Annotated in this window: 109 protein-coding genes, 2 tRNA genes, 1 other RNA gene and 1 pseudogene (2 of these 113 running past the window's edge); 48 read left to right on the top strand and 65 right to left on the bottom strand. The window is 64.0% G+C overall.

The annotated features are described in order from the left end of the window. Positions 1-349, bottom strand: partial view of a dUTP diphosphatase gene (gene dut / locus GRI68_RS01115; RefSeq protein WP_160615307.1) — the 5' portion only. 98 nt of this gene lie to the left of the window's left edge; the window shows 349 of its 447 coding nt (coding positions 1-349); its start codon is at positions 347-349; its stop codon lies off the left edge, out of view. Next, positions 346-2148: a bifunctional phosphopantothenoylcysteine decarboxylase/phosphopantothenate synthase gene (locus tag GRI68_RS01110; protein ID WP_160615306.1), complete on the bottom strand. Its 1803-nt coding sequence runs from the start codon at positions 2146-2148 to the stop codon at positions 346-348. Before GRI68_RS01110 ends, dut begins: the two co-directional genes overlap by 4 nt. A gap of 122 nt (positions 2149-2270) precedes the next feature. Here GRI68_RS01110 and GRI68_RS01105 point away from each other — a divergent pair, with 122 nt between their 5' ends. Continuing rightward, positions 2271-2672, top strand: a complete 402-nt coding sequence (locus GRI68_RS01105) for a hypothetical protein (protein ID WP_160615305.1) — start codon at positions 2271-2273, stop codon at positions 2670-2672. 14 nt (positions 2673-2686) lie between these two features. On the opposite strand, the gene GRI68_RS01100 is transcribed toward GRI68_RS01105, so the two are convergent. From GRI68_RS01100 to GRI68_RS01085, 4 genes are read right to left on the bottom strand one after another with little or no spacing between them, the layout of a single operon-like run. Continuing rightward, the gene (locus tag GRI68_RS01100; protein ID WP_160615304.1) at positions 2687-3823 is read right to left on the bottom strand and encodes a hypothetical protein; all 1137 of its coding nucleotides are present in this window, start codon (positions 3821-3823) and stop codon (positions 2687-2689) included. Between the two features lie 19 nt (positions 3824-3842). Next, positions 3843-4946 carry a hypothetical protein gene (locus GRI68_RS01095; RefSeq protein ID WP_160615303.1) on the bottom strand — a complete coding sequence of 368 codons (1104 nt, stop codon included), beginning with the start codon at positions 4944-4946 and terminating at the stop codon, positions 3843-3845. Positions 4947-4965: 19 nt separating this feature from the next. Further along, entirely contained in the window at positions 4966-6519 is a 1554-nt protein-coding gene (gene ubiB, locus GRI68_RS01090; RefSeq protein WP_160615302.1) for a 2-polyprenylphenol 6-hydroxylase, read from the bottom strand. A 4-nt stretch (positions 6520-6523) separates the two neighbouring features. After that, positions 6524-7261: a class I SAM-dependent methyltransferase gene (locus tag GRI68_RS01085; protein ID WP_160615301.1), complete on the bottom strand. Its 738-nt coding sequence runs from the start codon at positions 7259-7261 to the stop codon at positions 6524-6526. 88 nt (positions 7262-7349) lie between these two features. Between GRI68_RS01085 and mutM the strand changes: the two genes are divergently transcribed. From mutM to GRI68_RS01065, 4 genes are all read left to right on the top strand, one after another. Continuing rightward, positions 7350-8165 carry a bifunctional DNA-formamidopyrimidine glycosylase/DNA-(apurinic or apyrimidinic site) lyase gene (gene mutM, locus GRI68_RS01080; protein ID WP_160617779.1) on the top strand — a complete coding sequence of 272 codons (816 nt, stop codon included), beginning with the start codon at positions 7350-7352 and terminating at the stop codon, positions 8163-8165. Between the two features lie 177 nt (positions 8166-8342). Next, the gene (rpsT, locus tag GRI68_RS01075; RefSeq protein WP_160615300.1) at positions 8343-8603 is read left to right on the top strand and encodes a 30S ribosomal protein S20; all 261 of its coding nucleotides are present in this window, start codon (positions 8343-8345) and stop codon (positions 8601-8603) included. 479 nt (positions 8604-9082) lie between these two features. After that, positions 9083-10525 (top strand): chromosomal replication initiator protein DnaA, encoded by a 1443-nt coding sequence (gene dnaA / locus GRI68_RS01070; RefSeq protein WP_160615299.1) that lies wholly within the window; start codon positions 9083-9085, stop codon positions 10523-10525. A gap of 141 nt (positions 10526-10666) precedes the next feature. Further along, on the top strand, positions 10667-11431 hold the full coding sequence (locus GRI68_RS01065; protein WP_160615298.1) for a HesA/MoeB/ThiF family protein: 765 nt from the start codon (positions 10667-10669) through the stop codon (positions 11429-11431). An 11-nt stretch (positions 11432-11442) separates the two neighbouring features. Here the strand turns inward: GRI68_RS01065 and GRI68_RS01060 are convergent, their stop codons facing one another. The 5 genes from GRI68_RS01060 to GRI68_RS01040 form a co-directional block, all read right to left on the bottom strand. Then, entirely contained in the window at positions 11443-13515 is a 2073-nt protein-coding gene (locus GRI68_RS01060) for an ATP-binding protein (RefSeq protein WP_234028676.1), read from the bottom strand. A gap of 141 nt (positions 13516-13656) precedes the next feature. Then, complete coding sequence (locus GRI68_RS01055; RefSeq protein WP_160615297.1) at positions 13657-14409, bottom strand: TIGR02186 family protein; 753 nt, start codon at positions 14407-14409, stop codon at positions 13657-13659. Continuing rightward, a complete protein-coding gene (locus GRI68_RS01050) occupies positions 14406-15320 on the bottom strand; it encodes a sulfite exporter TauE/SafE family protein (protein ID WP_160615296.1) in 915 nt (304 codons plus the stop codon). Before GRI68_RS01050 ends, GRI68_RS01055 begins: the two co-directional genes overlap by 4 nt. Positions 15321-15423: 103 nt before the next feature. After that, on the bottom strand, positions 15424-16497 hold the full coding sequence (locus tag GRI68_RS01045) for a hypothetical protein (protein WP_160615295.1): 1074 nt from the start codon (positions 16495-16497) through the stop codon (positions 15424-15426). Continuing rightward, entirely contained in the window at positions 16494-17897 is a 1404-nt protein-coding gene (locus GRI68_RS01040; RefSeq protein WP_325063730.1) for a glycosyl transferase family protein, read from the bottom strand. The genes GRI68_RS01045 and GRI68_RS01040 overlap by 4 nt, the downstream gene beginning before the upstream one ends. A 156-nt stretch (positions 17898-18053) precedes the next feature. On the opposite strand from GRI68_RS01040, the gene nhaA reads away from it, so the two are divergent. Next, the gene (nhaA, locus tag GRI68_RS01035; protein WP_160615294.1) at positions 18054-19292 is read left to right on the top strand and encodes a Na+/H+ antiporter NhaA; all 1239 of its coding nucleotides are present in this window, start codon (positions 18054-18056) and stop codon (positions 19290-19292) included. Between the two features lie 24 nt (positions 19293-19316). Here the strand turns inward: nhaA and GRI68_RS01030 are convergent, their stop codons facing one another. Together GRI68_RS01030 and GRI68_RS01025 are read right to left on the bottom strand one after the other, a co-directional pair. Next, a complete protein-coding gene (locus tag GRI68_RS01030) occupies positions 19317-19754 on the bottom strand; it encodes a VOC family protein (RefSeq protein ID WP_160615293.1) in 438 nt (145 codons plus the stop codon). 49 nt (positions 19755-19803) lie between these two features. After that, entirely contained in the window at positions 19804-20538 is a 735-nt protein-coding gene (locus GRI68_RS01025; RefSeq protein ID WP_160615292.1) for a TorF family putative porin, read from the bottom strand. A gap of 128 nt (positions 20539-20666) precedes the next feature. On the opposite strand from GRI68_RS01025, the gene GRI68_RS01020 reads away from it, so the two are divergent. After that, positions 20667-21470 carry a metallophosphoesterase family protein gene (locus GRI68_RS01020; RefSeq protein ID WP_160615291.1) on the top strand — a complete coding sequence of 268 codons (804 nt, stop codon included), beginning with the start codon at positions 20667-20669 and terminating at the stop codon, positions 21468-21470. Beyond that, positions 21467-22777 carry a UDP-glucose dehydrogenase family protein gene (locus GRI68_RS01015; RefSeq protein ID WP_160615290.1) on the top strand — a complete coding sequence of 437 codons (1311 nt, stop codon included), beginning with the start codon at positions 21467-21469 and terminating at the stop codon, positions 22775-22777. Before GRI68_RS01020 ends, GRI68_RS01015 begins: the two co-directional genes overlap by 4 nt. A gap of 16 nt (positions 22778-22793) precedes the next feature. On the opposite strand, the gene GRI68_RS01010 is transcribed toward GRI68_RS01015, so the two are convergent. The 3 genes from GRI68_RS01010 to rnpB form a co-directional block, all read right to left on the bottom strand. Continuing rightward, on the bottom strand, positions 22794-23417 hold the full coding sequence (locus GRI68_RS01010) for a hypothetical protein (RefSeq protein WP_160615289.1): 624 nt from the start codon (positions 23415-23417) through the stop codon (positions 22794-22796). Between the two features lie 76 nt (positions 23418-23493). Further along, entirely contained in the window at positions 23494-26739 is a 3246-nt protein-coding gene (locus GRI68_RS13935) for a S41 family peptidase (protein WP_160615288.1), read from the bottom strand. A gap of 125 nt (positions 26740-26864) precedes the next feature. Continuing rightward, an RNA gene (gene rnpB, locus GRI68_RS01000) (RNase P RNA component class A) lies at positions 26865-27259 on the bottom strand. 145 nt (positions 27260-27404) lie between these two features. Here rnpB and GRI68_RS00995 point away from each other — a divergent pair. Both GRI68_RS00995 and GRI68_RS00990 read left to right on the top strand, forming a co-directional pair. Next, positions 27405-28796, top strand: coding sequence for an alpha/beta hydrolase (locus GRI68_RS00995; RefSeq protein WP_160615287.1), 1392 nt, complete (start codon positions 27405-27407; stop codon positions 28794-28796). Between the two features lie 175 nt (positions 28797-28971). Next, on the top strand, positions 28972-31359 hold the full coding sequence (locus GRI68_RS00990; RefSeq protein WP_160615286.1) for a TonB-dependent receptor: 2388 nt from the start codon (positions 28972-28974) through the stop codon (positions 31357-31359). Between the two features lie 50 nt (positions 31360-31409). Here GRI68_RS00990 and GRI68_RS00985 read toward each other — a convergent pair whose 3' ends face one another. Together GRI68_RS00985 and GRI68_RS00980 are read right to left on the bottom strand one after the other, a co-directional pair. Further along, positions 31410-32117 carry an N-acetylmuramoyl-L-alanine amidase gene (locus tag GRI68_RS00985; RefSeq protein ID WP_160615285.1) on the bottom strand — a complete coding sequence of 236 codons (708 nt, stop codon included), beginning with the start codon at positions 32115-32117 and terminating at the stop codon, positions 31410-31412. 8 nt (positions 32118-32125) lie between these two features. Continuing rightward, entirely contained in the window at positions 32126-32770 is a 645-nt protein-coding gene (locus GRI68_RS00980) for a histidine phosphotransferase family protein (RefSeq protein ID WP_160615284.1), read from the bottom strand. 156 nt (positions 32771-32926) lie between these two features. Here GRI68_RS00980 and GRI68_RS00975 point away from each other — a divergent pair, with 156 nt between their 5' ends. Both GRI68_RS00975 and rpoH read left to right on the top strand, forming a co-directional pair. Next, a complete protein-coding gene (locus tag GRI68_RS00975; protein ID WP_160615283.1) occupies positions 32927-33886 on the top strand; it encodes an RluA family pseudouridine synthase in 960 nt (319 codons plus the stop codon). A gap of 141 nt (positions 33887-34027) precedes the next feature. Continuing rightward, complete coding sequence (gene rpoH / locus GRI68_RS00970; RefSeq protein WP_160615282.1) at positions 34028-34918, top strand: RNA polymerase sigma factor RpoH; 891 nt, start codon at positions 34028-34030, stop codon at positions 34916-34918. A 93-nt stretch (positions 34919-35011) separates the two neighbouring features. Here rpoH and GRI68_RS00965 read toward each other — a convergent pair whose 3' ends face one another. Further along, positions 35012-35755 carry an SDR family oxidoreductase gene (locus GRI68_RS00965; protein WP_160615281.1) on the bottom strand — a complete coding sequence of 248 codons (744 nt, stop codon included), beginning with the start codon at positions 35753-35755 and terminating at the stop codon, positions 35012-35014. Between the two features lie 103 nt (positions 35756-35858). Between GRI68_RS00965 and GRI68_RS00960 the strand changes: the two genes are divergently transcribed. Next, a complete protein-coding gene (locus GRI68_RS00960; RefSeq protein WP_160615280.1) occupies positions 35859-36248 on the top strand; it encodes a winged helix-turn-helix transcriptional regulator in 390 nt (129 codons plus the stop codon). A gap of 36 nt (positions 36249-36284) precedes the next feature. Then, complete coding sequence (mtgA, locus tag GRI68_RS00955) at positions 36285-36953, top strand: monofunctional biosynthetic peptidoglycan transglycosylase (protein WP_160615279.1); 669 nt, start codon at positions 36285-36287, stop codon at positions 36951-36953. 73 nt (positions 36954-37026) lie between these two features. Here the strand turns inward: mtgA and GRI68_RS00950 are convergent, their stop codons facing one another. The 3 genes from GRI68_RS00950 to GRI68_RS00940 form a co-directional block, all read right to left on the bottom strand. Then, positions 37027-39552, bottom strand: a complete 2526-nt coding sequence (locus GRI68_RS00950; protein ID WP_160615278.1) for a TonB-dependent receptor — start codon at positions 39550-39552, stop codon at positions 37027-37029. Between the two features lie 486 nt (positions 39553-40038). After that, positions 40039-41295 carry an ATP-dependent Clp protease ATP-binding subunit ClpX gene (gene clpX, locus GRI68_RS00945; protein WP_160615277.1) on the bottom strand — a complete coding sequence of 419 codons (1257 nt, stop codon included), beginning with the start codon at positions 41293-41295 and terminating at the stop codon, positions 40039-40041. Positions 41296-41460: 165 nt separating this feature from the next. After that, positions 41461-42153 (bottom strand): ATP-dependent Clp protease proteolytic subunit, encoded by a 693-nt coding sequence (locus GRI68_RS00940; RefSeq protein ID WP_160615276.1) that lies wholly within the window; start codon positions 42151-42153, stop codon positions 41461-41463. A gap of 114 nt (positions 42154-42267) precedes the next feature. On the opposite strand from GRI68_RS00940, the pseudogene GRI68_RS00935 reads away from it, so the two are divergent. Both GRI68_RS00935 and GRI68_RS00930 read left to right on the top strand, forming a co-directional pair. Next, positions 42268-43350, top strand: a pseudogene (locus GRI68_RS00935) (amidase family protein). Positions 43351-43402: 52 nt separating this feature from the next. Beyond that, the gene (locus tag GRI68_RS00930; protein WP_160615275.1) at positions 43403-43867 is read left to right on the top strand and encodes a hypothetical protein; all 465 of its coding nucleotides are present in this window, start codon (positions 43403-43405) and stop codon (positions 43865-43867) included. An 86-nt stretch (positions 43868-43953) separates the two neighbouring features. Here GRI68_RS00930 and tig read toward each other — a convergent pair whose 3' ends face one another. Both tig and GRI68_RS00920 read right to left on the bottom strand, forming a co-directional pair. Beyond that, positions 43954-45537, bottom strand: a complete 1584-nt coding sequence (tig, locus tag GRI68_RS00925) for a trigger factor (RefSeq protein ID WP_160615274.1) — start codon at positions 45535-45537, stop codon at positions 43954-43956. Positions 45538-45630: 93 nt separating this feature from the next. Beyond that, a tRNA-Leu gene (locus GRI68_RS00920) sits at positions 45631-45715 on the bottom strand. Between the two features lie 143 nt (positions 45716-45858). On the opposite strand from GRI68_RS00920, the gene GRI68_RS00915 reads away from it, so the two are divergent. Further along, positions 45859-46047, top strand: a complete 189-nt coding sequence (locus GRI68_RS00915) for a hypothetical protein (protein WP_160615273.1) — start codon at positions 45859-45861, stop codon at positions 46045-46047. A gap of 38 nt (positions 46048-46085) precedes the next feature. Here GRI68_RS00915 and sppA read toward each other — a convergent pair whose 3' ends face one another. Continuing rightward, positions 46086-47972: a signal peptide peptidase SppA gene (gene sppA / locus GRI68_RS00910; RefSeq protein WP_160615272.1), complete on the bottom strand. Its 1887-nt coding sequence runs from the start codon at positions 47970-47972 to the stop codon at positions 46086-46088. An 85-nt stretch (positions 47973-48057) separates the two neighbouring features. Between sppA and GRI68_RS00905 the strand changes: the two genes are divergently transcribed. Further along, entirely contained in the window at positions 48058-49062 is a 1005-nt protein-coding gene (locus GRI68_RS00905; RefSeq protein ID WP_160615271.1) for an aspartate carbamoyltransferase catalytic subunit, read from the top strand. Beyond that, positions 49059-50267 carry a dihydroorotase gene (locus tag GRI68_RS00900; protein ID WP_160615270.1) on the top strand — a complete coding sequence of 403 codons (1209 nt, stop codon included), beginning with the start codon at positions 49059-49061 and terminating at the stop codon, positions 50265-50267. Before GRI68_RS00905 ends, GRI68_RS00900 begins: the two co-directional genes overlap by 4 nt. A 91-nt stretch (positions 50268-50358) precedes the next feature. Here the strand turns inward: GRI68_RS00900 and GRI68_RS00895 are convergent, their stop codons facing one another. From GRI68_RS00895 to GRI68_RS00885, 3 genes are read right to left on the bottom strand one after another with little or no spacing between them, the layout of a single operon-like run. Continuing rightward, the gene (locus tag GRI68_RS00895; RefSeq protein ID WP_160615269.1) at positions 50359-51657 is read right to left on the bottom strand and encodes an SPOR domain-containing protein; all 1299 of its coding nucleotides are present in this window, start codon (positions 51655-51657) and stop codon (positions 50359-50361) included. A gap of 16 nt (positions 51658-51673) precedes the next feature. Next, positions 51674-52222, bottom strand: a complete 549-nt coding sequence (locus GRI68_RS00890; RefSeq protein WP_160615268.1) for a hypothetical protein — start codon at positions 52220-52222, stop codon at positions 51674-51676. 9 nt (positions 52223-52231) lie between these two features. Next, the gene (locus GRI68_RS00885) at positions 52232-52954 is read right to left on the bottom strand and encodes a ParA family protein (RefSeq protein ID WP_160615267.1); all 723 of its coding nucleotides are present in this window, start codon (positions 52952-52954) and stop codon (positions 52232-52234) included. A gap of 242 nt (positions 52955-53196) precedes the next feature. On the opposite strand from GRI68_RS00885, the gene GRI68_RS00880 reads away from it, so the two are divergent. The 4 genes from GRI68_RS00880 to bfr all read left to right on the top strand — a co-directional run bounded on the left by GRI68_RS00880 (position 53197) and on the right by bfr (position 56698). Then, positions 53197-54303 (top strand): SPOR domain-containing protein, encoded by a 1107-nt coding sequence (locus GRI68_RS00880; RefSeq protein WP_160615266.1) that lies wholly within the window; start codon positions 53197-53199, stop codon positions 54301-54303. Between the two features lie 81 nt (positions 54304-54384). After that, complete coding sequence (locus GRI68_RS00875) at positions 54385-55674, top strand: DUF418 domain-containing protein (protein ID WP_160615265.1); 1290 nt, start codon at positions 54385-54387, stop codon at positions 55672-55674. Positions 55675-55865: 191 nt separating this feature from the next. After that, complete coding sequence (locus GRI68_RS00870) at positions 55866-56057, top strand: (2Fe-2S)-binding protein (RefSeq protein WP_160615264.1); 192 nt, start codon at positions 55866-55868, stop codon at positions 56055-56057. Between the two features lie 149 nt (positions 56058-56206). After that, entirely contained in the window at positions 56207-56698 is a 492-nt protein-coding gene (bfr, locus tag GRI68_RS00865) for a bacterioferritin (protein ID WP_160615263.1), read from the top strand. A gap of 27 nt (positions 56699-56725) precedes the next feature. Here bfr and GRI68_RS00860 read toward each other — a convergent pair whose 3' ends face one another. Both GRI68_RS00860 and der read right to left on the bottom strand, forming a co-directional pair. After that, positions 56726-57253 carry a DUF2721 domain-containing protein gene (locus GRI68_RS00860; RefSeq protein WP_160615262.1) on the bottom strand — a complete coding sequence of 176 codons (528 nt, stop codon included), beginning with the start codon at positions 57251-57253 and terminating at the stop codon, positions 56726-56728. After that, positions 57253-58674, bottom strand: coding sequence for a ribosome biogenesis GTPase Der (der, locus tag GRI68_RS00855; protein WP_160615261.1), 1422 nt, complete (start codon positions 58672-58674; stop codon positions 57253-57255). Before der ends, GRI68_RS00860 begins: the two co-directional genes overlap by 1 nt. A gap of 77 nt (positions 58675-58751) precedes the next feature. On the opposite strand from der, the gene rarD reads away from it, so the two are divergent. After that, on the top strand, positions 58752-59681 hold the full coding sequence (rarD, locus tag GRI68_RS00850; RefSeq protein WP_160615260.1) for an EamA family transporter RarD: 930 nt from the start codon (positions 58752-58754) through the stop codon (positions 59679-59681). A gap of 20 nt (positions 59682-59701) precedes the next feature. Here rarD and pyrC read toward each other — a convergent pair whose 3' ends face one another. Then, positions 59702-60739 (bottom strand): dihydroorotase, encoded by a 1038-nt coding sequence (pyrC, locus tag GRI68_RS00845; protein WP_160615259.1) that lies wholly within the window; start codon positions 60737-60739, stop codon positions 59702-59704. Positions 60740-60779: 40 nt separating this feature from the next. Between pyrC and ygfZ the strand changes: the two genes are divergently transcribed. Then, complete coding sequence (ygfZ, locus tag GRI68_RS00840; protein ID WP_160615258.1) at positions 60780-61499, top strand: CAF17-like 4Fe-4S cluster assembly/insertion protein YgfZ; 720 nt, start codon at positions 60780-60782, stop codon at positions 61497-61499. 3 nt (positions 61500-61502) lie between these two features. On the opposite strand, the gene GRI68_RS00835 is transcribed toward ygfZ, so the two are convergent. From GRI68_RS00835 to rplU, 4 genes are all read right to left on the bottom strand, one after another. Next, positions 61503-62105, bottom strand: a complete 603-nt coding sequence (locus GRI68_RS00835) for a TetR/AcrR family transcriptional regulator (protein WP_160615257.1) — start codon at positions 62103-62105, stop codon at positions 61503-61505. Positions 62106-62115: 10 nt separating this feature from the next. Next, complete coding sequence (locus GRI68_RS00830; RefSeq protein WP_160615256.1) at positions 62116-62658, bottom strand: GNAT family N-acetyltransferase; 543 nt, start codon at positions 62656-62658, stop codon at positions 62116-62118. 149 nt (positions 62659-62807) lie between these two features. Further along, complete coding sequence (gene rpmA / locus GRI68_RS00825) at positions 62808-63077, bottom strand: 50S ribosomal protein L27 (protein WP_160615255.1); 270 nt, start codon at positions 63075-63077, stop codon at positions 62808-62810. A 32-nt stretch (positions 63078-63109) separates the two neighbouring features. Continuing rightward, positions 63110-63619, bottom strand: coding sequence for a 50S ribosomal protein L21 (rplU, locus tag GRI68_RS00820; protein WP_160615254.1), 510 nt, complete (start codon positions 63617-63619; stop codon positions 63110-63112). A gap of 214 nt (positions 63620-63833) precedes the next feature. On the opposite strand from rplU, the gene GRI68_RS00815 reads away from it, so the two are divergent. Then, complete coding sequence (locus tag GRI68_RS00815; protein ID WP_160615253.1) at positions 63834-64310, top strand: hypothetical protein; 477 nt, start codon at positions 63834-63836, stop codon at positions 64308-64310. Beyond that, a complete protein-coding gene (locus GRI68_RS00810) occupies positions 64307-64993 on the top strand; it encodes a Crp/Fnr family transcriptional regulator (protein ID WP_160615252.1) in 687 nt (228 codons plus the stop codon). The genes GRI68_RS00815 and GRI68_RS00810 overlap by 4 nt, the downstream gene beginning before the upstream one ends. Before the next feature lie 11 nt (positions 64994-65004). Here GRI68_RS00810 and GRI68_RS00805 read toward each other — a convergent pair whose 3' ends face one another. From GRI68_RS00805 to GRI68_RS00795, 3 genes are all read right to left on the bottom strand, one after another. Beyond that, positions 65005-65448 carry a hypothetical protein gene (locus tag GRI68_RS00805; protein ID WP_160615251.1) on the bottom strand — a complete coding sequence of 148 codons (444 nt, stop codon included), beginning with the start codon at positions 65446-65448 and terminating at the stop codon, positions 65005-65007. 78 nt (positions 65449-65526) lie between these two features. After that, positions 65527-65826 carry a Rossmann fold domain-containing protein gene (locus tag GRI68_RS00800; RefSeq protein ID WP_160615250.1) on the bottom strand — a complete coding sequence of 100 codons (300 nt, stop codon included), beginning with the start codon at positions 65824-65826 and terminating at the stop codon, positions 65527-65529. Next, entirely contained in the window at positions 65823-66197 is a 375-nt protein-coding gene (locus tag GRI68_RS00795) for a dihydroneopterin aldolase (RefSeq protein WP_160615249.1), read from the bottom strand. The genes GRI68_RS00800 and GRI68_RS00795 overlap by 4 nt, the downstream gene beginning before the upstream one ends. A gap of 74 nt (positions 66198-66271) precedes the next feature. Here GRI68_RS00795 and GRI68_RS00790 point away from each other — a divergent pair, with 74 nt between their 5' ends. Continuing rightward, positions 66272-67051 carry a DUF1499 domain-containing protein gene (locus GRI68_RS00790; RefSeq protein ID WP_160615248.1) on the top strand — a complete coding sequence of 260 codons (780 nt, stop codon included), beginning with the start codon at positions 66272-66274 and terminating at the stop codon, positions 67049-67051. Here the strand turns inward: GRI68_RS00790 and GRI68_RS00785 are convergent. Both GRI68_RS00785 and thrC read right to left on the bottom strand, forming a co-directional pair. Then, the gene (locus GRI68_RS00785) at positions 67048-67947 is read right to left on the bottom strand and encodes a class I SAM-dependent methyltransferase (protein ID WP_234028675.1); all 900 of its coding nucleotides are present in this window, start codon (positions 67945-67947) and stop codon (positions 67048-67050) included. The two genes, GRI68_RS00790 and GRI68_RS00785, sit on opposite strands and share 4 nt — an antisense overlap. Next, on the bottom strand, positions 67944-69323 hold the full coding sequence (thrC, locus tag GRI68_RS00780; protein WP_160615247.1) for a threonine synthase: 1380 nt from the start codon (positions 69321-69323) through the stop codon (positions 67944-67946). Before thrC ends, GRI68_RS00785 begins: the two co-directional genes overlap by 4 nt. Before the next feature lie 191 nt (positions 69324-69514). Here thrC and GRI68_RS00775 point away from each other — a divergent pair, with 191 nt between their 5' ends. After that, complete coding sequence (locus tag GRI68_RS00775; RefSeq protein ID WP_160615246.1) at positions 69515-71092, top strand: ABC-F family ATP-binding cassette domain-containing protein; 1578 nt, start codon at positions 69515-69517, stop codon at positions 71090-71092. Between the two features lie 21 nt (positions 71093-71113). Here GRI68_RS00775 and GRI68_RS00770 read toward each other — a convergent pair whose 3' ends face one another. From GRI68_RS00770 to GRI68_RS00755, 5 genes are all read right to left on the bottom strand, one after another. Beyond that, positions 71114-71740, bottom strand: a complete 627-nt coding sequence (locus tag GRI68_RS00770; protein WP_160615245.1) for an SURF1 family cytochrome oxidase biogenesis protein — start codon at positions 71738-71740, stop codon at positions 71114-71116. Positions 71741-71764: 24 nt separating this feature from the next. Continuing rightward, positions 71765-72592 carry a cytochrome c oxidase subunit 3 gene (locus GRI68_RS00765; RefSeq protein WP_160615244.1) on the bottom strand — a complete coding sequence of 276 codons (828 nt, stop codon included), beginning with the start codon at positions 72590-72592 and terminating at the stop codon, positions 71765-71767. 127 nt (positions 72593-72719) lie between these two features. Beyond that, entirely contained in the window at positions 72720-73301 is a 582-nt protein-coding gene (locus GRI68_RS00760) for a cytochrome c oxidase assembly protein (protein WP_160615243.1), read from the bottom strand. 3 nt (positions 73302-73304) lie between these two features. Continuing rightward, entirely contained in the window at positions 73305-73439 is a 135-nt protein-coding gene (locus tag GRI68_RS13830) for a hypothetical protein (protein WP_267902072.1), read from the bottom strand. Between the two features lie 9 nt (positions 73440-73448). Next, positions 73449-74369, bottom strand: a complete 921-nt coding sequence (locus GRI68_RS00755) for a heme o synthase (RefSeq protein WP_160615242.1) — start codon at positions 74367-74369, stop codon at positions 73449-73451. Positions 74370-74467: 98 nt separating this feature from the next. On the opposite strand from GRI68_RS00755, the gene GRI68_RS00750 reads away from it, so the two are divergent. Then, the gene (locus GRI68_RS00750) at positions 74468-75802 is read left to right on the top strand and encodes a tetratricopeptide repeat protein (RefSeq protein ID WP_160615241.1); all 1335 of its coding nucleotides are present in this window, start codon (positions 74468-74470) and stop codon (positions 75800-75802) included. A gap of 52 nt (positions 75803-75854) precedes the next feature. Here GRI68_RS00750 and ctaD read toward each other — a convergent pair whose 3' ends face one another. Then, positions 75855-77579, bottom strand: a complete 1725-nt coding sequence (ctaD, locus tag GRI68_RS00745; protein ID WP_160615240.1) for a cytochrome c oxidase subunit I — start codon at positions 77577-77579, stop codon at positions 75855-75857. A gap of 26 nt (positions 77580-77605) precedes the next feature. Beyond that, a complete protein-coding gene (gene coxB / locus GRI68_RS00740) occupies positions 77606-78673 on the bottom strand; it encodes a cytochrome c oxidase subunit II (protein ID WP_160615239.1) in 1068 nt (355 codons plus the stop codon). Positions 78674-78860: 187 nt separating this feature from the next. On the opposite strand from coxB, the gene pyrE reads away from it, so the two are divergent. Genes pyrE through ruvX form a run of 7 tightly spaced genes read left to right on the top strand, consistent with a single transcriptional unit; the run spans position 78861 to position 84284 of the window. Beyond that, on the top strand, positions 78861-79439 hold the full coding sequence (gene pyrE, locus GRI68_RS00735; RefSeq protein WP_160615238.1) for an orotate phosphoribosyltransferase: 579 nt from the start codon (positions 78861-78863) through the stop codon (positions 79437-79439). 8 nt (positions 79440-79447) lie between these two features. Beyond that, complete coding sequence (locus GRI68_RS00730; protein ID WP_160615237.1) at positions 79448-80191, top strand: pyridoxine 5'-phosphate synthase; 744 nt, start codon at positions 79448-79450, stop codon at positions 80189-80191. Positions 80192-80227: 36 nt separating this feature from the next. Then, positions 80228-80629 (top strand): holo-ACP synthase, encoded by a 402-nt coding sequence (acpS, locus tag GRI68_RS00725; protein WP_160615236.1) that lies wholly within the window; start codon positions 80228-80230, stop codon positions 80627-80629. After that, on the top strand, positions 80626-81549 hold the full coding sequence (gene lepB / locus GRI68_RS00720; protein WP_160615235.1) for a signal peptidase I: 924 nt from the start codon (positions 80626-80628) through the stop codon (positions 81547-81549). The genes acpS and lepB overlap by 4 nt, the downstream gene beginning before the upstream one ends. Beyond that, positions 81546-82694 (top strand): AI-2E family transporter, encoded by a 1149-nt coding sequence (locus GRI68_RS00715; RefSeq protein ID WP_160615234.1) that lies wholly within the window; start codon positions 81546-81548, stop codon positions 82692-82694. Before lepB ends, GRI68_RS00715 begins: the two co-directional genes overlap by 4 nt. Continuing rightward, positions 82694-83800, top strand: a complete 1107-nt coding sequence (locus GRI68_RS00710) for a DUF3089 domain-containing protein (RefSeq protein WP_160615233.1) — start codon at positions 82694-82696, stop codon at positions 83798-83800. Before GRI68_RS00715 ends, GRI68_RS00710 begins: the two co-directional genes overlap by 1 nt. A gap of 16 nt (positions 83801-83816) precedes the next feature. Then, positions 83817-84284 (top strand): Holliday junction resolvase RuvX, encoded by a 468-nt coding sequence (gene ruvX, locus GRI68_RS00705; protein WP_160615232.1) that lies wholly within the window; start codon positions 83817-83819, stop codon positions 84282-84284. Here the strand turns inward: ruvX and GRI68_RS00700 are convergent. Genes GRI68_RS00700 through GRI68_RS13575 form a run of 3 tightly spaced genes read right to left on the bottom strand, consistent with a single transcriptional unit; the run spans position 84281 to position 86302 of the window. After that, on the bottom strand, positions 84281-85177 hold the full coding sequence (locus GRI68_RS00700) for a transposase (RefSeq protein ID WP_160615231.1): 897 nt from the start codon (positions 85175-85177) through the stop codon (positions 84281-84283). The two genes, ruvX and GRI68_RS00700, sit on opposite strands and share 4 nt — an antisense overlap. Continuing rightward, the gene (locus GRI68_RS00695; RefSeq protein ID WP_160615230.1) at positions 85165-86136 is read right to left on the bottom strand and encodes a hypothetical protein; all 972 of its coding nucleotides are present in this window, start codon (positions 86134-86136) and stop codon (positions 85165-85167) included. Before GRI68_RS00695 ends, GRI68_RS00700 begins: the two co-directional genes overlap by 13 nt. A 4-nt stretch (positions 86137-86140) precedes the next feature. After that, positions 86141-86302, bottom strand: coding sequence for a hypothetical protein (locus GRI68_RS13575; protein ID WP_199799684.1), 162 nt, complete (start codon positions 86300-86302; stop codon positions 86141-86143). Between the two features lie 130 nt (positions 86303-86432). Between GRI68_RS13575 and GRI68_RS00690 the strand changes: the two genes are divergently transcribed. Continuing rightward, complete coding sequence (locus GRI68_RS00690; protein WP_160615229.1) at positions 86433-86864, top strand: PaaI family thioesterase; 432 nt, start codon at positions 86433-86435, stop codon at positions 86862-86864. Then, complete coding sequence (locus GRI68_RS00685) at positions 86864-87274, top strand: PaaI family thioesterase (RefSeq protein ID WP_160615228.1); 411 nt, start codon at positions 86864-86866, stop codon at positions 87272-87274. The genes GRI68_RS00690 and GRI68_RS00685 overlap by 1 nt, the downstream gene beginning before the upstream one ends. Before the next feature lie 42 nt (positions 87275-87316). Here the strand turns inward: GRI68_RS00685 and lysA are convergent, their stop codons facing one another. Genes lysA through argH form a run of 3 tightly spaced genes read right to left on the bottom strand, consistent with a single transcriptional unit; the run spans position 87317 to position 90240 of the window. Beyond that, entirely contained in the window at positions 87317-88576 is a 1260-nt protein-coding gene (gene lysA / locus GRI68_RS00680; protein WP_160615227.1) for a diaminopimelate decarboxylase, read from the bottom strand. A gap of 9 nt (positions 88577-88585) precedes the next feature. Further along, on the bottom strand, positions 88586-88822 hold the full coding sequence (locus tag GRI68_RS00675) for a hypothetical protein (protein ID WP_160615226.1): 237 nt from the start codon (positions 88820-88822) through the stop codon (positions 88586-88588). Further along, positions 88819-90240 carry an argininosuccinate lyase gene (argH, locus tag GRI68_RS00670; RefSeq protein ID WP_234028674.1) on the bottom strand — a complete coding sequence of 474 codons (1422 nt, stop codon included), beginning with the start codon at positions 90238-90240 and terminating at the stop codon, positions 88819-88821. The genes GRI68_RS00675 and argH overlap by 4 nt, the downstream gene beginning before the upstream one ends. On the opposite strand from argH, the gene GRI68_RS00665 reads away from it, so the two are divergent. Further along, the gene (locus GRI68_RS00665; protein ID WP_234028673.1) at positions 90218-90757 is read left to right on the top strand and encodes a TlpA family protein disulfide reductase; all 540 of its coding nucleotides are present in this window, start codon (positions 90218-90220) and stop codon (positions 90755-90757) included. The two genes, argH and GRI68_RS00665, sit on opposite strands and share 23 nt — an antisense overlap. Before the next feature lies 1 nt (position 90758). Here the strand turns inward: GRI68_RS00665 and GRI68_RS00660 are convergent, their stop codons facing one another. Next, entirely contained in the window at positions 90759-92009 is a 1251-nt protein-coding gene (locus GRI68_RS00660; protein WP_160615224.1) for an FAD-dependent oxidoreductase, read from the bottom strand. 50 nt (positions 92010-92059) lie between these two features. Next, positions 92060-92135: transfer RNA gene (locus GRI68_RS00655), tRNA-Val, on the bottom strand. 79 nt (positions 92136-92214) lie between these two features. On the opposite strand from GRI68_RS00655, the gene GRI68_RS00650 reads away from it, so the two are divergent. Further along, complete coding sequence (locus tag GRI68_RS00650) at positions 92215-93195, top strand: asparaginase (protein ID WP_160615223.1); 981 nt, start codon at positions 92215-92217, stop codon at positions 93193-93195. 9 nt (positions 93196-93204) lie between these two features. Here GRI68_RS00650 and GRI68_RS00645 read toward each other — a convergent pair whose 3' ends face one another. Genes GRI68_RS00645 through GRI68_RS00635 form a run of 3 tightly spaced genes read right to left on the bottom strand, consistent with a single transcriptional unit; the run spans position 93205 to position 96097 of the window. Next, positions 93205-94185 carry a winged helix DNA-binding protein gene (locus tag GRI68_RS00645; protein WP_160615222.1) on the bottom strand — a complete coding sequence of 327 codons (981 nt, stop codon included), beginning with the start codon at positions 94183-94185 and terminating at the stop codon, positions 93205-93207. Between the two features lie 46 nt (positions 94186-94231). Next, entirely contained in the window at positions 94232-94771 is a 540-nt protein-coding gene (locus GRI68_RS00640) for a L,D-transpeptidase family protein (RefSeq protein WP_160615221.1), read from the bottom strand. 36 nt (positions 94772-94807) lie between these two features. Beyond that, on the bottom strand, positions 94808-96097 hold the full coding sequence (locus tag GRI68_RS00635) for an adenylosuccinate synthase (RefSeq protein WP_160615220.1): 1290 nt from the start codon (positions 96095-96097) through the stop codon (positions 94808-94810). Between the two features lie 518 nt (positions 96098-96615). Between GRI68_RS00635 and GRI68_RS13570 the strand changes: the two genes are divergently transcribed. Then, positions 96616-96756 (top strand): hypothetical protein, encoded by a 141-nt coding sequence (locus GRI68_RS13570; RefSeq protein ID WP_199799683.1) that lies wholly within the window; start codon positions 96616-96618, stop codon positions 96754-96756. Here GRI68_RS13570 and GRI68_RS00630 read toward each other — a convergent pair. Next, positions 96753-97295 carry a hypothetical protein gene (locus GRI68_RS00630; RefSeq protein WP_160615219.1) on the bottom strand — a complete coding sequence of 181 codons (543 nt, stop codon included), beginning with the start codon at positions 97293-97295 and terminating at the stop codon, positions 96753-96755. The two genes, GRI68_RS13570 and GRI68_RS00630, sit on opposite strands and share 4 nt — an antisense overlap. A gap of 205 nt (positions 97296-97500) precedes the next feature. Then, positions 97501-97914, bottom strand: a complete 414-nt coding sequence (locus GRI68_RS00625) for a hypothetical protein (RefSeq protein WP_160615218.1) — start codon at positions 97912-97914, stop codon at positions 97501-97503. A gap of 228 nt (positions 97915-98142) precedes the next feature. On the opposite strand from GRI68_RS00625, the gene GRI68_RS00620 reads away from it, so the two are divergent. From GRI68_RS00620 to GRI68_RS00605, 4 genes are all read left to right on the top strand, one after another. Continuing rightward, positions 98143-101451 carry a S41 family peptidase gene (locus GRI68_RS00620; protein ID WP_160615217.1) on the top strand — a complete coding sequence of 1103 codons (3309 nt, stop codon included), beginning with the start codon at positions 98143-98145 and terminating at the stop codon, positions 101449-101451. 190 nt (positions 101452-101641) lie between these two features. After that, complete coding sequence (locus tag GRI68_RS00615) at positions 101642-103474, top strand: DUF1800 domain-containing protein (protein WP_160615216.1); 1833 nt, start codon at positions 101642-101644, stop codon at positions 103472-103474. A gap of 13 nt (positions 103475-103487) precedes the next feature. Next, positions 103488-104918 carry a DUF1501 domain-containing protein gene (locus tag GRI68_RS00610; RefSeq protein ID WP_160615215.1) on the top strand — a complete coding sequence of 477 codons (1431 nt, stop codon included), beginning with the start codon at positions 103488-103490 and terminating at the stop codon, positions 104916-104918. Between the two features lie 63 nt (positions 104919-104981). Further along, a complete protein-coding gene (locus GRI68_RS00605) occupies positions 104982-105803 on the top strand; it encodes an aldo/keto reductase (protein WP_160615214.1) in 822 nt (273 codons plus the stop codon). A 48-nt stretch (positions 105804-105851) separates the two neighbouring features. Here GRI68_RS00605 and serA read toward each other — a convergent pair whose 3' ends face one another. After that, positions 105852-107432, bottom strand: a complete 1581-nt coding sequence (gene serA / locus GRI68_RS00600) for a phosphoglycerate dehydrogenase (protein WP_160615213.1) — start codon at positions 107430-107432, stop codon at positions 105852-105854. Positions 107433-107528: 96 nt separating this feature from the next. Then, the gene (locus tag GRI68_RS00595) at positions 107529-108650 is read right to left on the bottom strand and encodes a phosphoserine transaminase (RefSeq protein WP_160615212.1); all 1122 of its coding nucleotides are present in this window, start codon (positions 108648-108650) and stop codon (positions 107529-107531) included. A 263-nt stretch (positions 108651-108913) separates the two neighbouring features. On the opposite strand from GRI68_RS00595, the gene GRI68_RS00590 reads away from it, so the two are divergent. Continuing rightward, positions 108914-110173, top strand: a complete 1260-nt coding sequence (locus GRI68_RS00590; RefSeq protein WP_160615211.1) for an EAL domain-containing protein — start codon at positions 108914-108916, stop codon at positions 110171-110173. Between the two features lie 92 nt (positions 110174-110265). Further along, a complete protein-coding gene (locus GRI68_RS00585; RefSeq protein ID WP_234028672.1) occupies positions 110266-111012 on the top strand; it encodes an extensin-like domain-containing protein in 747 nt (248 codons plus the stop codon). 12 nt (positions 111013-111024) lie between these two features. Here the strand turns inward: GRI68_RS00585 and GRI68_RS00580 are convergent, their stop codons facing one another. The 3 genes in view from GRI68_RS00580 to GRI68_RS00570 are tightly spaced (at most 23 nt apart) and all read right to left on the bottom strand, a layout consistent with a single transcriptional unit that may run on beyond the window. Then, on the bottom strand, positions 111025-111774 hold the full coding sequence (locus tag GRI68_RS00580) for a peptidase (RefSeq protein WP_160615210.1): 750 nt from the start codon (positions 111772-111774) through the stop codon (positions 111025-111027). A 13-nt stretch (positions 111775-111787) separates the two neighbouring features. Next, positions 111788-112585, bottom strand: coding sequence for a transglutaminase family protein (locus tag GRI68_RS00575; protein WP_325063814.1), 798 nt, complete (start codon positions 112583-112585; stop codon positions 111788-111790). A gap of 23 nt (positions 112586-112608) precedes the next feature. Beyond that, a protein-coding gene (locus tag GRI68_RS00570) for an alpha-E domain-containing protein (protein ID WP_160615209.1) crosses the window boundary here: on the bottom strand, positions 112609-112815 show its end. 738 nt of this gene lie beyond the right edge of the window; 207 of the gene's 945 nt are visible here — the last part of the coding sequence; its start codon lies beyond the right edge, outside the window; the stop codon is at positions 112609-112611.

The raw sequence follows: 112815 nt of genomic DNA, 5'->3' as shown, positions 1-112815 counted from the left end.
GCTGCGCGACACGATCTCCACGTGCGATCGGGAACGGGTCGCTGCCGTGATTGATCATGATGATCTTCAATTCGCCGCGATAGTCACTGTCGATTGTCCCCGGCGTGTTGGGCACGCTGACGCCGTGCTTCAGCGCAAGGCCGGAGCGCGGGCGGACCTGGATTTCGTATCCTTCGGGTATCGCTACCGCGAGGCCCGTCGCAACCGCGTGCCGCATGCCGGATTCGAGCACGATGTCCTCGGCCGAGACCACGTCCATGCCTGCAGCACCGTCGGTGGCGTAGCGCGGCAGTGGGAGGTCTTCTCCATGTTCGAGTCGCCGTACCTCGACGGACACGCGCGCGCTCATGCTTCGACCTCCGCAGGAGCCCCGAGGGCCTGCGCAATCCGCGCGACCAGCTCGCGCCCGACCTGATGCTTGGGCATGCGGTCGAGCCGTTCGACTCCGTCGGCGGCCACGATCACCACGGCGTTGTCGTCACCATCCATCGCGCCGCCGCTTTCGGATACGTCGTTGGCGACGATCCAGTCGGCGCGCTTGCGCTGGAGCTTCGACTTGGCGTTATCGAGCACGTTTTCGGTCTCCGCCGCAAAACCGACAAGCAGGCCGGGGCGATCCGGATGGGTCGCGAGCCAGGCGAGAATGTCGGGATTTTCCTCGAGGATCAGCGCGGGCGGGGCCGAGGAGTGCTTCTTGATCTTTTCGTGCTCGATCGTCTTGGCGCGCCAGTCGGCCACGGCGGCGACCATCACGGCGGCATCGGCCGGCAGAGCACGGCGGACGGCGGCCTGCATGTCCTCGGCGCTTTCGACATCGATACGGCCCACCCCAAGCGGAGTCGGCAATGCGACCGGCCCGGCAACCAGTGTGACCCGCGCGCCTGCGGCGGCAGCGGCGGCGGCAATCGCGAAGCCCTGCTTGCCCGAGCTGCGGTTGGACAGATAGCGCACCGGATCGATCGCCTCGCGCGTCGGGCCCGCGGTTACCAGCACATGCTTGCCGTATAGGGGACGATGCGCCGGATCCTGATCGAACCCGCCCTGTCCGTCGAGCGGATCGCCATAATAATCGCCGGGGGCAGGCTCGGGTGCCTGATTGCCCGCGCCGGTCTGGACGAGATGATTGATCGCTGCGGCATCGGTCGGCGGTGCGGACCGCGCCTTGCCCTTGGTCACCACGAGGCCGCCCAACGGATTGTCGTCACCGCCCTTGCCGAAGCCCGGCGGCAGCGCATGCGGATCGTAATCCTCTTCCTCGATTTCGGGTTCGGGCAGGTCTTCCCAATCCTCGCCGTCCTCGTCGAGCTTGTCGAAATCGGCCGGGTCTTCCTCGACCGGCTTGTTGCGGCGGATCAGCGAGCCGAGCAATCCGCCAAGATCGAAGCCGCCGCCCCAGTTTTCTTCTTCCGCGTCGTCTTCAACCGCCTCGAGCGCGTTGGGCGACAGATCCTCGGTCACCACGTCGTCGGAATCGCGCGCCGCCTTGGGCAATGCCGGAATCTCGTTTGCCTGCGCCTCATGCGGAGGCGGCAGCATCGGCGATTCGTCCGAGGCGGGATAGCCGAATTGCGCGGCCAGGCTGTTCCAGATGTCGACCGGTTCGGGCAGGCGTCCGGCACCGAATTCGCCGCACGCCATCGGCCCTTCGCCCGGATCGATCACGCCCACACCCGCTTCGCGCAGACGCTCGACATTGCGTTGGGTTGCGGGGTGCTCCCACATCCGGACATTCATCGCGGGCACGACGACGACGGGTTTGTCGGTCGCGAGCAGCAGCGTCGTCGCCAGATCGTCGGCGATCCCCGCGCTCATCTTCGCCAGAAGGTCGGCAGTGGCGGGACAAACCACGATCAGGTCGGCTTCACGCGAGAGCTGGATGTGCCCCATCTCGCTTTCGCGCTTGAGATCCCACAGCGAGGTATAGACCGGGTTTTCGCTCAGCGCCGCAAGCGTCATCGGGGTAACGAACTGGCTTCCCCCGTCGGTCAGCACGCAGGTGACCGAGCCGCCCTGGCGGCGGATCATCCGCACCAGCTCGCACGATTTGTAGGCCGCGATACCGCCGCCGATGACGAGCAGGATCTTGGGGCTGCCCTCGCTCACGCGCGCATTCCCTTCAAAATCGCCTTGCGAATACTGTACGCCCATTGATGCATCGTTACGCTAGCTAGCGTCCCCCGGCTCACTATTCCAGCGCCCAATCGTCCAGCACATTGCCACGGCGCGCCCGATCGGCCACGGTAAACGCGACGATCGGGAGAATTGAAAACATGCGGTTGATCCTAACCTTCCTCATAGTTGCAGCAGCCGTAATCGACACGGTTATCGGAATCGGGTTCCTTATTAACCCCGTATCCGCCGGCACCGATTTCGGCCTCATTCCCGACGGACCGCAAGGCTTGGCCGTGCTGCGCGCGGATATGACCGCATTTTTCTTCGTCGCCGCCATTTTCATGGTGTGGGGTGCATGGCAACGTCGCGGTGATCTGCTGCTGGTGCCGATAGCGCTATTCGGCATCGCCTTTCTCGGGCGCGGTTTGAGCGCGATGATCGACGGCACCGTCGAGGGCTGGTGGCTGCCTATGCTGGTCGAAGCAGCGCATGTCGTGGCGCTCGTCTTCGCCCGCGCCGTGCTGCCACATCACACGGTGCGTGAAACCGGCGAGGCCTGAGCAAAAGCGCTGCGTCAGATCGATCGCGGCGCCACCGCCGCGGAGCTGGCCGCGCTTCTCGTTGGGCCTCTAAGCGCCCGTGCAAGGTCTGCCAGCGCGCGCGGAACAAACGCAATGCCCGCGGCATAAGCAGGCAGGATCAGCAACACCCAGTAATGATTGTTCGCGCGGGCGAACAGCGCCATCCCCAGGCCGAAGCCTGCAAACCACACCAGCGCGAAAACGCCTTGTCGTCCTCCGACAGCCGACCATCCCAGCATTGGCAACAGGGCGAGCGGCGCTGCGACGGCTGGCTGGAGCAACAGCAGCGGGGTCAGTTTGATGAGGCTGTTGAGCACGATCTGCGGCCCGTGCAGCCCCTGCCAGCCCGGCGAGACCGGATCGCCCGGCAGCCGCGCCTCGGCAACGTTCCATGCGTGAAACGCCATGACGATTGCGAACAGCGCCAGCAGCGTACCAAGCGCACCGAGTTCGCGCCAGCGCCGCTGGGATGCCGCAAAGGCCACCCATAGGAGCACGAAGGGCAGCGCTATCTCACGGATCGCCAGCGCCAGAGCGACGGCGATCAGTGCGGGCCACCAACGGCTCGGGCGATACAGCGCGAGCGCCAGCGAAAGCAGCAGGCCCGCCACCAGATCATGCACCAGTCCCACGCGCTCGTAAGTCGCACCGATTCCGCACGCCACGATCAGCAATCCCACGGCAATCCGTTCGATCAGAGTGGCACGCGGCGGCGCGGCAATCCAGGCGAGTAGATTGGCGCCTAGCAGTGTTATCGCGAGAAACAGCCAGCCCCTTTCGCCCCATAACAATGCGCCCCAGGCCATGGTTGGCAGGCGTACGGTGACGAAGGGTCGGGTCGGGTAATTGTCGGCCCGCTGTTCGGCCAGCGCGGCCGTGTAATAATCCTGCCCTTCGCTCATTCTCGCATTGATACGGGCGTAAAGGTCGACATCGCTGCGCCCTTCGCGCTGCTCCACGGTTTCGCGCTTCTGCACCGCATCGAACTGCGCATAGCGGCTGACCGCAACGGAACTCCAAACGAGCGCGCCGATGGCACCGAATAAGACCAAGGCGGCGCCCCAGCGAGGCAAGACCCGCAACGGCCGCTCGAAACCGGCGAACCAGCCCAGCGGATCGCTCAGGCTCACGATACCGCCCGTCCCGCAATCATGGAGCAGAAACGTTTGGGAAAGCGCTGCGCCAGATCGATCGCAGCGCCATCGGCGCCATGGCGAGGCCAGCGAACATCGCGGGCGCGACGACCATTCCCCAGTAGAAATTCTCATTTCGCCCGCCGATCATGAACGCCAGTCCATAACCCAGCGAGAAGAACGTAAGCGTGCGTCCGGCAGGCGTTTTCCAGCCTGCCCAGCCGAGGATCATCAGGAACACCAGCGGGCCAGAGACCAAATTCGGAAGCCAGCGCAGGTTCGAGGACAGGACGATATTGCCGATCCAACCCTGAAGCCCGCGCAGCACCAGCCAAGCGGGCCCTTCGGGGTCTTCGGGACGGGCAAGCCCAGCGATGATATGCAGGTGCACCGCGAGCGCGACCGCGAAGAGGACGGCGACTGCGCTCCAGGCTGCACCTTCCTTCCAGTCGCGCCGCCAGAAGGCCATCGCGCCCAGAAGCAACACGACCGGAAGAACGGTCTCGCGGATCGCCAGAGCGAGTGCGAGCACCGCGAACGACCAGCCCCACCTTCCCGGTCGATGCAAACCCAGCGCCAGGGCAACGAGAATCCCCGCCCACAATTCGTGCATCGCGAAGAAATAGCGCGCCAGTCCAAGCGAGACGCCGACCAGCACCAGGGCGCAACCGACCAGGCGGAATTGCCCGCCTCCCGGCTCGTCACCGAATCGCCGCCACCAGGCCCAGACCGTGAGCGCCATCAACACAAGGCCGATCGGGATCATCCCGTCCTCGCCCACATAGGCAAGAATATAGGCGAGCGTCGGTGGACGCACCGCCAGCCCCGGCTTCAAGGGAAATGGCAGCTTGCGATGCTCTTCGGCGATGACATCGTAATAGTGCTCGCCGCCTTGCAAACGCTCGACCACATTGTCGTAAAGCGTCAGATCATCGTCGCGCGGGCGATCGGGATTGTCACCGGTGATAGAGGGTACGCCGGCCGGTTCACCGGTCTGCGAATCGGGCGGCGGTGTGACGGCGGCAATGGCAAGGATCAGCAAGACCACTGCGAGCATGAGCCGCGCAGGCCCCCTGCCCCATTGACCGAAGCGATCCCAATCCGGTGCCGTCGCTGTCATGCCCCCTCCCCGAAGCCTGCTAGCCGATCCAGCCCTGCACCGCGGCGAGCCAGGTCACCGCGATACCTGCGGCCCCGGCCAGCAGATAGCCGGGCCAGCGTCGCGGCTCGCGTCGGCGTTCCCATACCAGCTCGATTTCGGGCAGCGGCGGAGGCTCGGGCGCGCCGCCCCTGGGCGGGTATTGTTCTTCCAGTCGCCGCACCAGCGCCGGGATGCGGAACAAGGTCTCGGTATCCTCGCGGATGCGATCGGCGAGCGCGGCTTCGGGGCCGAGTTCGTCGCGGATCCAGTCGCGCACATAGGGCGCGGAGACGTCCCACATATTGATCTCGGGATCGAGTTGGGTCGCGATACCCTCGACCATGACCATGGTTTTCTGCAGCAGCAGAAGATGCGGCTGGGTCTGCATGTCGAAATCGCGCGTGATCGCGAACAGCCCGTCGAGCATCTGGCCGACCGACAATTCGCTCACCGGCTTGCCGCGCATCGGCTCGCCCACCGCGCGCAGCGCGGTCGCGAATTCGTCGACCGAGTGATGCGAGGGCACATACTGCGCTTCGAAGTGGATTTCGGCGACGCGTTTGTAGTTGCCGGTCGTCAGCCCGTAGAGGATTTCTGCCAGCCAGGCCCGCGCCTGACGGTCGATCCGCCCCATGATGCCAAAATCGATAGCGACAATCGTCCCGTCGCCTTTCACGAACAGATTGCCCTGATGCATGTCTGCGTGGAAATACCCTGCCGAAATCGCCTGGGTGAGGAACGCGAGGACAAGCCGGTTGGCCAGTTCGGGCAGGTCGTGCCCCGCCGCCTTCAGCGCGGCGATATCGCTGATCTTGGTGCCATCGATCCAGTCGATCGTCAGCACCCGGCTATTGGTGCGATCCCAGTCGATCGCGGGGATCGTATAGCCCTCGTATCCCTTCATCGATTCGGCCAGTTCGGAGGCCGAGGCGGCCTCGCGCCGAAGATCGAGTTCGCGCAGCGTCCAGCGCTTGAAATTGGCGATCGTCAACCGCGGGCGCAGGCGCGAGGCCTCGCCGCCCATGGCCTCGACATGCGCGGCGGCCCATTCATAGGTATCGATGTCGCGCGCGAAACGGTCCCGAATGCCCGGGCGCAGCACTTTCACCGCGACATCGCGCCCCTCGATCGTCGTGGCGCGGTGGACTTGCGCCATCGAAGCGGAGCCGACCGGATCGGGATCGATATGGGCGTAAAGCGCTTCGATCGGCTGGCCGAAGCTCGATTCGATCTCCTTGCGGATGGCTTCGAACGGCAGGGGCGGGAGCGAATCCTGCAGACTGAGCAAGTTCTGCGCCGCGGCCTCGCCCACCAGATCGGGGCGGGTCGCGAGCGACTGTCCCAGCTTGATCGCGGCAGGCCCGATATCCTCGAACGCGCGGGCATAGTTCGGCTCGGCCGGCTGCAGCGCGCCGAAGCGTGCGATCCGCGCCACGCGCTTTACCGGCGTGGGCGTGTGCGGCGCTTCCTCGATCGGACGCAACGCGCCATGCTTGGCCAGCGTCCGGCCCCATTTGAGAAGCCGCCAGAGATGCGTGCGGGGACGGGTCATGCCCCTAGATCTTCCACCCCGAATGGATCGCGACCAGGCCGCCCATGATCGGCTCGACCTTCACCTGCGCAAAACCCGCCTCGCGTATCATTCGGGCGAATTCGGGCATCTTCGGGAAGCGCCGGATCGATTCGACGAGGTAGCGATAACTGTCCTCGTCATCGGCGATCATCTTGCCGAGCTTGGGGACGAGGCGGTGCGAATAGGCATCGTAGGCCTGCTTGAATCCGGGCCAGGTCGGGGTCGAGAATTCGAGGCAGAAGAACCGCCCACCATAGCGCAGCACACGGTGCGTTTCGCGCAGCGCAGCAGGAATGTCGGTCACATTGCGGATACCGAAGGCGATCGTATAGGCATCGAAACAGCGATCGGGATAGGTCAGGTCGCTGGCATCCTGGCGCGACCAGACGAGCCCCGAGATCCCGCGCTCCATCGCACGTTCCACACCGACATCGAGCATTTCCTGATTGATATCGGCCACCGTGATGTCCGCACCGCGCGCAGCCATGCGGAAGGCGATGTCGCCGGTACCGCCCGCCATATCGAGGATCGCCTCGCCCGGCTGCGGTTTAACCCGGCGGACGAACTGGTCCTTCCAAATCCGATGCATGCCGCCCGACATGGCGTCGTTCATGACATCGTATTTCGCTGCGACGTTGGAGAACACCGCGCCGACCCGGCGCGTCTTCTCCTCGGGGGCGACCTCTTCGTAGCCGAAGGAGACGGTATCGGTTTCGCTCATGGACGGCGCTTTAACCGAGGCTCCATGGCCCGTCCACAGGTCGTTGGCGGGGATGACGAAAGCCCCCGCCCTCACTACATCCACCGCCATGCCCGAACTGCCCGAAGTCGAAACCACCATCCGCGGCCTGGCGCGCTTCATGGAAGGCGCGCAGGTGACGCGGGTGCAACTCAACCGGCCCGATCTGCGCCGCCCTTTTCCGCCCGACCTCGTGCAGGCGATGACGGGGGCGACGATTACCTCGCTGGGACGGCGAGCAAAATACGGGCTGCTCCACACCGATCGCGATCGCACGCTGGTGTTCCATCTGGGCATGAGCGGGCGCTGGCGGATCGATCCGGATGACGATCATACGCATGATCACATGATAATAGAGACCGAACACCACCGTTTCGCGCTGAACGATCCCCGACGCTTCGGCTCGGTCGACCTGCTCGACACCGGCTCGCTCGATGCCTGGTCGCCCTTCGCCGCATTGGGCCCGGAGCCGCTCGGTGAAGCGCTGTCCGCCGATCACCTTCGCCATGCGCTGGCCGGCCGAAAGCAGGCGATCAAATTGTGCCTGCTCGACCAAGGAATCGTCGCGGGGCTCGGCAATATCTATGTCTGCGAAGCGCTGTGGCGCGCGGGGATAAATCCGAAGAAGGCCGGCGGGCGGGTTTCGAAAGCCGCTCTCGAGCGACTCGTGCCCGCGATCCGCGAGGTTCTGACCCAGTCGATCGCCGATGGCGGATCGACCCTGCGCGATTACGCCCAGCCCGATGGCGAGCTTGGTTACTTCGCGACGCGGTTCGACGTATACGGCCGGACCGGCGAGCCCTGCCGACGCGAGGACGGCGGAACCATCCGCCGGTTCGAACAGGGTGGCCGATCGTCCTGGTACTGTCCTCGCTGCCAGCGCTAGGGCGATAGAGGGCAAAGCGGGGTTTTGCTTGACCCTTTGTCCTCCTGCGGCTAGGGGCCGCGCTTCTCGCGCCGGTTCGCTTGCGTCTCAGCTTGTGATTCTGGGCGCGCGCACCATATGAGCACCAGGATTTGAACGGGTCGCCGCCTTCTAGCGCGACCGACACGAAGGACGAACATGGCCAATACTCCGCAAGCCAAGAAGCGCATCCGTCGCAACGAGAAGCGCGAAACGATCAACATGAACCGCAAGAGCCGGATTCGCTCCTTCATCAAGAAGGTCGAAACCGCCGTCGAAGCCGGTGACAAGAAGGCCGCCGCCGATGCGCTGCAGGCCGCCCAGCCCGAACTGTACCGCGGCGTTGCCAAGGGCGTTGTTCACAAGAACACCGCTGCGCGCAAGTTCAGCCGCCTTACGAAGCGCGTCGCCGCGCTCTGATTCGGCTCTGACGCCAACGATTCGTTCCCCGCAACCGGTCATTCCGGTTGCGGGGAAAAACCTGTCAAGAACAAACCATGAACCAGTGTTCCGGAGATGGCGAGCGCCGTTTTCGACGCGGAGCAGACGAATCGTGGATTTCCAACGATTCGCAATCGGCTGTTTGACCCAAAGCTATGGAAAATTGGGATTTTCCAAGAAGGTCACGGGATTCCGAGGGTCTCCGGCTGTCAAGGCGCTTTATTTAAAAAATCTGTCATAAATCCATTGTCACGGCGCGCGATTCACACCTACAAAATGGCCAACGCCGACGGCGATTACGCCTTGGCACTGCACAGGATTACCACTCCATACGGGTTGTGCGCGGGGCGCATCCCGCAAGTCGGTTTCGCTCTTCATGTGAGCGGCGCCGATGGTCTCCTGTGCCCGGAACAGATGTGTTCGTCCAAGAGGCGAATCAAAGGGGGATTGGCAGGATAATGGCAAAGACCGAGCGCGAACCGACCGCAGACGAACTGGAAGCGATGGGGCTCCAGGCGGATTGGGCTGATATTTCGACCGGCCTTCGCAAGGATCTGGGTGCGCAGCTGCATTCGCAGTGGATCAAGCCGATCCAGCTGGGCGGCCTGTGCAAGGACACCGGCACGCTCGACCTCTTCCTGCCGACCGATTTCAGCGCCAACTGGGTGGCCGATCGATTCGCCGACCGGCTGAGCCTGGCCTGGAAGATCGCTCGCGGCGATATTCGCAATGTTCGTATCCAGGTCCATCCCGGCCGTCGCGAATTGTCCGAACTGCGGCTCGGCGAAGAGAACAAGCACACCCCTTCCAACGACCACGCACTCGACAGCAGCGCGATCGCGCTTGCCAGCGGGCAGGTCGGCACGCTCGGCCAGGGCTCGGTCGGGCTCGACCCGTCGCAGACCTTCGAAAGCTTCGTTACCGGCAATGCCAACGTGCTCGCCTGCAATGCAGCCCAGCGCATGGCTGCGACCGAAACACCGCAATTCTCGCCGCTCTATCTCAAGGGCGCGACCGGCCAGGGCAAGACGCACCTGCTGCACGCGATCGGCCACACTTATCTGGCCAACCATCCGCGTGCGCGCATCTTCTATTGCTCGGCCGAGCGCTTCATGGTCGAATTCGTCCAGGCCCTGCGCCAGAACGAGATGATCGAATTCAAGGCGCGCCTGCGCGGCTTCGACCTGCTGCTGGTGGACGATATCCAGTTCATCATCGGCAAAGCCAGCGCGCAGGAAGAACTGCTTTACACGATCGATGCACTGCTGGCCGAAGGCAAGCGCCTGATCTTCGCTGCCGACCGCGCGCCGCAGGCACTGGACGGTGTCGAACCGCGACTGCTGTCGCGCCTGTCGATGGGTCTCGTGGCCGATATTGCCGCGGCCGACATCGATCTGCGCCGCACGATCCTCGAAGCGCGGTTGAAGCGATTCGCGCCACTCGAAGTGCCCGGCGACGTGATCGAGTTCCTCGCCCGCACAATCACCCGCAACATCCGCGAGCTGGTCGGCGGCCTCAACAAGTTGATCGCCTACGCCCAGCTTACCGGGCAGGCCGTCTCGCTCCAGCTCGCCGAAGAACAGCTGACCGATATCCTCTCGGCCAATCGCCGCCGGATCACGATCGACGAAATCCAGCGCACCGTGTGCCAGTTCTACCGCGTCGACCGGACCGAGATGAGCTCGCGCCGCCGCGCCCGCGCCGTGGTCCGCCCGCGTCAGGTCGCGATGTACCTGTCGAAAGTCCTCACGCCGCGCAGCTATCCCGAAATCGGGCGCAAGTTCGGCGGCCGCGACCATTCGACGGTGATCCATGCGGTCCGCCTGATCGAGGATCTGCGCAAGCGCGATGCCGATATGGATGGCGACGTGCGCTCGCTCCTGCGCCAGCTCGAAAGCTGACCCCCCCGCGAGGGCAGCAGCGCTGCCCTCCACACATCGTCTACATTGTCTCCACCGTAGTTGCAGTGTGCGTCACCGCTCCGTGCAGCCTGTATCCCTGCGATATCGACAGGGCTGTCCACACGCGCCTAAAGGGCGCCCATGGCCCTTTCCGACGACCGCCTCGACCGTTTCGCACGCCAGATCATCCTGCCCGAGATCGGCGGTGCGGGTCAGGTCGCGCTGACGCGAGCCCATGTCGCGCTGATCGGGCTTGGCGGTATCGGCTCGCCGGTGCTGCAATATCTCGCCGGTGCGGGGATCGGCCGCTTCACGCTGGTCGACGACGACACCGTGTCGGCCAGCAATTTGCAGCGCCAGACACTCTACTCCGCAGGTGATGTGAGCGCCTCCAAAACGGAAAAGGCCGTCGCCTGGCTGCGCGCATTCGATCCGGAGATCGCGGTCGAGACGGTCGAAACCCGGATCGATACCGACACCGCGCCGCAATTCATCGCCGGAGCCGATCTCGTACTCGACGGAACGGACAATTTCGCCACGCGGCTGGCTGTTTCGGACGCCTGCGTCCACGCGCGGATCCCGCTGCTCTCGGCGGCGGTGGCGCGTTTCCAGGGACAGGTCGCGGCCTTTGCAGGGCATCGTCCCGATCAGGCGTGCTATCGTTGTTTCGTCGGCGATGCCTTCGATGCAGACGATTGCGATACCTGCGCCGAAAACGGCATTCTGGGCGCGATGGCAGGATGGGTCGGCACGTTCGCGGCGATGGAGGCAATCCGGGTGCTGCTCGCCGGCATAGGAGGACTGGGCGACCCGCAATGGGGCCGCCTGCATATCCTCGACGGGATGAAGCCCGGCATGAAGACGATCCGGATCGCCAAGGATCCCGATTGCAAGGCCTGTAGCTAAAGTCCCGGTCTTTACCGCCCCTGGGAGCGCCAGCGCGAAACGGTGCGGGCAACCGCGTCTTCCTCGCCGCCGCGATCGTTCCACAATTGCGAGAAGCTCGGGTCATCGGAAGCCGGGCGCTTGTGTTCCTCTAGCGTGTCGAAGCTGACGCGGATCGGGATCGCGACCCCCTCTCCCGAAATGATGCACTCGCGATTGCGCAAGGCGGGGATCGAATCGAGAAAGCCGCGCGCGCCTTCGGGAATGGCGGCTTTCACGAAGGCCTGGTCGCGATCGTTGTTGAGGCGCATGGCGATAATCGTGCCGCATTGCGACAGCACACCTTCGGCAAGATCGGACGGTCGCTGGGTGATCAGCCCCAGGCTGATCCCGTATTTACGGCCTTCCTTGGCGATCCGCGACAGGATCGAGGCCACCGCCGAATCGTCCGCATGTTTCTCGTTGGGAACGTAGCGATGCGCCTCTTCGCACACGAGCAGGATCGGGCGCGTTTTCTCGTCGCGCGACCAGATCGCATAGTCGAAGGTGAGCCGCGATAGCACCGCCACCACGGTCGAGGTGATGTCCGAAGGCACGCCCGAAACATCGATGATCGAAATCGGCTTGCCATCTGCCGGAAGGCGGAAAATCTTCGAGATGAAATCGGCCATGGTGTCGCCCACCAGCATGCCCGAGAACATGAACTGGTAACGCGGATCGGCCTTCATCTCGTCGATCTTGGTCTTAATCCGCATATAGGGGACCGACGAGCTCGCCTTGTCGAGCTTGCCCATCTCGTCCTGCAGGATCGTCGTTAGATCGGACAATAGATAGGGAATCGGCGAATCCACCGTGATCTTGTTGATGGTTTCGGCCAGCCGGTTCTTCTGGCGCGCCTTCAGCAAGCAGCGGGCCAGAATATCGGCGTCGGTCTGCCGCTCATTGCCATAACTGGTGAGGAACACTTCGCAATGTTCCTCGAAGTTCATCAGCCAGTAGGGCATCTGCAGGTTCGACACGTCGAAGATCATGCCCGTCTCGCTGAACGCCGAGGCGTATTCGCCATGCGGATCGATCATCACGATATGACCCTCGGGCGCGGATTCGCAGATCCGGTGCAGGATCAGCGCGGCGCTGGTCGATTTGCCGGTACCGGTCGATCCGAGCAGCGCGAAATGCTTGCCCAGCAATGCATCGATATAGAGGCCGGCACGAATATCCTTGGTCGGAAAGACCGTGCCGATCGGCACGTTCGCGCGGCCATCGCTGGCGTAAATGCTGCGCAGGTCGTTGCTGGTCGCCGGATAGACTTCGGCGCCGGGCACCGGATAGGTCGTGACGCCGCGACGGAAGCGCGTCAGCCGACCGGTCAGCTTTTCCTCCTGGCCTTCGCCGAGAAAGTCGATCGCCGCCATGATGCCCCCGGCGACATGCTGGTCCTGCTTCTGGGTCCGCACGCTGGCGAGCAACCAGTTTTTGCCGACGCGGATCTTGATCTGGCTGCCGACCTGGCCCGCCAGCGCAACCGAGGGGTCTTCATCCTCCATGCACTGGTGAAGTCGCTCGAGATCGAGGGCGATGTGTGATTCCGAACCGGCGATTTCCATCACCCGACCAATCGGATGGCGGGCGTTGGCGTTTCCGGATTTGATTTCACCGGAAGGATCGTCGCGATCCGGATTGCGGCGCGGCTGTTCGTTGTTATGCGGCGGAGCCTCGCGTTGCACCCGGCTCTGCGGCTCGCTCGGCTGCGGCTCGCTCTCTGTATGCTGGCGCGGTTGCGAAGACGCTGGCGCGCGCCCTCCTTCGGGAGCCGCACGAGGGGCCTGACCCGGTCCCGCCTGCGGCTCGCTGCGCACACGCTCCTGCGGTTCGCGCGAGGGGGGAGGCGGAGCCTGCGGACGCGTTGATTGCGGCGGGGGCGATTGCGGCGGCGGCGATGGCTGGGCCGACGGCTCCGGCGCAGCGCTTTGCTGCGCAGGTTCGCTCAGCTGTGGCGAGGGATTGGGCTGGTGCCGACGTGCAGCGCGACGCAGCCGTTCCATCGGATCGACGCTCTTGGCATCGTCGTTTTTGGGCGGATAGGACCCGCTCATATCGCTCATCAACTGATCCCTGTATATGCGCGTGTGAACGCACCCCGTAGGCGAGCGAAAATGACCGGGATGGGTTAATTTATGGCTAAGCACGCCCGGGCCCTGACGTGTGAGAACGTGGGCGGCCACGCCGCGCAAGCAAGATCGCGGTCAGACGAGTGCGAACAGCCTGCCCGCGGCCCAGCCCATAAAGATCGACATAAACACCGCGAACAGGCCGTAGAGGACCTCGTCGTTGACGGCATAGTCGGCCACGCGCTTCTCGAACCCGACCTTGCGGACCTCGACCTGCGCGGTTTCGGATACCAGCACGCGGCCGTTCGCAATCACGAAAGTCTCGGCGGTGTAAGCGCCGGTCTCCACGTTGGAAGGCAATTGGAAGCGCACTTCGTAAAGCACGCCGCTGCGCACCGTTACGTCGCCTTCGGCCTGCTGGTACAGCCCTTCGCCGATGCGCCGCTCGACCAGCCCGGCGGCGATCCGCGATTGCTGTTCGGGATCGATCACACCGATCGGCGAGAGCTGGAGAAACGGCAGGCCGAGTTCGTAGATCGCTGCCGTGCGATCGTCGACGATCTGCCCGATCGGGCGTGAGCTGGCGACCGCGTAAAAGCTGGGCACCGAGCGGAATTCGGCCGCATCAACATTCATCCAGATGCCAGCGACCTGCTGTTTCTCGCGCACCACGACCGAACGCGTCGGCCCCTTGAGGACAACGACGAGGTCATAGGGTTCGGACGGCGCGCTGCCATCGGGCGGAAGGATTGCGCCGAACAGCAGCAGTTCGGTGCCGGTAAACCCCTGCCGGACGTCGATCGCTTCCTGCGACACCGCCGGCACCAGTTGCGGATCACGCGCGCCGGTCAGCGCAACAAGCGCCAGAAGGGCGAACAGCCACCTCACAGCGGGGCCACCGTGTAAATCTGGTCGGGTTCGTAAAAGAGCTGGAGAACCATCCGGAACGCGATCACGAGGACGATCGCGGCAAGCACCAGGCGCAGCACTTCGGGCTTCGATTTCTGCGCCATCTGGGCGCCGATCTGCGCGCCCGAAACCGATCCGATCAGGAGCAGGCCGGCCAGCACGATATCGACCGCCTGTGTCGTCAGCGCGTGCATGAAGGTCGTCGCCATGGTCACGAACAGGATCTGGAACAGCGAGGTGCCGACCACCACCCCTGCTCCCATTCCGAGGATATAGAGCATGGCGGGCACGAGGATGAAGCCGCCGCCTACGCCCATCAGCATCGTCAGCACACCCACACCCGCGCCGAGCAGGAACGGGGCGAGCGGCGAGATATAGAGCCCCGATTTGTAGAACCGCATTCGCCACGGCAGGTTTGCGACCAGCGGGTGATGCCGTCTGCGGGCCGCCTTGGGCTTTTCGCCGCGACGCTGTGCGGTCACCGCGCGCCAGCCGTCGCGGGCCATCAGCGAGCCCATCGAGCCGAGCAGCACGACGTAGAGGAAGGTGATGATCGTATCGATCTGGCCCAGCGCGCGCAGCCATTCGAACAGCGCCGCGCCGATCAGCGTGCCGAGCGCCCCGCCCGCGACCATGATCGCGCCCATCCGGTAATCGACCCCGCCGCGACGGTGATGCGCGAACACGCCGGAGACGCTCGCCCCGGTGACCTGGCTCGCGGCGCTGGCGGCCGAAACCGTCGGCGGGACCCCGTAGAAGATCAGCAGCGGTGTCGTCAGGAAGCCCCCGCCCACGCCGAACAGGCCCGACAGCATGCCCGTCACCGCGCCCAGCGCGATGATCAGCAGGCCGTTGACCGAGAGGTTGGCGATGGGAAGGTAGACGTCCATGGGCTGCCGCCGCCCCTAGCCGAGCGGTGCGCACCGCGAAAGCGCGCCCGGGCAACACTTGCGCGAAAAATGCGGTGAAAACCGTGCGCTGGCGCGGCGTTACCTAAAAGCTGGCCGACACCGTCAGCGCAGGCCCCGATCCGGGCGCCGCATCGCCCGCGACGCGGATCCGGTAATCGGCTTCGATCCGCGCGGTAACACGCTCGGTCGCCAGCGTCAGCGACGCGCTCGGCCCGACATCGACCCGCGCAGCATCGCGCTGTGCCCCGCCCCAGGCGCCACCGCCTGCCGCCAGCCGGAAACCTCCGCCTGAGGCGAGCACTTTTTCCAGCGTCAGCTTGCCGTCTGCGAAAGCGGTGGCGTCGGCCCCCGCGACGTATCCGGCCTGACCGTAGCCGCGGACCTCGAGCCCGGCGACCGTGCGATCCAATCCCCCGACGAGCGCAACGGCCGGACGCGCCTCGATCCGCCCGTCGCGTTCGCGCAGACGCATTTCGAGCTGCGCCTCGATCGGGAGCGTAGCGAGCGGCCGCACTGCCGCACCAACCGCCAGTTCGGCCGGGATCTCGCCGTCCGGCGATGCTGTGGCGCGGGCATAGGCGGCAGGTGCGAAGCGGCTACCGGGCGCGAGCCGATAGCGCAGGAGTATCCCGGCCTGGCTCCTGCCGTAGGACCGCGGCGCCGCCGAGAACGACGCCGCTCCGTCGCGCGCGAACAGCCATGCATCGAGCGACCATCGATCGGTCTGCGTTCCACCGGTACGGACCCGGTCAATAATGCGCGCCGCGCCGACATTGGTCGCGATCGACGGGGCCCGATAGCTGAAATCGCCACGCGTGACCGCTTCCATCCACAGCAGACCATGCAAGCCGCGTTCGATATGGGCGCGTCTTTGCCGTGGCTGTATCGCCGCTTCGATGCTTAGCGCAGTTTGCGTGACATTGGCTGTGGGCGCCAGCTTGTCGGCGGGCGAAGCAGCCCTTTGTAGGGTGGCGACCGACACAGTATCGGAATCCTCCGGCTCTCCTGCAGCGAATGCAGCGGGCACCAGGTCCTCGATGACGCGCAACGTCTCCTGCGGCCAGAGGACGACGCGCATCGAGCCCCAAAGGGCGAGCATCGTCGCCATGACTATCAGCGGACGCCCCGGCGTGCTGACCAGCGCATTGTCGCTCATTGTGCCGCCGCCCGAGTCGGAAGGAGCGCCGGATGGCCGACATGGGCGGTCTTGTCCCATCGGATCGGTGCGCCGAGCAGCGTGCGGACATAAGCCACGAGCGCACGGCGTCCCGCCATAATCGCGATCACATTGCCGACCGGTATCCGGAGCAAGGCATAACCGGCCTGTTGCCAGCCGTATTCGCGCCGGACAAAGGCCACCCGGCACACCGCGCGCCATACCAGCGATGCGAGCAGGAAAAGGACAACCCCCTGCACATACGGCTCGATCGAGCCGAGCGGCGCGTGGGAGGCATCCATCAGCCACAATAAGGCTTCGACGATCAACAAGGCGTAAGCGGTGGCCAGCACGAGCGCTGCCAGCGGCCCCTGCCGGTCGCGCAGCATCATCCAGCGATCGACCCATCCCCCGTTCCAGCCGATTCGGTCCCATCCCTGGAAGGCGATGCCGTGAATCCAGCGCGCCTTCTGCCGCGCCGCCGCCCCGATATCGCCGGGAAAGAGACTGATGGTCGCGACCAGGCGGCCCCGCTCGTCTCTGGACCTCACGAAGGTACTGCGACCGCCGAGCGCCTTCACCTTGAAGCCGAGTTCGTAATCCTCGGTCAGGCTGTCAGGATCGAACGGCCCCTCCGCCCCTTGACGCGCCAGCCGTTCCAGCATGCCGCGTTCGACCGCACATCCGACGCCTGCCGAGGGCAGCGCAACGTCGAAAGCGGTGCGCACCACCATCGCCTTGGCATGCGCTTCAGCGAATTCGTCGGCATAATGACCCGAGACATAGCGCGAGCGCGGGTTATGCGCCGGGCACACCGGCAATTGCACCAGCGCATGGCCGTCAAGCGCGCGGTCGACCACGCCGATCGCCGCAGGGTGAACCATATCTTCGGCATCCTGCAACAGTACCGCGCGATAGTGAACATCGCGCCGGGCCTCGTCATCCTCGAGCGCCCGATAGAGACGGTTCAGGCAATCGGCCTTCGTGGTCGGCCCTTCACGTTCATGAATCACCAGCCGCACACGCGGATCGGCCCCTGCCCCCTGGGCAGCAGAGACAAGCGTCGCCGGGTCGTTCGGATAGAGCCCGACAAGAATGCGCAATTCGGCTTGCGGCCAGGCTTCACGGATCTGGGCAATCGTGGTCGCGATCACTGCAGCTTCGCGCCAGGTGGGGATGAATACCGCGATCGGGCCGGATAAATGTTCGGGAGCCGCCGGGGCGCGCCCAGACTTCGCTTTTCCGCGCAATCGCAGCCAGCCCCACATCGCGTCCATTGCGAGTTCGTCGACCGAGCCAATCACCAACCAGAACCCGGCGAACAGAAACAACTCGCGCTCGGCCACGCCCAACGCGCCGATCATATCGCCGGTCCACGATATCCACGCAGTATTTGCCACGCCACGCCCCCCTCAAGGCTATTTCGTCCCTTCCACGCGGCAGCCCCCACTGCCGAGCGTTCATTGGCAGACTATCGACGCCCTCGCCGGCTGGCAATGTCGACTTGGGAAAGGATGCCCTTGCAACGGCGCGGGGGAGACGCCAAAGAACCGCCCATGGCCGAAACGCAGAGCATAGGGGGCGCGCTCAAGCGCGCGCTGGACCGGTTTACATCGATGGAAGCGGCGGCAGGCATTGTCCTGATCGCCGTCGCGATCGCCGCATTGGTCGCGGCCAATTCGCCGTTCGCGCACGAATATCACGAGCTCTTCCATGGCAAGCTGGCCTGGACGCCGATCGAGAAGCTCGACACGTTCCATCTCTGGATCAACGACGGGCTGATGGCGATCTTCTTCTTCGTCGTCGGACTGGAGATCAAACGCGAACTGATCGACGGCCAGCTGGACGACGCGCAGAAGCGTCGCCTGCCTTTCCTCGCCGCAGCCGCCGGCATGGCCGTGCCCGCGCTGATCTATCTCGGCCTGGTGGGCGACGATCGTACGTTGCATTCCGGTTGGGCGATCCCGGCGGCGACCGACATCGCCTTCGCGGTCGGCGTGCTCGGCCTGCTCGGCAAGCGTGCACCGTCCTCGCTTCGCCTGTTCCTGCTGACCGTTGCCATCGTCGACGATCTGGGCGCCGTGGCGATCATCGCGCTGGTCTATACCAGCGGCATCAAGCTTGCCTGGCTCGCCGCCGCCGCGGTCATTCTCGGCATGCTGATGGCGCTCAACCGCTTCGGCGTCTACCGCATGCTGCCCTATATCGTGCTGTCGGTCGCGCTGTGGTTCACCGTGCTCAATTCGGGTGTCCACGCCACCGTTGCGGGCGTCCTCGCCGCGTTCACGATCCCGCTCAAGCTCAAGGGGCACGACGATTCGATGCTGCTGCGGATGGAGCATGCGACCGCGCCGTGGAACGGGTTCATGATCGTTCCGATTTTCGGCTTCGCCAATGCCGGCGTCGCGCTGTCTGGCATGGGGATGGACGAAGTGTTCGGCCCGCTTCCGCTGGCGATCGCCGCAGGCCTGTTCTTCGGCAAGCAGATCGGCATCTATGGCGCGATGTGGATCGCCGACAAGATCGGCTTCGCGAAGCCGCCCGCCGGGGCCACTGGTCTCCAGCTATGGGGCGTGGCGACGCTGTGCGGAATCGGTTTCACGATGAGCCTGTTCATCGGCGCACTCGCCTTCCCGCGCGATCCGCTGCTGGTCGAGGAAGCCAAGCTGGGCGTGCTGCTCGGCTCGCTGTTCTCGGCCCTGCTCGGTTACGGCATCTTGCGTTTCGCCCCGCAGCTGACGAGCGAAGACGACGAGGGCGACGACGAGACGGAGCCGCACTCGGTCACCGCCTGATCGCGCGTCGCCCCCTGGCCGGGGTTACCAGCTGCCGGTATTGGGCATGCTCGCCCACGGCTCCTGCGGATCGAGATAGCCGTCCTGCAGCAATTCGACAGAGATCCCGTCGGGCGTGCGCACGAACGCCATGTGCCCGTCACGCGGCGGGCGATTGATCGTCACGCCCGCATTCATCAGCCGCTGGCAGGTCGCGTAGATATCGTCGACCCGATAGGCGAGATGGCCGAAATTGCGACCGCCCGTATATTCCTCCGGCGAACTGCCGTCTTCGGCGGGCCAGTTGTAGGTCAGTTCGACCTCGGCCTGCCCTTCCTCGCCCGGCGCGGCGAGGAAGATGAGGGTGAAACGCCCCTGCTCGCTTTCGCTGCGACGCACTTCCTCGACGCCCAACAGCTTGAAGAACGCAATGGTCGCCTCCGGATCGGAGACACGGATCATGGTGTGAAGGTACTTGGTCAAGGATATCGCTCCTGCATTCAAAGTCGGGCTGGAATAAGTGAGCGCGCCGTCAGAACCGGAAGATGACGCTGCCGACCACCGTATCGTCGGTGAGGCCGTCGACCGAATTGGCATCGTTACCGATATACTGGACGCGCGCGGTCAGTGCCGGGAGGAAGGTATAACGTGCGCCCACCGACCAATCGGTGGTGCTGTCACCCGGGCCAACCAGCGCACCGGCCGAAAGCGGTCCTTCGGATTGCCCGACATGGGCTTCGACGGTCAGGGGGCTGAACGGCAAACCGAATTCCGCGTCGGCAGAAAGGTAGAGATTGTCTTCATCGAGCAGCGCGTCCTGCCCCGGTGCCCAGGCGGCCCCGAGACGCAGCTTCGCCGGGCCAAGCTGGCCGACCACACCCGCATAGGGTTCCCAGTAATCGCTCGGCAGTCCGGCAGGAACGCCGGTGTATATCCGGCGCGCAACGCCGACATCGAGATCGATCAGCGGTGCAATGGAGTTCTTCCACCCGGCATAGGGTTCGAACTCGAGATCGCCGGCTTGCGGCCCCCCGCCGACGGTGCGCGCGCCGACCCCGGCGTAGAATCCGCTGGCATGGTGCGCTTCGAGATTGAACCGCGCGGCGACATCGCCATCCGAATAGGAAATGCCGCGGAAGCGATAATCGGTCATCACGCTGGCTTCGCCCGAAAGCTCGATCACCGGAGGCGGATCGGTGTCGTAACTGTCCTGCGCGACAGAAGGAGTGGCGAACAGGATCGCCGTTGGAACGAGGAGGATACGCATGGGGATAGCCTTGGTGGTGAAGTGCCGTGCGCTTCTAGTCTCTCCCTGCCCGCAGGCAAGCGTTGCCCGCACCCAGTCGGGTCCCTATATGCCGGTCAGCCCGATCCTGCTGGGTTACATAACCGATCATGCTATCCGCCCTTCGTAAACTTACCCGCTCGAAATCTGCCGAGCCCAGCCACGCCATTCCGGCGGGCGAGCGCGCCTATGCCGTGGGCGATATCCACGGCCGGCTCGACCTGTTCGACGCACTGCTTGAAGCCATCGATGCCGACGATGCGGCGCGCGGAGACGCCACCACGCATTGCGTCATGCTGGGCGATCTGGTCGATCGCGGGCCCGACAGTGCAGGCGTCATCGCGCGCGTGCGCGAAATGGCGCAGAGCCCGTATGTCCGCGTGCTGATGGGCAATCACGAGGAAATGTTCCTCGACGCCTTCGAGGATCTGCAGGTGCTCAAGCACTTCCTGCGGTATGGCGGGAAGGAAACCCTGCTCAGCTATCCGATCGAAAAGAAGGTCTATCGCGAAGCCTCGCTCAAGAAGCTGATGAAGCTTATGCACGAAGTGATTCCGCAAGAAGACCGCGCCTTCATCGCGGGCCTCGAGGATCACGTGCGGATCGGCGATTATGCCTTCGTCCACGCCGGAATTCGGCCCGGCGTGCCGCTTGCCGAGCAGAAGAGCAGCGAGATGCGCTGGATACGCGAGCCGTTTCTCTCCCACCGTAATGCACATGAAGCAATGGTGGTGCACGGCCATACGATCACCGACGAGGTCGAGCACCTGCCCAACCGCATCGGTATCGATACAGGGGCCTATAGCAGCGGTCGCCTGACCGCGCTTGGCCTCGAAGGAACCGACCGCTGGTTAATCGAGGCGCGTGCCGACAAGGGCGGCACCATCACGACCTCGCAAAGGAGCCTCACATGAAGATCGCAATGGTGGGATCGGGCTATGTCGGCCTTGTTTCCGGCGCCTGTTTCGCCGATTTCGGCCACGACGTCGTCTGCATCGACAAGGACGACAGCAAGATCGAAGCGCTGCGCAATGGCGTGATGCCGATCTACGAGCCCGGGCTCGATGCGCTGGTGGGAACCAACGTGAAGGCCGGGCGCCTGTCCTTCAGCACCGATCTGGCCGAGGGCATTCGCGGCGCCTCGGCGATCTTCATCGCGGTCGGCACGCCGAGCCGCCGGGGCGATGGCCATGCCGATCTCACCTTCGTTCATGCGGTCGCGAAGGAGATTGCCGAAACGCTCGAAAACGATGCCGTGATCGTGACAAAGTCGACCGTGCCCGTCGGCACCGGCGATCAGGTCGAACGTATCCTTGCAGATGCGAACCTGTCGGTCCGCACCGCGGTGGTCTCCAATCCGGAATTCCTGCGCGAAGGGGCCGCGATCGGCGATTTCAAGCGCCCCGACCGGATCGTGATCGGCTGCGAGGACGAATTCGGTCGCGAGGTAATGAACGAGGTTTATCGCCCGCTCTACCTCAACCAGTCGCCAATCCTGTTCACTGCGCGCCGTTCGGCCGAACTGATCAAATACGCCGCCAACGCCTTCCTCGCGACCAAGATCACCTTCATCAACGAAATGGCCGATCTGTGCGAGAAAGTCGGTGCCGACGTCCAGGACGTCGCGCGCGGAATCGGGCTCGACAATCGTATCGGACCGAAATTTCTTCACGCCGGACCCGGCTATGGCGGCTCGTGCTTCCCCAAGGATACGCTAGCGCTCCTCAAGACCGCCGAGGACTATGAAAGCCCCACGCGGATCGTCGAGGCGGTGGTCAAGGTCAATGACAGCCGCAAGCGCGCCATGGGCCGCAAGGTACTCGACGCGCTGGGCGGTGCGGACGAAGCGCGCGGCAAGAAGGTCGCGCTGCTCGGCCTCACGTTCAAACCCAACACCGACGATATGCGCGATTCCCCCGCGATCGCGGTGGCGCAGACGCTGACCGATGCCGGCGTTAAGGTTGCGGCCTACGATCCCGAAGGCATGGAGCAGGCGCGCCCTCTCATGCCCGAAGTGGAAATGGTATCCGGCCCATACGAAGCGATCGAAGGCGCCGATGCGGTCGCGATCGTGACCGAATGGGACGCGTTCCGCGCGCTCGACCTCAAGCGGGTGAAGGAGCTGGCAAACGCTCCGGTGCTCGTCGATCTGCGCAACATCTACACGCCAGACATCGTGCGCGAGGCCGGCTTTACCTACGAAAGCATCGGCCGCGCCTGAGGCGCAGCCATCCGCATCAGCGGATGTCGAAGTCGGTGACGGTGATCCGCGCCGGTTTGGTGGCATATACGCCGTGGCCGCGCAGCAGGTCGGAACCGAGCACGAAGCCGACCTTCGCCGTGTCGCGCTTGGCTGCTTCGAACAGTCCGGGCGCATCGGCCGGATTGCGGTAGCGCACCGAGATCCACTCCGGATCGTCGAGCGAGATCCGGATCTCATGTTTGCCCGGCGACAAAGTCTTTACCTTCGCCTTGGGGGCATACCAGCGATAGAACTCGTACCGTCCCTTCGCTGTCCAGTTGTCGCCGCGACGCTGGAAAAACAACGAGATTGCGCCCTTCTTGCCAGGCTCTTCCTGAGGAACGAACCGGGTGCCTGGCTCGGCATCGATGCGATAGCGCATCACGATCTCGCGCTTGCCCTCGAGCGAACCAGGACTGAAGGTCACGTAATGCACATGGCTGCGCAGCGTCGTCGGAAAGTCGATCGCGAAGCCGTCTCGGGTGTATTCGGGCCGCGGAGACATGCCGACCGAATAATTCTTGCCCTTGATCCATGGGCCGATCGTCCAGTCGCGTTCCCCTGCGCCAACCATCGCCAGCGCGGTGCCGGACATTGCGAGCGCGGCGGCTCCGATCATTCCTGTTAATTTATTCATGTAATTACATTAACAGGAGGGCGCTTGCTCGGTCCTGAACAAGCGCCCTCCTCGATCATCAATCGCCCAGCTGGGTCGGATAGGGCGGCGTCCAGTTGGGATCGCGCGCCGGGTTCCGCTCCAGCTCGCCTTCGATATATTCGATCGCGGCGTCGAGCTGCGTGTCGCGGCCCTGGTCGAGCGCCAGTTGGTCGAGCTCGACCCGCATGTCGGGGGCAGTGCCCTCGTTCTCGATGCTCCAGGTTCCGTCGGGCTCGAAGAAGCGGAAGAACGGTACGGTCAGGAACCCGCCGTCGATCAGGCCCGGATTGGCGCTGATCCCGATCAACCCGCCCCAAGTGCGCGTACCGATCAGCGGACCGAGGCCCGAGGCGCGGAAGGCATAGGGCATGAAATCCCCGCCCGAGCCGGCATCCTGGTCGATCAGCATCGTCTTCGGCCCCCAGATGCCGGAATTGGGCGTCGACCATGCAAGGCCTTCGCGATCCTTCCACCCGGCGAGGTATTCGCGGCGCAGGACGTCGATAACGTAGTTCGCGCCCTGTCCGCCGCCGTTCGAACGCTCGTCGAGGATCAGCGCCTGCTTGTCGGTCTGCGCGAAATACATGCGGTTGAAGAACGTGTATCCGGCATCCGCGGTATTGGGCATGTAGACATAGGCCACGCGCCCGTCGGTCTTCTCGTCGACATAGCGGCGATTGTCCTCGACCCAGCTCCACAGGCGCAGCGCGCTTTCATTGCCGACCGGCTCGACCACCGAGGTCCTCCTAGCGCCTGACGGTGTGCTAGCGACGGTGAGCGCAATCTGCGTCCCGGCCGAGCCCGAAAGCGCCTCGAAGATGTTGTCCGACGGGGTCACTTCGCGGCCATTGACGGCAAGGATGTAGTCCCCTTCCTTCACATCGACACCCGGAGCGGCGAGCGGCGCGGCGAGGAACGGGTTCCACTTTTCGCCATCGTAGATCTTGGTGATGCGGTAGCGTCCGTTCTCGAGCCGGATATCGGCGCCCAGCAGGCCCGGGCTCGACGATCCGCCGGTATAGACGTCACCGCCGCCGACGCGATTGTGGCCGACCTGCATTTCGCCGATCATCTCGACCATGAGTTCGTTCAGGTCCTCGCGCCGTCCGACATAGGGAAGCAGCGGTTCGTAGCGGCGTTTGACGGCAGCCCAGTCGAGGCCATGCATGTTCGGATCGTAGAAGTAGGCTTTCTCCATCCGCCACACATCGTTGAAGATCTGCCGCCATTCCTCGACCGGATCGACCAGCAGTTTCAGGCCGGAAAGGTCGACCGGCTCGGGCTTGAGTTGCGCTCCGGCCTTGGCCGTCATCAACTGGCCGCCGGGCTTCGAAAGGAGCAGGGTTTCGCCGGCCGCATCGATCTGCATCCCGGTGATACCGCTCATCACGGTGCTTGCCTCGCGCTCGTCGAACGCGAAGCGGTAGAGCTGCGATCCGGCCTGCGGCGTCGCTCCCGGCACATCGTTGCGGTCGCCCGCCTGTTCGAGCGCGATGTAATAGAGACTGCCATCCTTGGCGGTGGCGAGACTGGTGTAGAACTGCTCGGCCACCGGCAGCGAGATCATCCGCCGCCGCAGGTTCTGCGGCGCGACGACGACATCCGTCTCGTCCTTGTCCTTGCTCTCGCTCTCGCCCTCTTCATTGGCCAGCACCGGCGCGAGCGGGTTTTCGCCGTCGGCTTCGAGCACGACGGCGTAGATGCCGGCGCGGTAGGGCTTTTCCTGGGTCGTCATGTCGAACCCGCCGGCCAGCGGCCCGGCATTGGTCGAGGCGGTGAAGAACAGCAGCTTCCCGTCTTTCGAGAAAGCGGGCGAGCCGACATCGGCGAATTCACCGGTCACCGGGTACGTCTGCCGCGTGGTCAGATCGTAGAGCTGCAGCGCGGCGTTGGAGACCTCTCCGCGCGTGGTGAACGCCAGCCAGCGCCCTTCCGGATGCAGAGTGGCGGAAAAATTGCCGTTGCGGCGTTCGGTGGTGGCAACGGTCCAGCTTGTCCCGGTCGCCACGTCGAGCGCTGAAAGCGCGAGCTTGTTGTTCGAATAGATCAGGTACTTTCCGTCGCCACCCCAGTCGATCAGGTCGTAGAAATCCGGGCCGAGCGCGATCCGGCGCGGCGATTTGATCCCGCTCTGGTCTTCGATGACGAGAACCTGCCCGTCGCCATCGTCGGTGATGTAGGCAAGCTGGGTGCCGTCATGCGACCAGATGCCGCCGTAATTGCGCTCCGACGGGCTGGCCGAGATGTTGCGCGTGCTGCCCTTGTCGGTCGGCACGGTGAAAACCTCGCCCCGCGCGGTGACCGCAACCCGCTTGGCCGTGGGCGAAATCGCAACGCTTTCGATATTGCCCGCGACATTCTTCCATTCTGCCTGACGCTGGGGAAGGTCGGGATTGAGCGCGATCGGCAGGGTGCGCACCGCGCCGTTCGCGAGCGTGAATTCCTTCAGCTCGCCGCCGGCTTCGTAGACGATCCGGCCGTTCTTGCCGCTGGCATTGCGGACGTCCCACTGCGGCTCGTCGGTAACCTTGGACACCGCGCCGTCCGCCGGGTTCCAGCGATAGACGTTGAACACCTTGTCGGCGTCGCGGTCGGACAGGAAATAGAGCTGGCCGTCCATCCAGAAAGGATCGAAATCGGTCGAGCCTTCGCCCGAAATCTCGCGCAGGGTGCGCGCATCGGGATCGATGACTTCGATCGAAGGCTGGGTGCCGCCGCGATAGCCGCGCCAGCCGGCAGTTCCGCCCCACAAGCCGTTATAGCCCGATATGCCCGGCACGTTGGCGAACTGCTCGCCATCCTCCGACCAGGTGCCGCCGACGCTGCGCATCTCGGACTGCTTCTGCGGAAAGCCGCCCGCCACTGGCACGGTATAGATCGCGCCTGCGCGCCCGCTGCGGGTCTCGCGGCTGGAGGAGAACACCACCGAGCGCCCGTCGGGCGTGAAATCGCTCGCCGTATCGTTGCTCGGATGCCAGGTCAGCCGCTTGGGCGTGCCCCCGCTCGCGGGTACGACGAAGACGTCGTAATTGCCGTCGTAATTGGCTGAGAAGGCGATCATCGACCCGTCGGGCGAGAACACCGGATCGCGCTCGTCCGCTTCGTGGCTGGTAAGACGTCGCGGGTTGGATCCGTCAGGGTTGGCGACCCAGATATCACCCGCATAGGCGAAGGCGATCTGGTTCTCGGACACCGCGGGATCGCGCAACAGTTTGGTTTGCGCCGCCGCCGGGGTCACCGCCACGCTTGAGGCCAGCAGCCCCGCAATCAGCCATTTCTTCACTTGGGAATCTCCTCGTCAGATGCGCCGGAGGGTGCCGCGAAGGCGAGGAATTGCAAAGCCCGATCCGCCCAAGCGCCAACGCCGCTCCGCGAAAGACGAGCGCGTTGCCGAGACTTCTTCGGGTAATTGCCAGGGGGCCTGTAAGCCGGGTTCTGTCCCGCGCGCGGTATGCCAAAGGCACCGGCCGCGCGGGGGCAGCCATTCATCTAGGCGACGGATTGCTCCGCCGCTCGAGCAGCCAACCCGGGCACCTCGGGTCGAAACGCCCCTACCTTTCGGCGCGGTGCCCCTATTCGGCCTTGCTCCAGGTGGGGTTTACCTTGCGAGACCTGTTACCAGGCCCCCGGTGCGCTCTTACCGCACCCTTTCAGCCTTGCCTGTGCCCGTTGGGCCATCGGCGGTTTGCTCTCTGTGGCACTGTCCCTAAGATTGCTCTCGGCGGGCGTTACCCGCCACCCTTGTTTCACGGAGCCCGGACTTTCCTCGGTGCAAAAAGCAACGCGGCTGCCCGGCCCCCTGGCGAAGGTGCAGATAGGGGGGATTGGTGATTTCGCCAAGGGCGAGGCGGAAGCTTGGCCTAGCGACTTTCTCGCGTGCCGACTGTTGCGGCGAAAGCGCCGCGCTCTTACCCGGCTACGGCCTATTCCCATCGCTAAGGGTCGACCATGCTGTCTCTGTCTCGCATCCCCCTCTTTGTAAGCCTCGTCGCGGCCAGCCCCGCCGTCGCGGCGCAAGACGCGAATGGATCGGAGACGTTTGCCCCCTGCGCCGATGCTGGCACGCACGCATCACTCGCTGGAACACAGTGCGCTCGGATCGAGGCGCCGCTCGATCATGATGCCGCTGGCGGAGAGACAATCGAGCTTTTCGTCCGCCGCTTTCCCGCCGAAGGTGCCGCCAAGGGCGAGCTGTGGCTGGTCGCGGGCGGTCCGGGCGAATCGGGGGCTTCGTTCTATCCTTTCATCGACACGTTGCGCGGCGGCGCACCGGGCTACGACCTCGTCATCCCCGATCATCGCGGCACAGGCTTTTCGACCCGGCTGTGCCCGATAGAAGAGAGCCCCGAGAGCGCCGGTGGCACGGCGATCGAGGGTGCCGAATGGGGCACATGCTTCCGCGCGCTCAATGCTGTGCCCGATCGCACCCGCGCTTTCTCGATCACCAATGCGGCGCATGACCTCACGATGCTGATGGACCGGCTGGACGATGGCCGGCCGCGCTATCTGTATGGCGTATCCTACGGCACCCAATTGGTGCTGCGCACACTGGCTGTCGCCGGAAAGGACGTCGCCGACGGTGTTATTCTCGATTCGCTGGTCCCGCCCGAAGCCACCGAGGAGTTCGATCTCAGCCGTCGTTCGGCGGTGGTCGATATGGTCGGCCGACAGGTTCTGGCCGAATGCGATGCGCTGGCCGATTGCAGCCGGTACTTTGCCGGCCCGGCGGCCGATACGCTGAGCCAGGTTCTGGCCGATCCCGATCTCGCAGAGCCGCTCGGGCCGAAGCCGAAATACACGCTCGGCGCATTCCTCGACCTCCCTGAAACACGCGCCATGCTTCCCTATGTGATCGCAGGCCTGAAGGCTGGCGATGCGCGCTGGCTCGAACACGCAGAAGCGCGCCTTGCCGAACTGAGCGGGATCTTTGCACCGTATCCCCAGGCAGCCTCCTCAATTCCGCTGGTGAGCGTGATCAGCCGGTCGGAAAACAATCCGCGACCCGAGCTGACCGCAGAGACGATTGCAGAAGAAGAAGCGGGTCTGCTGTTCGCCAGCCCGCTACCCTCGCTGCTGCTGATGGGCGGCATTCCGGCCTATGAGAAGGATGATCTGTTCGCCGCGCCGCCGAAGGCGCTGCCGCCGACGCTCGTAATGCATGGCACGCTCGATCCCAAGACAACGCTGGCTGGTGCGAAGCAGCATGTGGCGATGTTCGAGGCAGCCGGTGACGTCGAATTGATCGAAATCGACCGCGCGCCGCATTTCATTTTGATGGTAGCGCCAGATGAATTTGCAGCGCGGCTGAACAGCTTCATCGAAGCGACATCGACCGACTAGCTCCTTCATAAAACACGGGTTCCGGCAACGTCCCGATGCGTATGGCATCGGGACGCTTGCGCGTGCGCCTTGGCAAGAGCGGGTTGTTTCACAAAACCGCCTCAGAAGTGTCACGGAGGTTTCAAGCTACGCCGTCAGGGCCCCGCGCATTGCAACCCACCGAAAGAGTTTTGCCATGCGCTCGATACTCCGCCTCGCCGTCCTCGGCTCAGTTTCTCTGCTTCCCTTCCACGCGGCATACGCCCAGTCGGCCGTCGAACCGGAGGATGGCGATGCGGATGACGTCCGCAGCGAAAACGTGGTCATCGTCACCGCGCAGAAGATCGAGCAGAATGCGCTCGATGTTCCGATCACGATCTCGGCCGTTACTGGCGAAGATATCGAGCGTTTGGGCGTCAGCGATCTCGACGAGCTTTCGAACTACGTGCCCGGCCTCAATATCCAGGAGCAGAGCGCCAACAATCCCGGCATCGTGATCCGCGGCATCACCTCGGATTCTGGTTCCTCGCAGCAGGGGCCGCGCGTCACGCTCTATTACAACGGCATCGACATTTCGCGGTCGCGCGGATCATATCAGGCGATCTACGATCTGGAGCGCGTCGAAGTCATCAAGGGCCCGCAGGCGACCCTGTTCGGGACTGCCTCGGCCGTCGGCGCGATCAGCCTCGTCTCGGCCAAGCCTCGCGAAGGGTTCTCGGCGGCGCTCACCGGCGGCTATGGCAATTACGACCAGACGCTGCTGTCGGGCTACGTCAACGCCGGGTCCGATATGGTTGCTGGCCGTATCGCCTTCGAATGGCGCACGCGGGACGGCTATGTGAAAAACCTTGCCGCATCGCAGGAAGAAGATCTCTACGCGCAAGACCAATTCGGCGCGCGCGCCTCGCTGCGCTTCACCCCGACGCCCGATATCACCGTGGACCTGGTCGGAACGTACGACCAGCAGCGCAATGGCGGGACGCCGTTCATCTCCGGCACGTTCCCCGCCTATGCCGATGCTCCCGGCGGCGCGGAAAACGCGTTCGGCGACGCCAATCTGGGTGGTTCGCCCTTTTCTGCCGAAGCGCTCGGCGACGACCAGCTTGGGCTCAACCGCGAAGTCTACGATGCAAACCTGACCGCGGAATGGGCCTTCGCGCCCGATTGGACCTTCACCACCGTTAACGGTTACCGCAAGTTCGACAGCGCCGAGGTGTTCGACGCCGACGGAACGGCCGCGCCGTTCCTCGAATTCGCCGAGATCACCGAAGGCGACCAGTTCAGCCATGAAGGACGTTTTACCTATGTCAGCGACCGCCTGCGCGGCTCGTTCGGCTGGAATGTCTTCACCGAAGACGGTCTGCAGAATGTCCCGTTCTCGACCGAAGAAGGCACGTTCCTCCAGTGCCTGACCACCGTGTTCGGCGCACCGGCGGTGCCGGACGTTCCCTGTGTCGCGCCCGACGGGTCATCGCCTGCTACCCAGCTGACCTCGCTCCTCAGCGGGGGTACGGTCAGTGCTATACCCTATGCCTCGGTGTTCGAGAATCAGGGTCAGAACGACAGCTATTCGGTATTCGCCGTCGTCACCTTCATTCCCACCGACAAGCTCGAGCTGACGGCCGGCTTGCGCTATCTGAGGGAAGACCGCTGGTCGGCCTTCCGGGCCGACGTTCCGGTGCCGGTGGTGCCGAGCCTGCTGCCCGCAGCGCTGAGGGACCAGCTGTTCGCGGCCCTGCCCAGCCTGCAGGTTTCGCTGATCCCTGGTCAGACCGATACCGGCGGCGAGACGATCAGTGCGCAGGACAGCTTCGATGCATGGCTCCCGCGCTTCAACGCGCTCTACCGCATCACACCCGACGTGAACGTATTCGCGACCATCTCGAAAGGTCGCCGTTCGCCGGTCGTCCAGGTGAATGCCGGCGGCGCGACAGGCATCCCCGAGGAAACCGTCTGGAACTACGAAGGCGGGGTAAAATTCGATACGCCCACCGTGTCCGGCTCGCTGGGCGTCTATTATCAGGTCTACGACAATTTCCAGGTCTCGGTCGAAGACCCCGACAACCTCGGGTCGTTCATCACTGCAAGTGCGGGCGGCGCCAGCAATCTGGGCGTCGAAGCTGAAATCGCGGTGCGTCCCACCGACTGGCTCAGCCTGTTCGGGAATGTCGGCTACATCGATGGTGGGATCGACGAGGACAGCAGCTTCGCCCCGGAATTTTCAGGCGCCCGGTTCCGCCTCCAGCCCGAATGGCAGGCCGCGGCAGGATTTACGGTGGATGCGCCGATCGGGAATGGCGCGCGCGTGTTCGCCACCCCGTCGATCACGCATCGCAGCCGGATCTTCTTCGAAGTGCCGAACGATCCGCTGATCTCGCAGGGGCCGGTGACGCTGATCAACGCTCGTGCAGGCGTCAGCTTTGCCGACGATCGCTTCGAAGTCGCGGCTTTCATCCGCAATGCGACCGACGAGGATTACCTGCTCGATGCGGGCAACACCGGCGGGTCCTTCGGCATCCCCACCTTCATTCCGGGCGAGCCGCAATTCTACGGCATCCAGCTGACCGCGCGGATCGGAGATTGAACGAAAGGTAGGGGGAGCGGGGCCGGTCCGGCCCCCTCCCCTTGCCGCATCTAGCGGGTCTGGCCGCGATCGCGGTCGAGCAAAAGCTGGAACAGGATCGCGCGCACTTCGCCGTCGATCTCGCCATCGATCCGCTCCGGGCGCCAGCGACGCTGGAAGGCTTCGACCGCCTTGTGTCCGCTGGTAATGTCGTAACCGAAGCGCTCGAGCGCGAGATAGAAGCTCGCATCGTTGTCGAACGGATCGCCGCGTTCGAGTTTTTCGGGGCGCGGCAGGCAGAGGCCGTATTCGGCCAGCCGATCCCATGGGAACAGCTCGCCCGGATCGATCTTGCGATCGGGCGCGACGTCCGAATGGCCGACCACATTGGCGCGCGGAATATCGTGCTCTTTCACCATCCGCGCGACCAGCGGCACCAGTGCTTCGAACTGCGCGTCGTTGAACTCTCGATAGCCATGCTTGTGGCCCGGATGATCGAGCTCGATCCCGATCGCTGCCGAATTCACGTCCTTGATCCCGCGCCAATAGGAAACGCCTGCGTGCCAGGCGCGCTTGTCTTCAGGGACCAGCCGGATGACTTCGCCCCCTTCCCCGATCAGGTAATGCGCCGACACCTTGGCTTCGGGATTGCACATCCGCTCGAGCGCGACGTTCTTGTCCGCCATCTCGGTATAGTGGATCACCACCATCGAGATCGGCAGGGTGCGCTCATCGAAATTGGGGGAGAGCGCCTCGCGGTGAACCAGTTCGTCGCGCATCACCCGCTTCAGCCTTCGCGAACCATTGCGCCGAGGATCAGCGCATCGTCCTGCACCTGATACTGGATCTCGCCGCCATGCTGGCTGGCCAGACCGTGCAACATCGCGGCGGGCGCGGTGCGCGGGGAAATTTCCGCTGCATCGAGCTCGCCCTGCAAGGCGCGCCCGATATTCTCGTCGAAAGCGATGCGCGCTCCACTGGCCCGGATCGCGATCTCGGTTATTCCGTCGCTTTCCTCGATCCCGATATCCAGCGTGCCGCCGCGCACCAGGGCGTCGATCGCGATATGCGCGAGGTTGAGCAGGCATTTTACCGCCGGCTTGGTCAGCGTGTCGCTCACGACGCTCCAATTCAGCTCGACCCGACCGTTATCGGCGACCAGCGCCGCAATCAGCGTCTGCGGCTCTTCGGTCGGGATGCGCGAATCGAACCCGCCGGCAGAACCGAAGGCGAGGCGGAAGAATTTGAGCTTGGATGTGCTGATCCGTGCGCTCTGTTCGAGCAGTTCGATGCATCGCGCACGCATGTCAGGATCCTCTTCGCCCGACAGCAATTCGAGCCCGTTGCTGAGGGCACCGACCGGGCTGAGCAGGTCGTGGCACAGGCGCGAGCACATCAGGCTGGCGAGGTCGATCTCGGTATAGTCGGTCATGAAGGGTCCGGTTGGGTGTGCTTTGCCCGCTGCTGTAGCGAGCGGGTAACGTATTGGAAAGGACAAGGGCCCTCCGATCACCATCCGCTCCCAACGGCCTATCCTGCGGGCCGCGACACGCTTGTCGGACGCGCGGCTCTGACCTAGGCCCCGCCCATGTCCCTGCTGACAGGCACCCTCCCCGACAAACCCTCCCGCCTCGACAGGGCGCTGGCCGATGTGTCGGGCCTGTCGCGCGAGCGGATCAAGACGCTGATCGCCGAAGGGCGGGTCCAGATCGCGGGCGCGCTGGCGACGAGTCCATCGGCCAAGACCGGCGCTGGCGCCAGCTATGTCGTCGACGTGCCGCCCGCTGCGCCTGCCGAAGCGGTGCCGCAGGACATCCCGCTCGATATCGTGTTCGAGGACGAGCATCTCGTGGTCGTGAACAAGTCCGCCGGGATGGTGGTCCACCCGGCGGCAGGCAATCCCGATGGCACGCTGGTGAATGCGCTTCTCTATCACTGCGCCCATCATGGCGGGGGGCAATTGTCAGGCATTGGCGGAGTCGCGCGTCCGGGGATCGTCCATCGGATCGACAAAGATACAAGTGGCCTGTTGGTCGTCGCCAAGACTGATGCAGCCCATGAAGGGCTCGCCGCACAGTTTGCCGACCATTCGATCGATCGCGCTTACTGCGCCGTGGTCGCAGGTACGCCCGAGCCTGAGCAAGGGACAATTGCGGCGCGCATCGGGAGATCGGATCGCGATCGCAAGAAAATGGCGGTGCTCCCCGACGGCACGACTCGCGGGAAGCATGCGATCACGCACTACGCGGTGCAGGAATGCTACCCCCATGCCTCGCAGATCGAATGCCGCCTCGAAACCGGGCGCACGCATCAGGTGCGCGTTCACTGTGCATCCATCGGCCATGCGCTATTAGGCGACCCGGTCTACGGGCGTGCACCCGCCCCGCTCCGCCCGCTGCTGAACCGATTGGGTTTCGCGCGGCAGGCGCTGCATGCTGCCGAACTCGGTTTTCTCCATCCGGTCACCGGCGAGCGGGTGCTTTTTCGGGCCGAAACGCCACCTGATATGCGGGAACTTATCGACGAACTCGCCCGTTTTAATCGATGAAACCAATGGCGCAAATCGTCCGATTTGGTCTATAGAGGAAAGTGCTGCGACCGCGGAGGATCGGATGCCCATCAGGGGTCCGGCGGAGTCGGTCGGCAAGTGAAAGGTTTAGGGAATAACGTGGCCAACAAAACGAAAGGTATGAGCGTTCCTGCGTTGAACGGGGAACAGAGCCTCAACCGCTATCTCACCGAAATCAAGAAATACCCCGTGCTGACGCAGGAGCAGGAATACATGCTCGCCAAGCGTTACGAAGAGCATGAGGATACCGAGGCGGCTGCCCAGCTGGTTACCTCGCACCTTCGGCTCGTCGCCAAGATCGCGATGGGTTACCGCGGCTACGGCCTGCCGGTTTCGGACCTGATCTCCGAAGGCAATGTGGGCCTGATGCAGGGCGTCAAGAAATTCGAAGCCGATCGCGGCTTCCGCCTGGCTACCTATGCAATGTGGTGGATCAAGGCCTCGATCCAGGAATTCATCCTGCGCAGCTGGTCGCTCGTGAAGATGGGCACGACCGCCGCGCAGAAGAAGCTGTTCTTCAACCTGCGCCGCATGAAGAAGAACCTCGACGCCTATGAAGACGGCGATTTGCACCCCGACGACGTGACCAAGATCGCCACCGATCTCGGCGTGCCGGAGCAGGAAGTCATCAACATGAACCGCCGCATGATGCGCGGTGGCGACGGCTCGCTCAACGTGCCGATGCGCAATGGCGAGGAAGGCTCGGGCGAGTGGCAGGACTGGCTGACCGACGATCGTCCGCTGCAGGATGAAACGGTCGCCAATGCCGAAGAACTCGATGTTCGCCGCGAAATGATGGCCGAGGCGATGGAATCGCTCAACGAGCGTGAGCAGCATATCCTCACCGAACGCCGCCTGACGGAAAGTCCGCAGACGCTGGAAGAACTGTCCAAGGTCTACGATGTCAGCCGCGAGCGCATTCGCCAGATCGAGGTCCGCGCATTCGAAAAACTGCAGAAAGCGATGAAGAATATCGCGGACAACCGCTTCACCGCGCTTCCGGCTGCCTGATCTACCGGATGATCGACCTATGAAAAAAGGGGCGCATCCTTCGCGGGATACGCCCCTTTTCTATTCTCCGAACCTGCCGCAGGATGATCGGCGTCAGAAACGCTGCGTCATTTCGAGCGCCTCGTCGAAGCGGCCCTCGGCCTCCGCATTGCGCAGGAACAGCACGTTTTCCGTGAGAACCTCTGCCGGCGTGTCTTCGACCGAGAAGCCATCCATCGTTTCCGTGATGAAGGCATCCAGCGGCATGTAGCCTTCGCGTGTCGACTGGCCGGGTGTCAGCTCGGTCTGCACGGCTGGGGGCGCCACCTCGATGACTTCGACCACACCTTTCAGCTTCGCACGCAGCGACACGGTGTAGCTGTGCAATGCGGCCTTGGTCGCCGAATAGGTCGCGGTCTTCGGCATGGGCACGAATGCCAGCCCCGAGGACACGTTGACGATCGCCGCGTCCGCCTGCGTCTTGAGATGTTCGATCAGCGCGTCGGTAAGGCGGATGGGACCAAGAAGGTTGATCGCGATCGTTGCTTCCGCATCGGCCAGGTCGCGCTTCCCGCCTACATCCTCGAACCGCATGATCCCAGCATTGTTCACCAGCACGTTAAGGCTGGGGAACCTGGCGAGCACATTGGATACGAAGCGCCCGATGTCCTGCCCGTCTGCCACGTCCAGCGCGATGGCATGAATGTTGTCCCGCCCGCTCGCCGTTTCCTCGAGCGAGGAGAGCGTACGCCCCGCAACGATGACCGTGTTGCCGCGATCGTGCCACTGGTGCGCAAGTTCGCGCCCGATGCCGCTGCCCCCGCCGGTGATGAGGATGGTATTGCCACTGGTCTTCATGTCTTCTCTCCAAATTTCTCTGTGGACATGAAACCGGATTAGATATTCACTCTCGATTGGAAAGTAGGCACCTTGAAGTGAGGTACTTACCGGAGAGTAAGATATGACGAATTCCGCCACCACGAGCTATCACGACGACCCGAAAATCAACGAACTGGTCGACGAGACCATCGGCCGCGTGGCCGACAAATGGACTCTGCTGGTGATCGAAGCACTGGAAGAGACGGGTGCGATGCGTTTCAGCGCGGTGGGCCGGGCACTGCCGGGGATCAGTCAGAAGATGCTGACCCAGACCCTGCGCCAGATGGAGCGCGAAGGCCTGGTCTCGCGCACGGTTTTTCCCGAAGTCCCGCCCCGCGTCGAATATGCGCTCACCGATCTCGGCCATGAATTGGCAGAGGCATTTTGCGGCGTCTGGCATTGGGCGGAAAAGAACATCGCCCGGATCGAGCGGGCGCGCGCCCACTATGATCGGCGGAACGAACGCTCCTGACTGTCGTCACCCATTCCATAGTTTAGGTAACCACCCGTGTTTCGTATCGCAAAATTCCTCGCCTGGCTGATCCTCGGTTTCGTCGGGCTGAGCCTCGCCCTCGTCCTACTCTTCGCGGTTGTGCCCCCGCCCTACACGGCGACGATGGCCATGGACGACAACGGCGCGACCAAGGACTGGACGCCGCTTTCGCGCATCGACCGCAACATGGTCGATGCAGTGATCGCTGCTGAGGATGGCAAGTTCTGCGCGCATGACGGTTTCGACCGCGAAGCGATCGAGAAAGCCTATCGCCAGAACCAGCAGGGTCGGCGTATCCGCGGTGGCTCCACCATCAGCCAACAGACGGCCAAGAATGTCTTCCTGTGGCAAGGTGGCGGCTACGTGCGCAAAGGGCTCGAAGCCTGGTTCACGCTGCTGATCGAGAAGATCTGGGGCAAGCGGCGGATTATGGAAGTCTATCTCAACGTCGCCGAGACAGGCATCGGAACCTACGGCGCCGAAGCCGGAGCGCAGCGCTATTTCGGCAAGTCCGCCGCCCGACTCTCCCCAAGCGAAGCGGCGCGAATGGCCGCCGCCTTGCCGCAGCCCAAGAAGCGCTCTGTCAAGAACCCGGGCGGCTGGCTACGCCGTCACGGCAACACCGTTGCTGCGCGCATCGGCGTCGTCCGCCGCGACGCGCTCGACGCCTGCATCTACGACTGAACCGACAACGGACAAGACAAAGGGCGCGAGGGATACTCTCCCCCGCGCCCTTCGTTTGTGCCTGTCCTAGGTTTTAGAAGCCGAGGAGCAGCGAGACGCTCGCTGCACGCGGCGAACCGATCTGGGCAAATCCGACGCCGTCCAGATCGCCACCGAAGCCGCCGACATAGAATTCGTCGAGCAGGTTGGTGATGTTGAACTGGAGAGCAGCTTCACGACCGGCGAGATAGTCGCCGAGACGGACGCGGACGTCGATATCGACCAGCGTATAGCCATCGACCGACAGTTCATTGACGTCGTTCACCCAGCGCTTGCCGGTATGCTTTGCCTGCACGCCGAGCTCGACCGGGCCCAGAGCCACCTGTCCGCGCGCACCGATCGACCAGAGCGGCGTTCCGCTCTCGTTCTTGCCGGCGGTCAGCGCGAACAGATCGTCGCCGACGGCCAAACAGCCGGGCACGGCATTATCGACATTTTCCTGATCGCACAGTCCGATCAGCACGTTGTCCTTGATTTCCGATTCGTTGATCGAACCGAACACGTAGAGCAGCGTGTTGCTGGTCGGCGCGAACGAGATCGACCCGTCGATGCCGTACTTGTCGACCTGTCCGAGGTTCCGAGAAATGGACTGCTCGAGTACGGGGTCGTAGGCCACGGCACGACGGTTGCTGTACTTGGTGTACCAACCGGCGACCTGAGCCTGGAGGCGGCCCGACTGGAACCGCAGGCCAAGGTCGAAGCTGTCGGTGGTTTCCGAATTCGGCTGGAAGTCGTCGGACTTGTTCGAGAAGAACAGCGAGTCGTAGAGTTCGTCCGTACCCGGAACCGAGAGGCCCTTGGCATAGTTGCCGAACACCGAAACATCGCCCCAGTTATAGACCAAACCGACGTTGGGAAGCAGTTTGTCGTATTTGTAATCGACCTCGATCGGCGGTGCGTAGTTCGGGTTTGCAGCTTCATAGTTGGCGTCGGTTCCACCGATACAATCGACGAAGCCCGAGGCCGACGTGGTATAGCAACGCTGATCGAGCTTGCGGGTGAAGAACGGTGCACGCACGCCTAGCACGGCGGTCAGATCGCCGAAGCTGCCGCGATATTCGCCCGAAACCTGGTTCAGGATCGCATAGGACTGTCGATCACGCTTGTTCAGCGTGAAGCCCTGCGAAGTTTCCAGCGGGTCGTTGATCGGAAAAACATCGATCGGCTCGCCGTTGGGACGCAGGAAGCCGGTCTGGCCCGTCTGACGGTGGTTCGCATTGTCGTGGGTATAGCTGATGCGAACGCGATGATCGCCGTTGATCTCGTAAGCGAGGTTGGCGATTACGCCGTAACGACGGGTACGCGTCTGGCTCGGATCGGTCCCGGCAATGCGGTCAAGCAGGTCGCCGTCGCCGTTGAGATCGCGACCGTAATAATAGCCACCACTCAGGAAGCCCGTATATTGCTGGCCGTTGATCGTGAAGAAGCCTTCGCGAAGGTCTTCTACGCCGCCGCCATTAGCCTTGACGTACTGGAAGCTAGGATCGACGGTGAGCACGAGGCCATCGGCCAGCGTGAACAGCGACGAACCACGAATATTGCCGGTGTTCGACGGGTTGTAGCGACGATCGAATTCCGAGCCGCAGTCACCACTCGAGCTCGAGTCCGAATAGCGCTCGGACACGCCGTTGACGCCGCCACCGTTGGCCAGCGTACCCTCAGGCAGGGCACATGGATAATCGACATCGTAAAAACGGTAGCTTTTATCGCCCTCGTCAATCGCCTCTTGGATCAGGTTGATGTTTTTCGATCCGAAGAAGTTGTTGCGGTTCTCGTTGTAGTGCGCCGAGATCGCTATGAAGTCACCATTGCTGCCGATATCCTGCCAGATACTGGCATTATACTGCTGCTTTTCGACGCTGCTGTAGTTGTTGAGCGGGCTGTTGTAGCCGGTGTAGCTCGCCGAGAAGAACGCCTTGGTGCCCATTCCGGTGATGTCGCCGGTATCGACCATGGCAAAGCCGCGCATGTAAAGACGATTAACGCCGGTGTCGTCACCTTCGGCGAAGATGTCGCCGGCGGTCATGGTGGCGGTAACCAGGAATTCGTCGGCCGGTTCGCGGGTGCGAATGTTGATCGTGCCGCCGACGGCCGAAGCAGTCGGGCTATCGACGTCGGTAACGCCGAGGTTGACGGTGACCCGCTCGAGGATTTCGGGATCGACCTGCTGGTTGGTGTACAGCGAATAGTTGCCCGAATCGTTCAGCGGCAGGCCGTCGAGGGTCTGCGAGATGCGGGTGTCGTCGAAGCCGCGGATCGTGAACGAGCCGCCCGAGGAGCCCCACGGGTCGTTGTTCTGGAAGCTGACGCCGGGGACCAGGTTGACGATATCGTTCACGGTCTGGCCAGGGCGCTGACGACGGATGATTTCCTCACCAAGAGCCTGCTTCGCCTTGGGCGAGTCGGGAAGTTCGACGCCGCCGATGTCGCGATTGACGCTGCCGGTAATGATGACGACGTTTTCGTCGTCGAATTCTTCCGAGCCGGTCGACTGCGCGAACGCGGTCCCCGGGACGGCAAGCGCAATCACGGCGCTGCTGAGGTAGAATAGATTTTTCATCCGAGAAGATCCCTACGGTTGGTATTGGTTCGAGTACAAATCTCTGGGTCGAACTGGCTGGAACCCCGTTCCCCCCGGCCTGTCCGCCAGGCCGACTTAGCCGCAAACACCACTGTTGCGTGACCGTTTTGTGACGTCCAATCGCATGCTCGGAGCGTTCCGCGCCGCGTGAGAAATTTCGTTTCGCCCGCCGATTTCAAATACATCATTTGTTTCATTTCGCGGCAATCTCATGTTCAAATCTCGCAATGGAGTTGGATCGCCAAACTAGGTTTTTCGCAGGTGCGGCATTTCCGCCACATGGATTTCGCGCTGCGAACCGAATGCCCTGCGCCGATCCGGATATATTGCCGCGAATCGCCGTGAATATCCGGGGTGTCTGCGGATCACCGATCGACGCCGATCCACCGGCACCTGAAGCACAAAAACAAAGCCCCGCCGGGCTTGCGTCGGGCGGGGCCTGCTTCGGTCGTCGGAAAAGCGCCGCTAGGCGGCTTCTTCCTTGCCCTTCATCACCTTGACCGGATCCTTGCGTCCTTCGACCACATCACGGTCGATCACCACCTCGCCGACATCGTTGTCGCTCGGCAGGTCGAACATGGTGTCGAGCAGGATTGCCTCGACGATCGAACGCAGGCCGCGCGCACCGGTTTTGCGCTCGATGGCCTTCTCGGCGATCGCTTCGAGCGCGTCGTCGGTGAAGGTCAACTCGGCATCTTCGAGTTCGAAAAGCTTCGCATACTGCTTCACCAGCGCGTTTTTCGGTTCCTTTAGGATCGTCACCAGCGCATCGGCATCGAGATCGTGGAGCGTCGCGATAACGGGCAAGCGGCCGACGAATTCGGGGATCAGACCGAACTTGAGGAGATCCTCCGGCTCGGTCTTGCCCAGCAATTCACCGATGCGGCGCTTGTCCGGATCGGCGACATGCGCGCCGAAACCGATCGAACGCTTCTGCAGACGGTCCGAAATGATCTTGTCGAGACCGGCAAAGGCGCCACCGCAGATGAACAGGATGTTGGTCGTGTCGACCTGCAGGAATTCCTGCTGCGGATGCTTGCGCCCACCCTGCGGAGGCACCGAAGCAGTGGTGCCCTCCATCAGCTTGAGCAACGCCTGCTGTACGCCCTCGCCCGACACGTCGCGGGTGATCGAGGGGTTCTCGGCCTTGCGCGTGATCTTGTCGATCTCGTCGATATAGACGATCCCGTGCTGGGCCTTTTCGACATTGTAGTCGGATGCCTGAAGAAGCTTGAGAATGATGTTCTCGACATCCTCGCCCACGTAACCGGCTTCGGTAAGCGTGGTGGCGTCGGCCATGGTGAACGGCACGTCGAAGGTGCGCGCCAGCGTCTGCGCGAGCAGCGTCTTGCCGCAGCCGGTCGGGCCGACCAGCAGGATGTTCGACTTGGCGAGTTCGACATCGCCCGCCTTGCCGCCATGCTTCAGCCGCTTGTAGTGATTGTGCACCGCGACCGAGAGCACGCGCTTGGCACGGTCCTGCCCGATCACGTAATCGTTCAGCGTCTCGAAGATCTCGACCGGGGCGGGCACGCCGCCTTCCTTCTTGCCGGTAAGGCCGGCCTTGGTCTCTTCACGGATGATGTCGTTGCACAGCTCGACGCATTCGTCGCAGATGAACACCGTCGGGCCCGCAATGAGCTTTTTCACCTCATGCTGGGATTTCCCGCAAAAGCTGCAGTAGAGTGTCGATTTGCTGTCGGTACCGCTCAATTTGGTCATTTCCTGTCACACCCCTCCGCCACCGGGCGAACGGGGAGAATTAGGGCGTATCGCCCATGTTTTCAACGCTTGTGCCTGACACTAGGCACAAAAGGCTTGCCTTCCGATGAAGCCGGGCAACACTTGCGCAAGGCGCGGCGTGCCCGGTCCGCCAGGCCTGCCGCGTCAATCCTTCTTCGAATCGCCTTCACCCGGTTCGTTTTCGGGGCGGGTTTCGAAGACCTTGTCGACGATGCCGAATTTCATCGCTTCCTCGGCTTCGAGGAAGGTGTCGCGATCCATCGCCTTCTCGATGTCCTTGAGGCTCTGCCCGGTATATTTGACGTAAAGATCGTTCATCCGCTTGCGGATGCGAAGGATCTCGCGCGCCTGGATTTCGATGTCCGATGCCATGCCACGGGCGCCGCCCGACGGCTGGTGCACCATGATCCGCGCGTTCGGGAGCGCGATGCGCATGCCGGGCTCGCCGGCCGCCAGCAGGAAGCTGCCCATCGACGCCGCCTGGCCGACGCAGACGGTAGAAACACGAGGTTTGATGTACTGCATGGTGTCGTGGATGCCCATCCCGGCCGTCACCACCCCGCCGGGCGAGTTGATGTACATGCTGATCGGCTTGGAAGGGTTCTCGCTTTCTAGGAACAGCAGCTGCGCAATGATCAGCGAAGCCATGCCGTCCTCTACCTGGCCGGTTACGAAAACGATGCGTTCGCGCAGCAGGCGCGAGAAAATGTCGAAGCTGCGTTCGCCGCGGCTGGTCTGTTCGACCACCATCGGCACCAGCGCGCCGGTGAGCGGATCGCGGGTGAACTGTCCCTGCGTGCCATGGGTTTCGCCGAGGGCGCCGGAAAGATCGATCATGATGGGGAATTGTCCTCTCGTCTGGATACGACAGCTATTTCGGGACTTGCCCCCGGAAGTTCAAGAGCGTTTACCCTGCTTGACGTGCCGGGCGCTTGGTAAGACGATGTTCCGATGCGCAAAAGCGTTCTAAGCCTGACAGTTGCCGCCCTCACCCTGCCCCTCGCTGCCCATGCGCAGGACCGGGCCGTTCCTGAAACGCGGATCGACCGCGTGCCGGCCGAAGAGGTCGGGATCGAAGTCGAGCCGTTGCAACCCGGCACTCCCGTTTGGGCGGGCCAAGCGGGACGCAATATCGCCGCCATCGAACGATACGACGATGCCGGACCGATGTTGAATGCGGTGATCGTTTACGACCCCGACGCGGCCACCAAGGCTGCTCCACTGTCAGATAACGGCTCGCTGCTCGCCGGTCGTACGGTGCTGGTGAAGGACAATATTGAGACGCGTGAGTGGCCGACAACGGCTGGCAGCTTCGCGCTGGCAAACAACCGGACCGAACGCGACGCTCCGCTAATTGCCAATCTGGGCGAGCATGGCGGAGTGATCCTCGGCAAGACCAATCTTTCCGAATGGGCCAATATCCGATCGAGCAATTCCACCAGCGGATGGAGCGCGATCGGCGGGCTCGTCCGCAATCCGTTCGCGGTCGATCGCAATGCCTGCTGATCGTCCTCCGGAAGCGGCGCAGCTGTTGCGGCGGGTTTCGCCTGAGGCGCCATTGGAACCGAGACGAACGGCTCGATCACCTGCCCGGCCAGCGTCAACGGCGTGGTCGGCTTCAAGCCAAGCGTCGGGCTGGTGAGCCGGACGCATGTCGTCCCGATTTCGAGCACGCAGGACACGGCCGGGCCGAAGACACGGCGCGTGTGGGATGCCGCCCTCCTGCTCGGCACAATGGCGGGGGAGGAGGATGCCGATCCCGTCACACTCGACGTGCCGAACCGGATCGCAAATTACACCGCTGGTCTGGCCGATTATTCACTCGCGGGCGTCCGGATCGGTGTGATGCGCAACCAGATCGGTGACCGCGACGACGTGCGCGCGGTGTTCGAAAATGCGCTGGCCGATCTCGAACGCGCGGGCGCGGTGCTGGTCGATATCGAGTTCGAGCCGAACGGCGAAATCTATCGCGACAGCTTCACCGTGCTGATGTTCGAACTGCGCGAGGAGATGGGCAAATATCTGGGCTCGTAAGAATGGCGGTGACAGCGAGGAAGGCCGCCTCATCGAACACAATGCGCAGCTGGTGAAAGGCCACTTCAAACGGGTCGCACAGTATATCGAGAGCAATTACGAGCGGCTCGGGCGACAGGATCGACTGGCGCTAAACGAGTTTCTCGAACTGTCCGGTGGCCCCGAAATGATCAGCTCGGGCGAAAAGATCGCGCTGGAACGGATTTCGGCTCGCAGCGTCGGCACAAGCGTGCTCAACTGGATTTCAGAGTATCTCACCGAGATCAAGAAACTGATCGGCTGGATTCTCGGTCTTTTCAACGGCGGTACGCCGCCCAATTGGTGGACCAAACTTGAACAGCTGATCGACGAAATCTGGCGGATGTTGATCAAGCTTCTGGGGGCAATCTTCGGCTTCGATACCTCCCAACTCGCGCGCGAAATGTCCCAGTCCGAAGTCAATTATCTCAACGAGCAGGCCGCTGTGGCGCGCCTTCAGGCCGAATATGACCGCATGAGCCGTTCCGACGACGATTGAGCCCGCCGCGTCTGACGCAGCACGGCATAAGAAAAGGGGCGGTGCATCGCTGCACCGCCCCTTTCACGTTCGCGCAAGCGGCCGGCTTACTTTTTCTTGGCCGGGGCCTTCTTGGCGGCAGACTTCTGGGCGGGCGCCTTCTTATCGTCGGCCTTTTTGTCGTCGGCTTTCTTTGCAGCAGCCTTCTTGGGCGCCGCCTTCTTTGCCGCTGGCTTCTTGGCCGGAGCCTTTTTCTCGTCCTTCTTGCCGTCGTCCTTTTTGGCAGCGGCTTTCTTGGCCGGAGCCTTCTTCGCGGCAGCCTTCTTCTTCGGCGCCTTCTTGGCCTTGGCAGCGTCGGCTTCCTCATCCGCTTCGATCGCGGCTTCGATTTCTTCGCGAGTGACTTCCTTCTCGGTCACGTCGGCCTTGTCGAACAGGAAGTCGACGACCTTGTCTTCATAGAGCGGGGCGCGCAGCTGGGCGGCGGCCATCGGTTCGCTCTGGACATATTCGACGAAGCGCTGGCGATCTTCCTCGCGATATTGCTGGGCAGCCTGCTGGACCAGCATCTGCATTTCCTGGTTGGTCACTTCGACGCCGTTGGCCTGACCGATTTCGGACAGCAGCAGGCCAAGACGCACGCGACGCTCGGCGATGTTGCGATAGTCATCCTTCTCGGCTTCGACTTCCTTCATTGCGGCTTCGGGATCTTCTTCCTTCTGCGCTTCCTGCTGCAGCTGGGCCCAGATTTGGTCGAATTCCGCATCGACCATGCCCTGCGGCACGTCGAAATCGTGATCGCCGGCCAGTTTGTCGAGTAGGCCGCGCTTCATCGCAGTGCGGGTAAGCCCGGCATTCTGCTGTTCGAGCTGGCCCTTGATCAGGTCTTTCAGCTGCTGGAGGCTTTCCAGACCCATCGACTTGGCAAAGTCATCGTCGAGATCGCCTTCGTCCTCGACCTTCACGCCCTGCACGGTGACGGCAAATTCGGCGTCCTTACCGGCCAGGTGATCGGCCTGGTAATCCTCGGGGAAGGTGACCTTGACGGTCTTCTCGTCGCCAGCCTTCACACCGGTCAGCTGTTCTTCGAAGCCGGGGATGAAAGTGCCAGAACCGATCACGAGCGGGGCGCCTTCGGCGGCGCCACCTTCGAATTCCTCACCGTCGATCGAGCCGACGAAATCGATCACGACCTGGTCGCCATCCTTGGCCTTGCGGCTCTTGGGCGCGTCCTTGTAGCGCTTCTGGCCCGAGGCGATCCGCTCGAGCTCTTCGCTAACTTCCTCGTCGCTCACCGGAACGACCAGCTTGTCGAGCTTGAGACCGTCGACCTTGGGAGCTTCGATTTCGGGAAGCACTTCGACTTCGACCGTCAGTTCGGCATCCTTGCCCTGCTCGTAGCTCTGGTCGAAGTCGACCTTGGGCTGCATTGCCGGGCGCAGCTGCTTGCCCTGCATCAATTCGTCGATCGCTTCCTTGACCGCCTTGTTCAGCGCATCGCCGTGGATCGCTTCACCGTGCATCTTGCGCACGAGGTTGGCGGGCACCTTGCCCGGACGGAAGCCGGGCATCCGCACCTGCGGAGCGATCGATTTCACTTCCGCCGCGATACGCGCTTCGATCGCATCGGCGGGAATGGTGATTGCGTAGGCGCGCTTGAGGCCTTCATTGGTCGTTTCGACGATCTGCATCGGGTAACTGCCTTCAATCTTCAAAATAGTCGCGAAATGCGGGTGATCTTCATCGGTCGTGCGCAGCGAGGCGCATCAAGGACCGGGCGGGACTGGTGCGGGCGAAGGGACTCGAACCCCCACATCTTTCGATACTGGTACCTAAAACCAGCGCGTCTACCAGTTCCGCCACGCCCGCTTGAACAGACCGAGCCGGATATAAGGCGCGCGCCCTAAACGGTAGCGCGCAAAAGGGCAAGCGCAGAGCGCCGCGGGCGAGGGGATTGGGAACGAGCGCCTCACACCAACCGTTTTAGAGATGATAGCGAAGGAGCATCGACAATGGCCAGCGTACCCCCCGATTCGGTCCCGCCCGAAACCCCTGCCCAGCCCGATCGGGCCCCGGCGGAAACCCCGCCGCTCGAAACCCCGAACGAAGAGCCCGAACGCATCCCGCACGAAATCGAGCCTCCGCAGCCCGATACCGACAACCCGGACTTCACGGGGCCGGAGATCCTGCCGCCGGACTGATGCCGATGCGCGGTCGCGGGCAAGCGACCGCGCATCGTTTATTTGAGCATGCCTGCCAGCTTCGCCCAGAAACCGCGCTCATCGGCGATCGGGCGAGCGGCCATGCCGCTATCGCAATCGAGGCAGAGCGCCTGCATGCCAGCGCCGCCCGTCATCAAACGCTCGAGCCGCACGGAGGCTGTACCAAGCGCCAGGCGGCGACGCTGGGCAGCGTAGGAAATCAGGTCGCGCGCGATGGCTTCGTCCACGCCGCGTTCGCTTTGTGTCAGTTGTTCGATGAGCGAAAGGAACGGCTCGCGCTTATTCCCGAGGTAGCGCGGATGCCACTCGCCTGCGTCCAGCTCGGCCTGTTTCGCGGCATAGGCTAGCGCTTCGTCCAGGCCGCCCATGGCATCGAACAGCCCGTTCTGACGAGCGGCGACGCCCGACCACACCCGGCCCTGCCCCACCATGTCGACCTGTTCCGGCTTCCAGCCGCGGTTCTTGGCCACGAGCCCGATGAAGCGGCTATAGCCCGCTTCGATATTGCTCTGGATGATGCGATCGACTTCGGGCGTGAAGCCGGCGATCGGGTCGGGCTGGCCGGATAGCGGCGTCGTGCGCACGCCGTCGCTGTAGACATCCCAATCGGCGAGGAAATCCTCGAAAGTCGGGATCAGGCCGAAAATACCGATCGAGCCGGTAATCGTACCGGGTTCGGCGAAAATGCGATCGGCCGGGGTCGAAACCCAATAGCCTCCCGAGGCCGCGACATTGCCCATCGAGACCACGATCGGCACGTCCTTGGCCTTTACCCGCGTGATCGCGCGGCGAATCGCTTCGGACGCCGTCACCGAACCGCCAGGCGAATCCACCCGGACAACCAGCGCGGCCAGATCGTCATCGGCCGAGGCCTGATCGATCAATTCGGCAATCCTGTCTCCACCCGCGGTGCCGGGGCCGGCTTCTCCATCGACGATTTCGCCCGCAATGGTCACGACCGCGATCGGACGGCCTGCATCATCGATCTCGAGATTGGCGTCGTAGGTATCGAACCCGGTGTTGGCGAAATGGCCTGCGCTGTCGTCAGCCGGATCCTTGCCGACCTTGGACGCCACGTAATCGCCGAACTCTTCCCAGCTGCCGAGCTTGTCGACCAGACCGGCATCGAGCGCGGCCTTGGCGGTGTCGCCCCCAGAGGCTTCGATCCATTCCGCCGGCGCAGAGGTGATCCGTTCGAGCTGGATCTTGGGGCGCGCAGAGACGACATCCTGCCGGTAAAGCTCCCAGACATCGCCATAGAGAGCCTCGCGAGCGGCCAGGCTGGGAGCCGATGCCTTAGAAGAGGTATAGGGTTCGACCGCATCCTTGAACGTGCCGACCTTGTAGACGCGGGCATTGATCTTCAGCCGATCGAGCAGCGCGCCGAAATAAAGCTGTTCGCCGCCCGGCCCGGCGATCATCGCCGCTCCCAGCGGATCCAGCCAGACCTCGTCGGCGTGCGCTGCAAGCAGCATCGCGTCGTCGGTGTAGAACAGCGAGTGGACATAGACCGGCTTGCCCGCATCGCGCGCGATATCGAGCGCTTCGCCGATATCCTGCATGTGGATGAAGCCGCCGCCCAGGAACCGCGACAGATCGAGCACGACGGCCTTGATCCGGTCGTCCTCCGCCGCCGCCTCGATCGAGGCGACGAGATCGCGGGCGCGATATTCGTTGATCTGGGGCGTGGGCGAAAGCAGCGCGTCGAACGGATCGACCTCGGCGGGCTCTTCGACCACCACGCCATCCAATTGCAGGAACAACGCCCCGTCGCGCACCGCATCGGCACTCGGCCGCATCGTCAGCAGCGCATAGAGCGCGGCGAAGAACAGCAGCATGAAAATAAGTACGAGCCCGTCCTTGATTCCGACGAGCAGCTTCCAGACCTTGCGTGCGAATACCATCCCGCCGCCCTACAATGACGGCGCGCGGGCGCAAAGGCGAAACCGCTTGAGCGTACGATACCGCTCGACTAGGGGCTTGGCTTTAATGACAGCTTCGGAAAATCCGCACCGCTCCCGCTATCCATCGGGATCGCTGGCCTTCCCGCACGGCTCGCTGCTCGGCATTGCCGGGCTCGAGCGGCACGAGATCCTGTACCTGCTCGACGAGGCCGAGAATTACGTCGCGCTCAATCGCGAGGCGAAGAAGCATTCCGATGCGCTTTCGGGCCTGACCATCATCAATGCCTTCTTCGAGAATTCGACCCGAACGCTGCTGAGCTTCGAAATCGCGGGCAAGCGCCTGGGGGCCGACGTTGTCAACATGCACGCCGCGCAAAGCTCTGTTAAAAAAGGTGAAACGCTGATCGATACGGCGGTGACGCTGAACGCGATGCGAGCCGATGCGATCGTCATCAGGCACGGCAGCTCGGGCGCGGTGCAGCTGATCGACGAAAAGGTCGATTGTCCGGTGCTCAATGCCGGCGACGGCAGTCACGAGCACCCGACGCAGGCTCTGCTCGACGCGCTGACGCTGCGCCGGGCGATGGGAATTGCGGGCGGAGAAGCGCTGGACGGGGTGAAGATCGCCATTTGTGGCGACATCCTCCACAGCCGTGTCGCGCGCTCGAACATGATGTGCCTGACCGCGCTGGGGGCGCGGGTCCGCGCTTGCGCCCCGCCCTCATTGATGCCCGCGTCGATCGAGGCGCTGGGCGGGGAGCCATTCTACGATTTCGACGCCGCGCTCGATGGTGTCGACGCGGTCATGATGCTGCGCGTGCAAAACGAGCGGATGGAGGGACAATTCATTTCCTCGACGGCGGAATATCGCCACCTCTACGGACTGACGGCGGAGCGCCTCGACGCCCGCGCACCCAATGCGTGGATCATGCATCCCGGCCCGATGAATCGCGGGGTAGAAATCGACAGCGATGTCGCCGAGCGGGAAAAGTCCCTCATCACCACGCAGGTTGAAATGGGCGTCGCCATCCGCATGGCATGCCTCGATGTGCTGACCCGCAGGGCGCGCGGTATGGAGGGCTGGGCATGAGCGATCTCGTCATCACCGATGCACGCCTGCTTCTTCCCTCCGGCGCCGAGGCCGGATCGCTGACCTGCCGGGGTGACCGAATCGCGGCGCTTGGCGAGGAAACCCGGGCCGGTGCGAACAGCTTCGATGCCGCCGGTGCAATCCTCGCGCCCGCGATCGTCGATCTGGGCGTGTTCGCAGTCGACAAGCCCGCCTGCCATGCAGGGGGCATCGCGCGTGTCGGCCTGATGCCCGATAGCGAAATGCTCGATTCGCCTGCCCCGATCCGCTTCGCCGCGCGCAGCGGAAAGCCGGATCTGTGGGTTCATCCGATCGCCGCTGCGACTCGCTCGTTGGCGGGCAAAGAGTTGACCGAGTTGGCGCTGATGCGCGAGGCCGGGGCGCGGGCGGTAGCGACGGGACGCAAATGGATCGCCGACAGCGGCACGATGCTCCGCGTGCTGCAGTCCTGCGCCGCGCTGGACCTCACCTGCATCGTCACCGCCGAGGATAGCGGACTTGCGGGCGACGCCGTGGCAACCAGCGGACCGATCGCGACGCGGTTCGGCTTGTCTTCTGCCCCGGCAGAAGCCGAGGCACTGGCCATCGCGCGCGATCTGATGTTGGCCGAGATGAGCGGCGCCCGGGTGCACTTCCGCCAAGTGACCACCGCGCGCGGGCTAGAACTGGTGCGCCGCGCCCGTGCAGACGGTCTCGATGTGACCGCCGGAGTCAGCCCGGGCTATTTCATGCTCTCGGACCTCGCGATTGCCGATTTCCGCACCTATGCGCGGCTGTCACCGCCGCTGCGCAGCGAAGACGATCGGCAGGCGGTGCGCGAGGCGATCGCCGACGGTACGATCAGCGTCGTATGTTCGAGCCACGACCCGCTCGGCAGCGAGGACAAGCGCCTGCCGTTTGCCGATGCCTCGCCAGGAATGGCGGGAGCGCGTACGCTGCTGCCACTCACGCTGTCGCTGGTGCGCGATCGCGTGATCGACCTGCCCCGCGCATTCGACCTGCTGGCTGCCGAACCCGCGCGGTTGCTGGGGCTGGAGACCGGGCAACTCGCCGAGGGATACGCGGCAGATCTGGTGCTGGTCGATCCCGAAAAGCCGTGGATCGTCAACGCACAGGACGGCACCGACACCAACACGCCGTTCGATCGCCAGGGCGTCGAAGGCCGCGCCTTAGCGCTGTTCAAGGGCGGCAAGCGGATCGCCTGATCAGTAGCGCTTCGCCATAAAAAAGGGCGCCCGACCATCCGGACGCCCTTTTAAACTAGTTTCGATTGCCATCCGTTCGGGCGAGCCGCCCTTAGCGGCGAGCGCGCTGGGTCCGGCCGACGGCTTGCGGGCCACGGCGATCGGCAATCGCCAGACAGCCTTCACCGCTGCGCGCCATCGTGCCGCACATCGCCTTTGCGCCCGAACGATCGAAACCGGCAGCCTGTACCCGGTAATAGGTCTTGCCGCGAACATTGGCGGGCGTGATCAGGCGTTCGAATCCCTTCAGCTCCGGATTGCGGGCGAGATAGATATTCCACGCTTTCTCGGCACGTGCGCGGCTCGAGAAGCTGCCGAGCTGGACCAGATGGGTGCCATCGTCGGCCTTGCTTACCGCACGCGGCGATGCATCGCGCGCCACCGCGGACGCGGACACCGAACGCGGGGCGATGGCCTGCACGATCGGCTTGGATACGTAGCGCGAGCGTGGCGATTCGGGTGCTGCGGCAATAGCCACCGGCGCAGAGGGAGCTTTCGCTCGCGAACCGGAGAGAGGCGCCATCGGCGCCGCTTCGATGCCGACCGGATCGGCGGCCGCGAGGCTCGCAGGCTCCGCTTCCACGGGCGCGGACGCGAATTGTGCGGCGCCAGGATAATTGGCGAGCGCCAGGCGCTGCGGCTGCCCCGGATCGGCAATGACGGGAGCATCGATCAGCGCGGCGACGCGGTGGCGGACCATCTCCGGTCGCGCAGTCGACGCCCATTGCGCCATCCGGTTGCCTAGCTGATCGGCCGGAACGTCTTCGGCGGCCATGATCCGAGCTTCGCGCCACATCCCCGCCAGCGCATAGCTGTATGCGAGGTTCTGGCGCACCTTGGCGGTGTTTTCCCCGTTGCGCAGCGCGTCGGAGAGGATCGAAATGCCGCCACGCGGATCGCCTGCCAGAGAGACAGCGAGCCCGAGATCGGCCGGAGCGATATCGCCGCGCTCGGCCGCGAGAACCTCGAGCGCATCGTCGGCTTTACCGCCGCCGATCCTGGCTAGCGCCAGGCTGAGCGCGGTGCGCGCCGATTGGTCGCCCAGACGGCGCGCGTCTTCATACGTAGTCGCGGCGGCTTCGAAGCGGCCGGCGCGCAGATAGGCATTGCCCAGTCCGGCGCGGTAGCCGGCATCGCGTGGCGCGCCCAGAACGGCGGCTTCGGCGGCGCCGATCGCCGCATTGGTCCGCCCTTCAGCGAGCATCGCCTTGGCTTCGGCAGCGCTGACATTCGACGGCGCGGCCTTTTCGCCCATGGTGCAACCAGCCAGCAGCACCACCGAAAGCACGCCGGTTACGGCATTGCGCATCGCGGCCCGGCTTCCGGCATGGTTGGTTTCAGCGGCTTTCATCGTCTGCTTCCCCCCGTCAATTCGAACGGTCTGTATCGCCGACATGGGCGGCGATTTCGGCGATTTCGTCTTGTGCGTCGAGCCAGCAATCGAGCGCTTCGGTAATCAATTGCTGGGCGCTGCGGTTCTTCAGCGTACAGGCGAGCCGCAGCTTGAGATGGCGTTCGGGATCGATGCGCAGCGTGAAGGCGGCCTTGCGCCCCTTCGCGATGGCCTTGCGGCGCGGCGCCGCAGGCAGCGCGCCAGCGGCGATCTTCTTGGCGGCTTGCTCGCGCTCGCGCACCACTTCCGGCTTGTCCGAGACGGCTGGCGTATCGATGGCGACACGTCCGGCGAGCGCGATCACATCGGCTGCCTGCGCATCGCGCTGCTCGTTGGCAGGCTCGGGCACGTCCTCGCCCATGTCGTTCCAGCCGAGTTCGTCCTGCGGATCGTTTCCGGGTGCGAAGGCGTGAAGTTCATGGGTGCCGAGCGGCTGCACTTGCGGGCGCATGGCAGGTCTTGCCGCACCCTTGCGGGCGAGCAAAGTCGGAGACAGCGATGCGAAACCGGCCTGGGTCATCATGCGCTCTCCTTAAGAGCCCGCAACGCGGCGACCGAAGCCCCCGCCCTGCGCTCGTGGCTGCCCGGGGATCTGCGAAACGCTTGCCGGAGCGGCGAATACGGTGCGGCGGAAATTCTTCTCGAGCCGGTCGGCGACATAGGTCCATAGCGCGGTGATTTCCGCGGCCGAGCGGCCTTGCGGATCGACTTCCATCACCGTGCGACCGTCGATCATCGAGGCGGCGAAATCGGTGCGGTGGTGAACCGTGATCGGCGCCACCGTGCCGTGCTGCGACAGCGCGACCGCGGCTTCGGACGTGATCTTGGCCTTGGGCGTCGCGCCGTTGACGACAAACACCAGCGGCTTGCCGGCGCGTTCGCACAGATCGACCGTCGCGCCCACGGCTCGCAGATCGTGCGGGCTCGGGCGGGTCGGAACGACGATCAATTCGGCGACCGAGATCACCGACTGGATCGCCATGGTGATCGCCGGCGGCGTATCGATCACCGCCAGCTTGAAACCTTGCTGGCGCAGGATCTGCAAGTCGTTGGCAAGCCGCGCGACGGTGGTCTGCGCAAAGGCGGGAAGCTCCGCCTCGCGCTCGTTCCACCAATCGGCGAGCGAGCCCTGCGGGTCGATGTCGATCAGCACGACGGGACCGGCGCCCGCCCGCTGGGCCTGTACGGCGAGGTGCCCGGACAAGGTCGTCTTGCCCGATCCACCTTTCTGCGAAGCCATGGCTAGAACACGCAAGGCTGTCGTCCCCCCAAATCAGTCAAATGGCACACGAATAGTGTTGGTCACGATGAAGAGTTCGCAGAACGGTCCTAATTTCGGGTTAACGGCGATCGGCATTCCTGCGCCCCTTTCCGAAGCCGGATAAGGCGGGATTCACCTCGTCAATCATACGTGTTATGGTGAACGAAAATTAACCGCCGAACACCCGGATCGCGACCGAACAGCGACCGAGCACCGACCGAACAGTGGGCAGGACCATGCGTAACAGACAGACCATCATTGCAGCCGCGTTTGCGAGCGCCCTCGTCGCCGGATTGCCCGCCCCGCTGGCGGCGCAGGATTCGCTGATCATCAGCGGGAACGACGCCGGGGTCGAAGCGGCCAGCAGCGGAGACTTCGCCAAGGCCGTCAGCGTTTGGAAACCGCTCGCCGATGCGGGCGATGCCGATGCGCAATACAATCTCGCCCAGGCCTACAAGTTCGGCCGCGGGGTCGAGACCGATCTCGCCGAGGCCGAGCGCTATTATGGTCTTGCCGCGAAACAGGGGCACTGGCGCGCGGCGGACAATTACGGCCTGCTGCTGTTCCATCGGGGGGCCAAGGCCGACGCGATGCCGTTCCTGCAGGACGCGGCGATGAGAGGCGATGCCCGGGCGCAATATCTCTATGGCCTCGCGCTGTTCAACGGAGACCTCGTGGGCAAGGACTGGGTCCGCGCCTATGCGCTGGTAACGCTGGCGCAGAATGCCGGGCTTGGCCAGGCGACGCGTGCCCGTGTGCAGATGGATGATTTCATCCCGATCGAGCAGCGCCGCCGCGGCGTCGCCCTGTCGAGCGATATTGCCGAGCAATCCGAAGCGCGCCGCCAGCAACAGGCCGACGCCGCCGATTACGGCATCCCCACCCCGCCGCAGACCGCCGCGGTCACGCCGACACCGGTACCGGCGCCGAGACAGACCACGCCGCGCGCGACCCCCTCGAGCCCGGACGCCGCGGGCGCGGACTACACTCTGCCGCCTGCCGAAGCGCGTGCCGATGCGACCACGCCGACGCCGACTCCTTCGGTCCAGCCCCGGCCCGCGCCCGCTCCGCGCGATTCCGCCCCGGCTGCGCCCGATCCCAAGCCGGCCGCGATGACCGGACCGTGGAAAATCCAGCTCGGCGCGTTCTCGGTCGCCAATGGCGCCGATCGCCTGTGGGCGCGTCTCGAAAGCAATCCCGCCCTCGCAGGGGCGCAGAAGGTGCTCGACCGTTCGGGCAACATCACCCGGCTCAAGGCCGGGGGCTATCCCACCCGCTCGGCAGCACAGGCCGCGTGCAACAGCCTCAAGGCTGGCGGGCAGGACTGCCTCGTCACACGCTAGACGAAAATCGTCTGTGATGCCGCGCGCTGGCTAGGCGGACGCGATGCTTTGCGGCATGACCCCTTCGACAGGAGGGAATTCATGGCCGAAACCACCGCCGCTGCGGCTGCTGCCGTCGACCAGCCGCGCACCGAAATCGCACCGATTGCGCAATCGGGCGAACGCATCGTCACGCTCGACTGGGTGCGCGGGATCGCCGTGCTCGGCATTCTCGCCGCCAATATCGTCGCCTTCGGCCAGCCGATGACGGCCTATATGTATCCCGATGCCTTCACCGTTCCGCATTCGGATGCCGAAGACTGGATGTGGGTCGCCCAATTCGTGGCGATCGATGGCAAGATGCGCGGTCTTTTCACGCTGTTGTTCGGAGCCGGGCTCTACCTGTTCATGGAAAAAGCCTGGGCGGCGGGAAATACGCGCTGGCTGCAGGCACGGCGCCTAGTGTGGCTGATGCTGTTCGGCCTCGCGCATTTCTTCCTGATCTGGCGAGGAGACATATTGTTCTCCTACGCTGTGTGCGGACTGGTCGCGCTGCTGTGTCTGAGATGGACGGCGAAGACCCAGCTCATCGTCGGGCTCGCCGGGACAGTGCTCGGTTTCCTCGCCTATCTCGCCATGCTCGGCTTTGCGCCGTTCGTCGTCGATGGCCCGCTCGGCGAACAGGAAGCGATGCAGGATCTGCGGACGGCGATGGTCGAGCAGCAGGAAGCGCAGCTCGAGGACGGTCGCGAGCAGACGCGAATCATCACCGAGCAATCCTACGGCGATTTCGTTGCGTTCAATATCGATCACACGGGCGAGCTGGGCTTCATGTTCATCGTCTGGCTGTTCGAGACCCTGCCGCTGATGCTGGTGGGGATTGCACTCTATCGAATGGGCATGTGGACCGGCGGCATGCGTCGCGATCGCCTGCTGTTATGGGGCTGGCTTGGTTTGCTCGGCGGCGGCGCGTTGAGCCTGCTCGTCGGCTTGTGGGCACTCGACAACGGCCTCACCTACTACGGGACGCAGTCCGCTTTCGTCGCCTTCTGCGCAATGCCGCGTTTCGTCATGACACTGGGGCTTGCCGCACTGCTCGCCGCCTATGGACCGGGCGCCACCGGCTGGCTTTCGCAGCGCCTGTCGGCGGCGGGTCGCGCGGCTTTCACCAACTATCTCGGCACCTCGATCGTGATGTTGTTCGTGTTCCACGGCTGGGCCGGCGGCTTGTTCGGCGAGCTGGGTCGCACCGAGCTATACGGCGTGGTGCTGGCGATGTGGGTGCTGATGCTCGCCTGGTCGAAACCTTGGCTTGCGCGCTTCCGCTACGGACCGTTCGAATGGCTGTGGCGCTGTCTAACCTACGGACGGATTTTCCCGCTTCGACGGTGACTTGAACCGAGCGCGACTAGCGCGAGGCAAGGCCGACCGGCCGCCCGCAGGTGCCGCGAAGCAAAGCGGAGCAAACAGCGCCGAGGATGTCCGCCCGGATGGGTGGACACACGACAACACCCAGACTTGCTATTGCGACCGCCTCGCATTAGAACGACACTTGCGAATCAATCGCAGGAGACGCGCCGCCCATGTACGTTTGCATCTGCAACGCCATCCGTGAGAACGATCTGCGCCGCTGCGCCAAGCGTTGCGGCGGCGATGCGGAGGCCTGTTACGCGGCGCTCGGCAAGATGCCGAGTTGCGGAACCTGCCTCGATCGCGCCGACGACATCCTTGCCGAAGAGCGCGAAATGGCGTTCTCTCCCGCCCGGGCCGCCTGATCGCGGCGCCCACCTCAAGCTACTGAAAATCGCTCGCAAGTGGCGGAATTCCGCCATTTTTTATCGCCCTCCCCCTTGCCCTGCGCGGCTATGGAGCGCATGAGAGCGTTCAGCGCAGACCTATCCATTCCAGTACAGGTGATACCATCATGAAGGGCGACCCGCAGGTCATCGACTATCTCAACAAGGCGCTCACCAACGAGTTGACCGCGATCAACCAGTACTGGCTGCACTACCGCGTCCTCCACGATTGGGGTGTGCACAAGCTCGCCGAATACGAGCGCCACGAATCGATCGACGAGATGAAGCACGCCGATATCCTCGCCGAGCGTGTGCTGTTCCTGGGTGGCCTGCCCAATTTCCAGGCAATCCACAGCCTCAAGGTCGGCGAAACGGTCGAGGAAATCCTCAAGGCCGACCTGGCGATGGAAAACGAAGCCATCCCGCTGCTGCGCGAAGCCGCCGAGCATTGCCAGAAAGTCCGCGATTTCGTTTCGGGCCAGCTATTAGAGGACATCCTCAAGAGCGAGGAAGAGCATGTCGACTTCCTCGAAACCCAGTTCGACATGATCGCCCGCATGGGCTTGGAAAACTACGTCCAACTGCAGAGCAAGCCTGCCGGGGATGGCGGCGAGGGCTAACCCGCCTCTCGCCACCGGTCATTTCTCTCAGTCGTCGGTGAGCTCCGCGCGCCGACGCAGGATCTCGCGACTTTGGAGGCGGCGCTTGTGGGCGCTGCCGCTCGCCAGCCGCGTTTCGAGCAGGAACAGCATCAGGCCGACCATCAGGAGTGCCATCGTCAAGATCCACGCGACAGCCGTCAGCGTGCCGATCTGCGGGCGGATGAAGGCCGAGATGAACAGCAGCGCGACGACCACGCAGATCGTCAGCGCCGAAGCGGTGCTGAACATCACCGCGCGCTGGGCGTAGACGCGGCGCTGCTGCAGGACCGGCATTTCCTCGCCCAGCCTGCCAGCCTTGCCCGCATCGAGCGCCCGCTCGATGTTTTCGATCCGGGTGGCGATCCAGATCAGGCGACTGGTCATCACATTCATCATCGCCCCGATCGCGGCGAGCAGGAAGACCGGCGCCAGACTGAGCTGCACGATGTGCTGAACCCGGGTGGTGCTGGCGGTGCGCTCAAGCAGATCGCCTGCAATTGTGGTGTCGACAGCAGGAAGCAGGATATCGAACATCAGGACTGGCCGCTGTACTTGCCGCCGCCGCCCTTGTTCGCATCGTAGGGATTCTTCGGGCTGCGCAGGTTCACGCGTACGGGCACGCCTTCGAGTGCGAAGGTCTTGCGGATGCCGTTGACGAGATAGCGCTCATAGCTCTTGGGCAGCATTTCGAGCCTGGTCCCGAACACGACGAAGCGCGGGGGCCGGGTCGCGGCCTGGGTAATGTAGCGCAGCTTGATCCGTTTGCCCTTGGGCGCGGGCGGCGGGTTGTTCAGCATGGCATCGTCGAACCAGCGATTGAGCGCCGCAGTCGGCACGCGCTTGGACCAGGTCTCGCGCAGTTCGAACGCCGCGCCCAGCATCGGGTCGAGGCCCTTGCCCGTGATCGCGGAGACGGCGAACACCGGTAGGCCCTTCACCTGTGCCAGCCCTTCGCCGAGCGCTTCCTTGATCCCGTTGAACAGGCTGGACGCGTTCTCGGCAATGTCCCACTTGTTGATCGCGATCATGAGCGCACGGCCTTCCTCGACCGCCATGGCAGCGATCTTGAGGTCCTGGTGCTCAAGCCCCTGCGTCGCATCGAGCAGCAGCACGACAACTTCGGCGAAATCGACCGCGCGGCGCGCATCGGCGACCGAGAGCTTCTCCAGCTTTTCGACCACCTTGGCGCGTTTGCGCATCCCGGCGGTGTCGATCAGCTTGATCTCGCGCGTCTCGCCGTCGCGCGGATCGGTCCATTCCCAATCGACCGCGATCGAATCGCGCGTCACCCCGGCCTCGGGGCCGGTCAGCAATCGGTCTTCACCCAGCAAGCGGTTGATCAGCGTCGACTTGCCCGCATTGGGACGGCCGACGATCGCCAGCTTCAGCGGGCCGAGCGGCTCGTCTTCTTCGCTGTCGGGATCGAACGGCTCGTCCTTCTCGGGCTGCTTGAATTCGATATGCGGACGCAGCGCATCGAACAGATCGGCCACGCCTTCGCCGTGTTCCGCAGAGAGCGGCACCGGATCGCCCAGGCCCAACGCATAGCTTTCGTAAATTCCGCCCTCGCCCGCGCGGCCTTCGGCCTTGTTGGCGACCACGATCACCGGGACTTCCTGCTCCCGCAGCCAATTGGCGATTTCCTCGTCGAGCGGCGAAAGCCCCGCGCGCGCATCGATCACGAACAGCGCAGCATCTGCCCCGTCGAGCGCAGCCATGGTCTGCTGGCGCATCCGGCCCGACAGCGTCTTGACGTCCTCGTCCTCCCACCCGGCGGTATCGACCGCCTGGAAATCGAGCCCGAGCAGGCTCGCCTCGCCTAAGCGGCGATCGCGGGTAACGCCGGGCTGATCGTCGACCAGGGCGAGCTTCTTGCCCACCAGCCGATTGAATAGCGTGGATTTGCCGACATTTGGGCGGCCGACGATGACGACGGTGGGAAGGTTGGAGGCCATGGTGCGCGCAATTGGGCGTTCGGGCGACGATTGGCAAGGTGATTGCGTCATGCCTGCACCGGGCTTACGGGCCGACCATGAGCACACGCCCCTCCGAAGAACCGGGCAAATCCGGCCTCCCCGCAGCGCTTGCCGCCTACATTCTCTGGGGTCTGATGCCGATCTACCTGCTCACGGTGAAAACCGTCCCGGCGGTGGAATTCGTGGGTTGGCGCATCCTCTGGACGATCCCGATCTGCCTGCTGCTCGTGACCTTGCGCAAGCAATTGGGCGAAGTCGCCGCGATCCTGCGCAACCGGCGCGCGATGCTGGTGCTGATGGGCGCTTCCGCCCTGATCGCGATCAATTGGATCGTCTATGTGCTCGCGATCCAGCAAGGCAATGTCTACGCTGCGAGCCTGGGCTATTACATCAACCCGCTGGTCAACGTGTTCCTCGGCACCGTGGTGCTGGGCGAGCGGATGAGCCGGCGATTGTGGATCGCCGTGGCGCTGGCGGGCGTCGGCGTGGCGATCCTGCTGGCAGGTGCACTCACCACGCTGTGGATCAGCCTGACGCTGGCATTGAGCTTCGGCACCTATGGCCTGCTCAAGAAAACGGTCCAGGCTGGGGCGTTGCCGGGACTGACGGTCGAATCGATGCTGCTCGCGCTGCCTGCCGCCGGGGCGTGCTGGTATTATGCCCAGACGCCCGCCGGGTCCGCCTTTACGCAATCGACCGAACTGTCGGCGTGGATCATGCTGGGCGGCGCACTCACCGCGATCCCGCTGACCCTTTTCGCCGTGGCCGCGCGGCGGATGGATTATTCCTCGCTCGGCTTCATCCAGTTTCTCGCCCCGACCATGGTCTTCATCCTCGGCCTGACGGTGTTCGACCAGCCGCTGCAGCCGGTGCAATTGGCAAGCTTCGGCTTCATCTGGGCCGCGCTGGCGCTGTTCGTGTGGGAATTGTGGCGCGGGCGCAAGAAGGCCCCCCTCCCCCCCAAGGCGGCGGCGTCGGGCGGCTAGTCAAACGCCTTCACGGCCCTTCAGTTCTTCAGTGTCCAGCCGAGCGTTTCGCCCGCGTGGAACGGGACCACCGGCGTGCCTGCGGCATCGATACTGTCGGGCACCACATGCGCCTCGCGCGCCAGTGTGACTTGCGCGGCGTTGCGCGTCAGGCCGTAAAAGTCAGGGCCGTGGAGGCTGGCGAAGCCTTCGAACCGGTCGATTGCCCCTTCCTCTTCGAACACCGCAAGATAGCTTTCGAGCGCGAAGGGTGCGTTGAAAATCCCCGCGCAACCGCAGGCATTTTCCTTGGCCGCGCGATCATGCGGCGCGCTGTCGGTGCCAAGGAAGAACTTGGGGCTGCCCGAGGTCGCTGCCGCGCGCAAGGCGAGGCGGTGCAGCTCGCGCTTGGCCACCGGCAGGCAATAGGCATGCGGCCTGATCCCGCCCACCAGCATGGCGTTGCGATTGATATGGAGGTGCTGCGGAGTGATCGTCGCCGCCACGTTCGGCCCTGCCTGGGTCACGAATTCGACCGCCTGCGCGGTGGTGATGTGTTCGAACACCACCTTGAGATCAGGCAGGTCGGCGACCAGCGGGGCGAGCACGCGGTCGATGAATTCGGCTTCGCGATCGAACACGTCGACATCGGCGTCGGTCACTTCGCCATGCACGCACAGGACCATGCCGATCTGCGCCATCCGTTCGAGCACGCCGCGGATATTGGCGACATCGGTCACGCCATGGGCCGAATTGGTCGTCGCATTGGCGGGATAGAGCTTGGCCGCGGTGAACACGCGCGCCGCGAACCCTGCGGCGATATCGTCGGCATCGGTAGCGTCGGTCAGGTAGCAGGTCATCAGCGGCGTGAAATCGCTGCCATCGGGCAAGGCGGCCATGATCCGGTCGCGATAGGCGCGCGCGGCCTCGGTCGTGGTCACCGGCGGAGAGAGGTTCGGCATCACGATCGCGCGGGCGAATTGGCGCGCGGTGTGGGGCGCGACTCCGCGCAACAGGTCTCCGTCGCGAAGGTGAACGTGCCAATCGTCGGGGCGGGTGATCGTGATGCTGTCGGTCATGGGGGGTTCGCTTAGCCTCGGGCGCACCTATATTCCAGCCATGACCCACAGCCGTACCCTACTGGCCGACCGCGCCGTGATCCGCCTTTCGCCCACCGATGGAGAGGAGGATGTCGCGGCCTTCCTGCAGGGGCTCGTGACCAACGATGTCACCGGGGACCTGCCGGTCTATGGGGGGCTCCTCAACGCGCAGGGCAAGGCGATCGCCTCTTTCTTCGTCTGGCGCGAGGGCGACGATCTTCTGCTGGATTGCGAAGCGGTGGTCGCGGCGGAGCTGGTCAAGCGCCTGTCGCTCTATCGCCTGCGCCGGAAGATCGGGATCGCGGTCGACGAGAGCATCGCGGTCCACTGGGCGCGAGAGGGCGCGGACGGCGCGGTTGACCCCCGTCTGCCCGCGCTCGGTCATCGCTGGCTCGGCGCACGCGAGGGTGAGGATGCGTCGGACGACTACCGCGCCCATCGCCTGTCGCACGGCGTTCCCGAATCGGTCGAGGAGATCGGCGATCTCCTGTGGCTCGAAACCAATGCTGGCGAGTTGAGCGGCGTGTCCTTCACCAAGGGCTGCTTCATCGGCCAGGAAAACACCGCGCGGATGAATTGGCGGCAAAAGGTCAACCGGCGCTTGGTGGTGGTGCCACTCGGCGAATCGGACGGAAAGCGGCAGCGGGTCAGCTATCCGGCACTCGATCTCGCGGTCGATCATTTGCGGGTATCGGACATCCCTTCCGGCCACGTACCCGACTGGCTCGATCTCGGATGAAGCCTAAGCCTCGCGCTCGGCCTCGTTGAGGGCCAGCGAGGCGGCGAGCATCTGTTCGGCGCGGTCGCGGGCCGATGTGCGCGGCAGCTCGAGCGATTTGGCGAGCGGCTGCCCCATCAGCGCGTCGCCCAGCGCCATCAGCACCAGCGTCAGCGTGTCTTCGCGCACGCGGCGTTTGGCTTCGTTGCAATCTGCCTCCGACGCCACTTCGTCCACCACCCGGTGGATCGTCTCGACGATCGGGTCGAGCGCGTCTTCATTGCCCGACAGGATCATCCAGCTCGCAAGCTGTCCGGCGCCTTCGCGATCGAACGCATCGAAAGCGAGATCGACCACTTCGCGCGGCGATCCGAGGCCGGCGCGGTTGGCGCGGACCACCTCGATGATCGTCTCGCATACGGTTTGCGCGAGATATTCGGCCAGCGCCTTCTGCAGCCCCGAAGCCGAACCGAAATGGTGCAGCAGATTCGCATGGGTCCGCCCAATTCGCCCCGCGACCGCCTTGAGCGTGACGCTTTGCGGACCGGTTTCGATCAGCAGCGCGCGCGCAGCCTGCAACGCACCTGCGCGGCTTTCCTCGGGTGTCAGACGTTTGCGCGTAGCCATCGGGCTCTCTCTATGCCGCTTGCGCCGTCATGCAAGGATCATCGGCTTCCAGGTCCAGCGCAAACAACCGGGCTCGCGCCTTTCCGCCGCGCCCCTTGCTGTGACGTTCGGCAAAGCGACCGGTCGGCACGAAGCCGGCCTTTTCAAGCACCCGGCCCGAGGCGGGATTATCGACATAGTGGCCCGCGACCAGCCGGCGGTGACCACACAGCCGCGCGATCTCGATCACCGCGCGTGCGGCCTCGGTGGCAAAGCCCCGCCCCCAGAACTTGCGCGCAATCCAGTAGCCGATCTCGACCTCGCCTTCATGCCGTCCCATCCCGGCACTGCCGACCAGTTCCCAGCCATCTGCGGTAGGCAGGACGAGCAGGAAGTGCGGCGCACGCGGATCCTGCGGGATCGCGGCGTATTGTCGCGCATCGGCCTCGTCATAGGGCCAGGGCGCATTGGCAAGATTGCGCACCACGGTCTCTTCCGCGACTGCGGAATGGATCGCCTGCCAGTCTTCGGGCCATGGTGGCCGCAACAGCAGCCGTTCGGATCTGTGAAACATTCGTCTTCCCCTCTTGGCCCGACCTCCTCCGAAGGCCGGAAACGCGAGGGAGACTAAAAAAGGGAGACGGGTCTGGCCCCTCTCCCTCATTGGCCGGTTATACCACCGGCGGGGGCCGTCCCGTTGGACAGCCCCGTTCTGGCTGTCCGCTATTCCGCGGCGACTGCCATCTCGTCAATCGATACGTATTTACGATCGAGCTTGCCCGAGTGGAATCGCACACGACCGCCGGTAAGGGCAAAAAGGGTGTGATCCTTGCCCATGCCGACGTTGGCGCCCGGATAGAATTTGGTGCCGCGCTGACGCACGATGATGTTGCCCGGAACAACGATTTCGCTGCCGAACTTCTTCACGCCAAGACGACGTCCTGCCGAATCGCGACCGTTGCGCGAGGAACCGCCTGCTTTTTTATGTGCCATGGCTCAATAACTCCTGACCGGACGAATCCGGCTTACTTCTTTTCGGTCTTCTTCGCAGCCGTTTTCTTGGCGGCGGGTTTCTTCTCGGCGGCGTCCTTCTTGGGAGCAGCCTTTTTCGGCGCGGCCTTCTTCGCCGCAGGCTTGTCGTCCGCCTTCTTGGCGGGGGCCTTCTTCGGAGCCACCTTCTTGGCGTCTTCCTTCGGAGCCTCGTCCTTCTTCGGCGCGGCCTTCTTCTCCGCCTTGGCATCGCCCACCTGGGTGATGCGCAGCAGGGTCATCTGCTGGCGATGACCGGCCTTGCGGCGATAATTGTGGCGGCGGCGCTTCTTGAACACCACGACCTTCTCGCTCTTGGCCTGAGCAATGATCTCGGCCGAAACCTTGACCTTGGCGGCATCCTTGATGTCTTCGCCATCACCGGCCAGCAGGACATCGCCCAGCTGGATGGTGTCGCCGGCTTCGCCAGCGAGCTTTTCGACCGCGATTTTGTCTCCGGCGGAAACCCGATATTGTTTTCCGCCCGTGCGCACGACTGCGAACATGGTGCTTACTCTTTATCCGTTACTGTAAGTCAGCGACCCCGAAAAGCCGCACTTCGACGTCGCGCGGTAAGGCGCGGTAGCCGTGAAAGCGCTGCCGTTAGGCCAAGGTCGTCGCGCTGTCAACGCAAACGGTCCGGAAATCTGGCCTCTGGCGGGACGCGTCGCCCGTGCTATGGGGGCCCGCGTGAAGCGTGTCTATCCCCTTATCCTGCTAATGACGACCCTCGCCGCCTGCGCAAGCCCGCGCGGAGAGTATCCAAGCCTCGCGATTCGCGATGGCGAACGGATGGGCGGAAGCGCCGAATCGGCACCGCCCGCGCCGCCTGCACCGCGCCAGCCGCTTTCGACCGACATCGACACCCGCGTCAAACAATTGCGCGAACTCGGCAAAGCCAACCACCAGGAGTTCGCCGACGTCGAGGCCAGAGCTGCGCGACTCGTTTCTGCCGCGCGCGGCACTCCGATCACGTCGAAGGCCAATGCCTCGGCCCAGATTGCGCTCGCCGAACTTCAATCGGCGCACGATGCAACGCTGGCCGTGCTCGCCGAGCTCGACGTGCTGCTGGCCGAAGCGACGATCGCCGACGCGCTGATGCAGGATATTGCAGAGGCACGAAATGAGCTCGCGGCCATAACCAGCGACGAACTGGCACGCCTTGCGAAACTGGGCGGGAATTTGAGCAACAGATGACCGAACCACTTGCCTGTGCCCAATGCCCGGTGCGCGATCGCGCTGCCTGCGCCTCGCTCAACGACGAAGAGCGCCGCGAACTCGCCCGAAGCGGGCGCACCAAGCTGCTCGGCGCCGGCGAAACACTGTTTGCCGCCGGTGACGACAACGCGAATTGCGCCACGCTCGTAACCGGCGCGCTCAAGATCGTCTCGCTCTCGCCCGATGGCACCGAACGCATCCTGTCGCTGATCCACCCTGCGGGGTTCGCGGGCGAGTTGTTCGCCCCCTTCACCGATCACGACATTGTCGCCCTGACTGAGAGCCGGGTGTGCCTGTTCTCGCGTCCGCAATTCGAAGATGCGATCGATCGGTTTCCTAAATTGGGCGCCGCGCTGCTGCGACGCACGCAGGAAGATCTCCACGATGCGCGGCGCTGGCTCGATCTGGCGCAGAGCGGTGACGCGCGCCACAAGGTCGGCGGCGCGCTGATGGCCTTTGCCAAGGCCGCCAGCGATTCGCCGTGCCACCCCGCCAGCACTTTCGAGCTTCCGTTAAGCCGGGCCGAGCTTGCCTCGCTACTCGGCCTCACGATCGAAACGGTCAGCCGTCAGATCACCAGGTTCGAACGCGATGGCGGGATCCAGCGCCACGGAAAACGCGGGATCGAATTGCTCGACCCCGCGCTGCTTGCCGAAGCCTGACGCCAGGCTCTTCAGGCCGTCATCCCCCAGATCGCAACGATCGCAATACCCCACATAAGCACGACGGCGGGCACGATGTAGAGCTGCGCCATCGCCGAGATCGCCGAAACCCGACCATTGAGCGTCATTACGCCGCGCTGGGTGAAATCCGACCAGCTGCGTTTCCAGGCCGCATTGGGCGGACCCATCCGCGCCCACAGCGCCGGAACCGCGAACAGCGCCACGGTGAAAAGAGCGAAGATCGCCCTCGGGATCAGCAGGCCGGGCGATGCGAGCCCGAAACCCATCACCGCGAGATAGGCGAGGAACACGCCGCAAATGCCGAGGTGGACGGCGGGCGGAAAATCGAATGTGCGGACGACTTCGACCGGTTCGACCTGCGGTTCGGCAGGCGCAAACTGCGGCAGGATGTCCGCAATCGCATCGATTTGCGCGCGTTCGAGATGTGTGGTCATGGCTGTTTCCTTCCTTTCGGGAAACAGCTTTGAGCGCCTTGGCCGAAGCCGGCTTTGATGCAGGTCAAAAAGCCGCGACTATTTTGTCAGCGGCAGATATTGTCCCGTAATCCCCGGCGCTGCAGCGAGATAATCCCGCGCACGGTCGATCGCTGCCTCGTCGCTCGAAGCGATCGCGTTGACCCGCCGCGGCGCGGCCTCGCGCGCGAGCTCCTGCACCGCTCCGAGACGCCATTTGCGGTGCGTATGGTCGGCGGGCGGAAGGACCAGCAGCACATCCGCGGCCTCCTCGCGCACCTTCCCGGTCCACTCGGCGTGGAACGCCGCCGCGGCATCCAGCGGTTCGGCGGGCAGCGAGGCGATCCGCACCAGCTTCATTCGCGACGCTCGCGCGTCAGCGTGATCCCGATCTTCTCGCCCGCTTCGGCGATGGCGAGCTTGACGATCTTCACCTCCACCTTCTCGACGCGCTGATCCTGCAGGAACAGTGTTTCGCAGACGTGATCGGCCACCGCTTCGATCAGCTTGAAATGGACGCCCTCGGGCAAGGCCTCGGATCCGGCGAATTTCAGATCCATGTAGTTCTTGCTGTCTGCCAGCGGAGTTTCCGCATCGTAGGACGCCAGAGGCTTCATCCACACGCGGATGGTGAAGCGCAGCGGCTGCGCCTTGCCGGTCTCTTCGGAATAGATGCCGGTGAGCACATCGTGCTCGAAATCGGCCACTTCGAGGATCAGGCTATCGGCCACGGTCACGCTCCTGCTATGGACAGCGCGAGCGCCGTGACACAGGCGGCAACGGACTGTCCAGAGGGGAACCGATTATGGCTGCAACGACGAAGCACGGATGGGCGCTGTTGCTCGGCAAGATTGCACTGACACTGGCGCTGATCGCCGCAGCGATCGCCGTCGTGGGTACGACGCTCGCGCGCTACGACGTGATCGACAAGCTGGCCGGTTTCACGGGCTTCGTCCTGCCACTGCGGCCGCTGTTCAACCTCGGCGAGCTTCCGGTCAATACCGCCATGCTGATCATCGTGCTGGCGCTGCTCGCGCTGGTGCTCGGCTGGATCCTGGCGCGGCGAACGAGCAAATCGGCGCTCCTCGCGATCGTGCTGGCGGGCGCATTGCTGGGCACAGGTCTGTGGTTGCGGGGCGAGGCGGCGAAATATCCGGCGATCCACGATGCCACCACCGATCTCGCCAATCCGCCCGCCTTCACCGCGCTCGACATCCCGGCAGACAATTTGCGCGGTGTGGAAACCGAAGCCGAATGGCGCAAACTCCATGCCGAGGGTTATCCCGACCTCGAGACCGTGACGATGCCCGGCACGGTCGCCGAAATGATCGCGCGCGCCGAGCAGCTGGCTAGGACGAAGGGCTGGACGATCATCATGAGCGATGCCGAAGGTGGCCACCTCGAAGCGGTCGCCTATGCCGGGTGGTTGCGCTTCGAGGACATCGTCTCGCTTCGGGTCGAAGTCGCTGGCGAGGATTCGGTCACGGTCGACATGCGCTCGATCAGCCGGGTGGGTGTGAGCGACCTTGGCTACAACGCAAAGCGTATCCGCGCCTTCCTGGGCGAGCTGGCACCGACAAGCTAGGCGTTCGACCAGCGGGCGAAGAGCGCGGTCGGCAGGATCCGGCCGCCCTCGCCTTCTTCGCGCACGGCCAGTTCGCCGAACTCGACCGTGCCCGGCAGATGCGCCAGTTTTTCGGCCAGCAACTGGCCGAGCGACAATGCGCTCATCCGCACGGCATAAACGGTGAGGAACAGGAAGCGGCTGTCGGGATCGAGCAGTTGGCCGCAATCGTCGATCAGCGCGGGCAGCCCTTCCTCGATCCGCCAGGTCTCATTCTTCGGCCCGCGCCCGAATTTGGGCGGGTCAAGAATGATCCCGTCATAGCGGTTCTCCCGCCGGACCTCGCGCGCGGCAAATTTCATTGCATCGTCCACCAGCCAGCGGATCGGGCGGTCCTCCATCCCGGACATCGCGGCATTCTCGCGCGCCTGGGCGACCGATTTCTTCGACGCATCGACATGGGTAACAGGGCCCTGCTCGCTCAAAGCGAGGCTGCCGACGCCGGTGTAACCGAACAGGTTCATCGTTGGGCGATCAGCGCTTTCGTCCCGTGACCCCAATTGCGCGCCCATCCAGTCCCACACCGGAGCCATATCGGGAAAGAAACCGAGATGGCGAAACGGCGTGCATTGCGCGGTGAATTTGGCCGCACCCCGATGGAGCGTCCAGCCGTCCTCCGGCACCTCTGGCGACAGGTTCCAGCGTCCGCCGCCATCCTCGTCGCTGCCGGGTACGAATTCGCCATCGGCAGGCCATTCGTCGAGCCGCGGTTGCCACAGCGCGAGCGGTTCCGGCCGGATGAAGCGGAACCGGCCATAGCGTTCGTATTTTCGCCCGTTGCCGCTGTCGATCAGGCCGTAATCGTCCCACGCCTCGCCGATCATCAATTGCGGCGCGGCACACAATGCCACGCTCATGCCGATGGACCTGCCAACTTCCGCACATGCCCGGCAATAGCCTCGGCATCGGCATCGACGACCTCGTAAAGCTCGGGCCGGGCGAACATCTCTTGCAACGCCTCGGTCATCGGTGGACGCTCACCCAGCGCGGCGGCAACCGCATCGGGGAACTTGGCCGGATGCGCAGTGCCGAGCGTCACGATCGGCACATCGTGTGGCAAATCGGAATGCAGCGCGGCATGAAGCCCTGCCGCGGTATGCGGGTCGATGACCTGTCCCGCACGCTCATTCGCCCAGCGAGTCGCCGCGACGATTGCAGGCTCATCGGCGCTGGCGCTGGAAAAGCGCGCGTCGACGAGATCGCGCTGCGCATGGGTCAGGTGGAAGCGACCGTTTTCCGCCAGCGCCTTCATCTGTTCGGGCACCGCTTCGCGATCGGCCACGAACAGCATCCGCTCGAAATTGCTCGCGACCTGGATGTCCATCGCGGGCGCGGTGGTCGCCAGCGCTTCGCCGCGTTCGTACAGACCGGTCGTGAATGCGCGGTGGAGGATATCGTTGGAATTGGTAGCGATAATCAACCGCTCGATCGGCAGCCCCATCGCCCGCGCGACGTAGCCTGCACAGGCATTGCCGAAATTGCCGCTCGGCACTGCGAATGCGACCGGGTGCTCGATCGCATTGAGCTTGGCCGCAGCGGCGAAATAATACGGGACCTGCGCGGCGATCCGCAGCCAGTTGATCGAATTGACCGCGCCGAGCCGGAGATCGCCCACCCCTTCGGCGAAGAGTTGCTTCACCAGTCGCTGGCAATCGTCGAAACTGCCGCGCACGGCGAGATTGACGATATTCGGCGCGTCGACCGTGGTCATCTGCCGTCGCTGGACTTCGCTGACCCTGCCTTCGGGATGCAGCATGACGAGCGCGATATTGGGCCGACCGGCCACCGCCGCGATCGCAGCGCTTCCCGTGTCACCGCTGGTCGCGCCGACGAGGACCAAGGGACGCTCGCCGACCAGTTCGGCCAGCACACGACCGAGCACTTGGAGGGCGAAATCCTTGAATGCGAGCGTCGGCCCGCGAAACAGCTCGAGCAGCCAGTGCCGTCCGGCCAGCGGGACCAATGGCGCCACCTCGGGATCGTCGAAGCCCGCATAGGCCTCGATACACAGATCAAGCAGCCGCTGGTCGTCGATGGCATCGCCGATGAAGGGCGACAGGATCAGCGCAGCAAGATCGGGATAGGGCAGCTCGGCAAGCTCGGCGATCCGTTCAGCGGGCAATTGCGGAATCGCTTCGGGCATCCACAAGCCGCCGTCGGGCGCGGTGCCCGACAGGATTGCATCGCGAGCCGAAGAGGTGGCTGGTCCGCCGCGGGTGGAAACGTAACGCATGGTCCCATTCGCTAGCTGCCCCTCCCGCCATCGGCAAGGCGGGGACGCGGCTTTGACCGCGATCGATTGAAAAACCGCAGCCCCTCTGCTAGTGCTCGGCAACCAAATGCGACCCAATCCAGGAGTGCGATGACGTGAACATCTGATCGATCAGCGAGCCGTTTCCCTCCCTGACTGCATCGGTGTTTCCCATGTCATTGCTAACCTTGTCCGGCGTCGCCTGCGCCGCCCCCGATTCCACCCCCCTGTTTTCCGGCCTCGACCTTGCGCTGGGCCATGAGGCCGTCGGCCTCGTCGGCCGCAACGGTTCGGGCAAATCGACTCTGCTCGCGGCGATCGCGGGGAGAATCGCCCCGGTGGCGGGCGAGATCGTGCGGCCCGGTCGCGTCGCCATGCTCGATCAGTCACCCGACCCGCAGCTTTCGGTTGCCGAGACGCTTGGCGTGACAGAGAAACTGGCCCGGCTCGACCGGATCGAACGCGGCGCGCTCGAAGGTGACGATCTCGATGCCGCCGACTGGAGCCTGACCACACGGATCGAGCAGGCGTTGGCGCAGGCAGGCTTGCCAACGATCGAGCTCGCACGCACGCTTTCCACCCTGAGCGGCGGCGAGCGGACACGCGTGGCAATCGCGGCCATGCTGATCGACCAACCCGACGTGTTGTTGCTCGACGAACCGACCAATAATCTCGACCGCGCGGGCCGCGACGCCATCGCCGCCCTTCTGCGCGACTGGAACGGCGGCGCGCTCGTCGCAAGCCACGATCGTGAATTGCTGGCGCAGGTCGACCGCATCGTCGAACTTACCCGGGTGGGCGTGCATATCGTCGGTGGCGGATGGGAGGAATTCCAGCGCATTCGCACGGCCGAGCGAGAGCGGGCCGAGCGCGCACTCGAAAGCAGCGAGCACGCGCTCGCCTCCACCCGGCGCGAAGCCCAGCGCGAACGCGAGAAGCAGGACCGGCGCGACAGCCGCGGTCGCGCCCGGCGCGTAAGCCGGAGCCAGCCCAAGATCCTGCTCGACGCGCGCCAGGAGCGCGCCGAACGCACCGCCGCGCGCTATCGCACCGGCGGCGCAGACCAAGTGGGCGAAGCAGAAGAGAAACGCGAGGCCGCTCGCGCGGATGTCGAACGCGAGATCCCCATCGACATGGCTCTCCCGCCATCGGGTCTGGCGGCCAACCACGTGCTGATCGAGGCTCGCAACCTCAATCGGCGAGTCGGCAGTCGCACGCTGTTTTCCGGGATCGACCTCACCGTGCGCGGGCCCGAGCGGGTTGCGATCGAAGGACCGAACGGATCGGGCAAGACGACCCTGATGCGTCTGCTGGCCGGTAAAGACTCGCCAGACGGCGGAGATATCCAGCGCGACGGCGCGCGAATAGCATGGCTCGACCAGCATCTCTCCCTGCTCGATCCGCGAGAAACGCTGATTGAAGCGATGCCCCGGCTTAATCCCGGGCTGACGCGCGAAGCTGCGCATGGCGCGCTGGCAGGGTTCGGATTCCGCAATGTCTGGGCCGAACGGGAGGTCAATGGACTATCGGGCGGCGAACGGATGCGCCTCGCTCTCGCTTGCCTGTTCGCGGCCCCAACCCCGCCGCAAATGCTGTTGCTCGACGAACCGACCAATCATCTCGACCTCGCTGCTACCGAACAGCTCGAAGCGGCTCTGGCAGACTGGGATGGAGCGATCGTCTGCGTCAGCCATGATGCCGGCTTTCTGACGGCGATCGGCGTGCAGCGGCGGCTAGACTTGGGCGACTAGCTCGACGAGCCGCCCGGAGCCTCAGCTCCTGTCGCGCCAGCGGCGGCGCAAGGCGAGCGCGTAGACCACCAGCGCGGTGAGCGCGAAGAAGAACCACTGCCCGGCATAGCCCCACGAGGTGTTTTCGTATTCTGAAGGATCGGGCTGTCGCGAGGCCTGCAGCCCTGCCTTCGGATCGGCCGCGACGATCATCGCCGGACGGTGGGCCGGACGGAAGGTCAGGCGTTGAAGGAAACCGCGCTGGTCGGGAGCGGCGGCGGCGAGGCCCTGGACCGGTCCTCCCTGCCATTGGACCTCGGCGTCGGGGCGTTCGGCAATCCCGATCTGGACCTTGAAGGTCTGTCCGCTCGCATCGTTGCGACAGGTGGCGATCTGCCGCCATCCCGTGTGATCTGCCGCGTCCTTCCCTCCGGCGACTTCGAAGCCCGTCACCGTGTCGCAATCGGCCCGCAGGCGGCGATAGAGATAGCGGGGATCGGTAGGATCGGCGAACGGATAGTCGAGCATCGCCATGGCGGGCCGCTCGGCCATCGCCTGTTTGAGGCGGTCACGCTCGGTGCCGCGACCCAATTGCCATATCCCAAGCGCGATCATCGTCGCGACGGCCGCCGCGACGATGATCGTAGAGAATATGGGAAGGCGCCTCATGCGAGGCTCCTTTCGGCGAGAGCCTTAATGGGTCGGATAGCCCCAACCGCCCCAGACATAGATGGCGATGAAGAGGAACAGCCACACGACATCGACGAAGTGCCAGTACCAGGCCGCCGCCTCGAAGCCGAAATGCTGCTTCGGCGTGAAGTGCCCCTTATAGGCGCGCACCAGGCAAACGATCAGGAAGATCGTGCCGATGATGACGTGGAAGCCGTGGAAACCGGTCGCCATGTAGAAGGCAGAGCTATAGGTGTTCTCACCGAAGGGGAACGGCGCCACGCTGTATTCGTAGGCCTGGATGCAGCTGAAGATGACGCCGAGGATGATGGTCGCCCACAGGCCCTTCTTCAGTCCGTCGCGATCGCCGTTGATCAGCGAGTGGTGCGCCCACGTAACCGTGGTGCCCGAGCACAGCAGGATCAGGGTGTTGAGCAGCGGGAGGTCGAATGCATTGATCACGCCTTCGATCGCGACAGGCGGGAATTGCCCACCGATCGCATCGCTCAATGTCGAAGGGAACAGTGCGAAATCGAACCAGCTCCAGAACCAGCCGACGAAGAACATCACTTCCGAGGCGATGAACAGGATCATGCCGTAGCGAAGGTGCAGCTGCACGACCGGGGTATGGTCGCCCGCCTGCGCTTCGCGGATGATGTTACCGAACCAGCTGAAGAAGGTGAACACAAGGCCGATGATCCCGGCGATCAGCACCGGCGTACCGAAGGGAAGTTCCTCCGGGTGCATGCTCAAAACCATCCCGGTGGTGAAGGTCAGCGCGCTGAACGAGCCGATCAGCGGCCACGGATCGGGATCGAGAATGTGATAGTCGTGGGTTTTGCTACCGGCCATGGTGTCCGTCTCTCAGGTAAATGGTTGACGCTGCCCTTAATCGCGCGAGACGCGCGGGTCTAGGGGGTGAGCGAAGGAAATGCCCACCCCGCGATGGCGTGGCGAGACGGCAACAACGCGCGTGCGTTCAGCTCGCGGCGTCTTTTTTCTTGTGAAACGTGTAGCTCAGCGTGATCGAATCGAGATCTTCGACCAGCGGATCGTCAAAGATCGCCGGATCGACGAAATAGACCACCGGCATGCGCACTTCCTGGCCCGGCTCGAGCCGCTGCTCGGTAAAGCAGAAGCACTGCACCTTGCTGAAATACTTGCCGGCTTCGTTGGGATAGACATTGAAGCTTGCGGTTCCAACGACCGGTTCCGTCCCGTCGTTCTTCGCGAGGAAGATAGCCTGGTCGCGGCTGCCGATCGCAATGCGATCGGTCGGGTGTTCGGGGCGGAAGCTCCACGAAAGGTCGGGAGCGACATTGGTGTCGAAGCGGATCGTGATGTCGCGCGTCGCCCCGCTCGCAGCGATGCGTTCCGCCAGGCTCGCTTCATCGTCGGTCGCGCGCTGCGTCGTGCCGGCAAAGCCGGTCACTCGGCAGAACAGGTCGTAAAGCGGGACCGAAGCATAGCCCAACCCGAGCATCGCCAGCGCGAAACCGAGCATGTAGAAGCCGGTGCGCTTGTTGCGCGCGGAGAGCGAGGCTTCGGGCGCAGTCGCCATCGCTTACATCCGGACGATGGTGATCGCGTAGAACAATACGACGAGCCCCGCGAGCACGAGGCCCAATACGAGGTTGCGCTGTTTCTGGATCGCCTTGCGGCGGTTCGCTTCGTCCTGCGGATCGAGATGGTCGGTCATGGCACCTATCTAGGGTGTCAGGACGAAACGGTCTACCACCAGTGCGGCGAACAGCGCGAACAGATAGACGATGGAGAAGCCGAAAAGGCGCTTTTCGGGCCGCATCCCGTCACCTTCTGCCGAGCGACGCAATCCCACTTGCGCCGAAAGCAAGAGAAACACGCTGGAAAGCACCGCCGCGCTCGCCCCGTAGATCCAGCCGGTTCCTCCGATCCACCACGGGGTGAGGCTGAGCGGGAGGAGAAGGATGGCATAGATCAGGATGTGCCGTCTGGTCGCCCGTTCGCCCGCGACCACCGGCAGCATCGGTATGCCCACCGCTTCGTAGTCGGTCTTCACAAACAGCGCGAGTGCCCAGAAATGGGGCGGCGTCCACATGAAGATGATCGCGAACAGAAACACCGGCATCGCGGTGATGTCTCCGGTCGCGGCGACCCATCCGATCATCGGCGGAAACGCGCCCGCACCGCCACCGATCACGATGTTCTGCGGCGTGCGCGGCTTGAGCCAGATCGTGTAGAGCACCGCGTAATAGGCGATGGAGACTGCAAGGATGGCCGCCGGGAGCCACCCCAACGCCAGTCCCATGATGCCGACCGACGCACCCGACAGCATGATCCCGAAATCACGCGCATGCGAGCGGTCCAGCCGTCCTGCAGGCAGCGGACGCTGGGCGGTCCGCTTCATCCCGGCATCGATATCGGCTTCCCACCACTGGTTGAGCGCCGCCGCACCCCCGGCCCCGATCGCAATGCAGAGGATCGCCGTGAATGCGAGGACCGGATTGATCCGCTCGGGTGCGGCGAGAAGGCCGCACAGACCGGTGAAGATCACCAGCGTCATGACCCGCGGCTTGGTCAACGCGAAGAAATCGCGCCAATCGGCAGGCAGTGCGGGTGTGGTGGAGGGGGGCTTGGTGGCAGGGGGCATGGGCCCCGCCCTATAGGCTTCCGCGCGACGACTGCAAAGCGCCGACGCGGCCGAATTCGTCGCTTGCGGGAAAAGGCAGTTGGTCGCAGTCTTGTCCGATGTCGGCCAGGCGCTCCCGTTTCTGCCTATCTATGCTGCTTTCGGCGGCTCTGACTCACGCCCTGCCGGCGACTGCACAGGATGCCCCTTCCCCCGGGATCGAAGCATCGGACCAAGCCCTTTCCGAAATCGGCGCGCTGCTGCGCGAAGGGTCAGAGCGCGAAGCCTATCGTCGGATCGGAGAGATAACCGGAGGACCAACTGAGCTTTCCGAATTCGGCAAACCGGAAGCGGCGGTCCTTCGCGATGCCAGTCGCTATGTCGGCGCATCGGGCGCGCGCTATGTCGCGGTGAACGGCATCGTCTACCGGCTTCTGGAGCGGCTCGGCTTCGAACCGCACGAGGTGGCGATGGCGCGTTATAGCTATGCCGCCGCGCTGCAGGAGGAAGCCTTATATAGCGAGGCCGAAGCGGTTTGGCGGGTTCAGCTTGCGCATTATCGCGCCTGCTGCACGATCGATTCTGGCGGTGCGCTCGATGCCGCAGTCGGACTTGCACAAACGCTCGAAGCACAGAGGCGATTCGGTGAGGCCGATGCCGTCCTCGCGGAAATCTGGAACGTCGCGCTCGGCTTTGACGACTTCACCAATATCGTCATGGAAGAGCTTGCCCGTGCGCGCGCGCGAAATCTCATCGCGGCAGGTCAGCCGCGGCGCGCTTACGACCTAACCGCCGAAGTCCTTGCCAGGGGCCGCGCCACGGACGACCTCTCTCAGGAGCTTGCGATCGATTACCGCGTGTTGCACGGACGCAGCGCGCTTGCCACCGAGCGCTACGACGAGGCGGAACGTCTGGCGCGGGAGGCTATCGCAGTCGGGCGCCCCGACGGCGAATGGATCGTCATCGCGGCACTCGATACCCCAGAGGCCGATGCACGCGAACTCCTGGCCGACGCCTTGGAAGCACAGGGACGATACGCCGCAGCCGAGCCGATCCGTCGCAATCTGCTTGCGAAGATCGAAGACAATTTCTCGATCCCGAAGCAATACGAGACCCATCGCCCGGCGATGTTCGCGCTGGCGCGCAATCTCGCAACGCAGGGAAAGGCGGAATCGCTTGCCCTGCTCGCGCGTCAAGCGGCCGCCATCGCCGATATCTTCGGCTCGCTGGACTATCGCTTGCTGCCGGTCGTCGAGCTGGCAGCGCGAGAACGGCTGGAGCGCGCGGATCCGGGGGCCCTGTTTCCGGCCCGCAAGGCGCTGGCGATCAGGCTCGCCGAGGCGGAACGCGAACGCGGGGCCGACGGCAGCGCACGCGCTGCGATGGAGGCGCGCGAGCGCCGCCAAAGCGCAACGCTCCTCGTCCGCGCAGCCTGGTCTGCCTCCACCCGATAGCAAAAGGGCGCCCCCGCAGCGACGCCCTCTCGTTTCAATCGGTGCTTTGCGCTCAGTGCGCTTCGGCCGGACGGATGTGGTGGTGATGATCGTGGTGGTCCTCGATCACCGGAAGCGTCTCGAACTGGTGGAACGGCGGCGGGCTCGACAGGCTCCATTCGAGCGTCGTTGCGCCTTCGCCCCAGTAATTATCTTCTGCACGACGCCCGGCGATGAACGCATAGGCGATGTTGACGAAGAAGATCACCAGCGACGCGGCCATGATCATGTAGCCGTAGCTCGCGACTTCGTTCCAGCCGGTATAGGCTTCCGGATAGTCCGGAATACGGCGCGGCATGCCGTCCACACCCAGGAAGTGCATCGGGAAGAAGATCACGTTCACCCCGATGAAAAACACCCAGAAGTGCAGGTGGGCGAGGAACTCGCTGTGCCAGCGGCCGCTCATTTTCGGGAACCAGTAGTAGAAGCCCGCGAAGAGCGAGAACACCGCACCCATCGACAGCACGTAGTGGAAGTGCGCGACGACATAATAGGTGTCGTGCAGCACGTCGTCGACGCCGCCGTTCGAAAGGACGATGCCGGTCACGCCGCCCACGGTGAAGAGGAAGATGAAGCCCAGCGCCCAGACCATGGGCGATTTGAATTCCAGGCTGCCGCCCCACATCGTGGCGACCCAGCTGAAGATCTTGACCCCCGTCGGGACCGCGATGATCATCGTGGCGGCGGTGAAGTACATCTTCGTGTTCACGTCGAGGCCGACAGTGTACATGTGGTGCGCCCACACGACGAAGCCGATCACGCCGATCGCGACCATGGCGTAGGCCATGCCGAGATAGCCGAACACCGGTTTGCGGCTGAACGTCGCGATGATCTGGCTGATCATGCCGAAGCCCGGCAGGATCATGATGTAGACTTCAGGGTGACCGAAGAACCAGAACAGGTGCTGGTAGAGCACGGGGTCGCCGCCGCCGGCCGGATCGAAGAAGGTCGTTCCGAAGTTGCGATCGGTCAGCAGCATGGTGATCGCCGCGGCGAGCACCGGCAGCGCCAGCAGCAGCAGGAACGCGGTGACCAGCACCGACCACACGAACAGCGGCATCTTGTGCAGGGTCATGCCCGGCGCACGCATGTTGAAGATCGTGGTGATGAAGTTGATCGCGCCGAGGATCGAAGCCGCACCCGCAAGGTGGAGCGAAAAGATCGCGAAGTCGACCGCGGGCCCTTGCGAGCCGAGGGTCGACAGCGGTGCATAGACCGTCCAGCCGGTACCCGCGCCCACGCCCGTACCGCCCGGCACGAAAGTGGAGGCCAGGAGGCTGATGAAAGCGACGAAGGTCAGCCAGAACGAAACGTTGTTCATGCGCGGGAAAGCCATATCCGGCGCACCGATCATCAGCGGGACGAACCAGTTGCCGAAGCCGCCGATCATCGCCGGCATGACCATGAAGAACACCATGATCAGGCCGTGCGCCGTGATCAGGACGTTCCAGTGGTGCAACGCCGCATCGAGGCTTTCCGGCCCCACGCCGGCGAGGAACCAGGTTTTGTTGAGGATCTGGATGCCCGGCTCGGCGAGCTCGGCACGCATGATGCCCGAGATCGCACCACCCACGATCCCCGCGAAGATCGCGAAGATCAGGTACAGCGTGCCGATGTCCTTGTGGTTGGTCGAAAGGAACCAGCGCGTGAAAAAGCCCGGCTTGTGATCGTGATGCGCATCGTGCGCGTCATGATCGCTATGCGCGGGAATGTGTTCGGGGTTTGCTGTCGTGGCCATGGTCTTGAGCTTACCTTAGCGAAAAATCAGTTGGACGCGCCGGCTTCGGCGGCATCGGAGGAGGTCGTTTCGATCGGCGCTTCACCGGCCGGCGCGGCATCTTCGCTGGCCGAAGCGGCTGCGACCAACGGTGCGGCCTCGTTGCTTTCGGCCGTGTCGCCGCCCAGTGAGCCGCCCTGCGACAACACCCACTGTTCCCAGCGCTCCATCGGGACGGCTTCGATCGCGATCGGCATGTAGCCATGGCGCGCACCGCACAGTTCGGAGCACTGGCCGTAATAGATGCCGGGCTCGTTGATCGTCAGCACCTTCTCGTTGATCCGGCCCGGCACCGCGTCGAGCTTGAACCACAGCGAGGGGATCGCGAAGGAGTGAATCACGTCGGCTGCGGTGGTCTGCAGACGGATCGGAACGCCGACCGGCAGGACCAGGCGATTGTCGACGGCGAGATGCGAGGGCAGGCCCTTCGCCTCGGCTTCGTCGATATCCATCATGTTCGAGGTGATCTCGAACTCGCCATTGTCAGGGAAGGAATAGGTCCAATACCACTGCCACCCGGTCGCCTTGACGGTGATCGCATCGGCGGGAGCGGGCTTGTACTGGGTGCGGATCAGGTTGATCGAGGGAATCGCGATCCCGAGCAGGATCAGCGCAGGAACGATCGTCCAGACCACTTCGAGCATGGTGTTGTGCGTGGTGCGCGAAGGCTTCGGATTCGCACCGCGACGATACTTCACGATCACCAGCAGCAGCAGAACCAGCACGAACAGGCTGATGGCGACGATCACCGGCATCAGGATCGCATTGTGCAGCGTCAGCGCCTGCTCGCCCGCATCGGTATGCTGCGGCTGGAACGTCCAGCCCCACTCTTCCGGCTGGCCCTTGATCATCTCGGGGCCCATATATTCATAGCCCGGGGCAGCTTCGGCCGCGTCGGTCGCAGAATCGGGAACGGCATCGCCTGCCGCCTGTTCGACCGTGGCGGCCTGTTCGGTTTCGGTCGCGGCGTCCTGCGCGGCGACGGTGCCGCCCATTGCCAAAGTCGCCGCGGCGGCCCCGGCAAGAACGAAACGGCTGAAATTGCGAAGAATCATACTGGCGTATCGCTTTCCGCTTTTGGAATTCCCGACCGTCGTCGATCGTTGCGCATAAGGGTGCGCGCCACCCGACGAGGGCCTTACAAGTGCCGCGCCTATACGCATGGTTGCAGGCCTACTCAAGCGCCTCTAGGGAATTTTTCCGCGCACACGATCGTGCAACCTACAGGAGTTTCGCCGTTTCATGACCGAAGAAGAGGTGCTCGCCGAATTCCGCGCCGCCCAAGCCCTGCTCGAAGGACATTTCGTGCTTTCCTCGGGCCGACACAGCGCGAACTACCTGCAATGCGCGCGCGTGCTAATGGACCCGCAGCGGGCCGACCGGCTGGCGCTGGCGCTGAGCCGGAAGCTCCCGCGGGAAATCCGCGCGCAGGTCGACAAGGTCGTCAGCCCGGCAATGGGCGGCTTGATCATCGGTCACGAAATGGGGCGCGCGCTGGGCAAGGAAGCGATCTTCCTCGAACGCCCCGAAGGCACGTTCGAATTGCGCCGCGGCTTCGAGATCGCCGAGGGTGAAAAATGCCTGATGGTCGAGGACGTGGTCACCACCGGCCTTTCCAGCCGCGAGGCAATCAAGGCCGTACACGATGCTGGCGGCGAAGTCGTCGCCGAAGTCGCGCTGGTCGATCGCAGCATGGGCGAAGTCGATCTGGGCGTGCCGTTCTTCCCGCTGATCGAAATCACCTTCCCCACCTATGCCGAGGACGAGGTTCCGGCAGAGCTCGAAGCGGTGCCCGTCACCAAGCCCGGGAGCCGGAAGTAGTCCGAACGATGCAGGATTCGAAACTCCGCCTCGGGGTCAATATCGATCACGTCGCCACCATCCGCAATGCGCGTGGGGGCGACCATCCCGATCCGGTGCGCGCGGCGGAAATCGTTTCGGCGGTCGGCGGCGACGGGATCACCGCGCACCTGCGCGAAGACCGCCGCCATATCCGCGACGACGACCTCAAGCGCATCCAGGATGCGACCGATCTGCCGCTCAATCTCGAGATGGCCGCGACCGACGAGATGCTCGCGATTGCACTGGCACATCGTCCGCAGGCCGCCTGCATCGTTCCCGAAAAGCGCGAAGAGCGCACCACCGAAGGTGGGCTCGACGCCGCGGGGCAGCACAATCACTTGCAACGCTATGTCCACGAATTGACCGAAGCGGGCATCCGCGTCAGCCTGTTCATCGAGCCGAGCGAGCGCCAGCTCGACGCCGCATTGCGGCTCGGCGCACCGGTGGTCGAGTTCCATACCGGCGAATACGCGCACGCTCAGCTCGACGGCGATCGAGAGCGCCTGGCTAGCGAGCTGAAGCGAGTGTCCGACATGGCCGCGCTCGCTGCCAAGAACGGCATCGAACCCCATGCCGGCCATGGACTGACCTATGAAAACGTCCAGCCGATCGCGGCCATCCCGCAATTGGCCGAGCTCAATATCGGGCACTACCTGGTCGGCGAAGCGGTCTTCGTCGGGCTCGAAAACGCCGTTCGCCGCATGCGCGAGCTGATGGACGAGGCGCGCTGACATGCCCGATCACACCCGCTGCGCGCAGGCGGCCGCATGATCATCGGCCTGGGCTCCGACCTCTGCAATATCGAACGCATTCAGGCGGCACTCGATCGCCACGGTACGCGCTTCGAACAGCGCTGCTTTACTGAGGTCGAACGCGCCAAGGCCGATCGACGCGAGCTCACACGGGCGGGAACCTATGCCAAGCGATTCGCGGCCAAGGAGGCGTTCTCCAAGGCTGTGGGCACCGGCTTCAAGCGCGGCGTCTTCATGAAGGACATCGGCGTCGTCAATGCCCCCTCGGGCGCGCCGACGCTGGCGCTGACCGGCGGGGCTGCGAAGCGGCTTGCCGAGATCACGCCGGAGGGCCATGAGGCGCGCATTCACCTGACCCTCACCGACGATCACCCATGGGCGCAGGCCCTGGTGATAATCGAAGCCCTCCCCGCATGACCCAAGACACCATCGGCGACACTCCGCACGCCGACGATTCGAAATCGGACGATAAAGAGCCGATCAACTGGTTCGCCGAGCTGCGCAGTCTCTTCCTGATGCTACTTGCGGTGCTCGCCTTCCACAGCCTCGTCGCCAAACCGTTCTACATCCCGTCGGGATCGATGATGCCCGGCCTGCTCGTCGGCGACCGTCTGGTGGTCAGCAAATTCCCCTATGGCTATTCCTGGGTCTCGGCGAGCTTCCATGTACTGCCGCGCAGCGACTGGCGGATCTTCGGCGGAACGCCCGCATACGGCGATGTCGTCATCGTCGTGCCGCCCGATCGCAAGGAAGACTACATCAAGCGCGTTGTCGCCCTGCCCGGTGACCGGATCGCTCTGCGGAACGGCCGGATCGTGCTCAATGGCAAGGTGGTCCCGCAGGAGATCGAACCGGCCATCGATGTCCCGGTCGATACCAACACGCCGTGCGGCTACAGCTCTTCGGGTCGTATCGTCGAGGTCCTCGGCGAAGGGTCGCAACGCGACGAAGTGTGCCGGATCGACGTCCTGCGCGAAACGATGCCCAATGGCGCGAGCTATCTCGTGACCGACGCGATGGAAAAATCGACCGACGAAATGGACGAGATCACCGTTCCGGAAGGCCATGTCTTCCTGATGGGCGACAATCGCGATTTCTCTTCGGACAGCCGCGTACCCTCTGGTTTCCAGCAAGGATTGGGCGGACCGGTGCCGCTGACAAGCGTCGGCGGTCGGGCCGAATTCATCACCTTTTCGCTCGACGGCAGCGCTGGCTGGAACCCGCTGAAATGGTGGGGAGCCTTGCGCGATGGGCGCGCCTGGCGCAGTCTGCGTCCGGAACGTCGCCCGGTTCCACGCGCGGCGACTGCCGAACCCGAGGAAAGCGCTAGCAGATGAGCGATATGGACAATCACTCGCCCCGATCCGAAGCGGCCAGCCCGACCCGGATCAGCGATCCGAAAATGCGGATCGAATTGCACAAGGCGTTTATCTGGACGCTGGTGGTCGGCGGGGTCTACCTCGCGGTTACGATCGCGCAGTCGATCCTGATCATCTTCGGCGCCCTGGTGTTTTCGGCGATGATCGACGGCGGCACGCGACTGCTGGGCCGTGTTCTCCCGATTGCGCGAAGCTGGCGGGTCGCGATCGTTCTGACGCTCGCGACGCTGTTTCTCCTGTGGCTGGGCTATTTCGCCGGCACGCAGATCGCCGAGCAGGCGGCCGCCTTCTCGACATTGATCGGCAACCAGATCGGGCGCGTCTTCGCTTGGGCCCAGCAAATGGGCTTCGCCGTCGACCAGAGCTACATCAAGGAAGTCATCGGCCAGATTTCGAATGGCGTGGGAACGATCACCAGGGCGATCGGCGGCGTCGTCGGTGGCCTGACGACCATGCTTCTGATCGCGATCATCGGCATCTTCATCGCGATCGAACCGAATCTCTACGAACGCGGCGTGTCGTGGATGGTCGCGCGCGAACGGCGCGATAACTTTCATGCCACTGTATCCGCGATGGGATATTCGCTGCGTCGCCTCCTCGCCGGTCGCCTCCTTGGCATGGGCATCGAAGGCGTGTTCACCTACCTGATGCTGACTTTCGGCGGCATGGCGCTGGGGATCGGCGCAGTACCTATGGCGGCCCTGCTGGCGCTGCTCACCGGCCTGCTCGCCTTCATTCCCAATATCGGCGCGCTGGTCTCCGGGGCGCTGATGATCCTGGTCGGCTTTTCCGGTGGGACCGAGATGGGGCTCTACACCATCTTCGTCTATTTCGCGGTGCAGACGATCGATGGCTACATCCTGATCCCGATGATCGCGAAGAAGGCGGTCGACCTCGCCCCGGCGCTGGTATTGGCGGCGCAGTTGATCCTCGGCGCACTGTTCGGCATTCTCGGCCTCGCACTCGCCGATCCGATCATCGCAATGATCAAGGTCGCGCTCGAGCGACGCTCTCAGCACAACGATGCCGACGACGCTGCCCGGGCAAAGCAGATCAAAGCCGAGCAGAAGAAAACCGCGAAGAAGGCGACCGCTAAAAGCTGATGGCCCGCAAATTCCTGTATCTCGTTGCCGGTCTCGCGGTGCTCGTCATCGCGGGCGCATTCCTGCTGCGCATCTATCAGAACGAGCTTACCCGCTGGGCGACCGTGCCCGATGTCGAATTCGTCGAGCAGGAGCCGCTCGAAGAGAACATCTATGCCGATCCGGCGATGTGGTATTCCCGGCCTGGTGCGCAGAACGATCCGTCGCGCTTCCTGCCGACCGGGTTCGACCGAGAGGCCGAAACGCTGGATGCGGCGGTGTTCTTCGTTCACCCGACCAGCTTCTTCAGCAAGCAGGCGTGGAACGCGCCGCTCGACGATGATTCCGCCGACAGCCAGGCCCGTCTGTTTCTGCGTGGCCTCGCCAGCGCTTTCAGCCAAGCCGAAGAATTGTGGGCCCCGCGCTATCGCCAGGCGACCTTCGGCGCGTTCCTGACCGACAAGCCCGAAGGTCAGGAGGCGCTGGGAGCGGCCTATGGCGATGTCGAACAGGCGTTCGACCGCTTCGTCGAGGAAATCGGCCCCGATCGCCCGATCGTTCTCGCGGGGCACAGCCAGGGCTCATTCCATCTGATGAACCTGCTCGCCCGCCGGATAAAAGGCACGCCGCTCGCCGACCGGATCGCCGCCGCCTATGTGATCGGTTGGCCGATGAGCCTCGATCATGATCTGCCCGAACTGCCCCTTCCGGCCTGCGAAACGGCCGAAAGCGCTGGTTGTGTGGTTAGCTGGTCGAGCTATGCCGAGCCGGCCGATACCACGCTTACGCTCGAAGCCTATGCCGCCTCTCCCGGTCTCGATGGGACGGCGCGCGGCACCAGCCCGTTCCTGTGCACCAATCCGCTGACCGGCGCGCCGGGTGGCGAAGCGCCGCCCAGCAGCAATCGCGGCACGCTCGTACCGAACGAAGCGCTGACCGAGGCAAACCTCGTCGAAGGCGCCGTCCCGGCGCGATGCGGCGAGGAAGGCTTCCTCTATATCGGCGATCCGCCCGAGCTCGGCCGCGGCGTCCTGCCGGGCAACAATTACCACGTTTACGACATCCCGCTGTTCTGGCTGAACCTGCGCGAAGACATGGCGCGCCGGCTCGCCGCGTTCGGCGAATAGGGATTCGGTCGTGGGCGTGATCACTGAAAATGCGATCGAGTTTCGCGATGCGCTGCCCGATGGCGGGGTGCTGCTGGCGCTCGATGTCGGGACCAAGACGATCGGCACTGCGACCTGCGACATGGGCTGGCGCTTCGCCACGCCCGGCGTGGTCCTGCAACGCGCGAAATTCACGGTCGACAAAGCCAAGCTGAAAGAGCTGTGCGCGGCGCGCAAGGTCGAGGGCATCGTGATTGGGCTGCCGCTCAACATGGACGGCACTGCGGGTCCTCGCTGCCAGGCGAGCCGCGCCTATGCCCGCAACCTCGCCGACCTCGACCTGCCGATCCTGCTTTGGGACGAGCGACTTTCGACTGCCACTGCGGACGCCGCGATGATCGCGCAGGATCTCAGCCGCAAGAAGCGCGCCGGGCGGATCGACGCGCAGGCGGCCGCGGTGATCCTGCAATCCGCGATCGACCGGCTGACCGGCAGCGCGTTCTAACCCGCCAGTTCGGCGCGCTTGCGTCTGGCTTCGGCGGCAATCAAGCGGCTCCCCGCAACCTCCGCTTCTCGCCATACGGCATCGCGGGCCTCATCGTCTTTGACGATGCCCGCGCGCGCATCCCAGCACGCGTAGCGCATCCGGTCCGAAGGGTGCGACCGGCCGAAATTCTCGGCAAGATCGAGCGCGGCATCGCTTTCGAGCGAGACTGCGATCCTGATGAATGCCTCGCTCGATCCGGTGCCGAGCCGATCGGTGATGACACCCGCTGCCGGGTCGAACGCATATTGATCGAACCAGCCATGAGATCCATCGGCATGCATGACGTTCAGCGATACCGACATTGCAAGCGGCGGGATTTGGCTGTGGATGTCGCGGTGCGCGCGGTAGAGCATGATTCTGCCAGGTGTCAGCTGCTGCCTGCCCTTTGGCTCGAGCGCGACATGCTCGCCGATATGGCCGACGACGTCCTCATACTCGTATTCCCAATAGTCCGAGCGATAGCCGGGACCGAAATAGCCCAACGTCAGGAAGCTGAAATTGTGATCGTGCGGGACGTCGTATTGGAACGCGCCGCGCCCACTCGCCTGCACTGCATGGTCTTGCTCGGCAGGCCAGATATTGGCGCGCAGGAAGAAGCCGGATTGCGGCGAGGACAGCACGATCGATTGCGGGCCATAACCCTGCTCGCGCGGAGGGCTGTCGCGATCGGCGAGTTCGCGCGCGATCAGATCGCCGAGGAAACGGCGATCATTGCCGAGCTCCCGCAGGCAGAGAGCTCCATGCGCAAGACTATCCTCATCGCGCGGATCGAATTGCCGCGCGCTCAGGGCGTCGATGCATGCATTCAAACCGATCGCGCGGTCGCTGGCACAGGTAATCAGGCGCGGCACAGGCGAGCCCCCGCTTGGGCAAAAGCGGGATATTCCGACAGGAGCCGCGCGCGCAGTCGATGCGCATCGCCACGCAGCGGATCGCCAGCGCGATCCGCCAGTTCGCCGAGCAACGCAAAGCCGGCCGCACTGTCGAGGGCGAGGCACTCGCGCACCGCCTCCCACCGCACGGCGCTGCTCCCTGGCTCGCGCGCGAGACCGGCAATCAGGGTGACATCCTCGCGCCGTTCCATTCGCCTGAGCAATGCCATCATCAGCTCGGTGCGGCTGTCCCGCACATCGCCCGCCACCTGCCGGAGCAATTGCCCTGTGGCCAGATCGAAGGCTCTCGCCGGTTGCGGCACCATCGCCCGACACTGGAGCCGCAGAATGGTGAACGATCTTTCGATCCGGTCGATCGCCAGCACGTCGCGGCGGCCGGCTCGGAAGCTTGTGTCGCCGGGTCCGAGCTCCACAGGAACTGCGGCCAACTCGGGCGCTCCGGCAGAGCCGTGTGCGGTGATCGCTCTTCCCTCGATCGATCCGGCGAGCACCAGGTCCCAGGTGTCGATATCCGAGAGCACGCAATCGCGCGCAGGCTCCTCGCCACACGGGTTTGCGATGCGGGTGTGGACCGACAGCGTCACCCGCCCGACCTTCGCCAGCAAAAGCGACGATTGCCGCGCATCATCGGTATGGCGCTGGGCGACATGGGCCAGCGGTTCCGTCCGAAGTGCCTTTGCGATCGGTGCGAGCCATGCCTCGACGAAGCCTTGCCCACCCTCGCTGGTCATCAGCGCGCGTAGTTGCGGGAGCGCATTGAACTTTGCACCCTCATCGAAACGCGCCAGCGCGGTCTGGACCGCGCGAACCGCATCGCTTTCGCACCATTTTGCCAACGCGCGATGCATCACGGCCTGCGCCGCGCACTGCGGGCCCTCATCGGTCCGCAGCGCACGCAACTCGTCGCGCACGATCATCGGATCAGAACAATCCGTCCGGCGGCAGGACTTCATAGATGAACACCATCAACACGATGACCGCGTCGTCGGATCCCGGCGAGGCGCTGGCGGCGAGAGAACCGAACATTCCGGTTAGCGTGTCGAGCGTGGGCAGCGATGCAATGTCGAGTTTGGGCAGGTCCATGCCTTGTCCCCCCTTCGTTGGTGACCCGGCACACCCTTCGCGCGCCGGCCGTCCCAAGCTGCGCAAACTGCCGCAGAAAGCGGAATTAAAAGATTGTAATCGGCGCCCCCCGCCCGCACACTCCGGCGCGATGAGCAAACCCAATATCCAGCCCGACCTCTTCGCCAAGGCCATGCTCAAAGGCGGCCACGGAGGGTGGCTAGGGATGCAGTATCACGCGCACGGTCCGGGGTGGTTCGAGCTGGCCCTTCCTTGGAAGGAAGAGCTTGTCGGCATGGAGGAAAGCGGGATTCTCGCCTCCGGTCCGATCATCTCGCTGATGGACAATTGCACGTCGCTTTCGGTGTGGACCAAGCGCGATACTTTCGTCCCACAAGTTACGCTCGACCTGCGGATCGACTACACCCGCGCTGCGACACCGGGATCGACCGTGATTGGCCGCGGCGAATGCTACAAGATTACCCGTAGCATGAGCTTCGTGCGCGGGATCGCCTATGAGGACGATCTCGACGACCCGCTGGCCCATGCAGCCGGCGTCTTCATGACGATCGAGACTTTCTGATGGTGGATGCAAGCGAGAGCATCGTCAGGCACCTCCCGCCCTATGCCCGCGGGCTGGGGATCGAGATCGAGCGGATGGAAGGCCACGCGCCGGTTCTTGCGATGGATTTCTCCGAACGCGTCCAGGGCCGCCCGGGCTATCTTCACGGAGGCGCGCTGTCGGGACTGCTGGAAATGGCCGCGATCGCCGCCTTGCAGGAGGAACTCGCGCAAGAAAACGGAAAGAAGCGGATCAAGCCGGTCAACGTGACGATCGAATTCATGCGCGGTGGAACGGTACAACGCACCTATGCGCTGGGCCGCGTAACCCGCGCCGGACGCCGGATCGCCAACGTGCAGGCCGAAGCCTGGCAGGACGAGCGCGACCGCCCGATCGCCACCGCATTCCTCAATATTGCGCTACGCGATTGATGGTTGCGGCTTGGGCAGAAATTTGCCTGACCGGATGAACGCTCAGTCGAGCCAGTCGGGGATCGGTTCGGCATCCATGATCGCGGCGGCGCTCAGCCGTTCGGCCACCACGGCAAACTTGTCACCATCGACCAGCACTTCGGGCACGAAACCCCGGCTATTGTAACTCGACGCCATCGTGGCGCCATAGGCGCCCGCCGTGCGAATCACCGCAAGATCGCCCGATTTAAGCGCATCCATCTCGCGACCCATCGCGAAGGTATCGCCGGTTTCGCAGATCGGGCCGACGACATTGGCCACCGCCGTTTCGCCCGACGGTTCGACCGCGACAATATCGTGCCACGCGCCGTACATCGCCGGGCGCGCGAGATCGTTCATCGCCGCATCGAGGACGTAGAAAGGGTGCGCGACGCCGCGCTTCACCCGGATCGTGCGGGTCAGCAAAATGCCGGCATTGCCCGCAATCACGCGGCCGGGTTCGAACACCAGCTGCACGTTCCAGCCCTTGGTCACGCGCGCGACCATTGCGCCGTATTCGGCCGGTGAGGGATAGGTCTCGCCCGCCTTGTAGGGAACGCCGAGGCCACCGCCGAGGTCGACGGTATCGACGGTGTGACCCGCCTCCCGCAATTCGCCGATAAGTGCGCCGATCTTTGCAAACGCCGCTTCCAACGGTTCGAGCGAGGCGAGCTGGCTGCCGATATGGACCGCCACACCGGTAAGCGCGAGCCCGTCCAGCCCCGCCAGCGCATCGAACAATTCCCGTGCGCGCGCGATCGGTACGCCGAACTTATTGTCGGCCTTGCCGGTGGTGATCTTGTCATGCGTGCCGGCATCGACATCAGGATTGACCCGCAGCACGCAGCGCGCGCGCTTACCCAGCGCCGCGGCCAACTCGGCCAGCTCGCGGCCTTCTTCCTCGCTCTCGATATTGAGCTGCCTGATGCCGGCATCGAGCGCCTGACGCATTTCCTCGCGCGTCTTGCCCACGCCCGAAAAAACGATCCGCTCAGGCGGCATGCCCGCCGCCAGTGCACGCGCGAGTTCGCCGCCCGAAACCACGTCGGCGCCATAGCCCTGCCGTGCCAGCACCCGCAGAACCGCGAGATTGGGATTGGCCTTGACGGCGAAGGCGATCAGCGGGGCATCAAGCCCCGCCAGCCCTTCGGCGAAGACCTGCGCATGGCGTTCGAGCGTCGCGCGCGAATAGACATAGACGGGCGTTCCGACGGCCGCGGCAATCGCGGGCAGCGACACATCCTCGGCATGCAGGACGCCGTTACGAAGGGCGAAATAATCCATCGTTGAAACTCACTCGGGCGGAAGGTCGAACGGATCGTCTTCACGCTCTTCGGAGCTTTCGCGCAGCTCCACATTGCGTTCGGGCACCGCCTGCTCGCTCGGTTCGAGCAGTTCGTCGGCTTCCGGCTTGTAGGTCTGCCCATAGGGCTCCGGCGGTAATTCGGCACCGGCGACCGGTTCGAGCGGAGCCATCTGCCCGCAAGCGGTCAACGCCAGAAGAGCTGTCAAAACTGCGATGCGCTTCATGCCGCAATCCCCATGCCCAGCGCCTTGCGCGCGGCTTCGACTTGCTCCTGTACCCGCACGGGAGCGGTTCCGCCATAGGACGTACGCGCCGCCACAGAGGCATCGAGCGTCAGCAGATCGCGCACGCTCTCATCGATCCGCGAGTCGATGGCCTGCAGCACATCGAGCGGCAGATCGGCAATATCGCAGCCGTGATCGTCGGCGGCTTTCACTGCAGCGCCCGCGACATGATGCGCCTCGCGGAACGGCACGCCATGTTCGCGCACCAGCCAGTCGGCCAGATCGGTCGCAGTGGGATGACCTGCGCCCGCGACCTCGCGCATCCGCGCCTCGTTGAAGGTGCTTTCCGCGATCATCGCCTCCATCGCGGCGAGGCAAAGCTGGAGCAGCCCATGCGCTTCGAAAACCGGCGGCTTGTCGTCCTGCATGTCCTTCGAATAGGCCAGCGGCAGGCCCTTCATCGTCACCATCAGCGCCGTTGCCGCGCCGATGATCCGCCCGGCATGGCCGCGCACCAGCTCGGCCGCATCGGGGTTTTTCTTCTGCGGCATGATCGAACTGCCGGTCGAGAGCGTATCGGGCAGGCGGATGAAGGCGAAAGGCTGGCTCGCCCAGACGATGATCTCTTCGGCAATCCGCGAGAGATGCAAGGCGCACGCACTGGCAGCGCTCAGGTAATCGAGTGCGAAATCGCGATCGGATACCGCATCGAGGCTGTTGCTTGTCGGGCACGCGAAACCGAGCGCCGAAGCGGTCGCCTCACGGTCGATCGCAAAGCCCGTCCCCGCCAGCGCAGCGCTTCCAAGCGGACATTCGTCGGCCCGCTTGCGCGCATCGGCAAAGCGCGAGGCATCACGGCGGAACATCTCGTAATAGGCCATCAGGTGATGCCCCAGCGTGACCGGCTGCGCGGCCTGCAAATGGGTGAAGCCCGGCATGATCGTTACGGCATGCTCGCCCGCGCGGGTCACGAGCGCGCGTTGCAGCGCCGCGAGCCCTGCTTCGACCTGCTCCATCGCCGCCAGCGTCCAGAGCCGGAAATCGGTCGCCACCTGGTCGTTGCGGCTGCGCGCGGTGTGCAGCTTGCCCGCCACCGGACCGATCAGCTCGGTGAGCCGTGCCTCGACCGTCATGTGAATGTCCTCGAGCGACCAGTCTTCGGGGACGCCGTCGCTCTCGTACTCCGCAACGATTGCATCGAGCCCCCGGTCGATCGACTGCGCCTCCTCGTCGCTGACGATGCCTTGCGCCGCCAGCATGGCGATATGCGCCTTCGATCCGCGGATATCCTCGCGCCACAGCGCCTTGTCGAACGGGATCGAGGCATTTATCTCGCGCATGATCGCCGAGGGTCCCTCGGCAAACCGTCCGCCCCACATCGCATTGGAGCCTGCCTTGCGTTTTTCGCTATCGCTCATCACCGCCGTCTTTCTCGCACTTGCAGCATCGGGGTGCGATAGGGGCGAGCAGCCGGACTCGCAAGCGACCGCGCAACCGACCGGCACGATCGTGGGTCGCGCGAGTGCCGGCGAATTGCTGCCGCCGATCACCGTGCGGCAGGGGGATGGCACCACGCTGGCGCTCCCCGCGCTGGCCGGTCGTCCGGTGCTGATCAATCTGTGGGCGACCTGGTGCGCGCCATGCGTGGTCGAAATGCCGATGCTCGACGAACTGGCGCAGGACGGGCTGCGCGTGGTCACCATTTCGCAGGACCTGACCGGAGCCGAAGCCGTCGCGCCCTTCTTTGCCGCGCGCGATTTTCAGGCGATCGAACCTTGGCTCGATCCCGACATGGCGCTGACCGATCATTATGATGGCGGCAATCTGCCGATGAGCATCTATTACGACGCCGAGGGACGCGAGGTCTGGCGCGTGATCGGCGATCTCGACTGGACCGGCGAAAACGCCGCCGAGCTGCTGGGCGAAGCGGACTAGGCTAGGCCGGGATCGCGCGTGCCAAAGCTCTATAGTCCGGCTCGCGCAGCCCCAGACTTGCCAGCGGCCAGCCGAGTAGCCCGCTCATGATCCTGGCCTGCAGGTGATTGCCCGGCCAGATGCGCGACAGCGGCATCAGCACTCGATCGCGCAGAATCGACGGCAAAGCCGCATCCGATTGGTAGAGCGGCGTGAAGAAACGCGTCACTGCCTGGTAGAGCCGCACATGATCGCTGCGCCACGCGACGGTGAGCCGCAAGCCCTCGGCCACACTTCGCCCCTCCGCCAGTCCGCGCGCCAGACCCCACGCGTCAAGCAAGGCCATATTGGCGCCCTGCCCCAGTTGCGGACTCGCGCAATGCCAGGCATCGCCAATCCTGATGAGGCGCTCGCCATGCGGGCGCGGCGTCGTGCGGTGGGCATAGCGCGCAAAGGTCAGCGCATCGACGCTCTCGATCCGTTGCAGCAGTCCCTCGAGATCGGGCCATAAAGTCTGCACTTCGGCCTTCCATGCATCGAGTCCCGTCGCACGCCATTCATCGTATCGATCGCCGCGAAGCGACCAGAAGAATGAGACCTCGCGCGGCCCCTCGGGATCACGACGGCCCGTCGGCAAGACACCAGCCATGTGCGCAGCGCGGCGGTAGCGCTGCTCGAGCAGGTTACCGGCGAACGGATCGTCCGAATCAAGCGGAAGGGTGGCCCATAGCGCTCCGAAGTCGAGCAAACCGTCGTGCCGATTTCCCAGCGCCGAGTTCCAGCCCGTGGCATCGACGAGCAGATCGAAGCCTTCGCTCGTCGAACCGTCGGCGAAGCAGAGCAAGCGTTTGTCCGCCCTGATCTGAGAGGCCGCGATTTCGTGCGAGGTGCGGATGGCGATCCCCGCTTCGCACACCGCATCGTAGAGCTCGCCGAACAGGCTCGCGCGATGAATCCCTATGCCGAAAGCGGTGGAGGACAGCTGACGGTAGGGCGAATCGAGCGCGGTGCGACCGTGCTCTTCGTGGCCGAGCAGACCGTCGATTCGAGCGCCGTGACGCGCGATCTGCGGCAGCAAGCCCATCGCATCGAGGACCGCCATGCCGGTCGGTTGCAACATCAGGCCGGAGCCGACAGGGCGCGGCGCGTCGAAACGTTCGAACAAGGTAACAGCGTGCCCGGCGCGCTGGAAAAGCAGCGCTGCAGCAAGGCCCGCCGGGCCGCATCCCGCGATCGCTATCGAAAGGGTGCCGAGTCGCGATGCCGTCGCCATTGGAGACTCGCCTCTTCGCTGCCGCTCAAGAGTTTCGACACCCTTGAAAATGGTGGGCGGTGACGGGTTCGAACCGCCGACCCTCTCGGTGTAAACGAGATGCTCTACCAGCTGAGCTAACCGCCCCCATGAGCTTGGTGCGGGACCGCTCATAGCGCGCGATGCGGACATTTCAATTGCCGTCTTGCGCGGCTAGGGCGTGGGCATGACAGCGAAACGGCTCCTTGTCCTGGCCACCGGCGGCACGATCGCCGGACGTGCAGGCTCCGCCACGCGGCGCGACTATCGCCCCGGCCAGATCGAGATCGACGAGTTTCTCGACAGCGTCGGGAGCCTCGGACTGGATGTGCAGTTCGCCGGTCGGCAACTGGCTGCGATCGGGTCGGAGAACATGACGCCCGATATCTGGGCCGCGATCCACGCCGCGATTGTCGAAGGAATGGCGGACGATACGATCGACGGAATCGTGCTCACCCACGGCACCGACACCGCCGAGGAAACCGCGCTTCTGCTCGACCTGACGCTGCCGACGACGAAGCCGGTGGTGATGGTCGGCGCGATGCGCCCCGCCGATGCAGTGGGTAGCGACGGCCTGCGCAATTTCGCCAATGCCGTACGCGTGGCGGCCGATGACGAGGCGGCAGGACGCGGCGTGCTGCTGGTGATGAGCGATCGCGTGATTGCGGCGCGCGACGTGCGCAAGGCGCGCACCAGCGGGACCGATGCCTTTGCCGGCTTCCCGCGCGACGGGATCGCGCATGTCACGCCCAGCTCACTCGAATGGTACGGGCCTTCCTGGCGCGACGACGAGGATGCGCGCTTTGCCTTTCCGAAACGGTTTCCGACCATCCCGATCCTCTATGCCTATGCCGGGATGCAGCCCGATGTGGTGACCGATTGCCTTGCTTCGAAAGCGGAAGGGATCGTGGTCGCGGGCTTCGGTGAGGGGAACATGCCCGACAGCGTTCGCGCTATGCTGGCCGAGACCGCCAAGGCCGGGACCCCGGTGGTCCGTTCGACCCGGGTCGATATGGGACTGGTAGATCGCGAACCGGAGGACGAGCGCAATCGCTTCGTTGCCGCCCGCGCGCTTGGTCCGGGCAAGGCGCGCATCCTGCTGCAATTGCTGCTCGCCAACGGAGTTCGCGAGCCGGCCAAAATACAGGCGGTGTTCGACCGCCGCTGAAGTCGCAACTCAGATCGCGTCGGGCGTCTGCGCGTCCACTTCGGCGAAATAGGCCGCCATCGCCTCCGCCGCCCTGTCGGTCAGCGCGATGAAGGCACGACGCTTGTCGATATCGTCCGCCACGCGCTCGACCAGACCGGCGCTTTCGAGATGGCCGATCCAGCGCAGTGCGGTGGTCGCCGGAACACCGCTGGCGATGCACAGCGAAGAGACCGAGACCCGCGCATGCTCGGCCCGCGCGGCGGTGAGATCGAGCAGCATGTCCCATGCAGGGTCGGCGAATTGTGCGTCCGGAAAGAACTTCGCGCGCGCCTGACGGCGAGCGATCAACTGTCGCACCATCCGCGGATCGGGCAGCGGCGGCCGCTGGCGGCGCAGAGGATCGGTCGTGCCTTCGGCGTGATAGCCTTGGCGCGGCGATTCGAAAGAGAAGGCGCGATCGCCATGATCGCGCGCTCCACCCATCCGATCGAGCCGTTCGGCGATCGCGCCCACTTGCGAGGCGAGCCGTTCGAGCGCGGCACGGTCCTCTTCGGACAATTCGCGCACCCGTGCAGAAAGCCGCAACCGCGCCTCGGCCAGCGCCACCAGCCGATCGCCGCGCGCGCCATCGACCAACCAGTGAACCGGCGAACGCTCGAAGCACAGAAACAGCGGCTCGAGTGCGTCGGACGAGGTCGCCACCACCAGCCGCGCACCGCTCCGCGCAACCCGCTCATCCAGCCGCGAGAGCGCCGCCATCCCGGCTGCGTCCGGCTCGCCGCAATCGACGACCACCACATCGCCCAGCACCGACATCCCGCGATCGAGGATCGCCGCTAGCGGCCCCGATCCGGCAAGGCGGAACCCCGCCTCTCCCAAATCGCCTTCGATCTGCGCGCGCGTTTCGGGCGCATCGGAGAACACGGTGAGACTGGCCTGCCATTCGCCCTGCTCCGTCTGGGAGGGCGAATAAACGAGATCCTGCGAGCGCGATTCGGTCAGTAGCATGAGAACATGCGTAGAACAAAACGGGATTAAGTCAAGAATGGACCAATCATGGCCGGATCTCGATCGGCGTGCCGTCGGGCACGGTCTGCCACAATTCCTCGATTTCTGCATCGGACAGGGCGATGCACCCGTCGGTCCAGTGAGAGGCGATCTTCTGCCCTTCCGGCGAACCGTTGGGCTGGCCGTGAATGAAGATATCCCCGCCCGGCGAGAGACCGTGTTTCGCGGCGTAGGCGCGGTCCTCGGCGTTGGGATAGGATATCTTGAGGCTGAGGTGGAAGGCCGATTGCGGATTGCCGTATTCGATCCGGTAGCGACCCTCGGGCGTGCGCTCGTCGCCCTGGAACCGCTTGTGACCGGTCGGCGCATCGCCGAACGCGACTCCGCGATAGGCTCGCACCGGGGTGCCCTTGCGGAACAGGGTCAGCGTGCGGTCGGACTTGTCGACCAGGATGAAATCGACGTTTGTCGACACATCGAACGGCCGCTCGATCGCGCGGGCCGCTGGCACGCGCTCGCTACCCGGCGCTTCGGGCGCGGCGCAGGCGGCCAGCGCAAGTACGGGGAGGATAGCAATCCATCGCATGGCTCGATGCTAGCCTCCCATTCCTTAACGCGGTGTTCAATCCATGAACGGATCGCGCACCAGGATCGTGTCGTCGCGTTCGGGGCTGGTGGAAACCAGCGCGACGGGCGTTTCGATCAGCTCCTGCACGCGGCTGATATACTTGATCGCATTGGCGGGCAGATCGGCCCAGCTGCGCGCGCCGGCGGTGCTTTCGCTCCAGCCGTCCATTTCCTCGTAGATCGGCTCGACCGCCGCCTGGTCCGCCGCATGCGAGGGGAAATAGTCCATGATCTTGCCGTTCAGGCGATAGCCGGTGCAGATCTTCACCTTGTCGAGCCCGTCGAGCACGTCGATCTTGGTCAGCGCGATGCCGGTCACGCCCGAGATCGCGCAGGTCTGGCGCACCAGCACCGCATCGAACCATCCGACCCGGCGCTGACGCCCGGTAACGGTGCCGAATTCATGCCCGCGCTCGCCGATCCCCTGGCCGACCTCGTCGTCGAGCTCGGTCGGGAACGGACCGGAGCCGACGCGGGTGGTGTAGGCCTTGACGATGCCGAGCACGAAGCCGGTCGCATTCGGCCCCAGCCCGCTGCCCGCCGCCGCGGTGCCGCTGACCGTGTTGGAGCTGGTGACGAAGGGATAGGTGCCGTGATCGATATCGAGCAGCACGCCCTGCGCGCCTTCGAACAGGATCCGCGCGCCCGCCTTGCGCACCTTCTTCAGGCGCTTCCACACCGGCTGCGCGAATTGCAGCACGAAATCGGCGATCCCGCGCAGGTCGTCGAGCAGGCGCTCGCGATCGACCGGCGGTTCGTCGAACCCGGCACGCAGCGCATCATGATGCGCGCACAGGCGATCGAGTTGCGGCGTCAGATCGTCGAGATGGGCGAGATCGCACACGCGGATCGCACGGCGCCCGACCTTGTCCTCATAGGCGGGGCCAATCCCGCGCCCGGTGGTGCCGATCTTGCCCGCGCCCGCCGCCGCCTCGCGCATCCCGTCAAGATCGCGGTGGATCGGCAGGATCAGCGGGCAATTGTCGGCAATCGCGAAATTGTCGGCGGTGATCGTAACCCCCTGGCCTTCGAGCTTCTCGATCTCGGCCTTGAGATGCCACGGATCGAGCACCACGCCATTGCCCACGATCGAGAGCGTCCCGGTGACGATGCCGGAGGGCAGCAGGCTGAGCTTGTAGGTCGTATCGCCGACCACCAGCGTATGGCCGGCATTGTGCCCGCCCTGGAACCGCACGACTGCATCGGCCCGGCTGGCCAGCCAGTCGACGATCTTGCCCTTGCCCTCGTCGCCCCATTGCGCGCCGATCACGGTGACATTTGCCATTCAGTTCATTCCTCCAGGGAGTTGCGGCAGCGCCCTAGCAGACGGGTGCAACGGGGCAAGCGGAAGGGGGGCGTGGACCACCGACCGGGGGGTTTTGCAAAACTGCGGCGACGGAGCTTTTCTTGCAATTTCAATGGCGTGAAAAGGAATTCCGCGTTCTATCTGTAACCTTCCAGTTTCCAACAGGCACCAACGGTCGCGTCGACATGCGAAGCGCCGATGGGCGGAACGAAGGAAGTCAAAGGCCATCCGTCCAACGTACAGCACGCCGAAGGTGTAGGAAAACGGGAAGCACTTATCGGCGAGCGCAGATCCGGGCCGAATCGAAAAAAGCAGCGCGGTAATCAGGTGTTATGTCTCCGGAATCGATTACTTCACGGGTCATCTCAATACTCCGCTCGAAAAGGCACCTTGATGCAAATCATTTGCCAGCCTGTTTTCGGTATAGATTGTGTTTAATCTCTGCCCATCGAGCATCTTGTCGCAATAGTCTGTCCGCGAAAACATAGGTGTCTGACATGACTGAAACTGCAAGCGAAGCCGATCAGCGGAGTCAGTCCGACAGGTTCAAAGAAGCTGCCGGCAAACACCAAGCGGACGAGGACGAAGCGCGCTGGGATGAGCGGCTAGAGTTGGTCGCGAAGGCTAAGCCAGACTAAAGCGGCTTCGCATCTCCTAGAAAGTATCCGTAAGGGCCTTTTAAGACGGTCGCCCGGAAACTGATCGTATCCCCAGCGTCCCGGCGGACAAGGTAATCTTCCCACGCCGGCGAGAAATCAACAAACAGATTAGGCTCCCCGCCAGCATAAAACTGCCCTCGGATTACGCTCCCACTTGGCTCCATTGAAGCCAGCTTTAGGGAGAGATCAAAAGTCTCTCCAACGTGCTGTTTGAGGAAGGCCTGTTGCTGTAATCTGGTGCCTCTCTTTGCTATCAGCTCGACATAAGCTGTTTCTGGCGCTGACTGGCTTACCCTTGGTATAGGACGTTGCACCTCACTGGATTGGCCTTGATCGTAGCTGACCAGCACCATTATCACGGCGACGAAGAAGAGGGCCGCGCCCAAAGCTTGAAACTGCCAAGCCTTGAAGCGAGTGGCGATCGCATGAGCCTGTGAAGCAAAGCCGAGAGCGCTGAACACTAACCCCACCGCACCGATGATCGACGCCCAAACATGATTCGCCAGAAACTGGAGCATACCGCTTTCATATCAGCGACACCGGTGTTTGCAAAAGATACAATCGCCAAAGATTTGCCGGATGCGAATGCTTAATTCGGGAGCACAGCTTAATTCAGGGGCTTATTTCAAGGGCAGTATGCTTAATTGATTGGCGAGCATTCAACGAACCTAAGGAACCTTGCCTGAATTAAGGATATTGCCCCTGGCGCGCACGGCGAGGCGATCAGGTTTCGTTTTGCGCGCCCCGCATCGCCTTCATGATATCGTGGAAGCGCTCGTGCAGCGTGGCGAGGCCGGCCTCCACATTCGCGGCGACGCCGCCCGCACAATAGGCGCCCAACGCGACCGAGGCGTCGGTGAGGCCTGCGGTGGCCGTGCCCCAGGCGCTCGCATCGGCTTCGGCGGGGGCGGACTGGCGGGCGATCTCACGCGACAGGGCGATGTAGTCGCCGACATTGCGGCAGGCGGCGGCGTTGCGGGCGTCGCCCTTCTCGGCGTGCCAATCGACCCGCAGCACGTCGTGGAATGCCTTGACGCTGCCGCTCAGTTCGGGGTGGCCGTCCTCGTCCGCCATCACGGGCGTGGCGGCGAGCGGAACGGTGGCCAGGATGGCGGCGGCGGCGAAGGTTCGGAGCATGGGAATCCCTCTTTCAAGATGGTGAACTATGTGCGGCGGGTGTGCCGGTTGCAGCGGCTTTTTGCAAACGATTCGCATCTTGCGCGCCGATAGCCGAGAAAAGACAGCGGTTCGCAGAGCGGCGCGCGACTTTGCGCGGGTGGGAACGCGTAGACTTCGCCGGGTCTCGCTTGCCGGAAGCCGCGCCTTGCGGCAGCATCCGGGCCGAAACGATCAGAGGGAATTTGCATGAAGCGTATCGCCGCGTCCGTCGTCAGCCTGCTCGCCATCGCCGCGAGCACACCCGCCTTCGCCGATGAGGGGTATTACCAGTATCCGACCGCGCGCGGCGACGTGCTCGTCTTCGCCAGCGAAGGCGATCTGTGGCGTGCGTCGCGCGATGGCGGCGCGGCGATCCGGCTGACCAATCACGAGGAAGAGGAAAGCAATGCGCATCTCTCCCCCGACGGGACGATGGTGGCCTTCAATGCGGGCTATGACAGCGGCAATGACGTCTATGTGATGCCGGTCGCGGGCGGCGCGCCCACGCGGGTGACCTTCCTGGGCGGCAGCGTGCAGACGGTTGGCTGGACGCCCGACGGCAAGGTCGTGTTCGCCACCACCAACGATGAAGGCGGGCTTGGCGAAGTGCTTCACACGGTCAGCCCCGACGGCGGCGATCCGCAGGCGATCGCGCTGTGGCGCGCAAACGATGCGACCTTCGGCAGCGATGGAACGCTCTTCTTCGCCCGTCGCGGCCTTTATGCCCGCGCCCGCGACAATGCGGTGATGTATCGCGGCGGCGGCACCGCGCAATTGTGGAAATGGCGCATGGGCTCGAATGGCGAGGCGACCCAGCTGCTGCCCGATTTCGCCGCCGGGATCCGCATGTCGATGGCTTATGGCGGCAGGATCTACTTCGTCGCCAACGAGAGCGGGGCCGATGCGGTGTGGTCGGTCGCCGAGGATGGATCGGGCGTGCGGCAGGAATCGGAGGAAATGCCCTTCCCCGTGCTGCAGGCGACGATCGATAATGGCGAAGTGTTCCTCCAGAACGGGGCCGACATCCACGTCTTCTCGACCACCGCCAAATCGATGCGCAAGCTGTCGATCGATATCGTGACCGACCGTGAACAGACCCGTGAACGCGCGATCGCCAATCCGCTGGAGAACATGACGGCGGCGCGGATGACGCCGTCGGGCGAGAGCGTCGCGATCACCGCGCGCGGCCGGGTTGCGCTGGGCTTTCCCAAGCAGCGGCGGCGGATCGAATTCCCGGTCCCGCTCGATGCCCGGGCGCGCGATGCGGTGGAGGGCCCGGACGGCACATATGTCTATCTGATCCTCGATCAGGACGTGCATGGCGATCTCTACCGCATGCCCGCCGACGGCACCGGTGAACCCGAGCCGGTCACGCAAGGGTACGATACATATATCTGGGGCTTCGACGTCGCGCCCGATGGCAAGACGATCATCGCCTGGGACAAGGCCGCGCGGCTGACCAAGGTCGACATCGCGACCGGCCGCGTCACCCAGCTGGCGAAGAACCGGACGGGCAACGATTCGCCCTTCTCCAGCATCAGCTTCTCGCCCGACGGGAAATACATCGCCTATAGCGAGGACCTGGTCGGCGGATCGGGCGGGCGCGGCGCGATCTTCGTACAGGATCTCGCCACCGGTCGCCGCGTGCAGGCGACCTCGGCCAAGTACAACGATTACGCCCCCGCCTTCGCGCATGACGGCGCGTGGCTCTATTTCGTGTCCGACCGCAATTTTGCGCCCGATCCCGGCCATCCGTGGGGCGATCGCAACATGGGCACCTCGTTCCCCGATCGCGGCGAGATCTACGCGCTGCAGCTCGATCCCGAGGCCGAGTTCCGCTTCACCGACGAGAACGAGCTGAGCGGCGCCGACGAGCCCGAAGAGCTCGAAACCGGCGATGCGGAAGACGAGGACGCGAAGGACGAGAGCGACAAGAAGGACGACGAGGCGAAGAGCGCCCGGATCGTTCTCGCAGGTCTTGCCGACCGGCTCTACAAGGTGCCGGGCGCTTCGGGCGTCGGCGGCATGCTGTACGCCAATGAGGGCTTTCTCTACACCGGCAGGGATCGCGACGTCGTTTCGATCAAGATCGATCGCGACGATCCGGAAATCGAGACGTTCGCTCCCAAGGCCGGCGCGTTCGAACTGTCGCGCGACGGCAAGACCGCGATGGTCCTCGGCGGATCGCCCGGCAACCCGGTGATCGCGCTGGTCCCCGCAGGCGCCAAGATGCCCGGTGATCTCGACGGCACGCAAGTGCGGGTGGGCGACTGGAAGCTGCAGGTCGATCCCGAAGCCGAATGGCACCAGATGTTTGTCGATGCGTGGCGCATGCACCGCGACTTCGCCTACGATCCCAAACTGCGCGGGCTCGACTGGGAGGCGGTGCGCACCCGGATCGAGCCGCTGGTCGACCGGATCGGCAGCCGCAGCGAGTTGAACGCGATCCTCGGCCAGATGGCCGCGCCGCTCGGCATCCTCCACAGCCAGGTCCGCGCCGGCGATGTTCCGCGCGACGAGGAGAACGTGCAGAGCGCCTATCTCGGCGCCGAGCTTACTCCGGTCGATGGCGGGGTGCGGATCGACCGCATCTTCCTCAACGACCGCGATCTCGTCTCGATGCGCCCGCCGCTCGCACGGCCCGGCGTGGACGTCCGCAATGGCGACGTCATCACCCGCGTCGATGGCCGCGCGGTGCGCGACATGGAAGACCTGGCGCAGGCGCTCGCAGGCAAGGTGGGTCAGGAAGTCCGGCTCGACATGCAGCGCGGCGGGGCGAGCGTCTCCACCATCGTCCAGCCGATGGATGGCGGCGGCGATTACATGGCCCGCTGGTATGACCGGGTCGAGCACAAGAAGACGCAAACCAGCCAGCTTTCGAACGGCAATGTCGGCTACATCGCGCTGAAGGCCATGGGCGGCGACGACGTCGCGACCTTCGCGCGCGAGTTCTATTCTCAACTCGACAAGGACGGGATGATCATCGACGTGCGCGGCAATAATGGCGGCAATGTCGACAGCGTGATCATCACCCAGTTGCTGCGCCGCGCCTGGGCCTTCTGGGCGACCGAAGGCGGCACGCCCTACACCAATATGCAGGACGCCTATCGCGGTCACATCGCGGTGCTGATTGATGAGCGCACCTATTCCGATGGCGAGACCTTCGCCGCCGGAATCAAGTCGCTCGGCATCGGGCCGCTGATCGGCAAGCGCACCGCAGGCGCAGGCATCTGGCTGTCGGGCCGCAACCCGCTGACCGATAACGGCATGGTCCGGATCGCCGAATATGCGCAATACGGGCTCGACGGTCGCTGGCTGGTCGAAGGCTGGGGCGTTTCGCCCGACATCGCGGTCGAGAATCCGCCGCACGCGACCTATGCCGGAGAGGACGCGCAACTGGCCGCGGCGGTGAACTGGCTGGAAGCGAAGATCGCTGCCGAGCCGATTGCGCCGCTGGTCCCGCAGCCGCTTCCCCCGGTCGGCACCCCGGCCCGCGATCCGCAAGTGCTGGACTGAGACCGCGCGACCACCGCTCCCTTTCACCGGCGCGCGGCCTCCCGCGCGCCGGTGGATATGGTTAAAATGGGTTTAGCGTGCCTCGTACCGGTTCGTTTGCCTTTCGCACCGGATAACCGGGCCCAAGCGTAACCGCTCCGGCCATTCGGGATCGCCGGACGGATCGCTCGGACTGGGAGGTCCAGAACCGGTGGGTATTGAACTAGAGGCTGCACCGCACGCAGCCGATGACCATGTGCGCGAAATCGAGGGCGACGCCCCGCGCGATGCAACCGCGCTGAAAAGCGCCGCGCCTTTGGCCGCCGCGCTCGCGCTGGCCGCTTGCGGCGGAGACAGCGGCGGATCGCCCGCTCCCCCGACCGGCGAGGGCGGCGGCGGTGGCGGACCTCCTCCGCCCACGGTCGCCAAGCCCGCCACCGATGCCGCCGCGGCGCGCTTCCTGCTCCATGCCGGACTGTCCGCCTCAATCGGCGATATCGAGGCGGTGAAGCGCGATGGCTACGAACCATGGCTCGATGCGCGGATGGCCGCGCCGGTCGCGCGCACGGGGCGCAGCTGGATGAATGCCCAAGGCTACGACCGGGTCGATTCGAACAAGTATTTCAACAATTCGAGCCTGGCCGACCACATGGCCTGGGCGCAGTTGATGATGCCCGAGGACGGCGTGCGGCGACGGATCGCACTGGCGCTGTCGCAATTCTTCGTGGTCTCGACCAACGGAGTCAACTTCGCGTGGCGCAGTCAGGCCATGGCGAAATACTGGGACATCCTCTCCGCCCGCGCCTTCGGCAATTTCCGCGACCTGCTCGAAGACATCACGCTCAACCCCGCGATGGGCGTGTGGCTCAACACCCGCGGCAACCGGGCGGCCGATTCCAAGGGACGCGAGCCCGACGAGAATTACGCCCGCGAAGTGATGCAATTGTTCACGATCGGGCTCTACCGGCTGGAGCAGGACGGCACGCCGACGCTCGGTAGCAACGGCGCCCCGATCGAAACCTACACCAATGACGACGTGACCGGGCTGGCCAAGGTCTTCACGGGTTACGATTTCGATTACTCGCAGAACACGAAGATCCCCCGGCCGGACGCTCCCGGCAGTTCGGTCGACAGCATCGAATACACCCAGCTGCCCATGACGACCGACCCTTCGAAGTGGAAATACACGCGCAAAAGCGGGTTCCATTCCGCGCTCGAGAAGAGCTTCCTGGGCACGACGATCCCTGCTGGAACGGGCCCCGAAGCCGCGCTCAAGACCGCGCTCGACACATTGTTCAACCATCCCAATGTCGGCCCGTTTTTCGGCCAGCAGATGATCCAGCGGCTGGTCACCAGCAATCCGAGCCGCGCTTATGTCTCCCGCGTTGCCGCCACCTTCGCCGATAACGGGAGCGGCCAGCGCGGCGATTTGCGCGCGGTGTTCAAGGCGATCCTGCTGGATCAGGAAGCGCTTTCGGCGGACAGTCTCACCTCGTGGGGCTTCGGCAAATTGCGCGAACCGATGCTGCGGCTGGCGCAATGGGCGCTGACCTTCGGGGCGACTTCATCCGACGGCAGATGGCAGGTCCAGAACCTGTCCGATGCCGATGACGAACTGGCGCAAAGTCCGCTGCGCTCGCCCTCGGTGTTCAATTTCTACCGGCCGGGCCACATTCCCAGCAATTCGCAGGCTGCCGCCAACGACATGGTCGCGCCCGAATTCCAGATCGTCGACGAGATCAGCATTGCCGGCTACGTCAATTTCATCGAGAAAGTGATCGAGAACAAGCACTGGGCCCTGAAAGGCGTGTCCGCGCCCTACACCGCCGAACTCGCCCTCGCCCACCAGCCCGACAAGCTGGTCGATCGGCTCTCGCTCCTCCTCACCGCGGACCAGCTGACCGATGCGACGAAAACGCTGATCCGCGATGCCCTGGCAGAGAAAACCGTGACCGAAAGCTCAAGCGAGAGCGACAAGCAGAAGCGCGTATTCCTTGCGGTCCTGCTGGTCATGGCCTCGCCCGAATATCTGGTCCAGAAATAGGAGCGCCGACCCCATGTTCATCGGCAAACTCGACGATATCACGCGGCGTGCTTTCCTTCAGCGCAGCGGCCAGTTCGCGATTGCGGGCGCGGCGTCTTCCTACGCGCTCGGCCTGCACAACATCGCGCAGGCAGCCGCATTCGACGGCGGCGGAGGCTACAAGGCCCTGGTCTGCATCTTCCTGTTCGGCGGTAATGACCATTCGAACATGATCGTGCCGTTCGATGCGAGCAATTACGCGCGCTATTCGGCGATCCGTGGCGGCAATGGAGAGGCCGGTGGCGGGATCGCGATCCCGCGCGCTGACCTCGCCGCCACAGCGCTCACCACGCCCGAAGACCAGCGCCTGACCGACGATATTCGCTATGCGATGAACCCGTTCATGCCGCGGATGGCCCGGCGCTTCGCCGAAAAACGGATGGCTCCGCTGCTCAATGTCGGGCCGCTGGTCGCGCCGCTGACGCTGGAGCAATACAAGAGCGGCAATCACCGCGCCTATCCGCGCCCGGCCAAGCTGTTCTCGCACAACGATCAGCAATCTACCTGGCAGAGCTTCAATTCCGAAGGATCGACCGTCGGCTGGGGCGGCAGGCTGGGCGATTTGGCCCTGTCGTCGAACCACAATGCGATCTTCACCTGCGTTTCGGCAGGCGGCAATGCGGTCTTCCTGCCGGGTAGCAACGCCTTCGGCTATCAGGTGTCGAACAAGGGCGCGGTCGGGGTCAACGCGCTCTCGCGCAACGTGTACGGCCATTCGGGCGCGCGCGAGGCGCTGCGCAGCCTGATGACGCAATCGAGCGGCCACGTGCTCGAAGCCGATTATGCGCGCACCTGCCAGCGCTCGATCCAGACCGAGGGGTTTCTCAACGACGCGCTCTCAAAGGTGAGCGTGATCACCGATTTCAACGATCCGGGGGGCAACAATCGGCTGGCCGGGCAGCTCGAAATCGTCGCTCGCATGATCGCCGCGCGATCCGCCCTCGGCGTGAAACGGCAGGTCTTCTTCGTCAGCATGGGCGGGTTCGACAATCACGACGATCTGATGGCCAAGCACGGGCCCCTGATGGGACAGCTCGATTTCGCGATGGACGCCTTCTACCGCGCCACCGTCGAGCTTGGCGTTGCCGATGCCGTGACCAGCTTCACCGCCTCCGATTTCGGGCGCACACTGGCCTCGAACGGTGACGGTTCGGATCACGGCTGGGGCTCGCACCACATGGTGCTCGGCGGCGCCGTCAATGGCGGGCGCTTCTTCGGCACCGCACCGCATATCGGCCTCGATACGCCCGACCAGGTCGGCCAGGGACGGTTGCTGCCCACCACGTCGGTCGATCAGTATTCGTCGACGCTCGCGCGCTGGTTTGGCGTCGCGCCGTCCGAATTGCCGACGATCGCGCCCAATATCGGGCGCTTCGCCACCGCCGACCTGGGGTTCATGGGCTAGGGCATTCGCGCGTCAGGACATTTTCTTTCATTCGCGCATTGGTCGTTCGAACAGGAGATTTGAATGACCGACCAACCTACCCTCCCCCTCAACGACGGCCGCCACATTCCGCAGCTCGGCTTCGGCACCTGGCAGATCGACGAGGACAACGCCCCCGATGCGGTGCGCGCCGCGCTTGAAGCCGGATACTGGCTCGTCGACACGGCCGCGATCTACAAGAACGAAGAAGGCGTCGGCAAAGGCATCGGCGACTGGTCCGATATCTTCCTCCAGACCAAGATCTGGAACGCCAGCCAGGGCTACGAGCGGACCAAGAAGGCGATGGACAACAGCCTTTCGCGCCTTGGGCGCGAGCATGTCGACATGCTGCTGATCCACTGGCCCTGCCCCGACAACGATCTGTTCGTCGACACCTGGAAGGCGATGATCGAGATCCGCGACGAAGGCAAAGCCAAGTCGATCGGCGTCTCGAACTTCCGCGAACAGGATCTGAAACGCATCGTCGACGAGACCGGGGTGACCCCGGCGCTCAACCAGATTGAATTGCACCCGAGCTTCCAGCAACGCGAGATGCGCAAGGTGCACGAGGATATGGGCATCGTCACCCAGAGCTGGTCCCCGCTCGGCCAGGGCAACGGGATGAGCAACGAGACGGTCAAGGCGATTGCAGAGGAAACCGGGCAGTCCGCCAGCGCGGTGATCATCCGCTGGCATATCCAGCACGGCTTCACGGTGCTGCCGCGCTCGACCAACCCCGATCATATCCGCGACAATTTCAGCGCGCTGTCGTTCGAACTGAGCGACGATCAGATGGCCAAGATCGACGCTCTCGACAGCGAAGATGGCCGGATGGGCCCGAACCCGGGCGAATTCAACGACGGGTAATGATAAGGAAGGTGCCCGCCCCGAAGGGCGGGCACCCTTCTGTCCAGTCTAGAATGACAGCGCTTTCACGCGCTTCACGCTCTCGAGTTCACACGCCGCGTCGATCACGTCCTGCCCGACCGGCTGGTCGACGCTCAGCAGCAGCACCGCTTCGCCGGTGGTCGCCCGTCGGCCGAGGTTGAAGTTGCCGATATTGATGCCGTGATCGCCCAGCAGCGAGCCGATCCGGCCGATGAAGCCGGGCGTATCCTCGTTGACGATGTAGATCATCTCGTCCTCGAGCGCGGCCTCGATATTGACGCCGGCCAGCTCGACCAGGCGCGGTGCGGCATCGCCGAAAAGCGTGCCCGCGACCGAGCGTTTGCCCTTGTCCGCGACATAGGTGATCCGCAGCAGCGTGTGATAGGTGCCTTCGCGCTGGTTGCGGATTTCGCTGACTTCGAGCCCGCGTTCCTTGGCCAGGTACGGCGCGTTGACCATGTTCACCGACTGCGAATAGTGGCTCATGATCCCGGCCAGCACCGCGGCGGTGATCGGCTTCTGGTTGAGCTCCGCCGCCGCGCCTTCGACTTCGATCGCCACGCTGGTGATGTTGCCGGTGGCAATCTGGCCGACCAGCGAGCCGAGCTTTTCCGCCAGCGCCATATAGGGCTTCAGCTTGGGGGCTTCCTCGGCGCTGAGGCTCGGCACGTTCAGCGCATTGGTGACGCCGCCGGTGGTCAGGTAATCGGCCATCTGCTCGGCGACCTGGATCGCGACATTGACCTGCGCCTCGGTGGTCGAAGCGCCCAGATGCGGGGTGCAGATGAAATTGGGCGCATCGAACAGCGGCGATTCCTTGGCCGGTTCGGTTTCGAACACGTCGAGCGCCGCCCCGCCGACCTGTCCGCTTTCGAGCGCGTCCTTGAGCGCCGCCTCGTCGATCAGCCCGCCGCGCGCGCAATTGACGATGCGCACGCCCTTCTTGGTCTTGGCGAGGTTCTCGGCCGAGAGGATGCCCCGCGTCTCGTCGGTCAGCGGGGTGTGGAGCGTGATGAAATCGGCGCGCGCGAGCAGCGTGTCGAGATCGACCTTCTCGACGCCCATTTCGACCGCACGATCGGCGGTGAGATAGGGATCGAATGCGATCACCTTCATCTTCAGCCCCAGAGCGCGCGCGGCGACGATCGAGCCGATATTGCCGGCGCCGATCAGGCCGAGCGTCTTACCGGTCAGCTCCACGCCCATATATTTGGATTTGGGCCATTCGCCCGCCTTGGTCTCGCGGTCGGCCATCGGGATCTGCCGCGCGAGCGCGAACAGCATGGCGATCGCGTGTTCGGCGGTGGTGATCGAGTTGCCGAACGGCGTGTTCATCACCACCACACCGCCCGCGCTGGCGGCAGGGATGTCGACATTGTCGACGCCGATGCCGGCGCGGCCGATTACCTTGAGATTGGTCGCGGCTTCGAGGATTTCGGGCGTGACCTTGGTCGACGAACGGATCGCGAGCCCGTCATATTCGCCGATCACGGATTTGAGTTCGTCGGGTGTCATGCCGGGCTTCACGTCGACGTCGCAGCCATTGGCAGTGAAGATTTCGGCGGCCTTGGGGTCCATCTTGTCGGAAATGAGGACTTTGGGTTTCATGGAATTTTCCTTCTACTTCGTCATTCCCGCGCAGGCGGGAATCCATCTCCAGCGTCGGAAGCCGGGTCCCCGCCTTCGCGGGGATGACGAATTGAATTAATGGGAGACGGTCTCGTAAGCCCAGTCGAGCCACGGGCCGAGCGCCTCGATATCGGCGGTGTCCACGGTCGCTCCGCACCAGATGCGCAAGCCCGCAGGGGCATCGCGATAGCCGGCCACGTCATAGGCGGCATCGTGCTCTTCGAGCAGCGCGGCCATCCGCTTGATCATGTCGGTATCGGCACCTTCGACCGTCAGACAGACGCTGGTGTTCGAGCGGTTGGCCGGGTCGGCGGCGAGATGGCCGATCCAGTCGCGCTCCTTCACGATCGCATCGAGCGCAGCGGCGTTGGCATTCGCGCGGGCCTTCATCGCGGAAAGCCCGCCGATCCCCTTGGCCCATTCGAGCGCCCAGATCGCATCCTCGACCGCGAGCATCGAGGGCGTGTTGATCGTCTCGCCCTTGAAGATGCCTTCGATCAGCTTGCCGCCCTTGGTCAGGCGGAAGATCTTGGGCAGCGGACGATCGGGCGTAAAGCTCTCGAGCCGTTCGACAGCGCGCGGGCCGAGGATCAGCACGCCATGCGCACCTTCGCCGCCGAGTACTTTCTGCCAGCTGAAGGTCAGCACATCGACCTTGTCCCAGTCGATATCCTGCGCAAACACCGCGCTGGTCGCATCGGCGATGGTGAGGCCCTCGCGGTCGACAGCGATCCAATCGGCATCTGGCACGCGCACACCGCTGGTGGTGCCGTTCCAGGTGAAGATCACATCGTTCGACCAGTCGACCTGCAAGAGATCGGGAAGGTCACCATAATCGGCGCGGATCACGGTCGGGTCGATCTTGAGCTGCTTGACCGCGTCGGTCACCCAGCCTTCGCCGAAGCTTTCCCATGCCAGGGTCGTGACCGGGCGCGCGCCGAGCATCGACCACATCGCCATCTCCACCGCGCCGGTATCGGACGCCGGCACGATGCCGATTCGGTGCGATTCGGGCACTTCGAGCACCTCGCGCAGCAGATCGATGGATTTTTTTAATCGCGCCTTGCCGAGCTTGGAGCGGTGCGAACGCCCCATCACTTCCGTGGCAATTTCGGCAGGATTCCAGCCCGGCGGTTTGGCGCAGGGACCGGACGAAAAGTATGGGCGCGCGGGTTTGCGCGCAGGTAAGTCATTCATTTCAAAACTCTCCTCACAGAGAGCACGCGCGGCGTTGGGACCGCGTGGCCCGTCGACGTGGGTAACCGAGCACCACGCCAAGTCAAGCCGGGCACGATGGTTCGCAGGCAAAACCCAGACGAACCGGTGACCATCCGCGCCAAAAAGATGACCGAGAGGTTAAACCTTGCTTAGCTATTAACACTGAGAATTAGTCTCAAAGAGGAGGAAACAACGCGATGAGATTCCGGTTTGGACGACTTTTCAGGCGGAGACGTAAATATATGCGCTTCGCCCTCGTCCCGAAACGGTTGTCCAATGGGACATGGGTTTGGCTCGAAACATATTCGCGCCAGGACTATCTGCGATTCGACCGCGAGCCTCAACGAAAGGAGCCTCGTTCCCCGGCGCCGCCACCGGCGACGCCACTGACCCCGGCGCTAAACCAGAAGCCTGCATCTACGCCGCGCAGGTGGCGCGACGTGCCCCAGAAGGTCGATCTCTCGGACCGCCTGGAAATGGCGTTCGAACCCATCATCGATGTCGCGACCGAGAAGATCGCGGGCTTTCATGCCGTGCCGATCACGCAAGACGCCGAAGATCGGTTGGATGTCATCGTCTCGGAAGACCGAGTCGGCCTGCTCGAATTCGGGGCGTGGTCGGTAGAGACCGCTTGCCGGCTATCGGCGACCTGGCCTGCGGGCGCGCGCATATCCTTCGATATCTCCCGGTTCATGCCGATGGTCGGCGCCATTCGCGAGCGGATCGAGCCGGTCGTTACCGACCTCCGCTTCCCTCCCGAACGCTTCGGGCTGGTGGTAAACGAGGATGCCGTCGCTCAGGCGAGCTTCGATGAACTGAAGCAATTGGCCGAACTCCGGCAACTCGGCGTCGCCATCGCGCTCGACTGTTCGACCGGCAACCCGGCCCCGAGCGAGCGTATCGGACAGTTTCGTTTCGACGAACTCAAGCTGCGCAGCGACGTCGCGAACGAGACCGATGTCGCGGCAGGCGATTACTCCCGATGGATGAAGTTCGCCGAACTGACGGTCGCGCTGGGCACGAAGTTAACGGCAATCGGCGTGGCCTCCGAGCAGGAGGTTTCATTCGTGCGCGATAACGGATTCACTCACGCGCAGGGCCCTCACATCAGCGCACCGGTCGATGCCCGCCGTGCGCTCTCGATGCTGATCGGCGACCAAACCCGCAGGCCCCACAGCTATCGCCCCCTGCGGGAGGCCCGCGCGCCTCTCAAAAGACGAGTTGGGGTAAATCATCAAGGTTACTGCCACGAGGGTGAGGTTCACAATCTGTCAACCAAGGGAGCCATGATCGACGGGTTGTGGAACGTGCCGAGAGGAACAAGGCTCGCCCTCCAGTTCTCCGATGAGAATTGGGTCTGGGCAACCGTCAGGTGGGGCCAAGGCGATCGTACCGGCGTCGAGTTCGATCATGCGCTCGACCTTGCCAGGCTCAGCGATGGGCGCGATTTCGCTCCGGTCATCGGTTGGCGGGAGGTGACCTCACAGATCAGGGCGGGGTAGCGCCCGGTCGGGGCTGAGCGGGTCAAAAGGTAAAAGCCGCATTAACCTATTTCGATTGCTTAAAATTTTCCTTCTCCACGCAGAAGGAAGGCATGACAAAACGCACCGCCCTTCTCCCGCTGGTAACCATGCTGCCGATCGCACTTGGCGCATGTTCGGTCATTCCCGACAGCGTCGCGCCCGCTTCCGAACGCTCCTACCGCGCGACGGTCGAGCGCCCGGATTATGCCGCCGCGCGCCGCGCTATGCAGACGCCGCAGCGTCAGGCGACTCCGCGTTCGACTCAATTGTCGACGATCCGGGGCGACACCTGCACAGCCCATCTGTCGCAGCAGAAAGTGAACTTCACCCCGCTGCCGGACAAGTATTACGGTGCCGGTTGCGCCACGGTCGGCAGCGTATCGGTGACCGGACTGCAGGGCGATTCACGCAGCTTCGAGATCAGCAATCTCGGGCCGGTGGCCTGCCCGCTGGCAGAGAAGCTCGCCGGCTGGGCGCGCTTCGGCGTCGATCGCGCCGCGCGCAAAATGCTTGGTGCGTCGCTGGTACGGATCGAGACGATGGGTAGCTATTCGTGCCGCAACGTCGCCGGTTCCTCGCGCCGCAGCGCACACGCGACCGCCGAGGCGATCGACGTCTCAGCCTTCATCCTGTCGGACGGCCGCCGGATCGTGCTGAAAGAGGCGTGGGATAATGGCAGCGCCGACGAACGCGAATTCCTCCGCGTGATCCATTCGAGCGCCTGCAAGCGCTTCGGCACGGTTCTGGGCCCCGAATACAACGCCGCGCACCGCGATCACTTTCACCTCGAACTGGGGGGCGGCACCTATTGCCGCTAAGGCGCGCGCCCGTCAGTCCTCGGGATCGTAGAAACTGTAGTCTGGCAGTCCCATGAAGGCTTCGCGCAGCGCGACGTTCCATTCGTCGGAGATCGCCTTCACATAGGTGTCGTTGCTGTCGAAGCGGCGCTCATGGAGCGGCTCGAAATTGTCCTTTTCGAGCACCATGCAATCGAGCGGCATGCCGACCGAGAGGTTCGCCGCGAGCGTGGAATCGAAGCTTACCAGCAGCAGCTTGACCGCATCCTCGAAGCTCATCGTCCGGTCGTAACCGCGCAGCAGGATCGGACGGCCGTATTTGGTCTCGCCGATCTGGAAGAACGGGGTTTCCGTCGACGCCTCGATGAAATTGCCTTCGGGATAGACCATGAACAGGCGCGGTTCCATTCCGGCGATCTGCCCGGCGATGATGATCGAGGCGGAGAAACTACGGGTCCCTTCGCGATCGTTGGCCTTCTGCCGCTCGGCCACGGTTTCGCGCAGCAGCCGCCCGACCCGCGTCGCGACCTGGAACATCGTATCCGCACCGAACAGCACGTTGTCGCGCTCGTCGGGGATCTTGCTGCGCTCTTCGAGCTGGCTGACGACCGATTGCGTGGTCGCAAGATTGCCCGCCGTCATCAGCGTGATCGTGCGCTCTCCCGGGACCGAGAAATTGAACATCTTGCGAAACACCGAGATGTTGTCGACGCCCGAATTCGTCCGCGTGTCGCTCATCAGCACGAGGCCCTTTTCGAGCATCAGGCCGCAGCAATAGGTCATTGTATTATCTTTCTTATTGTTGCTGTTGTTCGACCGACAGCTTCACTTCCAGGCTGCGATCCTTGGCACCCTGTGTGCGCCCGGTGATCGGGGCGGCTTCGCGATAGTCGCGCCCCGTGGCAACGCGGACATAGCGCTCGTCGGGGCTGATCCCGTTAGAAATGTCGAAGCCGACCCAACCCAGCCCGTCGACATGGGCTTCCGCCCAGGCGTGGCTGGCTTCCTGATCGACCCGGTCGTTCATCATCAGATAGCCGCTGACATAGCGTGTCGGGACATCGAGCGCGCGCGCTAGGCCGGCAAAGATATGCGCGTGGTCCTGGCATACGCCGTGGCCCGCTTCCATTGCCTCCTCGGCGCTGGTGGTCGCGTAGGTCGTGCCCTTGGTATAGCCGACCGCCTCGCGGATCGCGGAAGACAAATCGTGCAACATGGCGACATCGCGCGCTTCGGTAGTCTTAAATTGCGCCAGCAAGTCTTTCATCGCCTTGCCCGGACGGGTCTGGCGGGTCTGCGACGAGAACGCCCAGAGCGGCAAGTGACCGGCATGGCGGCCGATCACCCCGGCATAATCGGCGGTATCGACTTCGCCCTCGCACGAGACGATGACTTCCTCGACCCCTTCATCGACCGAGACCAGCGTGATGTGATTGTGGTTCTGGTCTTCGTATTCCAACTCGATCTTCGCGCCTACGAGCGACATTTCCCAATCGATGATCTCCTGCCCCTGCGTCGTCTTGGGCGTAAGGCGCAGACGCTGCAGCCCGTAATGCACCGGGGCATCGAAATCGTAGGTCGTCTCGTGGCGGATTTTCAGGCGGATGTGCGGTGCTCCTATTCGGTAAATCGGTAGTCGCGGGCGATCGCGGCGGCGAGGCTCTGATTGTCGGCGAGAAAGCCGAGGATGAACTGGTGGAGCCCTTCGTCGATGATCTCGCTCACGGTCAGCCCGGCCAGCCGCGTGTCGATATCGCGCAATAGCACATGTGACTCAGTTTCCTCGCCATAATCCTCGGCCAGATTGGCCATGTTGGATCGGAT

Source organism: Alteriqipengyuania halimionae, assembly GCF_009827575.1.
In the GTDB taxonomy this organism is placed as follows: domain Bacteria; phylum Pseudomonadota; class Alphaproteobacteria; order Sphingomonadales; family Sphingomonadaceae; genus Alteriqipengyuania_A; species Alteriqipengyuania_A halimionae.
The sequence above is the reverse complement of the archived record's forward strand: the minus strand, read 5'-3'. Positions and strand labels throughout refer to the sequence as shown.

Bases quoted from the DNA above. Each gene is read 5' to 3' on its own strand.
- GRI68_RS01110 (WP_160615306.1), bottom strand. From the start codon at position 2,148: ATGGGCGTACAGTATTCGCAAGGCGATTTTGAAGGGAATGCGCGCGTG.
- GRI68_RS01105 (WP_160615305.1), top strand. From the start codon at position 2,271: ATGCGGTTGATCCTAACCTTCCTCATAGTTGCAGCAGCCGTAATCGAC.
- GRI68_RS01095 (WP_160615303.1), bottom strand. From the start codon at position 4,946: ATGACAGCGACGGCACCGGATTGGGATCGCTTCGGTCAATGGGGCAGG.
- ubiB (WP_160615302.1), bottom strand. From the start codon at position 6,519: ATGACCCGTCCCCGCACGCATCTCTGGCGGCTTCTCAAATGGGGCCGG.
- GRI68_RS01085 (WP_160615301.1), bottom strand. From the start codon at position 7,261: ATGAGCGAAACCGATACCGTCTCCTTCGGCTACGAAGAGGTCGCCCCC.
- mutM (WP_160617779.1), top strand. From the start codon at position 7,350: ATGCCCGAACTGCCCGAAGTCGAAACCACCATCCGCGGCCTGGCGCGC.
- rpsT (WP_160615300.1), top strand. From the start codon at position 8,343: ATGGCCAATACTCCGCAAGCCAAGAAGCGCATCCGTCGCAACGAGAAG.
- dnaA (WP_160615299.1), top strand. From the start codon at position 9,083: ATGGCAAAGACCGAGCGCGAACCGACCGCAGACGAACTGGAAGCGATG.
- GRI68_RS01065 (WP_160615298.1), top strand. From the start codon at position 10,667: ATGGCCCTTTCCGACGACCGCCTCGACCGTTTCGCACGCCAGATCATC.
- GRI68_RS01060 (WP_234028676.1), bottom strand. From the start codon at position 13,515: ATGAGCGATATGAGCGGGTCCTATCCGCCCAAAAACGACGATGCCAAG.
- GRI68_RS01050 (WP_160615296.1), bottom strand. From the start codon at position 15,320: ATGGACGTCTACCTTCCCATCGCCAACCTCTCGGTCAACGGCCTGCTG.
- GRI68_RS01045 (WP_160615295.1), bottom strand. From the start codon at position 16,497: ATGAGCGACAATGCGCTGGTCAGCACGCCGGGGCGTCCGCTGATAGTC.
- nhaA (WP_160615294.1), top strand. From the start codon at position 18,054: ATGGCCGAAACGCAGAGCATAGGGGGCGCGCTCAAGCGCGCGCTGGAC.
- GRI68_RS01025 (WP_160615292.1), bottom strand. From the start codon at position 20,538: ATGCGTATCCTCCTCGTTCCAACGGCGATCCTGTTCGCCACTCCTTCT.
- GRI68_RS01020 (WP_160615291.1), top strand. From the start codon at position 20,667: ATGCTATCCGCCCTTCGTAAACTTACCCGCTCGAAATCTGCCGAGCCC.
- GRI68_RS01015 (WP_160615290.1), top strand. From the start codon at position 21,467: ATGAAGATCGCAATGGTGGGATCGGGCTATGTCGGCCTTGTTTCCGGC.
- GRI68_RS01010 (WP_160615289.1), bottom strand. From the start codon at position 23,417: ATGATCGGAGCCGCCGCGCTCGCAATGTCCGGCACCGCGCTGGCGATG.
- GRI68_RS00995 (WP_160615287.1), top strand. From the start codon at position 27,405: ATGCTGTCTCTGTCTCGCATCCCCCTCTTTGTAAGCCTCGTCGCGGCC.
- GRI68_RS00990 (WP_160615286.1), top strand. From the start codon at position 28,972: ATGCGCTCGATACTCCGCCTCGCCGTCCTCGGCTCAGTTTCTCTGCTT.
- GRI68_RS00985 (WP_160615285.1), bottom strand. From the start codon at position 32,117: ATGCGCGACGAACTGGTTCACCGCGAGGCGCTCTCCCCCAATTTCGAT.
- GRI68_RS00980 (WP_160615284.1), bottom strand. From the start codon at position 32,770: ATGACCGACTATACCGAGATCGACCTCGCCAGCCTGATGTGCTCGCGC.
- GRI68_RS00975 (WP_160615283.1), top strand. From the start codon at position 32,927: ATGTCCCTGCTGACAGGCACCCTCCCCGACAAACCCTCCCGCCTCGAC.
- rpoH (WP_160615282.1), top strand. From the start codon at position 34,028: ATGAGCGTTCCTGCGTTGAACGGGGAACAGAGCCTCAACCGCTATCTC.
- GRI68_RS00965 (WP_160615281.1), bottom strand. From the start codon at position 35,755: ATGAAGACCAGTGGCAATACCATCCTCATCACCGGCGGGGGCAGCGGC.
- GRI68_RS00960 (WP_160615280.1), top strand. From the start codon at position 35,859: ATGACGAATTCCGCCACCACGAGCTATCACGACGACCCGAAAATCAAC.
- GRI68_RS00950 (WP_160615278.1), bottom strand. From the start codon at position 39,552: ATGAAAAATCTATTCTACCTCAGCAGCGCCGTGATTGCGCTTGCCGTC.
- clpX (WP_160615277.1), bottom strand. From the start codon at position 41,295: ATGACCAAATTGAGCGGTACCGACAGCAAATCGACACTCTACTGCAGC.
- GRI68_RS00940 (WP_160615276.1), bottom strand. From the start codon at position 42,153: ATGATCGATCTTTCCGGCGCCCTCGGCGAAACCCATGGCACGCAGGGA.
- tig (WP_160615274.1), bottom strand. From the start codon at position 45,537: ATGCAGATCGTCGAAACGACCAATGAAGGCCTCAAGCGCGCCTACGCA.
- GRI68_RS00915 (WP_160615273.1), top strand. From the start codon at position 45,859: ATGGCCAGCGTACCCCCCGATTCGGTCCCGCCCGAAACCCCTGCCCAG.
- sppA (WP_160615272.1), bottom strand. From the start codon at position 47,972: ATGGTATTCGCACGCAAGGTCTGGAAGCTGCTCGTCGGAATCAAGGAC.
- GRI68_RS00905 (WP_160615271.1), top strand. From the start codon at position 48,058: ATGACAGCTTCGGAAAATCCGCACCGCTCCCGCTATCCATCGGGATCG.
- GRI68_RS00900 (WP_160615270.1), top strand. From the start codon at position 49,059: ATGAGCGATCTCGTCATCACCGATGCACGCCTGCTTCTTCCCTCCGGC.
- GRI68_RS00895 (WP_160615269.1), bottom strand. From the start codon at position 51,657: ATGAAAGCCGCTGAAACCAACCATGCCGGAAGCCGGGCCGCGATGCGC.
- GRI68_RS00890 (WP_160615268.1), bottom strand. From the start codon at position 52,222: ATGATGACCCAGGCCGGTTTCGCATCGCTGTCTCCGACTTTGCTCGCC.
- GRI68_RS00880 (WP_160615266.1), top strand. From the start codon at position 53,197: ATGCGTAACAGACAGACCATCATTGCAGCCGCGTTTGCGAGCGCCCTC.
- GRI68_RS00875 (WP_160615265.1), top strand. From the start codon at position 54,385: ATGGCCGAAACCACCGCCGCTGCGGCTGCTGCCGTCGACCAGCCGCGC.
- GRI68_RS00870 (WP_160615264.1), top strand. From the start codon at position 55,866: ATGTACGTTTGCATCTGCAACGCCATCCGTGAGAACGATCTGCGCCGC.
- bfr (WP_160615263.1), top strand. From the start codon at position 56,207: ATGAAGGGCGACCCGCAGGTCATCGACTATCTCAACAAGGCGCTCACC.
- GRI68_RS00860 (WP_160615262.1), bottom strand. From the start codon at position 57,253: ATGTTCGATATCCTGCTTCCTGCTGTCGACACCACAATTGCAGGCGAT.
- der (WP_160615261.1), bottom strand. From the start codon at position 58,674: ATGGCCTCCAACCTTCCCACCGTCGTCATCGTCGGCCGCCCAAATGTC.
- rarD (WP_160615260.1), top strand. From the start codon at position 58,752: ATGAGCACACGCCCCTCCGAAGAACCGGGCAAATCCGGCCTCCCCGCA.
- pyrC (WP_160615259.1), bottom strand. From the start codon at position 60,739: ATGACCGACAGCATCACGATCACCCGCCCCGACGATTGGCACGTTCAC.
- ygfZ (WP_160615258.1), top strand. From the start codon at position 60,780: ATGACCCACAGCCGTACCCTACTGGCCGACCGCGCCGTGATCCGCCTT.
- GRI68_RS00835 (WP_160615257.1), bottom strand. From the start codon at position 62,105: ATGGCTACGCGCAAACGTCTGACACCCGAGGAAAGCCGCGCAGGTGCG.
- GRI68_RS00830 (WP_160615256.1), bottom strand. From the start codon at position 62,658: ATGTTTCACAGATCCGAACGGCTGCTGTTGCGGCCACCATGGCCCGAA.
- rpmA (WP_160615255.1), bottom strand. From the start codon at position 63,077: ATGGCACATAAAAAAGCAGGCGGTTCCTCGCGCAACGGTCGCGATTCG.
- rplU (WP_160615254.1), bottom strand. From the start codon at position 63,619: ATGTTCGCAGTCGTGCGCACGGGCGGAAAACAATATCGGGTTTCCGCC.
- GRI68_RS00815 (WP_160615253.1), top strand. From the start codon at position 63,834: ATGACGACCCTCGCCGCCTGCGCAAGCCCGCGCGGAGAGTATCCAAGC.
- GRI68_RS00810 (WP_160615252.1), top strand. From the start codon at position 64,307: ATGACCGAACCACTTGCCTGTGCCCAATGCCCGGTGCGCGATCGCGCT.
- GRI68_RS00805 (WP_160615251.1), bottom strand. From the start codon at position 65,448: ATGACCACACATCTCGAACGCGCGCAAATCGATGCGATTGCGGACATC.
- GRI68_RS00800 (WP_160615250.1), bottom strand. From the start codon at position 65,826: ATGAAGCTGGTGCGGATCGCCTCGCTGCCCGCCGAACCGCTGGATGCC.
- GRI68_RS00790 (WP_160615248.1), top strand. From the start codon at position 66,272: ATGGCTGCAACGACGAAGCACGGATGGGCGCTGTTGCTCGGCAAGATT.
- GRI68_RS00785 (WP_234028675.1), bottom strand. From the start codon at position 67,947: ATGAGCGTGGCATTGTGTGCCGCGCCGCAATTGATGATCGGCGAGGCG.
- thrC (WP_160615247.1), bottom strand. From the start codon at position 69,323: ATGCGTTACGTTTCCACCCGCGGCGGACCAGCCACCTCTTCGGCTCGC.
- GRI68_RS00775 (WP_160615246.1), top strand. From the start codon at position 69,515: ATGTCATTGCTAACCTTGTCCGGCGTCGCCTGCGCCGCCCCCGATTCC.
- GRI68_RS00770 (WP_160615245.1), bottom strand. From the start codon at position 71,740: ATGAGGCGCCTTCCCATATTCTCTACGATCATCGTCGCGGCGGCCGTC.
- GRI68_RS00765 (WP_160615244.1), bottom strand. From the start codon at position 72,592: ATGGCCGGTAGCAAAACCCACGACTATCACATTCTCGATCCCGATCCG.
- GRI68_RS00760 (WP_160615243.1), bottom strand. From the start codon at position 73,301: ATGGCGACTGCGCCCGAAGCCTCGCTCTCCGCGCGCAACAAGCGCACC.
- GRI68_RS13830 (WP_267902072.1), bottom strand. From the start codon at position 73,439: ATGACCGACCATCTCGATCCGCAGGACGAAGCGAACCGCCGCAAGGCG.
- GRI68_RS00755 (WP_160615242.1), bottom strand. From the start codon at position 74,369: ATGCCCCCTGCCACCAAGCCCCCCTCCACCACACCCGCACTGCCTGCC.
- GRI68_RS00750 (WP_160615241.1), top strand. From the start codon at position 74,468: ATGTCGGCCAGGCGCTCCCGTTTCTGCCTATCTATGCTGCTTTCGGCG.
- ctaD (WP_160615240.1), bottom strand. From the start codon at position 77,579: ATGGCCACGACAGCAAACCCCGAACACATTCCCGCGCATAGCGATCAT.
- coxB (WP_160615239.1), bottom strand. From the start codon at position 78,673: ATGATTCTTCGCAATTTCAGCCGTTTCGTTCTTGCCGGGGCCGCCGCG.
- pyrE (WP_160615238.1), top strand. From the start codon at position 78,861: ATGACCGAAGAAGAGGTGCTCGCCGAATTCCGCGCCGCCCAAGCCCTG.
- GRI68_RS00730 (WP_160615237.1), top strand. From the start codon at position 79,448: ATGCAGGATTCGAAACTCCGCCTCGGGGTCAATATCGATCACGTCGCC.
- acpS (WP_160615236.1), top strand. From the start codon at position 80,228: ATGATCATCGGCCTGGGCTCCGACCTCTGCAATATCGAACGCATTCAG.
- lepB (WP_160615235.1), top strand. From the start codon at position 80,626: ATGACCCAAGACACCATCGGCGACACTCCGCACGCCGACGATTCGAAA.
- GRI68_RS00715 (WP_160615234.1), top strand. From the start codon at position 81,546: ATGAGCGATATGGACAATCACTCGCCCCGATCCGAAGCGGCCAGCCCG.
- GRI68_RS00710 (WP_160615233.1), top strand. From the start codon at position 82,694: ATGGCCCGCAAATTCCTGTATCTCGTTGCCGGTCTCGCGGTGCTCGTC.
- GRI68_RS00695 (WP_160615230.1), bottom strand. From the start codon at position 86,136: ATGATCGTGCGCGACGAGTTGCGTGCGCTGCGGACCGATGAGGGCCCG.
- GRI68_RS13575 (WP_199799684.1), bottom strand. From the start codon at position 86,302: ATGGACCTGCCCAAACTCGACATTGCATCGCTGCCCACGCTCGACACG.
- GRI68_RS00690 (WP_160615229.1), top strand. From the start codon at position 86,433: ATGAGCAAACCCAATATCCAGCCCGACCTCTTCGCCAAGGCCATGCTC.
- GRI68_RS00685 (WP_160615228.1), top strand. From the start codon at position 86,864: ATGGTGGATGCAAGCGAGAGCATCGTCAGGCACCTCCCGCCCTATGCC.
- lysA (WP_160615227.1), bottom strand. From the start codon at position 88,576: ATGGATTATTTCGCCCTTCGTAACGGCGTCCTGCATGCCGAGGATGTG.
- GRI68_RS00675 (WP_160615226.1), bottom strand. From the start codon at position 88,822: ATGAAGCGCATCGCAGTTTTGACAGCTCTTCTGGCGTTGACCGCTTGC.
- argH (WP_234028674.1), bottom strand. From the start codon at position 90,240: ATGAGCGATAGCGAAAAACGCAAGGCAGGCTCCAATGCGATGTGGGGC.
- GRI68_RS00660 (WP_160615224.1), bottom strand. From the start codon at position 92,009: ATGGCGACGGCATCGCGACTCGGCACCCTTTCGATAGCGATCGCGGGA.
- GRI68_RS00650 (WP_160615223.1), top strand. From the start codon at position 92,215: ATGACAGCGAAACGGCTCCTTGTCCTGGCCACCGGCGGCACGATCGCC.
- GRI68_RS00645 (WP_160615222.1), bottom strand. From the start codon at position 94,185: ATGCTACTGACCGAATCGCGCTCGCAGGATCTCGTTTATTCGCCCTCC.
- GRI68_RS00640 (WP_160615221.1), bottom strand. From the start codon at position 94,771: ATGCGATGGATTGCTATCCTCCCCGTACTTGCGCTGGCCGCCTGCGCC.
- GRI68_RS00635 (WP_160615220.1), bottom strand. From the start codon at position 96,097: ATGGCAAATGTCACCGTGATCGGCGCGCAATGGGGCGACGAGGGCAAG.
- GRI68_RS13570 (WP_199799683.1), top strand. From the start codon at position 96,616: ATGACTGAAACTGCAAGCGAAGCCGATCAGCGGAGTCAGTCCGACAGG.
- GRI68_RS00630 (WP_160615219.1), bottom strand. From the start codon at position 97,295: ATGCTCCAGTTTCTGGCGAATCATGTTTGGGCGTCGATCATCGGTGCG.
- GRI68_RS00625 (WP_160615218.1), bottom strand. From the start codon at position 97,914: ATGCTCCGAACCTTCGCCGCCGCCGCCATCCTGGCCACCGTTCCGCTC.
- GRI68_RS00620 (WP_160615217.1), top strand. From the start codon at position 98,143: ATGAAGCGTATCGCCGCGTCCGTCGTCAGCCTGCTCGCCATCGCCGCG.
- GRI68_RS00610 (WP_160615215.1), top strand. From the start codon at position 103,488: ATGTTCATCGGCAAACTCGACGATATCACGCGGCGTGCTTTCCTTCAG.
- GRI68_RS00605 (WP_160615214.1), top strand. From the start codon at position 104,982: ATGACCGACCAACCTACCCTCCCCCTCAACGACGGCCGCCACATTCCG.
- serA (WP_160615213.1), bottom strand. From the start codon at position 107,432: ATGAAACCCAAAGTCCTCATTTCCGACAAGATGGACCCCAAGGCCGCC.
- GRI68_RS00595 (WP_160615212.1), bottom strand. From the start codon at position 108,650: ATGAATGACTTACCTGCGCGCAAACCCGCGCGCCCATACTTTTCGTCC.
- GRI68_RS00590 (WP_160615211.1), top strand. From the start codon at position 108,914: ATGCGCTTCGCCCTCGTCCCGAAACGGTTGTCCAATGGGACATGGGTT.
- GRI68_RS00585 (WP_234028672.1), top strand. From the start codon at position 110,266: ATGACAAAACGCACCGCCCTTCTCCCGCTGGTAACCATGCTGCCGATC.
- GRI68_RS00580 (WP_160615210.1), bottom strand. From the start codon at position 111,774: ATGACCTATTGCTGCGGCCTGATGCTCGAAAAGGGCCTCGTGCTGATG.